The following is a 114345-nucleotide window of genomic DNA, read 5'->3' as shown; positions in this document are numbered from 1 at the left end:
AAATTGCTATCACCCTTTTCGTTTATTCTTAATCCCATTTGGATATTGAATAATAAAACATCAAATTATAGAAATGAGGTAGTGAAGATGCGAGAAAATCATGATCAGATAAAAGGGAAGCGAAAGCAGGCAAAGGGAGATTTAAAGAAAGGTTTGGGTAAACTTACAAACGACAATGATAAGATAGCGGAAGGTGAACGCGACAAGGATAAAGGGAAGGTTCAAGAGAAGGTTGGCGATGTGAAGGAATCCTTTAAGAAAAATTGGTAACTGCAAACACGTGGCTGCCTGCTTAATAAATCATGAGAGGACGATTCTCCTGCTTATCAGGAAAAAGCAGAAGGATCGTCCTTTTTATTATTGCTTCAATTGTCATTTGATGACCTCCCAATTAAAACGCTACACTTCCAATTATTGTCAAACGGTCACCCATTTGACAATCCCAGCTTCCCACTCTGATCCCCGTTTCAACCATCTGTACATTTTTGCAAAATTATCCCATACAAACTCTACACACTGAAACCCCTTTCATAACTTGTAAATAGCCATTATACTAGACTCATAAGATGATCATCTAATCAACTAACAATATAAATTTGCAAAAAATGATAACAGAGGGGGATCCTCATGGTACTGGATAAAAGGCGTGCACACTTATTATCCATCATTCAACATTCGACTGATCCGATTCCGACAAAAGATCTGGTGGCCAGGACGAATTTGTCTCAACGGACCATTTATTACGACCTCGATCAGATTAATAGTTGGTTACGGACTCAAGGATTAGAACCCATTGAAAGCCAGCACGGCAAGGGATTGTTTTTGCCGAATGCATCGAAATCGAAGTTGATGGTTTCTAAGGATCAAAGTTTCGAAGATTGGCAGTATCAATTATCTAAACAGGAACGTGAAGTCCTGATTAAAGCCAAAATATTACTAGAAGAACAAGATGCCTCGATGCAGCGATTCATGGATCTGACCAGCATGAGCCGGGGGACAATCGCCAAGGAAATTAAAGAGATCAAGCAAGAGTTCAGCGAAGCCGGCTTGCGGTTGTATTACAAGAAAGGTTCAGGATACCGGTTGAGTGGTCCTGAGGATGCTAAAAGAACGATGCTTTCGAATATACTGGCAACCATCTTCTCGCACCCGGATTGGCAGAATGTCCGGAATGAGGTCCATAAGATGATCCAGCCGGAAGCTGCCACGTGGTCACATGAAACGGATCAAAGGCGCCTGGTGAGAGAGATCCTTTATGAAGCTGAGAAAGAATTAGGATTGACGCTGACCGATGAGATGGTGGAAATCCTGTCCCTTCAGATCTTGATGATCATGAAGCGAATCGAACTGCAAGAGTATATTCATGTACCAGAAGCGGAAAAACAGGTCCTCATACAAACAGAAGCATACAAGGCGGCCCTGCATATAACGAATAAACTCAGGAACGTAAAGGAAGTCTCTTTTCCCGATGACGAGGTTTGCTTCATTACCATGAACCTGTTGGGGTCCAAAGTGCAGCAGGATAACTTCAACCGTTATACGGAACAGGAACTATCCGGCCTGAAGGAAGTCGTCCAGCAGATGATCGATGATTTTCAGCTTTACTCCTGTGTGGTGTTCGATGATAAAGGTGGCCTTGAAGAAAATCTGATTTCCCATATTAAACCGACGTATTACCGCCTGAAGTACGGGCTCTCGATTGCGAATGATCTGGCTGACAGCATACAAAAGAACTACCCGGACATCTTTCATTTGACCAAACGCGTGATGAAGCACTTGGAACGGTATGTCGGGAAGACTGTTCCAGACGAGGAAATCGCCTACATCACCCTGCATTTTGGAGGCTGGTTGACGAAAGAGAAAAAGAAGGTCGAGACGAAGTTCAAAGCCCTCATCGTTTGTGAGAATGGGATCGGGACCTCGAATATGCTCCGCACCCAATTAGAAAACTTGATTGCCGGGCTGAATGTCATCACTACCATCTCGATGAGGGAATATCGAACGAACGAGTACAAGGCGGACGTCATCTTTTCCACCAATTATATCAAGGAGAAGGACATTCCCGTTGTCCATGTTCCAGCTATCTTGACTAATCTGGAAAAGGAACGGGTCATCCAACGTATGAATGAGCTTTTCGATTCGAAGCCACCGGAAAAGAATGTGACTGATCATCTGATGGATGTTATCAAACGTCATGCGACGGTCCATCAAGAGGAAGACCTGAAGAAAGAGCTGGTCCACCTCTTAGAACAAAATACTCCCCGAATAAAGGAGATCAGAAAGCCTATGCTCAATGAATTATTGACAGAACAAACGATACAGCTCAAAGACCGTGTAACGAGTTGGGAGGAAGCCATCAAGGTGGCGAGTCAACCGTTGATCGATCTACAATCGATCCGACCGGAATATGTCGAGGCCATGATAACAAATGTGAATGAACTAGGTCCTTACATTGTCATCGCACCCAATATCGCCATCCCTCATGCACGTCCGGAGACCGGCGTCGAACAACTGGGGATGAGCTTCCTGCGACTCAAGGAACCCGTTCATTTTTCCGAAAAAGAAAAACATCGCGCCCAGCTGGTCATCGTACTGGCGGCAATCGATAATCAAACCCACTTGAAAGCACTCGCACAGCTGACAGAACTGCTATCCAATGAAGACAATGTGGAACAGTTAATTTCAGCAAGTGACCGTCAAACCGTGATTGAATTAATCAACCAAACGATTGAAGTATAAATCAGAGGAGGAAATAAAAATGAAAAAAGTATTAGTTGTATGTGGAAATGGATTAGGAAGCAGCATGATTGTGGAAATGAATGTGAAAGCGGCGCTGAAGGATATGGGAAAAGAAGCGGAAGTATCCCACACGGATCTGACAACAGCGAAGACGGAACAGGCGGATCTTTTCCTTGGTTCTGAGGATATCGTCGAAAGCCTGGAAGATGGACGCAAGAATGTTGTGAAGTTAAAGAATTTAATGGATAAGAATGAACTCCGCGCGGCATTGGAACAAAATATTTAGTCCATTTTTAAAAGAAAGGAGCGATACAAATGGTTGATATCATAATGAAGGATATACTAGGTACACCTGCAATCCTTGTCGGTCTATTCGCCTTAATCGGGCTCCTTATTCAACGCAAGAATTCAGGGGATGTCGTGTCCGGAACCCTGAAAACGGTCATGGGCTTCGTCATCCTCGGGGCGGGTGCGAATGTACTCGTCCAGTCCCTCGGGCAATTCAGCAGCATGTTCAATCATGCCTTTGAAGTCGACGGGGTGATCCCGAACAATGAAGCCGTCGTCGCCCTTGCACAGGAAAGCTTCGGTACGGAGACAGCGATGATCATGCTGTTCGGTATGGTTGTCAATATTGTTATTGCACGATTCAGTCCTTTTAAATATATCTTCTTAACAGGGCATCATACCATGTTCATGGCTTGCTTGATCGCTGTTATCTTAACGACTGGAGGATTCTCCGGAGTACCATTGATCATTCTCGGTTCGATCATCCTCGGGGCACTGATGGTCCTCTCGCCTGCGATGCTTCAGCCTTTCACCCGTAAAGTCACCGGGTCGGACGACTTTGCCGTCGGCCACTTCGGATCGATCGGGTATTTGGTTTCGGCTGCGGTCGGTAAAGCAGTTGGAAAAGGTTCTAAATCGACAGAAGAAATTAAAGTTCCGAAGTCACTCGGCTTTCTCCGAGACACATCCGTCTCCGTATCTCTGACGATGGTCATCCTGTTCTTTATCGTGGCAGGTGCAGCAGGTCCAGCTTTTGTAGAAGCAGAATTGAGCGGTGGACAGAACTTCCTTGTCTTTGCCTTTATGCAAGGAATCACATTTGCCGTTGGTGTGTATATCATTTTAGCCGGGGTACGCATGCTCCTTGGTGAAATCGTTCCGGCCTTCAAAGGGATCGCGGACAAAATCGTCCCGAATGCGAAACCCGCTCTTGATTGCCCGGCCATCTTCCCATTCGCAGGAAATGCCGTCATCATCGGTTTCTTATTCAGCTTCATTGCCGGTCTCGTCAGCATGCTCTTCTTACCTCTATTAGGATTGAAAGTAATCGTTCCGGGACTTGTCCCTCACTTCTTCACAGGTGCAGCTGCCGGAGTCTTCGGTAACGCAACCGGCGGACGCAGAGGCGCTGTCATTGGCTCGATGGCGAACGGCGTCATGATCAGCTTCCTGCCAGCCCTCTTGTTGCCGGTATTAGGCAACTTAGGATTCCAGGGAACGACGTTTGGAGATGCAGATTTCGGATTGGTCGGCATCGTGCTTGGTAACCTGGTTAGCTTGATTGAATCCAATGTGATTGTTTTCGCATCAATCATCGTCCTTCTTGCCATCCTGTTCTTCATCAGCTTTAAGTCAAAGGGGACTGGGGAGAAGGAAAAAACAGAAGTTGCATAAAATGAATGTAGCCACCCTCTATGTTTTAGAGGGTGGCTACTTACTTTGTTTAATCTTCCATTACGATGCAGATGCGGACAGGAATCCGAATAAATATTAATAGTAGCCTTGCTAAATGATGCACTTAATAAATATCCTTCTGAGTGAAATTCCAAAACGCAATAGCTAGGCAAGCGACAGTCCATACTCCAAGTACTGTTAATGAAAACGGCAGTGACATCCCTTCGATTGGAGGAGCTTGACCTTCTAAGTAATTGATCAGATCAAAATTCAAGTTTACCAAATACTTTGAGCTCGTCCAGCTAGAACCGATAGAAGATAAGAGGGTGCCTGCAATCAACACAGCCATCATGGCCCCGATACCAGTTGCTGTATTTTTCACAAGCACTGAAATCATCAGGCTTATGGTTGCAACAGACGCTGTAACGACCCATGCAAGGCCCGCTGACATCAATAAATATTCCCACATCGGGAGGGTATGGATATAGGTCGTCGAAAATTCACCCGATGGTGAAACTTGAAAGCCCGTCAGAATAGGTGCCGTCCAGCCATCATATCCGAGGACAATCCCTGAAATCCCATAGCAGACAACTACAGTAGCTGCTATCAGCATCGATGTATACAGCAAAACCGTCAGCCATTTGGCCATCAGGATCTTCCATCGTTTGATCGGTCGGGATAGTAAGGTCTTGATGGTCCCATCATTGTATTCCCCACTCACAACATCAGCCATAATAATAATGATGAGTAAAGGCAGGACTAGTGTGAGTCCCTGCGAGAAGAAGATGCGGATGAATGTTGGTGCTCCCGGATAGTTCGGGTTGATGTCGTTGTCCAAGTAATATTGCTTTTGCTTCAAATCCAATTCAAGGAATTGTCTGGCCTCATCCTGGATCCCACTGGATGCAAGTCGGTTTTGACGATCGACTATCTCCTGCTGCAGCTCCACTCGCCAGTCCAGCGTACCCTGCTTTTCAATCTTATCTTGAATCTCCCGGTATTGTGCATATGTAAACATAGAGACTAGAATGATTAATATGGCGATGACAACCGCAAAGCGTTTTTTGGAAGCAATTTTCATTACTTCATTATGAATCAGACCAATCATATTTGGGTTAGACAATATGATCGCCCCCTGTCAAACGAATAAATAAGTCCTCCAATGTCTGGACCTTCCTTTCGATTGTCCATACCTCAATTCCCGCCTTTAGTATAGATTCATTCAGGATCGACGTTTTGTTTTCATCCATAAGAGTATGGATGGTATGATCATCGTACAGTTCTGCAGCTTGGACATAGGGAGATGCTTTAAAGATATCAAGTGCACGAAAAGCATCATTGACTCTCCAATCCACACCTGATGACAATGCATCCACTAAATCACTTACCGTGCCTACCTTCACGATTCTCCCATGGCTCATAATCGCCACTCGATTAGCAAGCATTTCGATTTCACTTAATATATGACTGGATACAAGAACTGATAGACCCGTTTCGTCGACCAGTTTCCTGATAAATGTACGAAGATCCTTTATTCCCATCGGATCCAACCCGTTAGTAGGCTCATCCAAAATAAGCACATCCGGCCGGCCTAACAATGCTTGTGCGATCCCGAGCCGCTGACGCATTCCCAGTGAATAGGTCTGTACCTGGTCATCGATTCGTGCAGTCAGATCAACGAGATCAATTACCTCTTGTATTCGTTCACTATCCACCTCAGGCAGCATCCGTGCAAACATTTGCAGATTTTCCCGACCGCTCAGATACTTATATAGTTCTGGATTTTCAACAATAGAACCCAGGCGCTGCATCGCCTGTACAAATTGCTTTCTCACATCAAAATCACAGATTTTAATGACTCCTGATGTAGGCTTGATCAGACCGACGAGCATCCGAATCGTAGTCGTTTTTCCCGCACCATTGGGACCAAGGAATCCAAATACTTCTCCTGGATATATTTCAAATGATATATTATCAATAATCGCCTTTTTCCCTATTACTTTCGTTACATTTTTCAATTGAACAGTTGGCTTTATGCTCATATCATCACCCTACATCTATTCTAACGAACTTTTTTCTCAATTGCTCTTTTAAATACTCAGCATGAGTAAAAGTTGGTACAATCATAATAGAAGGAGAGAACAAAAGATGAAAAAATGGATGTGGCAACTATTTATCACCCTTTCCCTTGCGCTGACCGTCCTATTTGGATATGGATTTGTAAGAGCCTATTCGGATATCGCCAACCCTCCCCAAGAGAAGATAGTAGCAGAATCAGAAGAAGCTACCGCTACTCCTGGAGAAACGTATATTGCACTTGGCGACTCATTGACAAGGGGGGTAGGATCTTCAAAAGGAGAAGGTTTTGTCCCGCTGGTTGGAAAATCACTTAAAGAAACCAATACTGTGGAGCGGTATCAAAACTTAGGCATACGGGGTGCCAGGATTGAAGATTTACTGGCACAGTTAGAACAAGAGGATGTCAAGAGATCTCTTAAGGACGCCAAAATCATTACCATTACGATCGGGGGAAACAATCTCTTTAATTCCGGTGCGATTTTAAACAATTATTCGGAAACTGCAGCTCTTGGCATTCTGGAAACGGAAATTCCTAACTTGGAAAAAACGTTTGAAACCATTCGTGACATAAATAAGGATGCCGTCATCCTCTATATAGGACTATACAATCCCTTTAAGGAATTGTCGGACGGGGATTCCTTCGATTCTGTCATCCAAAAATGGAATGAATCTGCCCGCACATTAGGCTTAAAATACGAAGTTCAAGTGGTGGATACCTTCAATTTGGTGACGGATGCCAAACGCGATCTTTCAAGTGACAACTTCCATCCCAATGATGCTACTTATCAGCAAATAGCTGATAGCCTATCACTTGTCATTGAAAAAAACATTATACAATAATACCAAAAAAGGTGATTTCAAAGTCCACTCGAAGTAAGGACTGAAGAGTCACCTTTTCTTTACAGCCATCATGGAACTGGGTATCTTGAATGAGTTGAGAACATACCATCCTGTTCTATGCGGAACACTGCCCATCGGGATAGAATATCAAAACGTCTCGTTGCTTTTCATTCCCCATCTTCATCCTATCGTATTAATCTAACAATGGTACACCATCCTTGCTGACTTCTATTCATTAGAAAAGAAGTCTCTCAATGTTATTCACCATTAATAAAACCAAATACTCAACAGTTTTCTATTAACGTTTTAACTGCATTTATTACCAGTTCTGGTTCATCGTTTTGTATGTAATGGGCACTATTTTCTGCCAAAACGAATGTAGCATCTGAAGAAATCGCTAGAATTCCTCTCTGCATCTCATTCCATAACTCTTGAGAACCCTTCGAATAATGAGCTTTTTTCCCTGCTGAAAGAACGATTAATGGAATATTCGATTTCTCTTTGGAATCATTCAACTGTTGTAAACTTTCCATGAATTCATCGTAGTTTCCTTCATGAACAAATTGCTTATTGTAGCGCTCTTGAAACTCTTCTGACATGGTTGGAAGGAATTTCTCTCTATAGTCTACAGGGGTGGAGTCTACCAAGATAAGCCCACAGACCTCACTCTGAAATTCAGTTGTATATAATCTGGTATTCACTCCACCAAATGAATGACCGACTAATATGTAGGGAGGCTCCAGGTTAGTCGCATGAAGAAGTTCGTTCAATTCTTTTACCATTGTCCGACTGGTTCTCGAACTTGAACTTGATTCACTTCTCCCCAGCCCTGCCCGATCATAAACGAGAACCTTAGACATTTTAGATATCTCACCTATCACCTGATCCCAAGTCTTGGAATAATCCCCATAACCAGATTCCATCACAATAGTTGGTTTTCCATAATCTTCACCCACTAATCTTGCAAATAGCTTGCAACCATTTATAGGAACCATCATTTCTTTTGTCATATATTCTGTACCCTCTTCCGATTTACCTTACGATACTAAAATTCTTTTAAATCATGTTCTCCTCAATCTAACGTCTCCTTCAGTATCATTCTCATTATCCCAATACACCTGAAACTCGAAGGTCCCATCTTCAAAGAACAAGGGAAACCTTCTTTTAATGGATTGTTGCATGGGGAGATTTTCTATCTCTTTCATGTTAACCCAGACCGGCTTACCTTCTGGGGATTCTTGTAACAAGTCTCCTTTAAAACTTCGAGTAAGATAATTGAAAATAATATACCTATCGTTTTTTTCCGGATTGACATACTCATAAAGGCCCTTATAAATAAGGTTACTCACTTCAAGCCCCGTTTCCTCTTTAACTTCTCTTATTGCTCCTTCTACAAAACTCTCAGGAAACTCTACTTTTCCGCCGGGTGGAATAAAGCCCTTAAAGTCGTCATGCTGCCTTTCTAATAGCAATACTTTCTCATTATCCTGGATCATGCAAATTGTCCAGAACTTATAATTAATCCCTTCGCTCATTCACTCACCCCAAAACCTCTAAAGTGTCTTGAAACCGATAACCGTTCGACCTTGAATTTATATGTAATACTAAAGCTTTCCCCTGATGTAACTCATTACTTTTTCCTGCCAATATAAAGCAAGTGAGAGGAAATACCAAGTATATAAGGGTTTGTGGCCTTCTCTATAATTAAATCGATTAATTTCCTTACTTCGCCTTCTCCTTTTTCTCTCCAGTAATCCCAATGATCATGATTCAAAACCGTTCCTGCATTGGATCCTATTAACTTGATGGTTTCAAATCCGTTTGCTTCCATAAATGGATTGATGTCTTCTATATTAAAATAATACGCACCTGTAAAACGTCCTTCATCTGCGTGATTAAAGCAGCCTGATTGGGAAAATTGCACGATCGCATCCATATCATTATTGGGCTTCCAATTATCCGGAGATAAAAGCGATGTAAGGATGTGTCTAATTCTAGGCATAAAGGCAACAAAGACCAGCCCGTCCTTTTTCGTCACTCTTTTTAATTCTTGGACTGCCCTTATACGGTCATTTTCTTCCTGCAGATGGTACATTGGCCCGAGCATCAACGAGGAATCAAACTGTTCATCTTCAAGCATATTAAGGTCTATGGCATCTGCTGCATGAAACCCTTCAAATTGTCCGTCTAAATCAAGTTCTTCTGCTTTATCTTTTGCCAAATCCACTAATCTCGTAGTCAAATCGGTCAGTGTTACCCTATAACCAGCTTTGGCCAGTTCCATTGAATATTTCCCCGGCCCTGCTCCATTATCAAGCACATAGCCTGTCTCGGGCATATATGTTTTTATATAATGCCAATTCACCTGGAATTCAATTGGTTCACGCTCAAGTCTTCCCCACTCATCAAATTGATTGTAATACTGAATGATCTTACTCATATTTCCCACCTACCTATATTCCACTTTTTACCTACACATTCGGCATCACTTCGGTAAAGTCCTGCTTTAACTAGATGGCAGTTCATAATACTTTCATCTAGTTAAAGGGTGATGCATCCATACAATGAATTTATCCAGCAAAAAAGCGCGATAGTATCGCGCTTTTTTGCTGATTTTCCTATTAAACCCACTCTTTCCCATGTTCACGAATGAATGTAATATCTTTTTGATAATGTTCATAATGCCCTTCATCGATCATTTTCTGAAAAGCAGGGTCCCCTTCACCGGCTTTTCTTTTCATGTAGTTGCATAAGCCTTCCAAGCGCAGCAATACCATCTCCAGATAATCTTCTTCCATTCCGTCCATACCGTAAGATTCAAAGAAAAGTGCCACTCTTTGTTTTACACGGTCGGCATCATGGGTTGGTTGGTAATGAACGGCTTCACCCGTTTCGGTATGATAATGCCTGCTGAAAGGAACGCAGGTGTACAGAGTATAGGCAATGTCCCAAAGTCTCGGACCGGGACCGGCAACATCGAAATCAATGATGCCGACTGGTTTCTCCTGGTTAAAAATAATATTATAAATGGCAAAATCATTGTGACATATAACCTCTGTGTTCGGTGGCGTGTGGTCCATTGGTTGCCATTCTTCCATAAATGGAAAGTCGCTCACAGCATCATGGTACTGACGGAGCATCTTCGCTATTCCTTTTAAAGCATCACGGGACCACATGTACTCTTTCAAGGGATAATTGCCGGCTTCCCCCTTAATAAACGACAAGATCTCTCTATCTTGATCATCAATGCCTAGAAACTTCGGGGCACGATCAAAACCTTTCCTTTCCAAATGCTCCAATAACGTATGGATTTTGCCGCTATCTGGCTTCAATTCCCGCCGAACGGTATCTCCGGAACGATATACGTTTGAGACATTCCCTCCTGTTAGCATTTCTTCGTTTTCGTGCTGACTCTTCATTTAAATCCCCCCGATTTAGGGACGCTGTGATTGTGTCAATCGCGATGGTTAATCGACAGTTATGGCCCTATTATTCAACCTTATAAACTCAATACCATTCTATACATCTTAGTAATATGACCTTCAAGATCATCATCAAATTCTGAAATGACGGTGAAGCCTTTTGCACGATAAAAGTTTGTTCCTGTCTCATTCTCTTTCTCAACACTAATATAGACCGATCTAGCACCATTTAATTCCTTTATACCTTCTTGAAGCAAGGCAGTCCCAATCCCTTCGCCCTGATATTCCTTATATAAGTAAATGGCCCCTAATTCCACTTCCCCTTCTTCTTTTACAGGAGAGAAATTAGCGAATCCCACAATCTTTCCGTTCTTTTCAGCCACATACAGTGAAGAAACCTCTAAACGCTTAAGCATCATTTCGTCGCTATAAGCAGAAGTCAAGAAACTCTCTTGGATTTCAAGTGGAATGATGCCCTCATAAGTAGTATTCCAGCTTCTTCTTGCGACTTTCTGAACTTGGTTTATATCCTTTTTCTCCATTTTGCGTATCGAGTACTCCATCATTGGCACCCCTTAATTGAAACATTATTTTGAAAGAGCCTGTTTCATACTTTTGATGATTCCCATATGCAGACTTTCATGGTTCATATGAAAAACCATCATGTCTCCTACTGTTTTCATACCTAAAAATGATTCCTTCAGTGGTTCACCAAGGTGACCCTTGCACGCTTGTTCGATAAGAAGAGGCTGTTCTTCCAACTCCTTGATAAGCTTTTCCATCGAGGGAGGTTGTTCTGTCCAATCTTGTGGTCTGCTCTCTCTCGGAAACATCATATGGTAAGATCGTGGCAATCGCCTCTCCTTATCAACAGCTGGAAACATGGTATGATCCCACCCTACTAAAATATGACCCGCATTCCACCGGATGCTATTATTATGACCAGGTGGGATATGGTCGACGATTTCCTCCGGGATGGAGCGAAGGAAGTCAATAGTCCAGCCCCGCCACATTTTCATCTGATTAAATAATTGATCTTCTTTCATTGATCTCATCCCCTTTTGGTAAAAATCAACCTGCATTTAGATAACACATTCACGGAATCCAGTAAAAGGTGAGTTTCAGCTGTTACTGGATTTATGGAAGAACAATTATGCCTTCACCTTTTCAACCTTCTATTCCCCTCTTGTTTCAACCAATACCGAATCCCTTTTCCAGCCAATGGTTCATCATTGTATCTTGGTATGACGTGGAGGTGACTGTGGGGGATTTCCTGGTTGGAGACCTTTCCTACATTCCAGCCAAGAGTGTAGCCATCTGGAGAGAACTCCTTATCTAGTACTTTTTTCGCCTCCTGTAGCAGTTCATATGTATCGTTCCACTCTTCTTGTGTTAATTCAAAAGCATCGATACGATGTTTTTTCGGGACAATCAACCCGCTGCCTTCTAATACACCTTGATGTTTGTTATGCTGCAAAAAATAACAAGTTTCATTCTCCAGTACAATATTCTGTTCCTTATCTTTATGTGGATTACATAATGGACAATTTTCATCGTAAGACATATTTACCCTCCTAAGATCAAATCTTCTTTGAACCCTGGTTGACGGTAGTAACCCCCAAGTTCATGATACCCTTGGTTATCCTTTGTGTTATCGGCTTGTGTATGATACTATATAAAACATCTTGAAATTGACCTCAAGTTTAATAAGGAACCCGCCTCTGTTTTAGAGGTGGGTTTTCTTTGTATGCGTTTGACGTTTGATAGTGTTCACATTGATAATATTCTAATCTTTAAGTAATACAAACGTTAAGATCATCAATAAAACTTTAAAGTGATGCGGCACACAGAATATATCTTGTCTACACTTTCACGATACCCTATAATGGAAAATATTACATTTTTCGGAGGTGATCATGACGTCAAATACTATAAGCCCTACAGTTAAACTGGTTGAGTTTCATGAACAATACACTCATCCATTATCCAACTTTCACTTACCTGAAGATCAACTAGAATTTACTAGTCTTCCTTTGGAAAAAATCAATCATCCGAAAGTCTCCAAAACTTCTATTCATGTATTAATCATGAGTAATAATGAACCAGTGGGATATTTTGCATTAGAAGATGGGGAAAAGGTTCATAAGTATAGTGACAATCCAAAGGCCAGAATCTTAACATCTTTTTCAATTGATTCAAAGTTTCAAGGAAAAGGACTGGCAAAACAAGGACTAAAACTACTTCCTTCTTTCGTGAAAAACGTTCTGCCTGATATCAATGAAGTGGTTCTTGGGGTGAACAAAAGGAACACGGCAGCCATAAACCTTTACCTGAAATGTGGATTCGTAGATGAGAAACAAATATACGAGGGACCTAAAGGACCTCAGCATGTTTTACACTTGGTTATTTAAATTTATTAGGGGCTGCTTAGCTCCTTTCTTCGCGCTCTATTAATTATTCGCATCGTGCTTCTACATGATCAATGTGAAATAAAATATTTCTCCCGAAAAACCGGACTAAGCTCACTCCACACATCAAACTTATTTCCATCTAAATCATAAAAAACAAAATTCCTTCCAAAGTGTCCTCTGTTTTCAATAGTGCCAACCCGAATTCCATTATCTATAAAATCCCTATGCAATGTTTCTAACGCTTCTAAACCATTCACCTCAAATGTTAAAGAAAAGCGTTCTTCACCATAAACATCTATGAAATTAGCACTTTGGTTTTCTTTGGATTTAACAAGGAAAATACTTTGGTTTGCAAGATTCAGGATGGCCTTATCTTCATCTTTATAGCTTAATTCTGCATTCAATTTATGTATGTACCAGTCTGATGAAAGATCCACATTCGTTACTGGAATATAGGTTGTGCCAACCCTCAATAATTTTTCGCTCATTTAAAATTCCCTCCGCATTCAGATATAGTAAACTTTCTCTTTTCATAACCGTTTTCTCCCGATCTTCACTGATAACGTTGATTCCTCTTTATACTCTCCAGATTCACAAATATCGAGCATGGCCTCCCTCACATCACGTTCAAATAATGAGACGTTACTTCCTATAAAACGTTTAGACCCATAGGATGTGGAATAAAGGTTTCCTAGTAATGACTCAATCGTCCAAGTGATTTCGTATGCCGGTAAAGTGTGAACTTCTAGGTCAAATTTCGAATGGGATATGACTTCTTCATGACTGGTAACGGGATGAGTATAGGTTGAATTTCCAGCCTTTCGATCTTTTCCATACCATTTTTCAATCACTTCATTAAACCTTACTTGCCAAGGTTTCACCGTTTGATTGGGATCATAATGATCAATGATCGCTACCCCGCCACCAGGAGAAATCATATCAAATAACTCCTCTAATACCTTTGGTCTGTCCATCCAATGAAAAGCCTTGGCAATCGTCACGAGAGAAAAATGCTGATAATTCTCAAGGTTGTACTGTTCCAAGGTTCCATTGAACCACTGAATCTGCCCCATCCTTACTTCCTGATGGATACGCGTAGCTTCTTCAATCATTTCCGGTTCAACATCTATACCAACTATTTTATGACACCAATCAGAAAACCTTATGGTGAGCTGTCCTGTGCCGCAGCCTAGATCAAGGAGGTTATGCTCCCCATTTAAAGAGAACGTTTCAACCAGGAATCGTATTAAAGAAGAAGGATACATCGGTCTGTATTTCGAGTAATAACCTGCAGTGCCTTTAAATAGGTCTTGCCCGTACTTGTTCAAGTTTGTGATCCTCCCGTCGATCTCTATATGCTTTCAAAGAACCTCCTACACACTACCAATTATTTCAAAATAAACCCACAAACTCAATGATTAATTGCATAAAAAAGAAGCTTATCCTCAGCGTTAAACTTCCATTACGAGAAATAAATTATTAATTACTAACTTTTGTACCTTGATGGAAATACATTTGCCATCTTCCCTCGGTACACTTCCAAATTGAACTTCTTAAGGACTGCTGCCCAGTCTCTTCATTAAAAATTTCGTATGTAGTCAATACTATTTCATCAGACAAAGGATGTATTTCGAAGTTATAAAGCTTCATCTTTACTAAGTTAATACCTTCTTCACTTATTTCTTCATTTCTATAAAGGATTTTACCAGAACTGCCTATTTCAAAAAATTCATCAGAAAGAATTTGAGTAAGCTCTATTTTGGACGTGCGAATTTCTGGCTTCAATAAACTCTCTTCCAGCTGACATAAGTGTTCTTTTAATGCTTCGTTCATACTTTTCTCTGCTCCTTTTATATAAGCTGATATGTGAATGAGTCCTTGGTAATAGCCAGTTGAATCTGTTCTCCTTTACCCATGCTGAAAATGAAACAGCTGGGGATGTTTTAGATTGATGTTAGTTATTAACACCTTTAAGGAACAACCCTATAATTCATTTCTTAATTTTCTCTTCCTTTTTCTTCAGAAGTGAACCTGCAATAGCAGCGAATATATCTCCAAGTACAGTTAAAATAACAGTCATATTCATCATCCTTTCCCTAATAGGACTCCTCAGCTAATGCCCTCTTATATGGAACATGAGGATTGGGTTACGGATAGACCCCGTTAGCTGAAGAATCTTTCAGTCTGGTCATTTCTTTTTTACAATAACTTCACTCGCTACTCTTTTGTCAACTTTGGTATTTTCTCCATCATTCATTAACCATAAATAAACAATCGGATGTTCTGTTCGGCTTACCCATTTCTCTAAATCCTTAAAATTTTCAACTTCACCACTAAATTTTGTCTTATCATCAATAATAATTTCATATGATTGATATTGTGCTTCAGGGTCAGTATCGTCTTCCCCTACAATAATACTACTTTCCTTCACTTCAAGAATTGCACCTTTGAAGTCAGAATTATGCCCGCACCCTACAATTAGTAGAAATACCATCAGAAAAATAAGTAAGAATTTTGTTTGCATATTCCCACCAAAATTAACTGCCCCATTATGACCATTAATCATATAAAGTCTCTTTATAAGGATCTCTCAAAAATTCAAACAGCATGTGAATCTGAGCTTCTGTATTTCTTCCGATTGACAGCTCCGGCAAATTCTCTTCTTCAAAAAAATGGACTCCTTTTGTTTCGATCCCTCTTCTTGCTTCTCCACCCGTCACCTCACATTGAATAAATATTTTATAGTAATGGTAAGGTTGCGAGGGATGGGGGTGCTTGTTCATATCGAGAAGTGCGAGTAATTTTACAGGGGTTACATCATATCCCGATTCTTCTCTTATTTCTTTGACGATGTTTTCACTTGGAGACAGACCTATATCACAAAACCCTCCTGGCAGAGACCATTTATCATCAATTTTCTCTCTTACCATCAGTATTTTATTATCCTTGAAGACAACACCGCGCACATCTACTTTCGGTGTCTGATAACCTGTTTCGTTCGTAAATAAGTCCCTTACTTTTCTCATATCTAAGTCTGTATATTCCTGCATGATCTCCGCACTGATCATTCGTAATTCTTCATATCTCTCAATATCGTAAACATCCTTTGAAAAAGCCAGCCCTGATTGAGATAATGCTTGGATCCTTTTTGCCCATTCTAACCATTTATCGTTCATCTTACTTGCACCACCTTACACGTTCATAATCTATTTCTCTTCCACCCTGTCTTACTCAATCTATAATGATGATAGCGTTCATGATTGATCGTCTGTTGACCCTGGTAGGTAAACTCACACTTCCTAGATAAGCCCCATGAACTTAATAAAGAGGGTTGAATGTAAGCAAAATAAAATCCCCTAATATCTCAACACTTTCGACAAGCATGAATGTACCATCATTTCTTTCTAATCGAATGCTTTTCAGATTGAAAAATATATAGTCTGTATGTTCCCTGTTCACTATCTTAAACTCTTGAGCGTTTAGTACACACGTTTGATCTTTACATTCAATATTGAATTCTCTGGCCAACCATCCATTAAAAGCAGTGTTAGTCGGCTTTTCAAAAAAGAGTATGAGTAAAGATAGTGCTATTAAACTTATAGTAATGAAAACATTCACCCTGTATTTCAATTTATTACTCCTTTGTTATAAGGTAACTTACACCACTTTTTCCCACTATCCCGTCCGCCAATCGCTTCGTGCTTAAAAATATTTCACTAATACCTTTATTGGTCTTTTCTTTAGGTTACTGAGCTCCGCAAAACAAGCTATCAACTGGTCTGAATGAATCTCATAGTTAAATATCTTTGTTAAATGCGGGGTTTTTACACTCTCATTAAAGAACCAAATCGAGTGTTGCTGATAATCCCATCCATCACTTGAACCAACAATTTTCAATTCTTTTGCGTAAAAGTCTTCATTTAGGTAAAAAAGATCCTTATTACCATCTGATAAAATACAAACCTCTTTCTGGTACTTCAATGATTTCAACTGGGTATGAAACGCATCTTTACTCGCAGAACATTCCAGTCCGAAATCATAAAAGACAGAGGGGACTTGTTCTCTAGCAGAATAAGTATTAGATGCACCCAAAGTATGTGCAAGTTCTCTTCTCGATTCATCTGGTTCCAACACATCAATATGTTTAATTTTCATATAGTTTTTCAAGAAGTGGATGGTCAATAGCCCTATTGTTCCTGCACCCGTAATAAGAACCTTATCTTTCCATTCAGGCTTGAGCTTCAACACTCCTTTTCCAGCATCACAAGATAACGTATTAAGCAGTGCATACCTATATTCAACAGAATCTGGCACCTTAACTACTTTATTTGCTTTTACTATACCTACATTCTTATGACCATAAAATGCTAGTACATGATCTCCTATTTTAATGTTCTTAACCTCAGCCCCTGCTTTTATGACTTCCCCATAGCTTTCATAGCCAGTTTCTTTTGGGTAATGAGGTTGGGGGTCAGTAACATCCGATTCATTATATTGGGGCAATTCAGCCCCGATACTGATGGCTCCAGCAATGGTCCGAATTAATATTTCATCTGATTCCAATTCCCTTGTTTCATTTCGCCTCCACTCTAATTTTTGCTTCCCAGTTAAAATTAGTGATTGTTGCATCATAGTATTCAATCCTTATGTATTTATTTTTTTAGAAACGTCTGTACGATTCTGGAACGCAAAAGAAGCACGCGATTCATCCCAATAGAATCTATTCTCCCATTACTTTTTCATCAATTGATTCAAACGTCACTCCCTCTGTGGTTTTCACACTGAGGGGTTCCTTGATTTCATCGATTCCTATCATAATGTAAGGAGTTTGATTGGGTTGCTCACCTTCTCCTATTTCAACAAGGATCTCAGTGCCACCCTTCTGTCTAACCTTTTTCACGTCAATGTCTTTCCCCAAATATTCTTCACCAAGAGTCAATGTTACTTGTTTTCTTCCTTCAGAGATTGTGGTGACCCGATAGTAATTTTCAAATTCACGGTCCTCTCCCTGAACAAATTTCGTGCTTCCTTCATCAATGATCCAATGATTATCATCGCTAAATATAAGGAGCATGAACGATGAAAGGAAGATAATAGGCGTTGTAATGAGAATGAGCTTATCTCTCTTTACAAAAGATTTTTTCACACCTTCAGACGCCAGGAATCGCAAAATGATCGCTCCGGATATCGCCGTGATCAAGAAACCTAACCCAAAGAATCCATAGACCATTCCTTCAAATCCATGAATGAAAACAAAACCATAAGCCGTAATGAGAACGGCTGCAAGAAAGGTAATCAGTGACGGTATATAATATGCTCCGAACTTCTTTGAAACGGTATAAGTAAATATAAACAACAGAACACCCCAAAATGCCCCGATAAAAATGAGCACAAACATATTATCTCCTCCCCAAAATAGCGGCTGTTCTTCTGATGACCGGCACATCCACATCCGGACGTACAGTGACGATTAAGAGGCTTCCAAATGAATGCAAAAGAATCACGAGATGCGTCCAAGCGCTATGTAATTTCCACCTATACTAAGTAACTCTCCAACTCATCTTTTTGACGTACATGATGACGAAAATGCATTTCGACCAAATCATACCATTCCTTTGCATTCAGCCAGCCGAATCCTCCATGTTCCACTTTATTATCTGGGTTAATATAATCCACTTTCGTTTCCCAATAAGTCAATCGTTGGATTAATTGTTCCATCCTGCTAATGAGCTCTTCCTTGCTGTCTGAATTATTTGGTGGAGAATTAAGTTCATCTGGCAACCTTATTTTAATAGGTGGAAAACCTCCGTTCTCAAATAATTGCTCACCAAACCGGGTTTTCCCAAATGGTTGTTCCTCATTCGATGCAGCACATTCTTCCATACTATCAAGATACTCATGGGCAACAACAATTAAATGGTCATACATTTGTCCAATTGACCACACCCCTTCTTTCGAAATATACCTTAGCTGTTCTAATGAATAATGGTTAAGGTCACCTTTGAAAGTAATAAGTAGTTTAATGTCACTCATATAAATAATCCCTTTCATTTTAGGATTTTTTTCATCACTTTTTAACACTCATAAAATGCATACACTTTAGATAAGTTACCTTTAATCCCATTAACCCCTTTCCATTCAGCATATTCATTAGGTATTTCTAAATTAGAAACAAACACTTCGAATGGCACGCCATTTCTCACTGCTACTTTCGTATTTTCGATCAAAAAGCACAGATACTTCTCCAGGGTAAAAACTAATTCACTTCCCCCTGGATATCCATGGCCAGGTACGACAGTCTCAATATCCAGTAGCTTCACCTTTTTTAGAATCGCACAAAATTCTTCCGGATCATAAATCGGTAAATGCAAATCAACGGTTACCAGATCCCCCATGAACCCAACCTTTTCTTGCGATAAGTACATAAATGTGTCACTGGGGGTGTGGCCTCCTCCAAAACAATGCAGTTCAACCTTTCTTTTTGAACCTTCAATCACCATCTTTTCTTCAAAAAGAACGGTTGGGAGCACCAGCTCCATAGTAGGTAAGTCTTTTAAAATGGCCGTCATTTCCTTATATTGATTGGTGAGACTGGCTTTCAAGACTCTATCTGTAGTTAACTCGATTTGTTTTCCAAGCTTATTTAAATAGTCTTCCGTTTCTTCTATTTCTGTCTGCAAATCTACTATATTATTTTTGTCTTCAAACCATTTCCTTGTTAGAGAAGTGGAAATAATCGTTGTATCAGCAAATGCTTGATTTCCAAATACATGATCTCCGTGATAATGACTGTTGATCAGGTACTTGACTTTTTTCCCAGTCATCTCTTCGGCATGCTTCCTCAACGCATAAGCAGCGGAAGGAGTGGCAAATGAATCGAAAATCAGCAATTCCTCACCCAGGTCAACGATACCGGCATTACTCCACGCACCTTGGCCAGACTTCGCAATCGCTGCATAGACTCCGTCAAATAAGGCATATAAACTAAAATAATCAGTGTCTTTTATTTTCTCTCTCACAATCTTCACCCTAAGCAACTATAATGGTTGTCGACGTTATTACTTAATTCCAATTATTTCAAATCAGTGATGGAAACTCAATAACTATTTCCCATAAAAAAGAAGCTTACCCTATTGCGGATAAGCCCCCTTTTCTGGAATATTAGCTTTTCGTAAGTTAGTAACATGATTAGGATTGGTTATCCATTTATTCATTAGTTCCATTTGCTTCTGTTTTAAGTCACCATAAGGTTCTTCAATAGCTTCAATTTCCTGAAATTTCTTCTCAAATATTTTGGTATCGTTGATTTTTTTATAACCGCCAAAACCTAAATCATCGTTTAGTAACCAGACTACTTTTTTAATATTGGCGAACAGTATGCCGCCCGTGCACATTGGACAAGGTTCCAATGAAGTGTATATTGTAAACTTCTCACGGTTGACTTTCGCTTTAAATATTGAATTGCCGGCATTACGTATAGCGTCAATTTCAGCGTGGGCAGTCGTATCTTGTTGAGGATGTACTCTATTACGCCCTTTTGAAATGATGTTCTGATTTTCATCCACTATGACCGCCCCAACAGGATATGTATTCTCACTCAATGCTTTTTCTGCTTCTTCAAGAGCCAACTCTAAAAAATATCTATCTTTTTGCATGGTCATATCTTTCTCCTTATATTAAATAGAACAACGGCTAATTTCGGTTCAATTTCCACCCCACAACCTTCGAACATCCACCAATTCCTTCTCTTTAAATTCCATCCGATAAATATCAGGTTTGGACGTGCTATGTAAAAAATCCAAGTCATACTTACAATCGAAATATCCCATCATCAAGGTCATAACAGCCCCGTGAGATCCTATTACAATATGATTATCTTTATATGTTTCTAATAGTTCTTTTAAAACGTTAATTGCCCTTTTTTGACAATCAGCATTTGATTCTGCTCCTTCTAAAGCGAAACTTGATTCCCCAAACGACTTCTCCAAAAGTGGAACCAATTCCTTATCAGAAACTCGTTTATCTTCAGAAGAAAAGATCCTCTCTTTTAAATCTTCAAATACTAAAACCTCTTGCCCTATTTGTTCAGCTACCTTTTTGACCGTTAAGATGGAACGTATATAGGGGCTTGAAACAACTGCGTCAATCTTTTCATCTTTCAATAAGTTCGTTACCCGCTCAGCATCCAAATGCCCTTTTGGAGTTAGCCCTCTTGTTCTTTCATTTCCTTCCTTTGGTGACTCACCGTGTCTCACCATATAAACATACGTGCTCATCATGTATTTGCCTCCACTATTGGGATAAGCGTTCTTGAATGAATCTTCACGTTTTCTTACCCATTCTAGAATGTCTTTTATCAGCCGCACTAAGTATCAATAAAATAGCAAAAAAATAAACAACACTTCCTATAATCATCTTTGTCCCATTACCTAATGGGAATAAAAAGGAAATCAAAAATAAACATAACGGACTAAATAATATTAAAGATAAACCTATTGTAAATGCCAATTTCTCAGGTATTGCTTTAATTTTATTGAACATTATTTTCACCTTCTTTGGAAGCCTCAGGACGGTTCTGATGCTTCCTAATATAAAAAAAGAAACAGTAGAACCGCACCGGCGCATCATTATCATTTCTCGCTTTTTACTGGTCTATTTTTCTAATAAACCATCATCATTTATTTCGAATGTTGACAATCTTACCATCTTATAATACTTGGCTTTTCTCCACTTCACTCAACCTTTTTCATCATATTAACTCCTGCAATTTCAAATCCAATTCTCTCATACAATTTTCGTGCTTCTATATTACTTCCAAAAACGTGAAGTTTTAAGAACAAAAGATTATGATCCTTCATCCACTCTTCAATTTTTTTCATGGCCCTTGATCCATATCCTTTATTTCGAAACTTATCAAAAATATATATTTCATAAAGAAAGGCACTTTTCTTTTCTCCATCTTCTTTAACCCATATATAACCTACATTATTTTTCTCATAATAAATATTAAAAAGATAGTGACCTAGTGTCCCTATTCCATCCGGTAATAAATTTCCAAGCTGTATTTTTGCTTTTATTTCAAATTCTTGATTATCCTCTGGAGCATTTTGGGATAAAGCTAATGCATACCTTTGGATTTTATCTAAAAAGTACTGTTCAAACTCGCTTTCCGTCATTTCTACAAGTGTTATATTATTCATGAATTCTCCTATCAATTTTGTTCTATTTTTAGCAATGATTTAAAGTTAAATTTGACACTACCAATTATTTCAAATGGTCAGACTTTAATCAATACCATCTTCCATTAAACAGATCCTCTAACTGTACACTACAGCTCAACTTCAAGACCAAAAGAAAAACCCTATATAAATACAGGGTTTCTCGCAAACTTTCTTATAAATTATTCAACTTTATTAAATATCAATAAATACCGAATCCGTTTTTCTGATCAGCAGCCAAGAAAACGCAGGAACAATCCGCCCCGTATGGTTACAATCTGGCGCCCGCAGGCATCGGTGATCACTTGTGGAGCAAAGGCAAATGCGCCGACCGTATCAAAACAGGTCCCTTGACAATTTTCCGTTTTACAGATTGTTTGGATCACTTGATTGACCGGTACGGAAACATCACTTGCAAGGGTACATGGAATATCACCAATTTGAAGTCCCCCTTCAATCGGTGTCAAGTCTCCCACGTTAATATGAAATCTGGCAGTACCGACCAGACGAACGGCATCAATCGCAACAGGACACGTCAAAGTGCCACCACATGGGTTCTCAACAGTCCCTTCCGCCTCCTGCTCTTCCAGCATACAAACAAGCTCACTCAGATCAGAACAGGCCGTGAAGCTATCGAACGTAGTGAATCTGAAAGTAAATCCATCCGGAACAATAGCGGTTGCACAATACTCTAAGGTGCGGTCGCAGCTTTCCTGCTGAATATCGAGTTTGTCTACCATTTTGCCATTTGAATCATAATAAACGACATTGTTTTTTAACATAACTATCCCTCCCCTCTACTACTATTTATATGCATTTCTAGTAGATTTGAGAGGGACAGACACCTTTGATTATGAAACTTTTATTCTATGCTCTATCGACAACTTTGGTGTTCACTGAGCTATTCCTGAAAGTCGCTATTAACGGAATTTCAAATAATCATTATAATAGCTTATTCCTATACAAAGCGTAGCCTGTAATGTATGTAAACAGTATTAAAATAAAGGTACTTAACAGTTTATTTAGTCCGTAATGAGTCTCAACACCATCTAAAATACCAGAGTAAACCCCTGCCATGATGGCCGTTAATATAATTTTGCCTGGTCCCATGTATTACAACCTCTCTTCAAGACTCCTTGTATGTCATTAACTCTAATCTTCAACAATTCCCCTAAGTACAACCTATTCCAGAGACTTGGGTCTAACAATCCGATCACTAACAAACGCCACTACTATCCCAACAACGATTGGTAGTAGGGCAATTTCAGTATCGGAAGATGAAATCTTGAACACAAGGAATTCTATCTTTCCTATAAAACCAACGACATACAGCAATACCATCGTCCCAATTGCGGCAATTAGCGGTAGCCAAAACAATTTAATCACAACTCCACCTCAATTCACTAACTGTCTATTAACTTAATTCCAATTATTTCAAAACATTCAAAAATACACAATCCTTTATTCATCACTCTGATGACATCAAAATCACAGAATGAAGTGAAATTGAATTATTAAAATATTAATACCGCAACAAGAATCATAAAGTAATCGTCCTATTCAAAGGCAAATACCCTCAAATTATAGAGAATACGACCTACACTGAATATCGACATTCATAGTATGATTGTCTATACATAATTACATTTATTAACAAAAGGAGGTAGCAACCGTGATAGGTTTCCTTCAATGTTCAGTAAAGTATGTAGTTGCGTGTTCACTGGTTTTTTCTTTAGGCGCTGCCGTAGAGGTGACGCAGACATTCGCAGCCGAGAATGATGGTACAAAAGTCATAGAAGATGGCGGCGGCCAAGGGGGAGTCACCTGGATAGAGTATTATTGGAGAGCTTCAGGCAGTAATTTCATCATCATGTATCGAAGTGCAAACGGCGGGAATCAGTGGAAAGAAGTGACCTACAACAAGTACGGAAATATCGTTAAGGTTTTGTATGGAACATATTAAAGGGAAAGGATGATGGATCTGTATCGATCATCCTTTTCTTTGAGTGAAGCGCAAGGACGGGACTATAATCTCTCGTCTTTCTACACTAAGAAATCAAATGTATAACCAACCGTTATAAAGATGATGAAGAATACAAGGTCTAAGAGTCTAATGACGTACTCTCTTTTAGCTTTATTCCTTCTCCATTGCATAAACGCATCGAATCCCGAGAGTAAGATAATGATCCCCCCGACGAGTTTCGTTTGGAAGAACACAACACATATAAATAAGAGCGTCCAACCGATTCTCATTACAAAAGTGTGAGTTGTACCAAGTCCTTCTAAGCCGGATTTTCTGTTATATGGGATGTTTCACCATCTCCTGGCAATCTTCTCAACGATAAAATACGCTGCCAAGGAGATGACAATATAAACGATAAAACTGTGCATGTGATACCTCCAAAAGTCCGACTACAGGGTAATTATGCATACCTAAGGATTTATCTAAACGACTCCGCCATCTTAATCATGTCTTTTTTAGACAAGGTAATGTCAGATCCCCCGGGTAAGTATTCCATTTCATATTTAATGGTATCCCCTTCAATCCAAATCAGTCGGTTGACCTTTTCCGGACCTTCTGACTCGTAATAGCTTCCTTTCGATTGGCCGACTTTCACTTCTTCCTGATATAGTGTCAAATTGGTTCCTGGTTCAATGGATTGAAACGTCAGTTTGATTATTTGTCTTTCCTTACCCGTCAAAGTCACCAATTCTATTTCCCCTGAAGGATCCTCACTTGTTTTGGTTGTGACCTCCGCTACTTCAAAGGGAGCCTTTGTGAGAAACTTGAATTCTGCGCCAAGGGATTCAGGACGATCTTTGGCCTCGTATTGATAGAAAGGGGCACTGGCGTTATTTCCGTCAAAGAGTCCCAATTGTGTTCCACCGAAATAAACGAATAAAGAGAGGCATGCGGCAACAAATACAAAGGACATCAACGGAGCGAATATCGGTTTTATATTGAATGAAAAGGCTTTGGATGAAGGTTTCGAATGAACCTCATTCAGAATGTTCTCCCTCATCTTATTGGTAAAACCATGCCCTTTGAAGGTCTCTTCTTTCATCAGACCACGCAAACGTTTAAGCTCATCCATTGTTATACACCTCGTTCCGTTTAATCGCTGAACCGAGCAGCGCTTTTCCTCTTGTTAGTCTGGTCTTCACGGTATTGGTGTTCAAATCCATACAGGCCCCGATCTCAGATAGCTTCATTTCTTCAAAATAGTAAAGAAAGATGACCTCTCGATATTTGATGGGCAGGGCCAACACACTTTGGATCAGCTCTGAGTTCTTTTCCTTCTCAATAACGGTTTGTTCTGGAGCCCCCATCTTCCCTTTGACCATGTCATTGATTTTATTCGATATACTGACCATCCGTGTATCCCACCGTCTTAAATAATCCTTGCAGTGATTGACGGCCACGCTGATGATCCATGTTTTAAGGGAGGAATCCTCGCGAAAGGTATCCATCTTTTGATAAAACTTGATGAAGATCTCTTGTGTCAGATCCTCCGCCAGGCTATGTTCCTTCACATAGGAATAGACAATATAATACACATCATTTCCGTATTCCGTCATGGCTTTCTCAAGTAGTCGATCCTTCTCGGATTTAGAAATAGTTCCGGATTTCAAACACTCACCTGCTTTGTATGTATCTTCACTAAATAAGACGTTATTACTATAGAAAAAGTTTGGATTTTTTTATGATTTGTCAAAAAAACACGCCTGGCGAGGTTTATCGTCAGGCGCAAACGCTGATTACATGTTCAACCTTTTTCCCTCTTCATGACTGACCGAGTTCCCTAGGCTTGCGAGGCTTCCCGCAATCAGGAATTGCGCCGAGTAGTAGGTTGTCATGATCAGGACATCCGAATAAGGGAGGGCTGACACGAACATATTCCATGACAGGATGGAGTCTGAGATGACAAACAGGATGCTGCCGGCAGTTGCCCAAAGGTTTCCGGTCAGGATGGCGGTTAGGGCCATCAGGGAAATGACCAGCATGTAGGCAACGACGGGGATCACGAGTCCATCATTTCCTTCAGTTTGGAGCGCGGTAATCAGTTGTCGGCCGATGATGAAGGAATACAACCCAATCGGCAGTAGGGCGGCTAGACGTGTCTTGTTCATTCTGGACATTTTGATAAATCCCGTCAAATAGAAGACGTGTCCAACGAGGAAAGCTCCTAGACCCGCTACAAATTGTACGGCAATAAACGCATCGCCCAACATGCAGAAAAACAGGCCGATGATGATGAGGCGCATGGCCGGAGCTGGTCTGGAGGGCAGCTGACGGAAGGCGTAGAACATGATGAGTGCCATGGGAATCAGCTTGAAGGCGATTTTCAATGGTAATGGTTCTGCTGGAATAATAAATATGTATAGGGCAGCCATAATTCCGATCAGAATGGGGAGGATCATTTTGTTCAACATCGTTCACATCCTTTTTCTTAATTCAATGGCATATATACTCTCTTTGGAGAAGAAATTCCTTCAAGAGAACAGAAATCGTAGGAAAAAGTCTGAAATGCCCCCTCGGGACTCAGACCAGTAATTAAACCGGTTTGGACGACTTTCCATCCTGATTTCTGATAATTGATCCAGTTTCGAATGGATTGATCCGGAATTTGATGAATTGATCCACATTTTCATATGATTACCCCCCCGTGTCGAATTTTCTTGATGCCCCTCGCATACGTCATAAAAAATGAACGCAAGAACTACTCATAAGTTAAGTGGTTCTTGCGTCATTCATTAGAATGAAGTTGACTTTTGGATGATTTCTCCCTCAGGACTGACACTATAATGAGCGATCGAGTTGGTTGCTGAGCCTTCGCTAGTGAGCCCATCTTTATAGTTGAACGTGATTTTCCAAGCCTTTGATTCACTACTGAAATGGGTTTCTTTAGACAGGAGTTCCACGTCATCCATACTGATTTTTTCAAAGCTTTCTTCATTATGTTCCTGTAAATCTTTTTCAAATTGTTCCTTGGCAATCACTTCCGCTTTCTCATTGTCAATGCCACTTGTTCCATCTTCCGCACAGCCTAACAATGAAAGGACCGCCATCAAGCTTACAACGGTCATGAAGATTTTCTTAACATGCGCCAGAGACCTATACATTGGGACCTCCACCTGAATGGTGATTCGAATTCATGGCTTGTTTAGAATGCCGTGCGGACTTTTCATAGGCTTCATCCCTGGAATTTCGGGACGTATTCTTGATGCTATCTCCATAAAACTCCATCTTCCTGGAACCGATCCAAATCCTAATCGCAAAGTATAGGACCAGGATTCCGACGAAAATAAAAAAATACATCATTTTGTTTCCCCCTCTTTACTCTTTATGTGTGGTTAATGTCAATTATTTCAAATGTTGTGATGTTGGGCAATACCTAATCGGAATTCCATTAATCATGCCAGTTTGTCGAATGTTCTTTATCTTGTAACTAAAAAAGACTCGTCTCATCGACGGGTCCTTAGGCTGTATCATTTCAAAGGAATAAAATATTTCTCCATTTCCCTTTCAGAGATCATTATTCTTGTGGATAAGTCTTTCGTTCGTAAAACAAATTCCTTGATGCCAATATACTCAGATTCAGCAATCAAGTAGAAGTGGGACCCCTTTTTGAACCCTCTGAAATCGCTTCTTAATTGATATCTTTTCAGCATTGTGTCTCGTAACTCCTTGGTTCATTACAAGCCCGGAATCCCCATAGATCACTGGCTCTTCTCCACCTGATACGACTCTGGATATATCGTCTCGATTTTTTTAATAAAATAATAATGCTTATATAAAGCGAGCCCGATTAAAATGATCCGAACGAACAGGATATCGACGAACACGACTGAAAGCAGAATAAAGAAATCAGCCGTCACGTTGATCCTGATTTTTTCTTTCCGGGTCATCCCCTTCTTTTGAAGGAGGGCCAGAACATATTTATCATAGATGACTGTGCTCTTAAACCAACGATCGATCCGCTTGGAGCTTTTCGCAAAGCAAAACGCGGCAAATAAGTAAAACGGACCTCCCGGCAGAACCGGAAGCACAGTGCCGGCAATCCCGAACACCAGGGATATCGAGCCAAGCAGCATGAACAGGATGCTCTTTATCTTTTTTAGTGTCATGATTGATTTCCCCTACCATCGTTAGATTCATAGACAAGTTTTTACTTTCATTCAACCTTCATTGTACTATAACTATAACAGGAAGTTCCGGGTACTTGTTTAGGGGATTTTTGTTAAATGTGACGATTAGTGGGCGGTGGAGGAAAGGGCGGTGATCCTATAGATCAATATCCTGTAGCTATAAAACTGGATTTTGAAATATTTACTATAGGTGGGCAAGTCGTAAAAATGAACTTTCAACCATCCATCCCGGTCATTTCCAGCTGTCACGGTCATTGACTAGCTTACAAGTTTCGACAAACGGATCATAAAAGGGCAAAAGTGGTTCATAAATCAGATTTTCGGACCATATATTCTGAAACCGGTTCATATATTCCAAAAGCGGATCATAAAGTACCAAAACCGGTTCATAAAAGTTAAAAGAAGATGTATCCTAAAAGGATTTGCCTCACCAATCAACTATTGAAGCCGCATAATCGCATTTTATGAACCTAACAGGGAAGAAATGACCCTCTTTTTTTGAAAAAGGGGGATATTGGTGTGTCTCCGAAGGTTGAGTAAACGGAAACTTAATCCCTTGGCTCTGCTGGATATGTTATAATTATCCAAACTGAAAGGGGACTAATAAATGAATGATGTTCTTTTCTCCATTATCCCGATCTTGACCCTCTTATTTTACCTTGCGCCGATTGTTTTCATCATTTGGTTTCTGATTAGATTTCTGAAGATCCAGCAGGAAAAGAATAAGATCTTACAAACGATTTCCGATAAGCTGGATAACCTGAATCGTTAGCGTTGGAAATCGGTAAAATTATTCAACATCCTCTTTATGGTTTCAGCTTATTGCTTCGATATTTACATAGTCAAATCATGAACTCTAAAGAAACCAACAAACGCTTACCCCTGTTGGTTTCTTTTTATCCTAACGCCTAAACAAACCTTGCCCGATCCCACTCATATTTTAACTCCTCCAATGACTGCTGGCGCTTCTCCCTCACATCACGGACCGCTTTCAACGCCACTTCATATAACTCCTTGCTCAATCGCCACTTTTCCATGGACCGGTCTTTTTCCCCGCCAAATAAAGCAAAGGCAGTAGCCCCCATGCCATATACATTCGTCATTTCATCAATCGGTGCACCACGTGTGAATTCCTCCGGTGACATAAAGCGTGATGATCCCCACATCCTGCCCATCGTATTGAGATAGGGCCTTTTGGAATAGAGATCAATATCACAGATGAGGGTCTTTTCCTTGTGAAAATCATACAGGATACTGCCGTCATAAAAGTCGATGGCCACATATCCCTGCTTTATTACGTGAATGTGAAAGTCCAGGATGTCGTTGAATACCTCGAGCCTGGTGCTGTCCGGCATCTGCAAGAATTTCTCCCTGGACAGTGGATACATTTTTCCCATGCACTCACCATCTGTCCATTCAAATATGGCGGCAAATCCACCGCCAATCTCCTCCGCCCGGATCAGTCGGATCAAATGGGGATGCGCCAAACCTTGATACACTTGTACGGCGGTTTTAAGTGCTGTGACGGCATCTTCAGGTTTGCCAGCATATCTTTCAGTCGGTGCACCGGCAAATTTGATGAAATATCTCTTCCCACCGTTTTTCACCCCAAAGCAAATATTGCCGGAATCCTGATCATCATATACCTTGAAGACCTCTCCATAGCCCTCGATAAACGAGAAATCGAAAGGAAACCTTAATTTATATGGAATCTGATTGATGTACTGAATATAGAAGTCCTCCAAATACCAGGTTGGCACAGGATTTTTCATACCATCAAACCAGCCCATCACTTCCTTTGCCTGAGCCTTCATGACGTTTACCTCTTCCTCACCGAAAGCGATGGCCCAGGGAACGGACGACAGCATATTGCTGCTTATGTAAAAAGCCATGAGTTTGAAGAACTCCTCCGGCGGCCTTCCGTTAAAATAACCGTTGAGCTGGCCGGTGGCAAAGTGCGGACTGACCGAAGCGCTCCATACAATGCGGTTGAACTCTTCCCACGGATCGCCGAAGTCATGACGGTTGAAATCGATGACGGAGAGTTCCCGTCCCGGCGAAATGACCATATTCCCCACATGATAGTCTCCATGATGAAACGATTGCGGCCTCCCCCGAAGAAGGTGCCGATTCGCCTCTATATAGGCAATGATTTGGTCGCCGTCTTCTATTTTAATGGGGCAGTCATTGTACTGCTTGATCTTACCATCCGCTTTACGGTTGAATTTCGCTTCCCAGTCCTCTTGGTCACCCGGCGCAGGAATCGAGTGGATCTCCCTCAGGATCCGCCCCGATTCAAGCCCGAGTTCATATTGCTCGGTCTCGGTCAACTTGGGCAAGACTATCTGCGCGTCTTCTCCCTCGCACCATGTAAAAAGCGAATAAACAGACCCTCCATTATCACACAAGCCAAAATCAATCGGCTGCGATATGGGAAGTCCACTTCCGGCCAGCTGCTTCATCACCTCATATTCGCTCTTCTTCATCTCATAGGCTGAACGATCAGCCGTGCGGAGCAGGACCTTCTCGCCCGTATCGGTTTCAATATAGTATTTCTTGTCGGTGGACCAACCCTTGTTGATCGGTTCAATTTTTCTAAATGTGCTGTAGCCTTTTATATCCTGCAAGATGGCACCTTCCTTTTACCATTTTCAACACTTACCGGCCCCGTCAAATGACACCTGCCCGGCCCCGCCTTTTGTCACGTTGTCAGGGAACGTAAATCAAGACCCAAAGAATCTATGTTAAGATGAGGGGAACTTCATCACCTTAGGAGGCTGCTAACATGAATAGAAGAATAATCGTATTATCGATCCTGATGATTTTCCTGTTAATTGGAATAGCCGTGTTGTTTATATAAAATACTTACCCGGTGAAAACCATGGGAATGAAAGTTGGAATCTCTTAATCTCTTTACTAATTCCCGAACGACGCCGGCATATCGGGACAAGGTGCCTGTCCCCCCTGTCCCACAGCGGCCTGGGATCTAAAGACCTCAACAACCGTCTTGGCAGCAGGGGATAAACTCTTTTCAGAATCCAGACTTACCAGAGCGATTTCCCGATATAGTAATGGGAAGTCTGCTGGTTGTATTCTGACTAACTGATTGGTTTCCAAGCCGTTCTTTACCATTGATTCTGTGACCAGGGCCACTCCCTTGTTTGAAAGAACCAAGTCCAAAGCAGTGGGTGGGGGTAATTCTATGAAGTTCATGCTTGGATTGGTCATTGATTTCTGCCAATGTTTACTTTCAGTACTCCAATCCACCATGATGTAGGGATTACTGTTCTCTATGATTTCAGCGGATGTTCGATTTTCATCAGATGCTGAAGCAAGTGGATGAGTAGGGTGTGCCACTAAAATGAGCGGTTCCTTTAGAGTAAGGATGGTTTTCACGTCTGTATTATAGTAGGGATTGGTCACTAACCCCATCTTAATAAATCCGTCATACAGCATTTCAAGGATTTCCTGATTATGCCCCGTGTGTATTTCGACGTGAATCTCGGGAGACCACGTATTGAGATGAGCCATCGCTGAACTGAATACCCCGGAAGTAAATGTGGGAAGCGTCCCGATCGTAACATGGCCTGCTTTCCCTTCTTGTATGAGACGCGCTTTCTCCATCCCGTTCGTGACTATTTCAATGGCTTGTCTCGCATACGGCAGGAACCCCTTTCCTGCATCTGTTAATTCTACCCTCTTTCCGACTCTATGAAATAGACCCCTTCCCACCTCTTTCTCTAAGCCCTGTATCCTGACACTAATCGTAGGTTGAGAAAGATTCAGATGCCTGGCAGCTTTACTAAAACTGCCGAACCGTACGACATGGTCGAAAGCCTCTAATTGATTCATATCCAAATAGATCCCCCTCTTCTATTAAAAAAGTTAATACTAACTATAAGGATTATCACCTTGTTTAATATGCTGATTATACTATACTTTTCTTAAGATTCCGTATATGGGGAGGATCAGAACCAGATGATACGAAGCAAATTAAAGGAATATGCTGATCAGCAATATCAATTACCCAAAGGAATACTGGGGCGATATTTTGGGGAAAAGATGGTCTTGCAACATCGGACAGAAACACACTGGACACTGAACTTACTAAATGTAACGAAGGAAGAACGGGTTTTGGAGATTGGGTGTGGCGCAGGCTACGCCATCAAACAGCTGCTTAAATTACCCGATGTCGAGTATGCAGCCGGACTCGACCTGTCAGATTCCATCCTCCGGTCAGCAAAGTCCAGGAATAGACGGGCCATTAAAGAGGGGCGGGCTGCGTTCATACAAGGCAATGTATGCAACATCCCTTTAGACAATGACACGTTTACCAAGATCTATAGTATCCACTCGATCTACTTTTGGGACCTGACGATCGAAACCATTTCTGAGATTCACAGGGTCCTGAAGAACAACGGTTCCGTAACGATCACGCTCTGCACCGGCAAGAATGAGGAGACCTGGAGTGGAGTCCATCACATGTTGAACACCCAATTACTTCCCTTAATGAAAAAAGTCGGCTTTAACAACATAAAACTAGTAAAAGGACCGGATTCAAGACAATTTCAAACTGTGGCGATCACTGGCAAGAAGAAATCGTCACAGTGAGGAGGGACGGACCTTAATCTATTCACTAACATCAGAGCCGCGCTGGTTTATAGGGGCAAGTGGCCTGTCCCACCTAAACAGAGGTCCGTCCCTCGCTCCTTTAACGCAGTGAAGGACGGACCTCTGTTGTTTGTGTCACTCTATTTACATTTCCCTCTTTTTTATAGATCGGGAAGGATAGGATGACGGAGGTTCCTGTGCCCGGTTTGCTTAGGACTTTGATGGTGCCTTTCATGCCTTCTACTAGTTGGAAGACGGTCATCATGCCGAGTCCCGTCCCATTCTTGCCTTTCATGGAGAAGTACGGTTCCCCGAGGCGCATGAGTTGTTCCTTGGTCATCCCGGTTCCCGTATCGTTGATGACGATGAACACCCTGTTTCCTTCCTGGTAGCTGAAGATTCGTAACGTACCACCTGTTTCCATTGCCTCCAGCCCGTTTTTCATCACGTTGATGAGAACCTGTTGCAGCTTATTGGGATCACCTATAACGGAAAGGTGATGGAGGATGTTTGCCTTCAGGACAATTCCCTTTTTGACCGCCAGGGGCATGATGATTTCCGTCGATCGGTTGATTTCATCCCGGATCTCCACTTCCACCTCCAGCTCCGGGTGGGGCCTTGCAAAGTTTAAGTATTGGTTGATCACTTCTGTGGCGCGGTCGATTTCACTGACAGCCACCTTTGAAAGCTCACTATTGGTGCTTACGTTGGAAGGGTCTTCCTGAATCAGCTGAAGAAACCCCTTCACCGTTGTCAAAGGATTCCTCACCTCATGACTCATGCTGGCTGCCAGGTGACTGACCACCTGCATTTTCTCATATTTAATCGCTTCCAGCTGAAGAGTATAAATCGTTCGGATGATTTCACATAAGTAAAAGACAAAGAACGTCGACCCGCTCAGGACAGCAGAATAAACCAGGAACGAGCTCGTATAATCGAAATCAAATACGAGAGACGGAATCAACAACGAAAGAACCGAGTAACCGAACGACATCAACGTATACCAATATACCCTCGTTTTCCACACTTTGTTTTCCAATCTCGTACGCATATACATAATCACAAACGTGAACAGAATCGCCATGATTATCGTAACCACTAACCCCGGACCAAGCATCGGCACACGGACCGCAATCATCGTAACAGCAAGCCAAGGTAAGACCCTGTTCCCACCATATATCCCTCCGAGTAGAAAAGGGATGAACCTCAAATCATACACAAATCCATCTTCCAAACGAACAGACAAAGCAAGACTAAGTAACAGGAGAAGCGAACAGGCCAGATAGATCGACAGTGGTTTAATGTGGAGCTTATGTACTTTATTTCGAGAAAGATAATGAAAGCTTATAAGTAAAATCATGATCAAAATGACAAGGAGATTAAGAAGTAAACCGGTCAATAACTCAGAATGATACATCGGCATTGCTTCCCTACTTTCGATAATTTTTTAAAAATTAACAAAACTCACTTTTTACATTCTATTATAACTGAAAATGATCGATTATGTTTTATAGTTTCGATAACCTTTTTTTATAGCAGAAACGCCTCTAATCAACATAAACACGTCACCCTGTCTTTAAACTTCAACATCATAGAACAGTTATCCAAACTTTAGACTCAAGCACGTATAGTGATCCCATCATACTGGAATATCTTCTGGATATCTTTGAAAAAGCATTCCTTGAAGAAATGAACTGATTTTACCGCATAAGAAAACCGCGTGGATTGTTGGAGTCCATGCGGTTTTTTTCCTTGTTTGGAGGGTGAACCAAGGGGACAGGTACCGTGGCTCCAATCCAAGACCCGGCCAAGGTACCTGTCCTGGTGGTTCCCTGATTCCTTGGCCCACTACCTACAACGGCAACCGAATCACAAACTTCGTGCCCTTCCCTTTCTCACTGATAACCTCGATCGTCCCCGCATGCATGAGCACCAATTGCTTCACGATGGAGAGTCCGATGCCGAATTCACCGTATGGATTATTCGTCCGGGACAGGTCTGCTTTGTAAAATCTGCGCCAAATCGAGCGGATTTCTTCGGGATCCATGCCGATTCCTGTGTCTTCGATTTCGATGACGGTTTCTTCAGCAGAAGACGAGCCCCTTAACGTGATCGTTCCTCCAGAAGTGAATTGGATGCTATTTTTCGTGATGTTGATCAGAATTTGGATGAGCCTATCATAGTCGGCATATACCGTAGCAGCGGAATCTGCCGAAATCCTGATTTCGTTCCCCTTTTCTTCCGCCTGTAAGTCGAGCTGCTCCTTGATGACTTCGAGGACATCCAGTAAGGTTAGGGATACTTTCGTGATGGTTACCTGGTTGGAGCGTATTTTTTCATAGTCCAGGTTTTCGTTCACTAGTCTGATCAGGCGCCTCGTTTCCTCGCTTACGAGACCGAAGCTCTTCTCTTTCTGCTCTTCTGGGATCATGTCGTTTCTGATTCCTTCGATGACACCGCGAATCGTGGTCAGCGGTGTTCTCAGTTCGTGTGACACATCCGCCATGAACTGCCTTCTCCGGTTCTCCAGGGTATCGATTTCCTCTTTGGATGCCCGGAGTTTCGTGACCATTTCATTAAAGTCTTCGGCAAGATCGCCGATTTCATCGAAGTTCGAGCTTGGGACTTGAACATCGTAATGACCGGATGATACACGGGAAGTGGCGTCCCGGATCCGCTGAATTCTTTTTACATGGAGCTTTGACAAGAACAAGCTGATCAAGAGGGAAATCGCCAGGGACAGGAGCACGATATACAGGAGATATCGATTGATTTCACTCAGCATTTCCCTTGAGCCGCTGATTGGGGAAATCAAGATCAGTCCGCCAGTCAGCTGATCATTCACAATCCGGGGCATGATGACGAGGGATACAGCCTGGTCAAAACGTCCGAAATCTTTCTTCAGGGGGACGGTTTCACCCCCCTCGATTTTTTGCCACTCTTCCTTTGAGAGCTCGATTCGCGGGTACACCCCTCCCCTGGAGAATGATACCTCCCCTTGGCGGTTGAACGTGATCACATCGATGTTCCGGGCATGAAGCAAGTTGCTGTATTCCTCCAGATAAAGAGGCCGTCTCGGACCTGGCCTTTCAAGATCTGATAAAATTTTATCCCCGTACGTCCTGAGTTCCGTGACCTTATTTTCATAAACAAGATTTTCGACATAGTGGGAAAACAGGGTGCCAAGGATCAAGAAGGCGATGATGAGGACGCTTGTATGGCTGAGAAGCAGCTGATAAAGATATCTAATTTTCATCCCCGGCCGCCGCCTCATCGAATTTATACCCTACTCCCCAGACCGTATGCAGGTACGGCTTTTCCTTGCTGCCGATTTTGTTGCGAAGCCGCTTGATATGGACATCGACCGTCCGTTCATCCCCGTAGAAATCATATCCCCATACCCGTTCGAGAAGCTGCTCCCTCGAGAACACCTGCCGCGGATGACGTGAAAGATAATAGAGCAATTCAAATTCCTTTGGTGTCAGATTGGTAAGGGGAACGCCTTTCAGCAGGACTTCACGGGTTTCCTTACTGATCTGGAAGTCTGCCGTCGAGACATCGTGACTTCCTGACCCACTGCTTCTCTCCCCTTGATACCGCCGCGAGACAGCCTTTATCCTAGCCATCAGGGCAAGTGGTGAGAAGGGCTTGGTCACATAATCGTCGGCACCGAGCTCAAGGCCAAGCACCTGATCGGATTCACTATCCTTCGCCGTCAGCATGATGACCGGGATCTGTGACCCTTCCTCCCTGATCTTCCGGCAAATGGTGACCCCGTCCATCCCCGGCAGCATCCAGTCCAGGATGACGAGATCCCAATCACCGTCTTTATAACGCCGGTACCCGTCAGCCCCGTCATGGACAAACTCTCCTTGAATCCCTTCTTTTATAAAAAACATCTCAAGCATGCTTGTGACACTCTTATTGTCTTCAACTACCAATACATTCATCAACATCGCTCCTTTCCCGACTGAACCATGGGGACAGGTACCTTGGCTCCTATTCAAGACTGTGCCAAGGTACCTGTCCCCATGGCTCCCTATCTAAAGTATAGTCGTTTTGACTGATTCATTCTATTGTTACCTCCTAATGAAAAACCCCCGCACATTTGGCGGGGATTTCAATCCTTATAATGTGTCACTTTCTGACTCGGCAGGGTGTGCCTCACTTTGTTCTGCCTCAGGTGCTCCTCCATGAGGTCCTTTTCCATGACCAGGACCATTGTGGTGGCCTTTCCCACCCATGTGGAAGAAGAATCCCTCTTCCTTATTGAATGGGAAGAAATCCAGTTCTTTCGCTTCATCGGCATGATCGGTCACAATCTCATCCATCAGTTCTTTGGACGTTTTGCCTTCTGTTTCAATGCCCAATTCTTTGGCAGCTTTAAGAATGGAAGCTTCGAATATCTCTTCTTTTAATTCATGATGCTCTTTTCCTTCTGTCTCGATTCCAAGATCCTTCGCCTGTTTCGCAAGGGCTGCTTCTCTGACTTCCTCTGCAAGTTCATCCAGATCCTTGCCCTCGGTTTCTACTCCAAGTTCTTTCGCCTTCTGTTCCACCAGTGCTTTCCTTATTTCTTGAGAGAGCTCCTCCTGGTCTTTGCCTTCCGTTGATATCCCCAGCTCTTTCGCTTTTTCATTCATTTCCGCCTGGCGGATTTCATCGATGACGGCACGGCGATCTTTTCCTTCTGTTTCAATGCCCCATTCTTTCGCTCTTTTTTCGAGTTCGGCCTCCATGATCTCTTTGGCCAGTTCCCGTGAATCCTTATCGGTGCTGTCGATTCCAAGCTCTTCTGCTTTTTCCTTCAACTGTTCCTCATCCATGTGGAACTTCCCATGTCCACCGCCGAAATGTCCGCCAAATGCCTGATTAGCAACCGCCGAGTCGTTCGTCTTCGCAGCGTCCTCCTCAGCCGCAAAGGCGGGAAGAGCTCCCGCGATCCCGATCGCTAATATACCTGCCAACGCGAGTGTTCTCTTATTGTTCATTCCATTTCCTCCTTTTATAGGTTACAGCTGCACTATCATTATTTCCAGAACATATGACCAAATCATGAACAAACCATGGCCGGTTTATGAATCTTTCAAAAGATTTTCGATCTTGTAATCCTCTTTCTTTTCCTGGAGCCACGTTCCATACTCTGTTTGAAGGGCCTGATCAAACAGGATGTCCTTGATTTCTTCTTTATGATCGGCAAGAACCGCTTCTTTCGCGTCTTTCTTATCCGTCACCTTGATGATATGGTAGCCAAATTCCGTCTTAACCGGCTCACTGATTTCACCCTTCTTCATGGCAAACGCCTTCTCATCGAATTCCGTCACCATCTCACCTTTTGCAAAAAAGCCCAGCTCCCCGCCTGACTCGGCATTAGACGTATCAGTAGAATATTCTTTCGCAAGCTCGGCAAAATCCCCTCCGTCATCAAGCTTTTTCTTCACTTCCTGAGCCGTTTTTTCATCATCAACCAGAATATGACTTGCCTGCACCTGTTCTTCCTGGGCAAACGTATCCTTATTCGCTTCAAAGTATTCTTTGATCTGATCATCCGAAATCGAAATTCTGTCCTTCAGCAACTTTTCCGTCATCAAAAAGGAACGGATATTCTCTTTGACGCTATCAAGACTCGCTCCGCTCGAGGCCAATGCCTCATTGAATGCCTCTTCGCCTCCATAGGAATCTTTCATTGATTCCAGTTCCTCATCAATCTCACTGTCCTTGACGCTGATGTCTTCTTTGTCACCCTCAAGCTCCACAATCTTCTCGGCAATCAGTGTATCAAGGGCTGCTTCCCCATACTGATCCACAAGCGACGTATACAAATCCTCTTTACTGATCGACTTGCTTCCCACCTTAGCGACCACTTCCTCCTTCGAAAAACCAAACATCGCAAGCATCGTGCCGACGACGACAATGCCTCCAATAACACTCCATAACGTGATCGAACGCTTCTTTTTATCCACTTACCCGCTCTCCTTTGTCATTCATTTCCGATTCTACTTCTTGGTAACAGGTACCATTTGCTTGGTTTGTACCTATTACAATTCGCTCGGTCTGTGCCAGGTACCAATCATTTTTTCAGTGCCTGGCACCAAACAACCAATCCGTGCCTGGTAACAATTATCTGTTCAGTGCCTGGCACCACTCACCAAATCAATTAGTTAACCATCGCATTACTAGTCAATGTCAAACTGATCGTCATTTCTTCTCCACCCCGGAAAATGGTCAAGTCAATCTGATCCCCCACTTTCAGGTCAGCGTACAACTGCCTTCTCAAGTCGGCCACATCCGCTACTGATTGGCCATTAAGCTCCGTGATGACATCGCCCTCTTTGATCCCGGCTTCTGCTGCCGCGGATGTTTTATCGATATTGGCGACAATCACACCTGCTTCTACTTCACTCGGCAAATCTTTCAAGTATTGGCGGGGAACATCCGTTAGATTCGTCATACCGATTCCGATATACGGACGCTCCACCTTACCCGTTTCAATGATTTCTTTGACGATCGGCTGGAAATCCTTACTTGGAATGGCAAAGCCAAGTCCTTCTACACCGGAGTTGGAGATCTTCGCGCTGTTGATTCCGATCAGCTCACCCTTTGAATTCAGAAGTGCCCCTCCACTGTTACCCGGATTGATGGCCGCGTCTGTTTGAATGACATTCAATTCAGATTCACCTTTAGAAGTCTGCACCGGAATGGTACGGTCGACGGCACTGACAATTCCTTGTGTCACCGTTCTTGATAGATCGAGTCCAAGGGGGTTTCCGATCGCGATTACCTGTTCACCGGCGCGCAATGCACTGGAATCCCCTACTTCCAATAGATTGTCCGCATATTTCTCATCGATCTTCAATACGGCAAGGTCGGTCAGCGGATCGGCCCCGACCAGCTCCGCGTTGGTTTTTTCACCGTCATGGAGGGATACCTCAATCTTCGAAGCCCCTTCAATGACATGGTTGTTGGTGATGATATAAGCACTGTCACCGTCTTTTTTAAAGAGAACGCCTGAACCTGTCCCTGCTTGAGCAGCTTGTGAAGTACCCATGTTATTCTGCTGCTGATAATTGACAATTCCGACAATCGATTCAGAGGCATCTTCCACAATGTTCGCTACATCGCCACTACCTGTTGATACCGTTGTGGGATTTATTCCCGAATCACCCGAAGACTCCACCTCGCCGTTGTCACCTGCCGATTGTTCGATGCCCGTCTGAGCCAGGTTCTGATAGTAGTCGGTTTGAGGCAGTACCGTCAGTGTCATGACCGAACCGATGATCCCGGCACCTACAGTGTTTAGAAATCCCCGTCCTTTAAAAGGCTTCTTCGGCTTCGGGCTTCGTTGCATCTCCTCATTCTTCACGGCTTCCGTATTGTCTGATTCTATATGCTTCATTTCTTCATTTTGATTGTGTTCTAGCATTTTGTTTCCTCCTCTATTGATTTTTGCTCGGTTGATCTCTGCTGTTGATTTCATCTTAGAGGGAAAATGTTACGAAACTATTAACAATCTATGTACAGGGTGGGAAGTTTTAAGGAACTCATTACATAATGGAAGAATAAGAGATCGTAGCCCGTAGGAACATTGAGCTCACGGGTAACATGAAGGGAGTGGGAAGAACGCGGGTTGCAGGGACCACATTTAGCGGCAGGCTGTCGATTTGTCATTTTTCGACATACGGATCATAAGTAACGAAAATGGATCATAAGTTAGAATTCTGGATCATAAATCAGAATTTCGGTTCATAAATCCCCAAAGTGGATCATAAGTAACGAAAACCGGATCATAAATCAGGCGAGAGCCCTATATAACCCTTATTTCCCCTGTCAATCTTACGCAAAAGACATGAAAATCGACTAAATGATTCAATTTCACTTAAAAATTCATTTGTTTGGTGTAAAATAGGGGCAATCATGCCGGAAATGATCTGAACTCCATGGTGGCCAAGTAGCAATCAAGCCCTTCACCGCCAAACAAAAAGTCCCTGAGCAGGTTACTCAGGGACTTTTTTTCAGGTACTCAAATGACCGATGTAAAAGCAGGATTATCCGCTAGATCAACCGAGCTTTATCACTACTGAAGATGTTTCGGGGGAGGATTGACGGAAGAGGGCTGTTTGATCTCTTTAAATATATCTTCTCCTCCCACTTCCTGACTGACTGGCCTTATCGTGGAAGGTTGTACCTCAAGCATATTGATCAGTCTCTGTACTTGTGCCTGAAGTTGCTGGAAATCTTTCATCGTCACCGGTTTCGCCTGGGGTATCAATTCCACTCCGACTTGTCCATTCGGCTCAAGCGTCGCCCATTTCACATCGGAAAGTTTACTGACCCCCTGCTGTCTTAGTTTCATTTCAAGCTGATCTACTGTCATACGCAACTTCTTAAAGTTCTTTTCAATCAATATGCCATTTTCCATGAGAAGCTTTGATTTTCCTGTGATCATTTGTTCTACACGATCTGATTTCACCTGCAAATATTCCATGACCATCAGCGTTAAGACCAGAACAAGCCCGACACCGATCGTGGTCCAGATATTCTTTCCAGCTAACGGTTGAATTAATAATGATCCGATTCCGATCATAATGACCGTCTGCGTCAAGGTCATCTGGGAAATCGACTTCCTCCCGGCCACTCTTAACAATAAGGTCCCCGCCACAACAATGAGAATCGCTTTCCAAATCCAATCCAAGTCCATAACACATTCCATCCTTTCGACCTTTTCATCGCTAAAACCCTCTTCTCAGGAGAAAGAGGGAAAAGGTGTGTGTTATGGATTAGCTTTTCCTACAAGGATGGAGTTATTCGAAGAGAGAACGTCATGAAGTAATCCATTTCATAAATCTAACTTCAATACTTATTTAAAAAGCAAAAGTTATCCCCTTTCAAAAGCGTGCATTGGGACCTGTCCCTGCGGACCACCAACGATCGGATCCCAATAAGTTAGAAGAACATTTCCTTATATGTTAAAATAAACCAATATACAACCAACAAGGAATTGGAGCTGTAAAAATGAAGAAATCGAAAATGTTTATTGTGGCAGTCTTATTAACGTTGTTATTCGCCTTCATGTCTGCTTGTAGCGATTCACCTGAAGAGGATGCTTCTAATCAGTCTGAATCAGATGCGATTCCAGCAAGTACAGATAATTCATCTACAGAAAGGACTGTAGAATCCGATAATAATGAGGAGAATCAATCGGGTGAATCCTCAATGGACGATGGCAGCGCTCAGGTAGACAGTAGTCAGGAGGAAGATCCTACTCCCGAAACAAAAGTAGCCGGAAAAACAGAATATCTGAACAAACTGGAAAACATCCAAAAAGAACTTGATGCCATGCCAGATAAGAAGGATTCAGATAAAGGTGTCACGAACGCCATGAAAAACTATTATGGAGTATCTTACGAAAGGTATGACGATGCATTAAATGAAATTTATTCCCTTCTGAAAAAAGAGCTTTCTCCAGAGGTCATGAAGGAGTTAAAAGCGGAACAGGTTAAATGGATCGAACAGAAAGAAGAAAAAGCAGAGAAAGAAAGACTGAAGTATGAAGGCGGAACGTTTGAAAATGTGGCGTGGTACATCTCTTTGTATGAGTCGACGAAGGATCGATGTTATGAATTGGTGAATGAGTATATGACGGATTAGATTATAAAGAGAAAGGAGAGGAAGTGATCAGGACTTCCTCTCCTTTCTCCTTTGAACCATAGGGACAGATACCTTGGTCCATTCCCTGGCTGGATGAAGCAAAAAGAAATGTCTAATTCTCAACAACCATCTCCCCTTCCCCCTCAGGAACTTCAAAACCCTTCAGATAGGAAATTAACACTTCTTCCGTAATCGGGAACGCATTGGCATCACAGCGCTTGTTCCTTATTTTAAGGCGTTCACGCAAATCATAAGGAGAAACGTTTATATAAATCAGTTTCCATTTGCCTCCGGACTTTTCGATGAGTTGTTTATATTCGTCCCTCCTTGCACGGTCCCAAAAACTGAAGTCGATGACCACCTGTTGTTTATTGTGAATGAGATTTAATAAGTCATTGCGCAATTTTCTTTCTGCCTCTTTCTTATATTCCTCCATCTTTTCCAAAGGGAAATCAATCCCGTAACGACCATGAGTTGCCCATATTTCTTCATCAATCGAAAGACGTACAAAACCTTCCTTTTCTAATTGCTGCGAGAATGTCGTTTTCCCGGAACCTGCCACACCACACATCATGACGACTAGTGGTGTGGAAACACTCCGTTCGCGGTAAATTGTTTCGAAATTAAAATGGTTGAACATGTAGACACTCTCCCCTTTTATATAAATTGCGTTTTTTTGTTACCCCAAACTTGCCAGCAAAACCATTATTCCATTCGTCAAACCGTGAATCATAACCGACGGCCATATCGAATTCGTACGTTCATACACTAAAGCAAAAAGGATTCCGCTAAAGAAATTTACCGGCATGACGTTATATGTCGGGATGTGGATGATGGTAAAGATAAGCGAACTTAGTAATAGAGCTCCTGTCAACCCCATTCGAGTGCGCAACCATCGATATAAGAAACCGCGATAGAAGATTTCTTCGTATATCGGTGAGATGATCGCCGCAGAGATAAAGGCGATCAGTACCGTAAAGAACGTTGCATTTTGCTGCATGGCATCTGTTTTGCTGTTCTCCCACGAATTGCCTATGAAACTCGTTAAAACTACGATGATTACGGCACCAACCAGTAAGATGACAGAATAGATGATTATGATTTTCCAATCTTTCACAGCAAATGGTTTGACCCCTACTTCACTCCAGGAAATCTTTTTTGGGCGAAGTGCAATGAAATATATACCTGAAAGTAGAATAATAGCTATGGTTAACCCCATTAACGTTCCAGCATACAGTTCATTGTCGAGCCACCCAGAATATAGGGGCTTAACCACGAATTTAATACATCCGATCACAACTACAAATTCAAGTAACATCAATAATATGAATTCTTTCCAACCCCATGGGTCCTGTTCTTTCCAGTTCATTTGACTCTTTTCCATCCATCTTCCCTCTTCCTATATATGGTATAATTCAACTATAGGAGATGACGTTACGTCACCTGCAAGCATTTTTTTCAGGAGGGAATGGAATGAAAAGATGGACGACCGGGGAGGTAGCCAAAGAGCGGAATATATCCATTCGCACACTTCGCTATTACGATCAGATTAATCTCCTTACACCAAGCTTTAAGGATGCGAGCGGAAAGCGTTATTATTCAGAAGATGACTTATTTACATTAGAGAAAATCATCATTCTAAAATCCCTTTCACTCCCCTTGGAGGATATTCGCCATATATTAAATAAACTATCTTTCAAACAAGTTCTAGTCTCACACTACAATTACCTGCAAGAACAACTCTCGACACTTCAAACAAGCATCTCCCATACGACTTCATTAATTCATATGATGGATCTGGAAGAATCTTTACCCTGGGAACGCGTCTCCGAACTGGTCCGCCGTTCACACCACAGCTCAAAGAAGTGGATGGACTATTTTCAAGAAGACGAACAGGTCCTCTTACAAAAGTCCCTTCCAAACCTCAGTAACAACGACGAAACAACCCAGCAGTATATTTCATTAATCCGGCGAATGGAAGCGTGCATCAAACACAATGTGAAGCCTGAATCAGAAGAAGGCTTTCAAATCGGGACCAGGTTACTGGAACTATCAAATGATATGTTCCAAGGAGATAAAGAGTTGATGGATAAATTCTGGAAGGTACGAAAACAGCCTGTAGAGGATACCGGCTTATACCCGATTTCGGATGATGTATTGGAGTTTGCGGAGCGGTGTATTGAGTATGCGATGACTTAAATAGAAAGCTAGAAGGGAAATTCAACTGATTATTTGTTTGGTCGTGGGAACCACAGCTTGGGGAGTATCGAGCATCATTCTTATTGTTTGGTTGTTTAATAAGATATTTATGCAAGATAGTATTTTCTAAAACTACGGATTGGCGGTAAATCCTATCTTAATGATGAATGGGAATCTTCCGCGTGCTTCCACCAGCATTAACATTTAGATTAAAAATTCCTATCAATTTCTTAACAAAGGTTTCATCTACAGGAAAATGTGTTAAAGTCCTCCATATTCTTCTATATAAAAAAGGGTGTGTGAGGCAATGAAAAAGTTATCGCTGCTACTTGCAGCCGGGGTACTTATACTGGGAGCGTGCGCTGATCCTACGAGCACAGATGAGAATAAGAAGGAAGCGCCGTCTTCCGAACAGGACAAATCAAACGCGAAAAAAGCGGAAAACGAAGAACCAGAAAAGCCCAAAAAGCCCTTTAAACCGTTGAAACCGTCTGAAGATGCTGTGGCTTTGGCTAAAAGCCTATCAGAAAAGGAACAGCAGGAAATCCCTGATATGCAGGCGTTGCTTGGTGGAAATCCAACGCGTACAGTTCCTGCAGGTGAAACCCTGCCAGAAGGAGTGAAAGATTCATCGAATGGACCATTAAAGGATCATCGATTGGTCGCCTATTACGGAACTCCAGATTCTGAAAATATGGGGATTCTAGGCGAGTTGGAGCCTGAGGAATACATGAAGAAGCTGAAGGAACAGACGCAGGCCTATTCCGACGCTGATCCCGACCGGCCGGCGGTACCAACGATCGAGTTGATTACGACAATGGCTCAAAGTGAGCCAGGTCCTGATGGAGATTATGTGCGTATGACGTCAGAAGAAAATATTGAAGAGTATGTGGAGCTTGCAAAGAAGCACGACGCACTGGTACTGCTCGATATTCAGCTCGGGACGGACACGGTCATGGAGCAGGTGAAAATGGTCGAAAAGTGGCTTAAGCACCCCCATGTCCACCTGGCGATCGATACGGAATTCCACGTAGCTGAAGGGGAAAAACCCGGAGAGGATCTCGGACAAGTGGACGGGAAGGAAATCCAGAAGGCAGTCGAGTATGTATCGGAGCTTACGGAAAAGAACAACCTCCCGGATAAATTCGTCCTCGTCCACCAATACACCGGTGCGGTCCTATCGAATAAAGAGGCGATCCAACCGACAGACAACGTTGAAATCGCCATCAACTTCGACGGCTGGGGAGCATCTGCGGACAAGCAGGCTTTGTACGGGAAATACATACGGAATGAACCGAATCAGTATGGGGCATTCAAGATCTTTTATGATAAGGATGTGCCGGTTTTGGAGCCAGTAGAAGTGTTGAAGATGGAACCTAGTCCTGCGATCATCAATTATCAATGATGGAAACAAGTACTGACGGCTTTCTTGCATTAGAAGCATGAGAGCCGTCGTTCCTAAACAAAAAATAACCCCATCATCATAACACCGTAGATTAATCTGATAATAAATCAGAGCTACATTATGGTTGGGGTCACATTAGCTAGGATTACCAAAAGGAAAAAGACAAAGACGTATCTTATGTAAAAATCCATTCAAAACACCTCCCCAACCCACCTCCACAAACACTTGCAAACTCTCAACCTGACATTCCAACTCATTCCTCTTCACACGTTCCATGATCAACATCCTATTCCCCCCTCTTTGATAAGATTCCTGAGGTGCCAAGGTACCTGTCCCCTTGGCATCCCGTAAATCGTAACAATCACTATTTACAAATCGTAATAATTACGATATATTATTTCAAGAAATCATAAGGAGGATACATATGAGGAAAAAATGGATGGCTTTATTAAGTATATTAATGGTCCTCTCCCTTGCTGCATGCGGAGAAGAAAAGGAGAAAAGTAGTAAGGAACAGGCAGCGTCTTCAGCTGATCCGGTGAAAATTTTCACTACGGTATATCCCCTGCAGTTTTTTGCAGAACGGATTGCAGGTGAGGAAGCTGAGATTGAATCACTCTTACCTCCGGGATCGGACTCACATACATACGAGCCCACTTCTAAAGACGTAATGGCCATTGCTGAAGCAGATGCCTTTATTATGAATGGCGCGGGAATGGAGGCGTATGCTGAAAAAATCACTAAGGCTGTTGAGGCTGAAGATGTAAAAGTCGTTGAAGCAGCTGAAGGGATTGAGCTTCATGAAGGAGACCATGACCACGATCATGAAGAGGACCATGACCACGGAGATGATGATCCTCACGTATGGCTGGATCCCATCCGCTCCATTGAATTAGCAGAGAACATTAAGAATACATTAGTAGAATTGAAGCCTGAAGAAGAGGCACTATTTAATGAAAACTTTGAAACTCTTAAGGCTGACCTTGAAGCTCTTGATCAGGAGTTTACCACTGAACTGGAAGCAACATCAGGCAATCACTTTATCGTCTCTCATGCCGCCTATGGCTATTGGGAAGAAGCTTATGGTGTCCATCAGATTGCTGTTTCCGGATTGAGTCCGACACAGGAACCGTCTCAGAAGGAACTCCAGACCATTGTAGAGACAGCTAAAGAATATGGATTAAAGCATGTCTTTTTTGAACAGAACATCACGACGAAAACAGCTGGAGTCGTAAGGGATGAAATAGGTGCAGAAACACTCAGACTTCATAACCTGTCTGTACTGACAGATGAAGATATTGAAAATGATGAAGACTATTTTTCACTGATGAGACGTAACCTGACACAGTTGCATAAAGCATTGGAACATGCACCTGCTATAGAACCAGAAAGTCACGACCATGAATTAGATGAAGAATCACAGAAGATTTATGATGGGTACTTTGAAGATAATCAAGTGAAAGATCGTAAGCTTTCTGACTGGGAAGGTGACTGGCAGTCTGTTTACCCTTATTTACTGGATGGTACCCTCGATGAAGTATTTGCTCACAAAGCAGAAGACGGAGATAAGACTGCCGAAGAGTATAAAGAGTACTATACAACAGGATACAAAACCGGCGTCGAGCGCATCATGATTGATGGGGATACGTTCACCTTCTATGAAGATGGGAAAAAATCGTCTGGACACTATACCTATGACGGGTACGAAATTCTAACCTATGAGAAGGGAAACCGTGGAGTGCGCTATATCTTCAAGCTTGCTGACGAGGAGGAAGGAAAGATGCCAAACTACATCCAGTTTAGTGATCACAGCATTGCCCCAACCGATTCACATCACTATCACTTGTATTGGGGAGATGATCGGGAAGCGTTGCTGGAGGAAGTCGTTAACTGGCCAACCTATTACCCTTCTGACATTAGCGGTGAGGAAATCGCTCATGAAATGATGAAACATTGATTCTCCCTTCCTGAGACAAGTACCATTCAATATTTATTCTGATAGGAAGAGATCCGGTGACCCTATATTTGGGCACCGGATATTTATTTAGAGAGAAAAACGGTGCCTGTCCGGTACGTTAAACTTTTACTTTGTTGGGGAGGACACGGACGGTCTTGCTTTGGAAGCATAAGAACCGTCTTCCTAATTCAAAAAGGTGCATCCTCCGTAAAGGGTTGGGGTGCAACGTAAATATTCGTGTAGGAGTAAACTTCCCCTTCACCACTTAATTGTGTGGTTACTAATTCTTCAGACCAACAAGATGTACAATGATATTTATCAATTTAATAACAAGTGAGGCGGTTGCTTATTCAGCTGCAGCCTCCTATTTATTGAATAGTAGTTAATTAGATCTGGAACTTGTTCTAATGCTTCTGGTTTAGATTTTCATTTCGCAAACAGGAGATCTACCCTATTTTTTCCTATTTTCAGTAAATCACATCATTCCTTCCCTACTTATTATGATTCCGAATAAAGGGTGAGATGGATGAAAAAATATTAGTTGTTGGCATTTGTCATTCTTTTCATTGGTGCCTTAAACGCTGTGAATCTTGAGACTACCTGTCAATTGCAGGTGCAAGGCAGTAAGAGTGTATCGGTTCCAATTTAACCATTTAAACCTTCAATGAGGTAAACCTCAACAAAATTGCCCGAATGATAAACCCTGCCGCCAGTCCCGGAATCAGCGCAAGCATCGGCAGCCAAATCGGACCAAAGTGAACGGAGAGGAATGGTTGGGGGGAATACATAATTCCAACCGTGACAAAGTAGGCAGCGAAGGCAAATGGAATAAACGATAACGGAGGATTTTCTCCATCTGAAAATTTGTAGGCATCATACATCGCATACATGTAAACACATGGATAAAACATGATCCATTGGTAGTGAATCACTTCTTCAGCTTCCGAAATTCTGCCAAGAAAGCTATACATGATAGACAGATTAAATGTACTCATGCTATTAATGATAAATTCTAATAAAATAAATAAGAATCCTTTTATGACATGTCCATTCAACAGCTGCCCAAAGCCCGGAAATGCTATGCTCCATAACACCACTTCTAGTTTTTGAGTCTTTTTCATATGACCAAACCTTTAGTTGACGTTTTAATATTAAGTACTCTTAGGTTGATCCAATCTTTTAACTACGGATACAAGCCCTCTGATGATAAATAATGTGAAACTTACAGAACCAAAGGTATGAAATGGTGACCACTTTTTCCATTGGATTAACTTTGTGTATTTCACAAGAAACCATTGAGTTATACTCATAGGAACACTCCAAGTCAAACTTTTCCAAATGATCTTCCATAACCCGTCATTATACGTTTGTCTAACCCAGATCACACTCAACAATGGAAAAAACAACATATCAAAAACAATGTTGGTCTTAAACACTCCTGGAAAAGGACGAATTGGATAGGCAACACGTTTCTCCGACACAACATATGTATCAACTAGAGTGGACAGAACGCCCTTTGAAAAGAAAACAATTAAGTTTTCCTTCATCCTAGCCCCCCTGAATAAGAATGGGAAGCAAATCAGGCATAAGGAAATGAGTACGCTTAACATTTTTTTCTCCACAACATGATCCTCCGTTTAAAGGTTTTGTTACTAGTATGATGTTAAGCCGGACCCGTTATGCTATATCTTTTCTTCTAGATTATTGGAGCTCACTATACTAACCGGTTTTTTCCAAAAATCAGTCATTCCATAAGCTCTTTAGTCCCCCACTTCTTTCACCTTCACAAGCTTCATATAGACAAGATCATTGACACCACTTTTTTCACTGTGCTTTTGAGGTATACGCATGAACTCTGCAAAACCCAGTTTTTCATAAAGGTGGATGGCACTTATATTGGTATCTGCTACCTCTAAGACATATTCGTCGTATGAAGTTGAATGTATGATCGATTTTAGCAGTTCAGTTGCCACACCTTTTCCTCTATACTTTACCGACGTTGCCACAAACTCTATTGCACCCATCTTTTCAGAAATTTGAAAAGGATATTGCTCTTTCTCAAATTCTTTTTTGAGAATGACATAAGCAATACTCCCCATGAATAAGCCGAGGTGCTTTCTAAATTCACTATATTTCAGTCTTACAGAAGGTATATTGCTTGTAGTGCAAGCCGCTATAGCCGCAATACGATCGTCAACTACTGCCGTATGAAAGACCTCTTCATTAAACATATGGGCAAATGTCTTGTAAAGTTTAGCCTTATCCTTTGAAAAATAATTCAGCCATTGATAGAAGCCGTCTACAAAGATTGTACTCATCTCATTTCTTCTATTACTTTCTGATTCACTAGCACGAATAATTTTCATAGGTTATCCCTCTATTCTTTGTGAATGTATCCTGCATATTCATTAAGTTACTACTATTTCTATTTTTTTAGAACATATCCTTCATGTACCTAGGCAAACAGTTCCCAAAGCACGCATTAACCCAAAGATGGGCACCATAAAAATGAAAGGAAAAGAAGAATTGTCAAAACGAGTGCTGTTTTTTTAGCCATGTACCATCATGCCTTTCATTCAGTTCGTTCGTCTCATTCCGCATCAGGAAACACTGTCACAATCACACCATCAATATTGTTACCTGAAATTTCATAACGAAGATCACGAGGCACATGAATGGTCGTACGTTTGGTGACAGGATAATAAGAAATCTCATATTTCCCCCCATTTACACTAGCAGAAATAGTTTTTTCTTCTTTTAGGTATTCCAGATATTCTTCTAATACGAAATTCTTTGATTTCATAATTGCGCTATGGGGGAAACCAACATAGCGGATGTGCCACGGTTCATATTCAATTCCTGTTATGCCCGTTTTATTCTCTGGATAACGTAAGATGAACCCGTATTTCCAAGCGTTCTTTTCTATCCACTTTCCTTCTGGTGCATTAGCCATCTTCATTTGAGTAGATCCTACATCAAGGGATAAGCCCAGATTGTGTTCACTGTAGCCTGCTGGCAAGGCATAGTCAGAACCCATATCTTGATAAAGCACACTTTGCTCATCAAAGTCCCGAAAGCCGCTCGTAATGGCGAAATGTTGAAGCCCATCTTTTTTTGCAGCAGCAACCATCTCTGAAAATGCATGTGCAATTTCCTCTGATAAATAAGTGTCACTGCCTAACAACACGTACCCTTGTGCCAGGTCATTGTTTGCAGATAAATTGACAATATCCGATCGAATGCTCTCCTGGTGAACAGGATATTCACTGTTGACCAAAAGCAGATCTCCTAGATAGATTTGATCCTCTGTCATTTCGATTTCTTGGATGCCACCCTCTGCGATACCATTTTCAGATTGAACATGGTTTTGAATTTTCACTTCTGGTTCAGACAAAGGTTCCAAATAGGCGAACGTTAACCCTAGGCAGGATAATAATAAAAAGCCCCACTTCTTCATTTATCTGTTTCCTCCTTACTCTTAGTTGCTTATAAGTGTAGGGAAAACTATTTAAATAAAGAGTGGGGTAAATTTAAAATTTTTCTTAAATCATTCATTCGGACTTTCACCATCCTGCGGCAAGCGCACTTCAAAAATGGTACGTATGATACTGCTTTCGGCCGTAATGGTCCCATCATGCTGCTCCACGATATTCTTGGCAATGAAGAGGCCAATCCCGGTGCCGCCTCCTTGATGAGTACGTGCTTTGTCACCGGTATAGAACATATCAAAGAGATGGGGCAGATCATTCTGAGAAATGGGATCTCCATAATTCACAATCTGAATAACCACTTTCCCTGAATCAATAAAGCCATTAATATCCACAAACTGGCCATCGTTACCATAGCGATTCGAATTGGTAAGAAGATTTTCAAACACGCGTGCCAACAGCTCTCCATCACCCAAAACAGGTAGTTGCGGAGTCACATTCACTCTGGCGATCAAATCATTCTTCTCGAAGACAGGATACAATTCCTCCTTTAATTGATTAAGGAGATCACTTACATTTATATGATTTTTTTTAATTGGCATTATGCCATAGTTCATTCGCGTTATTTCGAATAACTCATCAATCAGTCCTTCTAAACGCTGAGATTTCGTAAAGGCAATCGTTAAAAAATGTCTGACTTGTTCTTTCGTCAAATTTTCATCCTTAAGGATCAAATCCAAATAACCTAAAACGGAGGTGAGGGGTGTACGGAGATCATGAGCTAAATTGACGACTAACTGCTCTTTACTACTTTCCGAGAAGTCTCCCCTTTCGATGGCTTGTTCCAATTTTTCACTGGCGAGATTTATGCTCTCGGCAAGATCACTAAACTCATCATTCGACACTATTTGAACCCGATGCTTGAAGTCACCCTGGGCGAGATAATGAATTCCTTTTGAAATCTCATTGAAATAGGCAGAATAGGGTTTTGTAAGTAAAAAGAAGAAGAAAATCGAAAGCAGGATGAATAATAGTAAAAAGACGTTAAAGTCTCCAATATTTCGTATGATAATACGAAAATAACCTAGTGTATCTCCATAATTCACATTTGAATAATAATATATTTGGAGTGCTTTAAAGAGTAGATATGTAATAGTGCCGGACAACAACATGCTTAGACCCAGCAATAAGATCATTTTTGAACGGAAGCCTCGCAGTATTTTACCCATTGAATGTATACCCTACGCCCCAAACGGTTTTGATAAATTTATTCTTACGTTTATCCTCTTCAAGCTTTTTTCGTAATGTACGAATATGGACCATTACGGTATTCCCACCTTCAAAGTATGCATCACCCCACACCTGCTGAAAAATATTTTCCACACCAAATACTTTCCCCGGGTGACTGGCTAGTAAGTACAAAATATCAAACTCTTTAGGTGTTAATTCGATGCTTTCACCATATAGAGTCACTTTACGTTGATCGGGAGAAATAACCAATCCACCATTTTCAACGGAGCCTTTCCTTTCTGTAGCCGTCTTAGGTTGATTAAGCTTCAAGAAACGTCGTAGCTGAGCATTTACACGAGCAACCAATTCTATCGGGGTGAATGGTTTCGTCATATAATCATCTGCCCCGATGACCAGACCCTGAACTTTATCGAAATCAGATGTTTTGGCACTCAAAAATATGATTGGCATATTATGCTGATCCCGAATGCGCCGGGTGACTTCATATCCATCCATTTTCGGCATCATGATATCCAAAATCAGCAAATCAATGACCTGGGTCTCGACCACACGAACAGCCTCTTCTCCATCCGATGCTTTCGTCACGTGGTACCCTTCTTTTTCTAAATGGATAGCAATCAGATCAGCAATTTCCTCCTCATCATCAGCTACTAAAATTGATAAAGGTTTCATTATTTCACTCCTACTAAAGTGATAGTCGCTAAATCTCCATCGTTGCGTTACTAGCTGCCCCCTAAAATCACTTTTAGTTTTTGGTAATTTTCGTGGCAGCTAATGGAATCATTTAGGGCTTTCATTTATTTTCCATTATTTTTTCATAAGCATACCCTTTGAAGAGAAGATATCCAAAGGGATTTCATCATCGATTATAAGTATTGTTCTTTTACATATAAAAAAACCTTCAAGTGTGATAGTTTAAATGAAATTTCTTAAAAGAATCATGGGAGAATTCTTAAATTTTTCTTAAGATACTATTAAAAGCGCATGAAATACATAAAAAAAAACGGTGCCTGCCCCCGGTACATTAAAGCTTTAACGTACTGGGATCAGACACCCATCTCCTGCGCATTTAATACACGATCCAGTACCCTCCAATGTTCAGTCCCTTTATTTCATCTTCACCTGCCAGTTTCATAAATCCTTTTGCAAATAAGAAGTATGTATCATAGGAGTACCCTTCAACGGGTAAGACCTCCACCTTTGTTTCTAAGAGGTCATCGGATGTAGTGATGGATGTCATTTTCACACATTCAAAATACTGTATACATTGATACTGCTCCTTACTACTAATGTAATCTTGAAATGCTCGAGGGTGAGTCGGAACTCTGATGGTATTAAAGACGACAACAACCAGCAAGAGGAGGACAATTTTCCTTGCAGTTTCATTTTCTGCATTCTTGGGCTTTAAACAGATGATTAATCCCACTAGTGAATAAACACCAATCCATGTAACCCACCTTATGTCGAAAATGATGTGTGCAAACACGGACAGCATCGCACCAAAATGTAAAAAGTTTGCTAATGAGGGGAGTGACTCTGGACGGAACCTGCCCCTGTCCTCTTTCTCAGCCTTAATATATATTTGATAATAGTACAACAGGACAACCATTAACATAAATGAAAAATCAAATAACAAAACAACCACCTCATCAAAATGATCTATCGCATCAATCTGACATTCCCTCTATGCATTCCCAGACAAGAATATCCGAAACGTCGTCCCCACACCCCGCTCACTTTCCACCTGTATTTCCCCTTTCATTCGCTTGACGATTTGATAGCTTACCGTCAATCCAAGACCCGTTCCTTTTTCCTTGGTGGAATAATAGGGTCTGCCCAATACTTTGAGTTGTTCCGGTGGCATGCCGACTCCATTATCTTGAATGACGATCATGATCCGGCCGTCTTTATGTACACGGGCTGCTGCCGTGATTTCTCCGTTTTCTTTTATCGCCTCGATGGCATTCTTCAGAAGATTGAGCAGGACTTGCTTCACCTCTATCTTCATTCCTTTGATCATCAGGCCATCTTCAATGTTTTTGTTGATTTTAATGCTGTTCATCACGGCATAAGTAGACATCACGTCAACGGATTCATTCAGGGTATCGGTAAGACTGAATACCTCGTATTCCTCCGTCTGGGGCTTGGCAAGGGAAAGGTATTGATTGATGACGTCTTGTGCGTGATCTAATTCCTTGATGGATATATCGATAAAGCTCTTTTGTTCCTTTGTTAGTGTTTCTCTCTGCAGGAGCTGCATGAATCCTCTTACGGTCGTCATGGGATTTCGGATTTCGTGTGCCACAGATGCTGCCAACTCGCTGACGACGTTGAATTTTTCAGCTTTGATGAGCTCTTTTTTGATCCTGACTTGTTCCAGTCGATTTTCAATCAGATAAATGGTCAGAATCAGCGTGATCCATATGATCAAGGTAGAGCTTGCCACAAGCGGGAGCTGTTCTCCTTCATTGTTCTGAAGCAAAAAAAGAGTTCTTGTAACCGGGATGAATAGATAAAAAGCCGAAATCAGAAACATTTTGTTCACCCAGGTTACCCTTCTATACCATTTAGAGAGAGGGATCAGCAACACTCCATATATCGCATAATTCACGACCAAAAAGATCCATACATGGTGGGTAAACAAGCCCATCACAAGCAAGGCGATGAACGTACTGACCCCCACTCTCTTCCCTCCATAGAGAAAGGCAAGGATTATGGGAATGACTTTGAAATCGTACACATATCCGCTAGAGTAAACAACGGGGAAGGTCATGGTAAACACTAGAATAGCAAGATTCATGAGAAAGAACTTAATGGAAAACCCTTTTGTATTGCTGTCCGATCCATTCGTAACCATTTGAAAAGCAAGAATCGTAAATAGGATAAATACGACATGTAAAATTAAATGATGGACAGTCTCTAACATAGCAGGTCTCCTTTAAGAAAAAGAATCTTCTTTAATTCTTCGACATCCTTATCGGAAATCCTTTCCATTCATCACGAACATTCGACAAAAATCAAGGAACCACAGGGACAGGTACTGTGGTTCCTTGCCGATGAGCGCTTCTTTCACATAGTAAGGCCCATGACACCCCAATGGCCATTTTATCTACAAAAAATCGAGCATGAGATATAACATGCTCGATTTCATATGATTAGAGAGTTCACTTGTTACTTCTTGCCTTGCAACTTATCAAAGCACCCTGAATCGGATGATGACAAATTTTTTTCGAACAGGAATACTTGCATTCATTACTCGGGGAGAGTATCCGGAGTCCAGATCGCCAAGTCTTTACCCGGTAGGGCACTTATCAGTTCACTTTCTCCATAAATTCCTGCTTGCCAACATTCAAATTCGTCATGATTTCCGCTTATAAATAAGGAATAATCGTTTTCAAATCGAATGAGTAAGTGGGGAGCATTGTCGTCAACCAGTTCTACCTTTGTCACCAGTTGTCTTCTCATTCGAATGACTTGTAGGAATTTCTCCTCTTCCGAACTATCTTCTATTTCATCCTCACTGAAAGGATACTGTTTTACTCCCGGGTCCAGGAAACACCACGTTGATTCAATGTTTAAGAAGAGTTGAGGATCCTCAACATCGGTATTCTTATAATGAAAGAAAGAGAGCACAAGGGGACCTGGCGAGATCCCGAATTGAACCCCATCCAGTTGAGACCCTTGGAACAAGTTGTTTAAAAGGGCTTCAGCTTGAATTTTATCTCTTGAATCCATTTAGTTTCATCTCCTTATTTCTTGAATTTTTTTATTAGTTTTAATATTGTCGCTGGAGAGGATTCTTGTAAAGTTATGTGTGTCTCACTCTTATTACTGGAATAATTACCTGCTCTATTTAATGATTTATTACCAACAGACATTCTCCAATAGGCATCTTTCCTTCCACCAGATCCAGCCTCCATTAATCGTATTACGATTGGTTGGTTTTTATTAGAAATCGTAATGACCTTACCCTTTCCGTTTTTTGCAACTTTTACACTTCCACCATATGCTTTTGTTATTTGAGACACGCCTATATCAATCATTGCCTGCATAGCCAATTTTTTTCCATAATGTTTTATGGCATACTGTAATCCAGCTCTAACGATTAATGCTACAATGACAGGAATGATCGTTGCTTGGACCTCTGATGAATCAATGATTGTTTCTTCAAGGGTAGAGGAGTCAATTAACTTAGCCTTAACCACTTCTTCATCCAATTCTATTATTTCTAATATATACTTTTCCTCACTTGTATTTCCTTCTTCATCAATCTTACTAATATTTACGATATGATCTTTGTTTTCCTCTGTAGACAGAACCATTTTAGCATTAAATTGTTCTTCCAGCGCAGTAAGGTTTACATCGATGTTTACAGAATCTAGGTGTTCTTCTCCTGTAACCTCTAACTGATCACCCTTTGCACCAATTGGTTCAATTAAACTATTATTTTTCACAATTTCATTTGCTGTCACTTCTTCATTTTCTTGAGCTGAAGCAAAATTAGGTAATACCGCAGCAAGCAAGACCATTACTACTATCATTCTAATAAAATGTTTCATATTAACCTCCACTGGTTTTGATATATCCAGATCCAAAAATGCGATCCTTCCCGTTCTCCCCTAAATCGATCGCTATTCTTTCCAGATGCTCCTTTACTTTCTCAGGGTCCTTAATCATTTCATGGTTCTGGAGCATTTCAAGTAGAATAATTGACGAAACCTTTGCTGCTGCTATTGAAGAACCACTTTCAGCCGAAACGCTGGAATCGATATTGGAAACCTCTACGTTCTCCCCAATTGCTACAAAATCAACCTTCCCCGTAGAAGATAGAATGAGTCTGTCCAAGTTTTCCTTTATAGCACTCACTGAAAGAACTCCATTGAATCTAGCAGGATAATCAGATTCCATCCCTAAATTATTTCCAGCTGATGCTACTATTATGATGTTATGATTAATTGCTTTCTGAATCACTTCATCAACACGTGAATCATATTTTTGAAACCCGCTGCTGATATTTATTAAATCTACATCTTGTTTAATTGCCCATTCAATTCCTTTATGTAATTGAACGGGATCCCCCCTACCCGATTCATCTAAAACCTTAATATTATACAAAATTATTGATTTCCTTTCTTTTTCTGAAAGGTTCTTTACTAATAGGGAAGCGATCGCTGTACCGTGTCCATTTTCATCCATACCCTCACCGTTTTGCGGAAGTCTAAATGGAAATTCTTTACTTCTTATGGGAGTTCCTTCGAAAACGTCAAGTGTATAATCAAGACCACTATCCATCACTGCAACCTTGATTGGTGGTTTATGGATAAGGGAAGAAAAGAGAAAAATTCCGGATAGGAAAGCAATACAACCAAATCCAAAAAGAATGTTTTTCATAGGGAAGAGTTTTCCTTTCACTGATAGATTAAGGTCAAGTTCGTCATTTCGGATTATTCTGAACAAATACAAATTATACGGGAACAATATTTCAGGAACCTTAAGTGAACCATAATTAAACCTTAATTTCCTGTTTACTGCCAAAGAGTGAATATGCTGCTACTTCTATTGGATTGGAAGCAATAGCGGGAAGTGGATAGCCGACCTAAATGGAAAGAAGGAAAAAGGCATTTCAGATTGCCGTTTCATATCTCCATGATTCGATCAAATAAAAGAGCCGGCAACCGCCGGCTCTTTTAAAGTCTTAATTATGATTCCTGCACACTTCCCTTAAATCTTTCATTACCTCATGGGGCTTCTTCATTGGAGAATATGATTAGATCAGGGTCCGCTTGCGTTCAAAAGGACCCATCATCAGTACCACCCGCACAAAAGCACAATGGTGGAAGTCATTCGCTGGGAAGCACGGGGACGGTTCTTGTGCTTCTATGCTGCTTTTGGAAGCTACAGACCCATTCAGGTCCTATTGGTGCCGGGCTTTCAAATAAGCCCTTTTACGCCATGTAAAAATAAAATATGTAGTCAAAAACAAGATAACTCCAACCTTATTAAAAAGGAAAAATACGTTCACTGCATCTCTGAAAGAATCAAGCGGATAAAAACCGCTCAGAAGTAAAGTCGGAAAGACAGTCATCAGCATGGCCAAATAATGAACCATAATTTGTTTTAAGAAACGCCATTGTTCAATTTCATATATGACGCTTGCCAACCCCAAGAAAAAAGCAATCAGACCATAAAAAAAGAATATGTTTGAAATAGCCGATGACCCATGAAATTGATTCCACAGCAGCGACAGGATGATCAAGAAACTAAATAGGATGACTCCTCTAATCAATCCTTTTATCAATAGATTCATTGTATGTTCCTTTCTTTACACCCTCTAATCTTTCAACGTTGCCGCCCAGAACAATTGGTAAATGGGGGCCACGAAACAAATACACAATAGAACGATTGCTATTGAAAAAGGCAAACCTGATTCCATTCCAACAGCATTTCTCAGAGCTGCTTCATTAGTAAATACAAAGGATAGAGAGCCAAGGTATTGAATTACTAGCATTACTTTTTCAGCTTTTACATATTGTATTTCTTTGTTTTCCTCCGTTAAATGAACATAGTTCAACTTCTCAGGTTTTTTCACTAATAATCCAATAAGGAACCAGGTTAAAATACTTACAATCGGCATGATGAACAGGATGTATTTTGAACCCCAATGATCAGGTTCTCCTTTACTAAAATGGATAGCGATTGAATTTGGAATCTCTGACCAAAGATAAAATAAATGAAAAGTATGATAAAAAAGAATAGTAGTTGAGATTATGATAAGAGTTATTTTAAGAGGCTCGTTTCTCATTTGACCGTCACCCCATTGTATTTTTATAAAAACTTTCTCCCGTGCTTGGTAAGTACAATCAATCAAAAATTTCCATCTATACAAAGTATACGTTTTACTTGTCATTTGGTTTCAACAATGAAAAAAACGGACCCTCTTCAATAAGAAAGCCCATTTCCCTATGCTTAACTCAATTTAACTGGTGTATATATATCCTCTGAATCCCGGTAGGATCGATAAGTTACCAATTCCTTTCCATTTAAAGAACCATCCAGTTGTAAAATACGGTCATTGGTGGTTTCTAAATAGAAACGATAGTTGTTCAGGTTCAGTCTGAAAAAGGTATAGGTGTTACCGAGCAGACTCTTCTTGATTGCATGGGTGTCAGGGTGTATCTGAATGAAGTCCGCCAGCTCTTGAACGGAAGCTGTGGGAATGTCAGCGATAGAATAGTACGTCCCCTTCATATTGTGTTTGAACTTACTCATTGCGGCCATAGCCCTGTCTTTTAACTTTCTGCCATCTAACTCCATAGGTCCACTCCTCTTTCGTTACTATTTAGAAGAATCCCCAATATCTCAAAGAATTAACCGACATTATTTAGATTGGGACTTACTATAATATGTAGTTCAAATAACGTTGAGAAAATTCCAATGAAATTCGCACATGAATTATCAAGTAAAATAATAAAAACCACAAAGAATATTATGGTTTTGTGGTTTTTACTTTATAGCACTTTCGCTTCGTATTATGAGACAACTTCAAGTTTCAAGGTGTTTCGATTTACTGTTATATATTTACCTGTTGATTTATTCATTACTTGAGACACTTCCTTGGTATGTGTTATCTCAAACCAATCATTTTGTATATCCACCAATAATTTTACTTCCACATCACTTTCTCCATATTTTAAACCACTATAATATATTTTCGTCATAGTCAACATTCCTCTCTAAATAGTAATATACTTCAACTCTTTTTTAATTATCACTCTATAATTATACAATAAATTTAAAGCTCTAATAGAAATGGCAATGTTTTATCATCAATTATCAACTAATCTCACACACTGTAGTAATAGATTTATCGCTTTGACAATGGTTATTGTCACACTGTTATGATATTTCTTGTGTTCTCCACAAAAACTGAACTACATATCACTATAAGCCAACTTATCCCCCGTAAAGCCTATTCTTGAAGTGGACGAAGAGGACAAGCACAATTCAATCAACTATTTTATATTCTATAAGGACAACTAAATGGGGGTGAAAATATGGATATAGATAAATGGAACCAATACAATAAAAAACTAAGGAACTCTAGGCTAAGGAAGCCGCAGGGCTTAGCAGGGTCAAAAGAAAAAACGGACTTAGAAATTTGTTTTAAGGATGTATTACCACCGAAACAATGCTCTTTTTTCCCGATTCAATGTGATTGTCCTCCGGGTCCTCCAGGTCCTCCAGGTCCGCAAGGCGAAACCGGGGCACAAGGCCCTCAAGGTATACAAGGCGAAACCGGGGCACAGGGTCCTCAGGGGATACAAGGTGAAACCGGAGCACAGGGTCCTCAGGGGATACAAGGTGAAACCGGAGCACAGGGTCCTCAAGGGCCAGCAGGAGTCTCTGAATTTGCAGATTTCTTTGCTTTGATGCCTCCTGATAATGCTGCAACAGTTCCACCAGGTGGGGACGTAGATTTCCCGCAAGATGGACCCCAAAGTGGGGGGATTTTCCGTACTGGCGCCGATACGTTTAACTTGTCTGATATTGGCGTTTATCAGGTTTTGTTTCAGGTAAGTGTCGACGAAGCAGGTCAACTGGTTTTAACCCTTGATTCAGGAGGAGGAGCAATTGAACTCGCCTATACAGTGGTTGGTCGAGCAACTGGTACGTCTCAAATTGTAGGAATAGCCATTGTTGAAACTTCAGTCATAAATTCAATACTCACGGTTCGAAACCCCGCTGATAATGCCACGGCTTTAACCATTACTCCTGTCGCTGGTGGGACAGAATCTGTTTCAGCACACCTGGTTATCACTCGACTGCAATAGACAAAAGGATTATTCGTTCCTTTAGACAAGATCTTAGATAACTTTCTATTTAATGTTTTCTCCTACTCAATATTAAAGACATAATAAATAGAGTTACCTTTAGGTTTTCTCTTTATGGTTAAGAAGAATTCCTTTGTCCATTAAATGGCACGATACAAAAATAAAGAGCCTCACACCCAGCTAGAGGTTAAGGCTCTTTACATTAATGTTTTAAACAATTGAAGCATTTTTTTATCATTTATCCACTATTAAGCTGTTCCCCCGTAAATCCCATTCAACTTCACATTCCATATTTTATTTCTATACCTTTCCACTTCTTTCTTCCATAATTTAATGTTGTTGTAGTTTCCACGCTTATTTGTAATTCTTCCATCACTATTTCGATTACAACAATGATCCTAACTCTGGATATTCAACTTATCCATAAACTCAATAACCTCTTCATCCTCACCCTTGCCAACAGAAATCTGTTCTGTATCTTCAACGATCCCCTTCGTATATTCTTCCATTGACTCCTCTATCTGTTCACTGCTCGGCCAGTGGGATGGAACATCGTACACATTAATCGTGCCATCCCCATTACCGCTATAGGTTACGACTCCATCAGCCATGGCTTTCCCGCTTAACACAATGACGTCTTCTGGATAACCCACGCTGTTGTCATCATAAGGATTCAGCTTTTTTCCTGCCGGAATATGACGAACGTTCAGTTCTCCAACGTCTTTATTCTCTATCACTTGCAGCCAGACGCGGGCGTATTCGATTTGATCTGATGGGTATGCAGACAGGGGATCTTCTGTGCTGCTCGTTTGATCCTGGGACGTTGCGTCTTCCAGATTGACGGAATCAACGGATTCATCCGCTTCCACCTCTTCTGATGCCGGTTCCTCGTTGTTGCCTTCTTCAGCGCTTTCCTGATCGGGCTGCGCCTGTTCCGTACTTCCACTTTGCTCCGCTTCTCCACCGCATGCCATCAAAAGCAATGCCGTGGCTACAATCATCATATATAGCAGTCGTTTTTTCATTTTCTCTCCCCCTTTTCCGCGCTATCCAATACTCTTTGAATAAATGCTGCTTTCCCTTCCGAATAGGCTTCCCGGTCGTCGGGAAATTGATGGGCCAGATGCTTTTTCAGCTCGGCATATTCTTCTCTTAATGAAGGATTTACGTTCAAACGATCCCGGAATGACCGCTGCTGTTCCCACCTTAGTTCACCTGTCAGCATGAGGTGTAGATGTGCAACACGTTTTTCGTTTTTAACTTTTATGAAAAACCTTCTCCACGGCCGTTCATCCAGCTCAACAGGTACAAAATGCCATTGATCCTCCCCTAGTCTACCAGCAACCTCTTCAAGATCGTCAAAGGATGGGATCATCGCCATCACGTCAATAATTGGCTTCGCAGGAAGGTCGCGGATCGACGTACTTCCAACATGCTCTACTTCCTTTACACCAAAGGGACTCAAAGAGTGTAAGAGCTCCTTCACTTCAGCTCTTCCCGCCTCGATCCACTCCGGGTTTGGAGGTTCAATCTCGACTGCTTCCACAGCCCATTTTGGCCAATTACGATTTTCCATCCGTCAGATTCACACCCTTCTCCAGTTCAATTTCATCCCTAATCGGAATCCCGTCATACCCTATCAAAGGGATCTCGGGCTTTACCTTTCTCGCCTTCTCCACCGCGAACCGGTGAATAGTTGAAATCATGTAACCCCTCTTTTGGTAAAATTTTAGTGCGGTTAAATTGTCGTTGGTCGTAATCAGTGTGATGCGCTTGCATCGATTCTCGGCGGCCACCTTTTCTACTTTTTTCATCAGGGAGGTGCCGATCCCCTTCTTCTCTTCCAAACTATCAAGGGAAATAATCTCGCATTCTTCGTCTTTTACCACATATGTAATCAAACCTGAGATGACGGTTTCTTCTTTCAGGAAGGCAAAGCCGTCTAAAGCAGCACAGTCATAGATCCCACTGGAAATGACCATATTCGGACTGCCCCAATGCCTATTGAAGAATTCAACCAGGTCCTCTTTCTGCATCTCTTTAAGTGATACGATGCTCATTCGTCCTCTCCCCCTTATCCGATTCGTGAGGTACTCTACTGGAAGATACCATAGATTTAATTGTAAAAAAAGGAAATTAATAGAGATCATATGGTAAAATGTAATAAAATTTTCCATGTCTTATAAACTTCAAAAATACGTGTATACAAGGAGCAATGGACATTTTGAAAAAGGTACGAGTTTTACTTTTACTATTGGCAGCGGTCTTATTTGCCGGGTGTAACGGGAAAGAACTGAATATGATCGAAGGAGATAAACAGATAACCAAACAAATCGATAACGCGATTTCTCAATATATTATTCAAAACTACTCTACCTCCTACTACGGAACAGAAAAGCAGTTTGAAGTCCATAAAGTCTATGGAACGAGCAAAACAGATGGAGTCCTGAGTGTATATATGTGGTCGTATTACGGAGGCTTTAATAAAGCAACCGGAATTGAGGCCCAGTCCGGGCATTCTTTACCCGCCGTGATCCGGTTAAGCAAAGAAGAGGAAACGTATTCTGTGATCGAATACATAGAACCAAAGGACGGGAGCATGTATCAGTCCTCCTTAGAAAAAATGTTCCCGGCGAAATATGTTAAATCCGCTCAGCGAGATAGTGGAAACATTGGGGGATTGCAAAAAGAGATGGAGAAAAAAGTGAATAAATGGATCGAGAAACAGGACTAAGAATCCTAAGGGGGAAAACAAGCATGAAACTGACCATTAGAAGAAGGACCGAGGACGATATCCATGAGTTCATTACGTGGACGTATGATGGAATCTATTCGTTTTATGATAATAATAGTCAAAAAGAAAAGATCGAAGGATTGAAAGAGAGCGTGCATTTGGAAAGAACCTTTTCAGTCGTTGACGAGAACGGGAATCTGATTGGAAATTGTGAGTTTTATGATGTAGAAGAAGACGGGGAAGACATCCTGGTCCTCGGGGTGCAAATGAAGCCCTCCATGACAGGAAAGGGATACGGTTCAACCTTTGTGAAAGCCATCATCGATCAAGGACGGGAACGGCTCAAGTTCATTCATTTGGAATTGGCCGTTGTAGATTTTAATGAACGGGCCATCCGGACGTATGAGAAAGAAGGGTTCAGGAAAAGAGGAGAATTTGAAAATGAAATAAGGGGTCAGGTGTATCGTTTTATCATAATGGCTAAGGATTGGGAGTAGCTTTGGGAGGGTCCGAACCCCTTCCCCCTCTGTAGGAACGGTGCCACTCTCCCCTTCTTGTTCGGGATCACTGATAACAATAAGCAAGTATATGAAAAAGAAGCTAAAAAACCAGTTCACTGAATAAGAAATGAGGTACTAAAATAATGAAAAGCCTAATTCTAAGTCTATCCATTCTTTTCTATGTTCTAAGTGGTTGCTCCAATAGTGAACAAGTGATGGAAATCGATCATAAAGAAAAAGCAGGTTCCTTGTTTATTCAAAAAGTAGAAAACCATACATCGTCTGAAGAATTGACTAAGGTTGTACAAGATAAACAAAAAATGGAGCAAGTATTGACGATGGTAGAAGGTCTTAAAGTGGAAAAGAGTAGTTCAGAAGAGATGATGGCTAAGATGCAGTTGGCCAACACGTATATGTTTGTCTTTTCTGAAGGCAAAGAAATGAAGTCTGGGACAGCAGCACCGTTTGCTTTTCATGTTTTGGAAGATGGAACCTTCCTTTTCCCCTACAGTGGATTTAATTCACCCCAAAAACCCCTTATAACAGTTGAACAGCATGAAGAACTATTAGATGAATTGAAACAGTTGCTAGGAATTAAATTTTAAATTTTTTTCTCCTTTTCATTTCCTATAATCCCCCTCTAGTAATTTATAAACCAGAGGATTCCCGAATATTCAGGAATCCCCCCATTACTTTCCTCCACTCGCACCAACGCCACCATCCAATACTTTCGCCTTTACCCAGCTCCCGCCAAACAATCCCGTATACACAAGAACGGTACCAAGCATAACGATGAAACCGATATAAACACTCATCATCGTCGGCATCAAGAAGGCACCGATAATGATCGTGGACCGTGCTACAAGGTCCGCTCCGCTGAAGGACAGGTTAGAAAATGCGGAGTAGGAGCCCCTTTTGTCGCTTGGGATCATGTTGGCCTGCTCTGCGTTCCGGATTGGAGAGTAGATCAGTTCCCCCATTGTTGCAATCAGATTGAAGGCAATCAGGACGTACCACGTATTGGCGGATGTGACCGTCACATAGCCGATGCCGTACAGGATGAGTCCGATCAAGAGGGCGTTCTTCTTATTCAGGCGGTCTGTATAGCGGTTGATGATGAACGTGAGGCAGACGACGAGCATCATGTTCTCAATGTTCAAAATACTGAGCATCCTGACCCCGACGATTTCAAAATTCCCGATGTTCACGGCCTTGAAGGTTTCCGCAAGACGGATTCCTATATAGCTGTTCAGGGAAAATTCCGCTGCGAAGATGAAGGTGGACCCTGCCACCACTTTCACGAATGCCGAATCCCTGAAAGCAATCCGGTAATTGTTTACGAGGTCGATGAACACATTCTCGTGCTGCTTCTTGAGCTGTTCCTTGAAGTTGTCCCGAAGCCAGATTCCATAGGCAATAGGGATTGTGATCGACGTGAAGGTCAGCATCATGAACAATTCTGTTTGGTGGTTCAGATACAGTAGTCCACCAAGGGCTGCCCCGATCGCCATCGACAAATTGACGAGCCAGTAATCCAGGGCGTAGACGGCTTTCCTATTCTCCGGTGTCGTCGAATCGATGATGATCGCATGCATCGCCGGGCGGCCCAGGCTACTCGTGATGATGAACCCGATATAGGCACCTGCAAATAGCAGGATCAAGTTATCTTTCGGAAAAAGACTAACGGTCATGATGAAAAAGAACACGGCGTTCAGCCAGGACGTTGTCAGCAGTACTTTCTTACGGGGAAAGCGGTCTGATATATATCCTCCGACCAGATTGACAAAGAATCCGATTACCACGGTAACGATCAGGAAGATCCCTGCCCAGATCTTATTCAGTTCTTGTGCAAAGAACAGCGCCATGAACGGCATGACGGCGGATGAGACGGCACGGTTGAAGAATGACGTGATCATCCGTACTTTTATGTTTTGAGGTAATTCCTTCCACTTCATGTTGTTCTCCCTCCTCTATTTACTGTATAGTAAACTAGACGAAAGATTATAAAAATAGACACTTTTCAAATCGATGTCCCCTTTTAGGAGGAGAAGCAACGTGGAAAAAAAATTACTCACCCTTTGGCGGTACTATCCATCAGGCAGCATCAGAGTGGAGGAAATCTCTGAAACCCTACAATTGAGTCACAAGCAGACGACCCGCTATTTGAAAAAATGGAATGAAGAAGGCTGGATTGCTTTCACACCGGGACGCGGACGGGGAAATGTATCGACACTTCTATGGAAGAAAGATGTGGAGGAAGAGTTCGAAGAGGAAGTCGTAAAGCTTCTGGACGAGGAACCAATTGAGACTAGCAGCAAATATCTCATGTACAACTGGTCAACCGACAGCAAGATGAGGCTGATGAATAAATTCCACAGTAAACTCGGATTTGTGAAAGAGTCCAAAGATAAGCTGCTCGTGCCGAAGAGATATCCCTTTTTCTCCATCCATCCATTGGAGGCGGCCGACGTCCTCAGCGCCCATCTAGTGGCGAACGTATTCAACCGACTCGTTACCATCACAGAAGAAGGGGACATCCTACCGGAACTTGCGCACAGTTGGGATGCTTCATCTGCGAAACTGCGACTATATGTAAAAAAGGACATCCGATTCCACGACGGTTCCATCCTGACGGCAAAGGATGTTGCCCATTGTCTCGAACAGCTTCGGATTTGCCCTCATTATCAAAATCTATGGGAACCAGTTGAAAGGATCGAGGTAAAGGCCCCCCTCATCATCGACATCCATCACCCCCGGGGCTGCAGCTACATCCTCCCCATGCTCAGCATGATGTGTGCGAGCATTTATAAAGAAAACAAGGGACGGACCTTCGGAACAGGATGCTTCTCCCTCGAGGAGAATACCGATGCGAAGACAACTCTCGCTGCCTTTAAAGAGCACTTTCAGGAGAGGCCTCTCCTCGATGCAGTAGAATTTGTCCAGGTGCCGAAAGACTTCAAAGGAATCTATCATTCTCACATTGAAGAGAGTCAGTCTTCTTCTGTTGAGGTCGAGAGTGACTCGGGGTTTGGGATTGTTGTCATGAATGCTCTCCCTGGACGAGATTCTCAGATTCAAAGAAACGACGTCCGGGATTATCTGCACTGGGTGATTGCGAAGAACCGCCACACCCTCCGTGACCTCGATCCCCGCCTGACACCGAACGGCAAGAGCATCCTGATCGGACAGGATCAAGCCATGACTATCACCGAGGCAGAACGTCCCTTGTTTAAAGAGCCGATTGTGATCCGTTGTGCCAATCATACAGCGAAAACCACCGAGTGGCTTGTGGAAGTTTTTGAAAAAGAAGGCATTCCAGTCGACGTTAAGTGGTTTTCCTTTGCCGACACCCTGACGAGGCAGCCCGATACCTTCCATGTGGACCTATTCGTTCACGGAGAAATCTTTGAATCCAACCAGAACTTCTCGTTTTATCACTTTTTGAAAAACGGGTACTCGCCTCTTTATCCCCTTTTTGAAAAAGACAGTACGTGGAAAGCCTGTCTGGAGGAATATCGACAAACGTCATTCGAAGACTGGACCGCCTTGAATATGAATCTGGAGAATAGGCTCATGAGAGAATCAATCATGATTCCACTCTATTACGAGAAACGGTACATCCCATTTTCGACTGACATTATGAACATTGAGATCAAGCATTTTGGGTATGTGGACTTTTCGAAGTTGTGGGTGCGGCCAGAGGTGTGAGAGCCGTGGGGGCAGGTTCCGTGGCTCTTGGCTGTTGATATCTCTTATGCCATGATACAGAAACTAAAAAAAGGAATACTGAGAATAAAAAGCATTCCTTTTTTGTTTAGAAAGCATCAGAGCTGCCCCCATGCTTTCCCGGGACAAGGGACCTGTCCCCACTGTCCCATTCTATGATATGATAATTAAATTGTTTGCCTATACTAATATTGATGTCTATCCATCCTAGAAAAGAGGTACTTATGCAAGAGACTGTATTAACCAAACAGCATTGGTTTCTTATCTTCACACTTAGTTTACTAACGTTTGTTCTCGGGACAAGCGAATTTGTCATCGTTGGGATCTTAACGGAGATTTCCTCGAGCCTAGATATAACGAACGCGAAGGCAGGTACGCTTGTGTCGGCGTTTGCGATTACTTTTGCCATCGCCACCCCGATCGTGATGTCCGCAACAAGCCATTTTCCAAAGCGCAAATGGATGTTGTTTTTGATAGGAACATTTATCATCCTGAATGCATTGTGTGTGATTTCGACAAGCTACGTCATGCTCCTTGTCCTTCGCATGCTGACAGCCATTGTCACAGGAGTATCGATTTCCCTTGCCATGACGATCGCCAGCGAAGCGATTCCCGTGACTAAACGGGGAGTGGCCATTTCCTTCGTTTTCGGCGGGTTCACTCTGGCAAACGTGATCGGAGTGCCCATCGGTACCGTCATCGCAGAGTGGTACGACTGGCATGCCACGTTCCTGTTGACGACGATCCTCGGCGTGGTTGCCTTTTTGGCATCGTTCATGAATTTGCCCAGTAAGCTCAGTCAATACCGCAGTTCCATGCGTGATCAATTTTCATTATTGACCCACCCGCGGATCTTGATGGCTTTCTTCATCCCGGCTCTGGGGTTCGGCGCAACCTATGCGGTATTTACGTATCTTGTCCCGATTTTGGACATGATGGGGGCACCAGGAAGCTCCATCAGCTTGATTCTGTTTGCCTACGGATTCATCTCGATATTCAGCAACATACTGGCCGGAAAGATTGCCAGTCACAATGCCATCGGACGCCTCCGATTCGTTTTCCTTATCCAGGCCTTTGTCCTGATGGGATTGTACTTTACGACCGGCCATTTTATCATCGGCTTGATCAACATTGGATTGATGTCCTTGATGGCAATCCTGCTAACGACCTCAACCCAGCTATACTTGATTGACCTTGCCGGTGTGTATCAACCGAAAGCGACAGGGCTCGCCGCTTCCTTGATGCCCGTTGCAAGCAATGTCGGTATCGCCATGGGATCGGCACTCGGGGGCCTTGTCTACCATCAAGGGCCATTGATGAATGTGTCGCTAGTCGGTGGAGTGGTTGCCCTTTGTGCGAGTCTGTTGACATTCTTAAGTCATCGATTGGACCGGAAGCATGAGACATTGGCTTAATGATGCTATAAAAAAGAAGTATCAAGAACTTGTATGGTTCTCGGATACTTCTTTTTTTCAAGAATTAATCCCTTTCTCTGTTCCACTGCGTATCCCGTATGTTTTGTGGTAATGGCGGCATAGACAAATGACATTCCATAAAACATTTTCGCTTATGATGCATGATATAGTCCAATTGCCAACAAGAAAATGGCAACATGACACGCTAACCATCCGAGTCCATAATAGTTGCCGGAAACAGGAATATCCTCTTCATTGTCCCTTACCGCTTTTTGCAGGGAAACTGCTGGATACAGTCCGAATATCAATACCTCAAAATCCTTATTTATATACAGGAGAGCCGTGGTGCTCTTCTCTCTTTTTATGACTCAATGTGTGAGACCCCCGGCAGATTCGCCATGCCGGGGGTCTGATACCTCTTTATTATTCCTTCATCTAAACCATCCCCTCTTCCAAAACCACCCGATCATCAAGATGCATACCAAGCCCCTGACTCCGAGTACAAGGGCGTAGCCGTAGGTCAACCTCAGTTCCGGCATGTGAACAAAGTTCATCCCATAAATTCCTGCGATAAACGTCAAAGGAGCGAAAATGGACGTAATGATCGTAAGGATTTTCATGACATTGTTGGTTTGCAAGGAGTTCAATGACAGATAGCTATCTCGGATATCCACCGTAATTTCCCTGTTCGACATGACCATTTCAGATAGTTTTAGAAGATGGTCGTAAATATCCGAAAAATACTTCCTTTTCTCTTTGATCCCTTGTAAGTGTTGGGAGTTGAGCATTCTATAAAGGAGATCGCGCATTGGATGGATGATATGGCGTAGTGTCAGCAATTGGGAGCGTGTATCAAAAAGCTCGGTCATTAAAACATTCATCGATTGGTTTTGCCGATTATCTTCAATTCTGTCCAAGCGGTCTTCTATTTCATAAATAACGGGAAAGTAGTTGTCCACGATTTTATCTACCACTTGATAAAACACATAATTTGGGTCCCAGTTTTCAATCCCAGCTTGTATTTCCCGTATCCGTCTCTGTACTTGATTGATCTCTATTGATTGATACCGGTGGAAGCTTACTATGAACTGTGTTCCGACAAAGAATTGAACCTCTTCCTTTGACAGTCCTTCCCGTCCTTTCTTCACCGAATGGGTTACGTAGAAGGTATGATCCTCGTAATAGTCCAATTTAGGTCTTTGAATCGATTGGAGACAGTCCTCGATCGCTAAAGGATGAAAGTGGAACGTATCAGACAAATGACTGATTTCTTCATCCGTAGGGGTATCGAAATCGATCCAGATCCATTTATATGATTGGAGTCCCCCTCCAAACAAAATATCCGTCTCCAGCTTATTTTCATGTGTAATTCCATAAGCGTGAATCACGTTACCTCCTCCATTTCACAGAAAGAGCCCAGCATGATGGTCTGGACCCTATATGACATATTCATTAGCGTTGGTTTTGCTCAAATGACCAAAGCCTGATTATTCGTAGCGCAGCGATTCCATCGGATCCAGCTTTGATGCTTTGGCAGCTGGCAACAAGGCAGCAAGGATGCTGATGATCACACTGATCAGGATTCCCGTCAGAACATTCCCTGCACTGATTTGGATCAACTGGGCATCGAACGCCTGTTGCATCACATTATTTCCCAATATCCCGATGATGCTTGCCATCAGGACCCCGATCACGCCGCTAGCAAAACCGAGTAAAGCGGCTTCTGAAAAGAAGATCCGTTTGATGTCTTTTCTTCTTGCCCCCACGGCACGCAGGATCCCGATTTCCTTTGTACGTTCCACTACGCTGATATACAGCACGACAATGATCATGATAGCGGACACTAGAAGGGAAATACCAGCTATCCCGGCTAATACATTGGTGGCGATTTTTAAGTAATTTGTCACCTGGTTCAGGATGTTTCCTACCCCGGTACCGGTGAAGCCTGCTTCCTCCAGATCTGCCTGTACCTTATCGACATACTTATCCTCCTCCACCGTCACATCCAGCTGGGTGGCCATTAATGTGATGTCTTCACTTTGAAACATCTCATCTAGTGTCTGATACGATGTGTAGGCAAGATCCTGATTCATGCTGCCTTTGATGACTCCTGACACAGTCATTTCTTTCTTTAGGATGACCGGCCTGTTTTGATCATCTGTTGTATTGATGTAAAGTTCCACTTGTTCTCCGGCAAGTTTTTCAGGAGAGTCTTTCACTTTTTCTGCGGCCGTTTCGGAAAGCAGTACTTCATCAACCCCGGGGAGTTCGCCTGCAATGAGATCCTCTTCATTCACACTCTCATTCATCGTTTGGTATTGTACGATATTCACTGATGTATCCTTGTACAAAATGGAGCTTCCCATCGTTAATGTATAGACATTCTCGACTTTCTTGACATGGTCGATGTTCTTTACTCGTCGTCCATCTTCCTGTTGAAGGGGCACCGTTTCCTGCACTGGATTCGGTAGGGGTCCTGAAGCGGCATTTTCATCACCTTCTGGCGCTTTCGTCACTTGAATGAGGTTCGGATTCAGATTGGCATTGATTTCTTTATTGATATAGTCGGTCACCCCTGACCCCAACCCCAACATCAGGATGACGCTCAAGATTCCGATTGCACCACCGAATGATACGAGCAGATTTCGTTTGAGATTCAATCGGATATTGTTGAAAGCCATTTTCATGGCTGCCCCAAATCTCAAGTTCTTCGTTTTGACCTTCGGCGCGTTCCCCTTTTGGCCATAAGGTTCTCTCAACGATTCATCTTTGATGATGTTCCCATCATCCATAGTGATGATTCTGGTCCCATAGTCCGCCACCTTTTGAGAATGTGTAACCGTAATAACGAGCTTTCCTTGTGCCGCGATATGATCCAGCAGCTGCATGATCTGCTCGCTGTTTTTCTTATCAAGAGCCCCTGTCGGTTCATCTGCAAGGATAATGTCAGGGTCATTGGAAAGCGCGCGTGCGATGGCCACCCTTTGTTTCTGACCTCCGGAAAGTTGATTCGGTTTTTTAGCTATATGATCTCCCAAGCCTAGGTCGGTCAAAGTCTTCTTGGCTTTCTGTTCTCTTTCAGACGCACTCATGTCCGTCATCTGCATAGTCAGGACAACGTTTTCCAATACGGACAAATGACTGATCAGATTAAAGCTCTGGAAGATAAATCCTACTTTAAGCTTCCGATACGCATCGAGCTCATTTTCCTTCATCCCTTGAAGGCTTGTTCCGTCCACCATCACATCTCCTTCGAAATCCCTGTCCATCCCGCCGATGATGTTCATCAGGGTGGACTTCCCGCTCCCGGACTCCCCTAGGATGGATACGAACTCCCCCTGATTGAATTCCACATCGACACCATGCAATACTTGAACACTTTCACTTTTACCAAGCTTATAAGATTTCTTAATGTTGCTGATTTTGATACTCATGTGTTGTTCCTCCTTATAATGAATATTCTTTTGTTTTATCCATTGCTTATTTCGTGGACTTCTGTTTGCACTGATGCTTTCTTTTTTAAGAAGAGGGATAGAACCAGTGCCCCAATGGCAAGGAATGAAGCAAATAGAAATGCCTGGTTATATCCATGTACCATGGCCATCTCACCGATCATCTGTGATCCGTCGCCCTCTATCGTAGGATCTTCAGTTCTGTAACCTTTTGAGGACATTGTCATAATCGTGATCAATATGGCGGTCCCGATCGAACCCGAAATCTGCTGGAATGTATTGGCCATTGCGGATCCATGGGCACTCCACTTAACGGGGATCTGATTCAGCCCATTCGTCATCACTGGCATCATTGCAAGAGACAATCCGAACATCCGAAGACAATAAATGGCGGACAGGTAGACAATCGACGTCTCCATGGACAAATTCGTCATCAAAAAAGAGGTCACGACGACGATCAGGAGTCCAGGAACAGCCAGTTTTCTTGCCCCCCATTTATCGAAAAGAATTCCAGTCACCGGGGACATGACCCCCATCACAATCGCCCCCGGCAATAGCATCAAGCCGGATTGGAGCGGACTGAATCCTCTTACATTCTGCATATACAGTGGCAGCAATGTTTCCGCGCCGATCATCGAAATGATAACGACCATCGTGATCACTAGAGATAACGTAAAAGTCTTATAACCAAAGACTCTGAATTGAAGTAATGGCTGTTTGAGTCTTAGCTGCCTCCATATGAAAATTCCAAGCGTAATGAAGCCCATTGTGATGAAGAGGAGGACGGTTTGGCTGGACCAGCCTTTTTCCCCCGCCACGCTGAAGCCATAAAGCAACCCTCCAAATCCCAATGAAGAGAGGAAAATCGACAGGATATCGATTCTTGGGCGAGTCAGCTTTGTCACATTTTTCACATACACAACCGCCAACACCATGATCACAGCCACAATGGGCAGGACAACGAAGAATAGCGCTCTCCAAGAGAAATATTCCAGTAAGAACCCGGATAAGGTTGGTCCGATCGCTGGTCCAAAGGAAATGACGATTCCAGCCCATCCCATCATCCGACCTCTATTCCCCTTGGGAATGATGGTCAGGATGATCGTCATGATCAGTGGCAGCATGATTCCGGAACCCGCTGCCTGGACCACCCTCCCCAACAATAGCAATGAAAAGCTGTGGGAGAGGGCTGCAAGCATAGTCCCCAGACCGAACAACCCGATCGCTGACAGGAAAAGCGTCCTTGTCGAGAACCGTTCAATCAAATAAGCCGAAATGGGAATCATGACGCCGTTGGTCAGTAAGAAAGCCGTCGTCAGCCACTGTACCTTATTCTCATTCAGACCGAAGTCATTCATAATGGATGGCAACGCCGTAGACAATAAAGTTTCATTTAGAATGCCCACGAAAGCCCCTAACAGCATGACCGTAAACATTGGGCCAAAACGGAAGTCCTGGTTCTTTGCGTCTGTCATATCGATCCCTACCCTTTCAGAAAGTGATGAATGTAATGTGCCGTTTCTCCGGCACCATTTTCTTGTTGCAGCTGTCTTCCCAATTTGAGAGCATTCTTTTTCACCGGTTCTTGTTGCATGGTTAGAATAGCCCGTGATAGATTTTCCACTGTCAATTTCTTTCTCGGGATGGGGGCGGGCCCTACCCCCAATTCTTCTGTCCGTTTTCCCCAGGCGAACTGATCATTTCCATGGGGGATGACGACACTTGGGACACCTGCACGGAATGCGGCTGCTGTGGTACCCGCCCCTCCATGATGGATGACCCCGGCCATTTTAGGGAAAAGCCATGTATGAGGAACACTTTCAATGAAGTACATATCTTCATATCCTTCTTTGTCCTCAACCTGATTCCAACCCGTCCCGATAATCCCTCTTTTACCGGATTTACGGAGTGCCTCTACGACCAGTTTCGTTGTTGTATCGGCACGCTCATCATAAATGCTCCCGAATCCCACATAAACGGGCGCATCCCCTTGATCCATAAAGTCGACAAGATCGCGGGGTGGAGTCCACTCGCTCAGGTCTTCATCCAGAAACCAGTAACCCAAGGACTTCATCCCGGCTTTGGGTTGTGGAAATACGCAGGGACTCATCGACATGACAGAGGTATGATCCGTTGTCGACTCTCTACCAAACGGGTTGGTGAAATGGAGCGGGAGCGCCACGAAACGTTCCTTCCAAAATGCAGCGATTGAAGGCTTGATCGTAAGCCAGAATCCTTTCTCGAACAATTTATGTGTCAGAAGATTGACCGTCTTGCCCCATCTCAGCTGATAAAAGATGAGGGCCGGGTATTCTTTTGTAGGTGCCATGGGAAAAGGGGACGCAAGAATAGTCGGCACACCCCAATGTTCACCGGCGAACTGGCCGATGGCTGCTCCCGGATGATAGATGATGGCATCTGCTCCTTCGCACGCCTCGAACAGATCCCTCTGCATTCCCATCTGCTTATCTTTTATATAAGGCTTCATCTTTTGAAAGCTAGAAAAAAATTTAATCGGGTTGTCGGACTCAATTGAGCTTTTGGCCATCTCCCTTGAAATTTTGGCGATATCCCCTTTGATTGGATGGAAGAGTAAACCATGCTGCTCCACCAACTCCCCATAATTTTCAAATGCGGCAAGTTTCACTTCATGACCAAGGTTCTTTAGTTCTTTTCCAAGTGCAATGTATGGCTGGGTATCTCCTCTTGTACCTGTGGTTAATAATGAAATTTTCATTCGTTTACACCTCGTATCAATTAATTTAGTTAGACTAACTTACCTTTAAGGAGTTTCATTCGTTAGGCTAATTGATGTTCAAGGAACTTTCTTTTAGTTAGACTAACTTATCTTTTAGGGGAACAAGGGACTTTCCCACTGTTCCAGAACGTTATTCGGCGCTTTTCTCGTAGAACCCCTTGATCAATTTCTCCAATGTCCGTTTGAATTGTTCAGCCTCATCCGGGGTAAGCAGCCGTTCGATGAATGCGACATAATCCTCCAAAGCCTTTTGATGCAGACGCATGAATGTCTGGCTGGATTCAGTAAGTGTCACGTGATAAATCCTTTTATCTTCGGTTGATTGGCTTTTTTTCGCATAGCCGAGTGAAACCAATTTATTAATACCTGTCGTGGCCGATGCTTTCGTGATGTTGAGCGCTTCGGCTATCTCACTGATAGTAGGATACCGAAGTGTGCCGATCGCTTGTATATACTGAATCTGATTGACACTTAAATTGGAGACACCTGCTGTTTCAATCGTCTCTTGGACCAACTTCTTAAAAGAAGTGTCAAGTGTCACGATAAATTCGCGAAGAATTTCTTCCATAAATAACAACCTGCCTTTAAGTTAGTTTGACAAACTAACTATATATCATTAATTACTTACTGTCAAATGGAATAAATAAAATATCTTTTTTATACGGAGCCTGCCCAGAGTAAGTTATTACTTTACCGTGCCCGAGGTCATGCTCCCAAGACCATGGTGAATCCATTTCATTCAAAAGGGTTCCGTTTCTAAAATCAGCTAAATTTTAACTCATCCAGGGGTCTTTCCTTCCCAACGATCTCATCCATCACCCAATTCGTTCGTGCCCCTGAGTCTCCAGTACTCGGACAACAAACGCCACCCCCGGTCAGCTCTTTCATGATTGTAGCAACAAGCGGCTGATGAACATGGAGGGGTCGTTCAAAACTCCATTGTTCTTTTCCTTCATTTGTCGTCAAGGTCACGGGATCATCCCCGAATGTAGAAAAGGTGATCTTCCCTTTACTTCCGACAATCTCATTCATGTCCACATGTTCAAAAGCCGTGAAACACCACTTTCCGATCCCTTGAACGCCAGATGCAAATCGATAGGTACCGGTCACAATATCTTCTGCCTCATAATAGCCCGCCTGATTCGAGGCAAATCCTTTCGCTTCTTGTATGGGTCCGAGCAGAAAATCAAGAATATCGAGGGTATGGCTGGCCAGATCGAAGAATAATCCGCCACCGGCAGCATCAGGCTGGACACGCCAGGGAAGACGTTCTGGATCCTTCACGTCGTCCCCCGCTTTTTGATACTGAGCCGATGAGACAAAACGAACGTCCCCGATCGCCTCTTGATCCAGCAGTTCTTTTATCTTCAAAAAGCGTTCCTGTGCGCGACGGTAGTAAGCTACATACAAAGGAACACCGGCACTCTTACAAGCAGCCACCATCTGATTGCATTCCTCAAAGGTACGGGCCATCGGTTTCTCCACATAAACCGATTTCCCTGCGGCCGCTGCCTTCAGCGTATATTCCTTGTGAGAGCCTGGAGGCGTGGCGATATAAACCGCATCCACCTCAGGATCGTTTATCAGATCATCCGCATCATCGTACCACTTCGGAACCTGATGCCTTTCCGCATAATCCCTTGCCAGTTCCCCTGTTCTTCTCATGACCGCAACAAGCTCAGAATTTATAACCTTTTGAAAAGCAGGGCCGCTTTTCTTTTCTGTCACATCTCCGCAACCGATGATTCCCCATCGGACTTTTTCATATGGCATGGGTGGATCCCTCCTGTGAATGTCATTCTTCTGTTGTTCCTTTACCCTTTTAGTCTTATGCCCACAGAGTATACTCTCCTTGTGAGGGCATGACCCAATCATCTTATGAATCAATAAAAACGTCCATGATCCTATCACAAATATCATGATGAATAGTCCCATCAAAATTCAATAAAACCACCACTCCCAGATTGAGCTCGGGAACCATGGTCATCAGGGACCTTACCCCCAACTGACCTCCCCCATGCTCGACGATTCCATATTCCCTATAAGTATCTGTAAACCATGCAAGTCCATAGCTCCTGACATCACATCCAGGCGCCCTCCATTCTTCGCTTACAAGATGGATGGGCTTTTGCATTTCTTCTATTAATTCTGATTGTAAAACAGTCGATTCTTTATTCAAATGGAATGTTACATAGTTGCCTAAATCATTGGCGGTTGAATACAAATACCCGATTGGAGCAGAGATTGGATTGATGGGAAAAGGCGTTTCTATTTTATCCTCGCCTACATAATATCTGGCACTGTTCTGATCTTCCTCAACCTCATATGAGTCACTCGTAGTCCGCTTCATATCAAGGGGTGTGAGGATGTCATCGTGAAGGGATGCTTCCCATTTGCTGCCTGTCACCTTTTCAAACAGATCGGCAAGAATCACATACGCATCTGTGCAATAATTCCATCCCTCTCCTGGTGGGTATTCCAATTCTACTTTTTCAAACCATTTCGTGATATCTTCGCGATTTTTTATACTAGCAATCTCTTCTTCTGTCAGCTGATAATGGTCCAATGCTTCCTGAAATTCCGTAGGTGTATCTGAGAATATTTCCCTTACATTCGGAGCAATCATATTGGCGATTCCCACTTCTGAAGGAAAACCCGCCGTATGAGATAACACATGCCGTATCGTGATCGCATCACTCTGTTCTTTATTCTTCGTTCTGAAGTATGGCAAATAGGTAACAACCGCATCGTCCAGTGCAATCAAATTCTTCTCTACAAGCTTCATAATGGAAAGCGCCATAAAGTTCTTGGATATACTTTGAATGCTCATCTTTGTATCACCATCAATTGGGCGTTCTGCGGATCCGATTCGGGCGTTTCCGAAACCTTTAGAATAGATCGTCTCTGAGTCTTTCACAATGGCAACGCTTACTCCGACTCCCTGCTGATTCTGCATCAATTCATTAATATATTCTGTTACTTGGGTACATTCTTCATTAAATTGCTTCATATGAACCTCCATATATGCGTTTCCGCGATCGCTTCGTCATTCTTAACGATCGTATACCCCACACTTTTTGAGTAATCTCTCTTATTCTGTCAACCTGCCAATTAATTGATCTATCTTCCCTATATGTTACCAAAAAAAAACGGTGCCTGACCCCCGATTCACTCGTTTCTGTTTCTTGGGATCAGGCACCAATATATGATTGATTTATATTTCTTTGTTATGGCTGATTCCAAAAGAATGTTGAAACAAGTGGAACAACTACGGAAAGTAGAAGAATGAAAGAATTACCTATGATTCCGAATGTTTTAAAACCGCCTTTGCCTTTAAGACCCAATATCAGTCCGATCACCGGAAGCACTATTACGATCATTATCATTACTTTTCCAGAGAATAAGTCACCTGTTAAAAACATCGATATAAAATAAACCGAAAACCCTGCTAAAAAGAAAAGAACTGACAGTAACCCGTACTTTTTCATTCTATATCCCCATTTCCCTTTTATTTTCCATTATATTACTTTTGTGTTATTTATTCAAAATTATTTCATGCAGACGGCGGATCCTTTAGAATGGGTCCATTACTTTTGCAAAATCATATCAATATGAGGGATTCCATCATCCAGATAGGTTTCCGTTATCGCCCTGAATCCAAATGACCCATAGAACTCCCGCAAATATTCCTGAGCCTGGATTTTCACCGTTCTTTCCCCTAATTCATCATGAATGAAATCCAGTCCTCTTTTTACTAATTCGCTTGCCAGTCCTTTACCACGATATCCTTCCTTCACAAGAACTCTGCCAATGGATGGTTCTTTATATGAAACACCCGCCGGTAATAGTCTTGCATAGACAACCATCTCCCCGTTTTCTTCTTTATAAAGATGATACGCGTGCAGATCCTTCCCATCGACTTCCAGGTAGGGACATTCCTGCTCCACCACAAAGACCTGGGTCCTCACTTGTAAAATCCTGTATAACTCGTGAGTGGATAGTTCATGAAAGCTCTTTAATATCCAGTTCATGATATTGGACACCTCTTATGTACTAATTTTTTGTTGGGTTAGAGAAGCGCGGGGACGGTTCTTGTGCTTCCTTTTGGTAAAGACGAAGCAGCAGAATTGTCCTCATGCTCACTTTCGATTATGGTACACATTTAGAAAATGGTCGAGGATTGTACATCGCCGACCTGTTAAAGTTTATTTCATATGGAATATACCTTTGCCGACATACTTTTTGTATCCCCAAAGGCTTAAAATTGCATGAGAGGCACCTACCAATGCTAATACCGTACCAAGCTTAACGACATCTGATATTGTAACAATAAACAATCCATATCCAATCAACAATCCTGCAATTACACAGTTTATGGCCCAAAATATCCTCTTTCCTATTTTAATCACCTCTCTTTTATTAGCAGGCATATGCAAAAGCAAAACCCTATATCGCTGAACATGCCACCCTTGTGATACCGTTTATTAATACCCACATCTTTGTAAACTTCTTATTCCATTAAAGCCCCCTATAACGGAACAAGGGGAGCTATCCATGGGAAGCATGGGGACGGTTCTTGTGCTTCCCTTTAGTAAAGACGAAGCAGCAGAACCGTCCCCATGCTTACTTTCGATTCTAGACCATGATTTGAAAAAGGTCGATAATTGTACATACCCGACCTGTAAAAGTTTCCGTCATATGGAATATTTCTTTGCCGAAAAACTTTTTGTCTCCCCAAAGGCTTAACGCCACATTAGTTTATTATACAAATTTGTACATAAGAACATCATCAATATATTCACCATGATTTAACTTGTATTCTTTAATTAATCGACCTTCTTCCAAAAAACCCATCTTCTTGTACAGGGAAATTGCTCTTTGATTTGTTGAAAAGACCCCTAAACTTACCTTTTCAATTAATGGGTTTTCTTCTGCCCAGTCTAATAATGCCTTTAAAAGTGCCTTCCCTATTCCCATGCCTCTGTAATTCTTACTTATCGACATTGAAACAGAGCCAGTGTGTGATAATCTCTTTCTATTTTGTGAACGAAATTCTATCGATCCGACAACTACCCCATTCACTTCCGCTATAATAAGAGTTTCTTTTATGTTATCTAATATACTTTGTATTCGTTCTTTCTTCTCCTGTAATGGCTTTATTTCTACCTCTTCTGATACTACGATGAAATAATCACCTTCAGAAATAACAGAGCTCTCAATATCCAAAAGTACCTCAGCATCCTCTACTTTCACATTTCGAATTATGTATTCTACATGACCTTTAGACACTGGCATTTAAACCCTCCTAAGTGATGATCTCTAAGAAATAAATACTACATCCGATTATAATATCCTTCTTCAACGATCTGACTCTATTGTGGATTACATATAAGTACCTTTTATTCCAGATAACTGCCTTTTTAGTGAATAAATAATGATTCTTGAACAGTTGAATTAATGATCAGATAGATTGCTATTTATCGTAAATACACAAAAACACTGAAGGGAACATGATAAAATAAATAAGAGATAATTAACCATCGAAGAAGTGACTTCTACGCACTACATTTCAAGTTATGGCAGTTAGGAATCAACAAAAAAATCCGTGATAATTTAATGATTCAGGTGAAAAAGTTTGGACCCTAAGGAGGAAAATCTTATGTCGCACAATTTTTTAGAGGATTCAAGAACATCGGGAATGAAACTTCTCCTAACGTCCGCGGGCGTGAATAACCCGACGATCCACAACGCGCTTGTGGACATGCTGGACAAGCCGATCTCCGACTCCAACGCTCTGTGCATCCCCACCGCAATGTACGGACACCCCTGGGTCGGTCCTGGCGACAAGGCCTGGCAGTTCATCAGCGGGAATTCCGAGAATCCCATGGTCGACCTGGGCTGGAAGTCTGTCGGCATTCTAGAGCTCACAGCTCTTCCAAGCATCGACGAAGACCGGTGGGTGCCTCTTGTCCGGGAAACGGATGTCCTGCTTGTGTCGGGAGGCGACGCCCTCTACTTGTACCACTGGATGCGGCAATCGGGGCTTGCAGACCTTTTACCATCACTGGATGCAGTCTATGTGGGAATGAGCGCTGGAAGCATGGTGATGGCCCCGAATATCGGCGAAGAATTCGTAGGCTGGCGTCCGCCCACAGGGGGAGATAAAGCACTGGGTCTGGTGGATTTTGCATTGTTTCCTCACCTAGATCACAAGATGTTACCGGACAATACTCTGGCCAATGCTGAAAAATGGGCCGCAGGTGTCTCAGTGCCAGGGTACGCGATTGACGATCAGACGGCCATCAAAGTGACCGATGGGTCCGTTGAAGTTGTTTCCGAAGGGCAATGGAAGCTATTCACCCCTTAAATAACGAGACGGTCAGCCCACTAGCTCCGTACATTTAGGCAAGGTGCGTTAAGGGTGTATTGAAAAAGCCTGATTTCTTAACTTATATTGAGAAATTAGGCTTTTTCATATTCATATGAATCTGCATCTTCCTCATCATACAATACCCTTATACTTTACAAAAAATGGTGTTAACAATGAACCACCCAGGAGAATGGATATCCCAATAACCAAAGTTAAAATAATATTATTGAAAGGGGATAGGAAATTCCAGAAAATCAGCGCAGGGACAATTGTGCAAAGAACAAAAGTTAACCTCCCCAAAATGGTTATTCTATGTTCCGTTCCACAGTTATTACACTCAATTGGTTTGTATGTCCATATAAAAGATTTATAGATTTCACTCCAGCTAAATGGAGTATTACAATGATCGCATTTCTGCAAAATAAAACACCTCGATTCGGACTTTTCGGCAGTTCCTATAGTTCATTATAAATACATTTCATAAAGATCCGCTCCCTTTTGGTTGATAAGAACTAAGCAATACAAAATTGAAAAACAATTAAGATGGCTGTTATCACCAAGATCATTTCAGCTAACGTCAAAATAGCTTGTTTAGGATATTCGCTGGATTTCCATTCAAAAAATGCTCTTACACTATAGTCCAATGCCGATAAGGTGGTAAACCCTAGTATGTATAAGTAGGTTAAGTCTTCATCATTTATTATCATGATCCCTAAAACCATTAAAGTGATTGCAGTAAGAATCCTCACCCATTTGTCAACTTTACGATGGGACTCATTGATATGATTATTGGAAAAGAATTTTCTTTTCACTTTCTCTATGTTAAAAATCTTTCTTAAAAGAAACTTAACCATTGAGATAAGGCCGAAAACGATTATCACTATCAAACTAAATTTTACCCAGAACACAAAACCACTCCTATAAAAAACTGCTCTTTGCTTGAATAAGACTTTAGTAATTAGACGAAAGCACAATTGTTTAAGTTTCGAATTGTTTCATTCTTAGAGCCACGGGGACAGGTACCGTGGCATTTTGATAAAAATGTGGCCAAGGTGTGCCCCGTACAAACCTTATTGCACGGCTTCGGTTCTGGGATTGCTGTCCGAATTGAAGTCCATCAGTCCTCTTTTATCTGCTTTTCGAGAGGAAAGGACGTTAGATTGTCCATTTTTAGTTGAGGACCGCTCTTGGTGGGTATGAGGTGCCAGATGTAGAGTCTGATTCCTCGAAAGAAATCCCTTCGGCTATGGAATTGATCCCGATTGGCCTACATTCAATCCTGATTTTCAGCTATTACTCCTGTTCAGAATTTATCGATCCCCTTTTTTGTTTATTTAATCCTCTTTTTACATAATTGATCCTCTGTGTCGAATTTTCATTATGAAAAACCACGTAGACAGGTACCATGGAACTTAGACAAAATGGAGCCATGGTACCTGTCCCCATGGCTCCTTGCTTCCTTATCGTAAAGATCAAGCAGCAGAACCGTCCCCTTGCTTCACCGTAAGTTGAATAACACGTTTTATTTACTAAGCCCTTTATTAATTGACAATTGATCGCGATGATCTTTTTTAAGTGCCAAAAATAAAGCGGCGAACCAACCAAACAAACTCCATCCTAAAAAGAAATTAATAATATAAATGAGTATTTTGTTATGCTTATTTTTTTTGCTAGCTATGTAGCTTGGGATAAAATAAATGAAACCTATTAAAATTAAAGGTAAAATTACAAGGATAACTTCCATAAAAATTTCTCTCCCTCCATTTTTTTCGTACTTCTTATACCGGTATTTACGTCAACGAATGTAATAAATTTGAGCTCAAGTCTTATCATTATTTATTTTTCTTATTTGACTATCCTTCCGTTAATGGAAAGCACTACGTTTCTAAAAATATTTTAACATAAATTACCTTTTTCACACGTTTATTTTTTACAAATTCGATCGTTTCTCCATGTTATACGAACTACTTATTTTCATTCACTATCTTCTTTTCAAAAGCAAACTCATTTACCTTATCAACCAAGTAAAAAGGTTCCAATCTCTCAGATCAGAACCTTTCCCCCATTATAAAACCCTATGCTTATTTATAAGCCTTTTTAAACCCATCATAGCTATTAATCACCGCAGTAACCAATAATCCAACCGATATGGTCAGGTACAGCCACTGGAAATTGAAAGAGGCGTCGAACAGTTCCTGTATCCTATCTATGAAATCGGTATTCAGCACCTCCATGTTCCTGAAAATAAACATAAAGGCTAGAACAGGAATGAACTGAAACACTGCATTCACGATCGCAAGATTCCTGGTCCAGACCCCTGCTAACCATTTTCTAAGAAGCAGGAAAAGTTCCAATCCGATCAGGAACACGACCAACGGCCAATACCCGATGAGCACATCCCCATCAAAGAATGGGGTGAACGTTCTTTCATTGTCACCTTTTTCATACAATCCGACGATACTTGACGCTTTAAAGTAACAGGTTGACCAGATGACCGTCCAAATCAGACCTCCGAAAATCTCCAGCTTGGAAATTCGTTTTTCCTTCGGGACATACGGGATGTCTTTCAAGTCATCCGGCGTCCACTCTTTTCCTCTCATGGTGATCGGAAGCTGACTGTCCGAAGAAACGGTCCGCTCGATGACGGCGAATATGAGGGTCAGCCAAAAGAAGACCTGCATTCCTGTTCCGATGGCCTCGGCAATCCCATTTCCTGCAATAGACAGGAATACCCCAATGGGACTTGATTCCCCTGAGTAGCTCAATACAGATGATACGGCTAACACGATGAACGTGATCGCTGCAGAAATCGGGAGAATGATCTTCAAGAGCGTCATATACAGATCATAATATCTTGGACCGATCAGGTGCATCGGCCGGTCTTGATAATTGGAGGCCAGCACAGCAGGGTTCCCGAGTGTAGTCAGTACTTCTCTCACATCATCCTCTGTATACTCCTCCGGCAGCATGTCTTCAATCGTTGATTTCAATTCAAGGGCAATATCCTCCCGATTCTTCTCCGGCAGCCTTCTCATCACTTCTTGAATATAGAGTTCAACAAGTTTCATCCTTCCTCATCCCCCTTTAATAAAATGGACAATTCCCCAGACATCTTTTCCCATTCGGCCTGTAACTGTCCCAGGATCTCAGTGCCGTATTCGCTCAGCACATAATATCTCCTCGGCCTGCTTTCCGTCCGGTCCCAGCTGCTTGTGACCAGTTCTTGCTTCTCCAACCGGCGCAGCAATGGATAGAGTGTACTCTGCTCCATCGAAATTCCGCTTTTCTCCAGTAATTGGACAAGTGAATATCCATACTGCGGTGTCCGCAATTGACTTAATACCGCCAGGGTCAATGTCCCCCTCCGCAGCTCCGTCGTCAAGGATGTCAGCAGTGACTTATCCATATGTTCACCTCTTTGATTGAATTATACTGTGTATCGTACACTATATGCTTTATACTATGTATCATACACTATTGAGGTGCGTAATAGAATGTTTTTTTAAAAAAGATATGTTAAATAACTCTGTTGAAATAATTAGGGTAGAAGAAAAAAGAACCGGGGCGTACTTTGTTCGGTTTTTTTAATATTTTTGTAAGATATTTGAGTTTATCGCGTCTTATATGTAAGGAGGTGAGATGGTGACACAGCTTGAGGATATTTATAATACATACTTTAAAGATGTATTTTTATATGTGTATAGTTTATCTGGCGATAAGCATATCTCTGAAGATATCACTTCGGAAACTTTTATGAAGGCATTAACATCGCTAGACAGTTTCAGAGGGAATAGTGATATCCGTGTTTGGTTATGCCAAATTGCCAAAAACAGTTATTACTCTTATTTGCGTAAGAATAAAAGCTTGGTGGATCTTGAGTCGGTTCCAGAATCAGCTAGTGGAGACAATGTAGAACAAGAAATAGCCGTTTCAGAAGCGTCTATGAAGGTACATGAAGTTATCCAGAATTTGAAAGAGCCATACAAAAAGGTCTTTACACTCCGTGCATTTGGAGAACTGTCATTTAAGCAAATTGGCAAATTGTTTGGAAAAAGTGAAAACTGGGCTTGTGTTACTTATCACCGCGCTAGAGAAAAAATTAAAGCGCGATCGGAGGATTATCGATGAAAATTAGCTGTAATATGATCAGGGATATACTGCCGTTATATATCGAGGATATGGCAAGTCAAGATACTAGAGATCTAGTTGAAGAACATATAGCTTCTTGTGAGAACTGTAAAAAACGACTTGAAGAAATGAGGACTTTTGAAGAACCGCCAGTAGATACAGATATAGCTCCCTTAAGAAACATACAAAATACATTGCGAAAGAAAAAGCTGCAAACGATTATTCTTTCAGTCATGGTAACATTGGTTTTTGCAGTGGTTACAATCGCTTATCTGACAACCCCAGCATACATCTCTTATAATGAAAATGCGGTTTCAATTATTGAAAAGGATGACGGAACCGTACTTTTGAATTTTAGTGAAGAAGTCTCTGGATTTAATGTAAATCAATATCCAGCAGCAGACAATTCAGGTTATGTCTATGATATAACTACATGGGAAACGATTTGGCAACAGAAAATAAACAAAAACAACCTGGAAAATACGGTCTTAAACCCGAATGGGGAAACGGTCGCTTCGATCTACTATTACAATACCGATGGAACTGAAAATACTTTAATTTATGGAGATCCAATAACGGATGGTTCTGTCATGACGTTACCTCGGCTTGTTTTAAACTACTATGTGTTGTTTGCTATAGGATTTTTACTTATTTGTGGAATTGGATTGGTCATATTCCGTAAGAACGAAAAAAGAAGAAATGGACTAGAAAAAATGATTCTATTTCCTATCTCGTACCTGTTTGCTCACTTACTTATAAAAGGTCTTTACTCTGCCACTTACCTTGCTGGACGAGACATTTATGTAATATTACTTGTGACAATTTCTTTATATGTTGCGTTGTTAGCTGGAAGGAACATATTAAAAAAATTATCAATTAAAAAGCGGAAAAGCACTTTATATTAGTTGTTTCTTTCACTGGTTAATAATAGGCTCACCAATCAGCGATTCTTTTCTTAATTTTAGCTCTATATTACTTGATACCGAGGGGTCCCTGATAGATTCAGATTTCTAAAACATGACCAAAAAAGTATCCCTTGAATTGGTTGAACCCCCAAATTCTACTGATCAGAGTCCCTCTTCACCAAAAGGGAGTCATTGTTGAATAACTCAGGGAATCCCCACTGTTGCGGAGTTCCCCTTTTTTTTAGTTCAATTATCAACAATAACCTTTAACATAGCTTTTAAAAAAGAAGAAGGATCAAAGAACGTTGGGGTGTTCTTTGATTCTTCTTTAACTTACTCGAACCACTAACCACGGGGACAGGTACCGTGGCTCTCATACAAAACAGAGCCAAGGAATCAGTCCCCATGGCTCTTGAACCTTCCTACTATATCTTCACAGATCTACTCCAGCTTCACTCAGAAAGTTGTCTTAGAAACTTAGGGAATTATAAATTAATAGGATATTGTTGCATTTCTATCAAACTTTGTGATGGTTATAGCATGACCAATAGCTTAGCTCAAATCACTTTCGTTTGAAGAACCACGGTAACAGGTACCGTGGTTCTCATACAAAACGGGGCCAAGGAACCTGTCCCCATGGCTCACATCCCCATGGCTCACAAATACCTCTTCAATCCTTCCTTCACCTCATCACTCGCAAAACAAGCTTCCACACTATTCATATAAATCTCTCGATAATCCTCCTCACTCATCGCAAATTCACCCCAGACCAGCTCGCATTCCTTAGTCATCGTTGTATCGGATACCGTTCTGTTGTCTGTATTGATGGTGATTTTGATTCCATCTCTATGAAAATCGTATAGGGGATGATCACGGAATTGGTTTACGGCTTTCGTTTGAACATTACTTGTTGGGCAGATTTCAAGCACGATCTGTTCTTCCTTTACAATCTGATACGCTTCCGGACAGTCTGTAATATACACACCGTGTCCGATTCTTTCTGCCCCCAGCCATTCAACAGCCTCGAGCACATTTCTTCCAATTCCCGTTTCACCGGCGTGGATCGTGACTCTGTAGCCATATTCCCGGGCCAGTGCGATGGGTTCAATGAATTCCCCGCAGAACCCTTCCTCTTCGGAAGCACATAGATCAATCGCCACGACTCCTTTTCCAAGGAAACCCTTCCCCTGTTCGACGACCTCAAAGGCACGTTCCGCCGACATCGTTCTCATACAGGACAAAATGATATTCCCCTTAATATCAAATTGTTTTTCTGCTTCTTTCATTCCCTCAATTACACTTCCAATGATTGCTTCTACAGATAACCCCTTCTGTGTATGAAGCAATGGGGCGAACCGAACCTCCATATATTTCACGTTTTCCTTGGCTGCATCCTCATAAAGCTCAAAGGTGATTCTCTTTAGATTTTCTCTTGACTGCATAACCGCATTAGGGATCGAGAATTTCTCCAAGTATTCATCCAATGATTCGCAGTCTAATGGGGCAATGAGCTCCTCTTTCATCTCTTCTATATCAAAGGAAGGGATATGGATTCCCTCTCTTTTTGCGATATCAATGATCGTCTCAGGTCGGACACTCCCATCCAAATGGCAGTGCAGTTCAATTTTAGGCATTGTAGAATAATTCATTATTGTACCTCCTCAATTTTTCAACAAAAAAAATCCTGATTACGAAGAAAATACAAATAAATGTATCTTCTTCGTAATCAGGATTTATTGGTTCCTGGTAGAGACCTCCAAACCATATTATTGGAGTTATACGAATGTGTGAAACGTATTAAGTTTTTTATTACGATAATAAAATTTTCAATCATTGTCAAGGGGAAGCGCGGGGACGGTTCTCGTGCTTCCTCTTAGATCAAAACGAAGCAGCAGAACCGTCCCCATGCTTATTTGATCCTTCTTTATTCATACAAAGCGAACCAAGGAGACTGGTACTATGGCTCTTACGCCAAATGAGGCCAAGGTACCTGTCCCGATGGCTTTCATTTCCAGTAAAGGGAGCGAGAGGGACTGGTTCCTTGGCTCTCTTACTTATGTTACTATTATATTTGTAAAATCCGGTAAAGGAGAGATTTCCACTACATGATCAATCAAGTTGACTTCAATTACGCTAAGGCAATATCTGATAAAATAATGGATAAAAAGCAAGAACTTATCGTTCAAAAGAACAACCTGAGCTCAAACCAACCCGCCAACATAGAATCACAGCTTCATATTTGGCGTGAGGATATAATTGAAATTTATGCAAAATCTATCAATAGTGACTTAGATACGTCCTTCCAACTCTTAAAGGAGTGGGGAGCAGAAGCCGTCGATACACTGGTTAACTTCAATCTTCCATTAGAGATTGCTTTGGACGAAGTAAGAGATTACCGGAATTTAATCGGGCAGATCATTAAAGATGAAGCTTCGGGTTTCAACTTGTCAATTGATCAATTCTATAACCTGATTTCAGATTTTGATGCAGTGGTAGACCGGGCCGTACATTGGTTAAGCATCTCTTATTCCAGAAGATTTTATACGCGTATCAATGCTGCAGAAGCTACGGCGTTAGAATTATCCATCCCGGTAATCAAAATATCGAATCAAATAGGGGTACTGCCTTTAATAGGCGATATTGATACCCAAAGAGCTCAAGAGCTAATGGATAAAGCACTCTCAAAAGGCAGTGAATTAGGATTAGAATATATGGTGATTGATTTATCAGGCGTTCCCATTATTGATACGATGGTAGCCGACCGTATCTTCAAAGTAGTGGAAGCCTTATCCTTAATCGGAGTGGAAACCATCCTATCCGGGATAAGACCCGAGATCGCCCAGACCATGACCCACCTGGGAATTAATACTTCTACTATTACGGTCACATCAAGTCTTCATATTGCCTTGGAACAATTTCTGAATATAAAAATCTAATGTAATGATTGGACCCGGCTGCTGGCAGCTGGGTTTTTTCAAGCCAGGGTGACTCTCCCCTTGCCGCCGCTACTCTACTCCTTTTTTATAAATCCATTCTTAAATATATCATACCATCCATCTAATTCTTCACCCTTTAAAACACCCAATTTACGTAAGATATCTCTTGAAAACTCCACTGCTCCACTTCCATTCGCTGTAATCAGACAGCCATCACTAACCGATTGTTCGGCTATATAGTTCTCTTCGCCCTGATAATGAGGTGCCCCCTCTTTTAAATAGGGTAGGGAATTACCTGTATGTTTCAGCTGATCAAGATACCCGTGATTTCCGAGAAAAGTCGTCGCATCACAAATCGCTGCTACCGGAATGTTATGCTCAAAGCAATAATCGACAAGTTTCTTCGCCTGCTGATTCTTTTCCTCTCTCCACCCGGTTCCTCCAGGAATGATGAGCATCTCAAATTCCAAAGGAGAATCTTGTAAACGATAGTCCGGAAGAACCGTCAATCCACCCATTGACACCTTAGGATCCTTGTCGATCGCAATGGTCTGAACTTGATAACCCGTTTTTGATTTATTGATCTCAGCCGTCACGTAACTTGCTTCCCAATCGGCAAAACCATCCGTAACCAATACCAACACTTTTTTCATGTGTATGTCCCCCTTATTTGTTCATTACATATGTACCTAAGAAAGGAGCTGACCCTCGTTACTTTACTTTGCTATGCCCTCGATTTCATTAACCCTCAATCACCAACGTTTCCCACCCATCATACTCCCCGTCATATGTTTCAGAGATTTCGACAAGGAGGTCCGTTACTTCATTAATGGAGTGAAGATCGACTAAATCAACCCGGGATATCGTCAGCACATATTTACCTTCTTCATTAGGATGACCCGTTTCACTTTCAATGGAAAAGCCTTCTTTCTTGATGGCTTTGGCAAAACGTTTCATACCCTTTGGAAGATCAAAATACACCCAGTGGTCAACCTTGCGCGGGACCTGTAATGTGTCCCCCGACTCTTCCAGACGTTCCACTACATGACGGTTCCCCATATGCTGTTGTTGATACTGATTAGGATATAAGAAGTCATAATAGAATTCCCAATGTTCATCCTCTTCAATAGGAAAGACTTCCACCTCATAGCCGGCCGGTTGACTGAAGCGACCAGCTGCATCGACTAAAGCATATGACTCTTCTTGATTTGAATAAAAGATCAGATCCCTGATCCCATCTGTTGTCACCCGCCCCACGTGAACAAAGTGTTGAGGGTCCAGAGAGTCAATAAGCGAATCCTCTATCTCTCCCAATCTATCGGCCTCAGCTCCTACAGGAAATCCATCTTCGTTCGGCCTTTTCACTTTGAATCTGATACAGTAAGGATGATGGTATTTTTCAGTGTTCACTTCCTCAACGATATCCATATCCAGAACAACCGAAGCCATCCGATCCTCAATATAACCAACATAAACATCCCAATTCTCTGACATTTAACAAACCTCCATCATAAGGAAATAAGTGGTTTCATTCTTATTGGACTTACACCAGACTGTATAACCTCCTATATTTTAACACGTCGTTTTGATTTTCTTTTCAAATAGTTTCAACAATCTGAAAAAGCTGATTCACTGTACGCAAAAGCTTACTGTATGGAGGGCCAGGTACCAATCTTAGAGATGAATGATTTATTTATTTCATGTTAAAAACAACCACAAACCGGCATCCGTCATCATAAGTCCCATCCAACTCAATGGTTCCACCACTTTGCTCGATGATTTTTTTCACAATCGCAAGTCCCAACCCCGTTCCCCCGGTCTCACCATTCCGGGATGCATCCATCCGCACAAACGGTTCGAATATCTTTTCATGGTAGTCGACGGGTACCCCGATTCCCTTATCCTCGATCGTCATGATGGCCTGATTCTGTTTTGGTTTGAGTGAAATGGACAGATATCCATCACTGTACGCCATCCCATTCTGGATAATGTTCGTAATCGCCCTCTCAAGCTTGGAAGGATCGAACTTCACCATCAGAGTGTCTTCAGTAATATCCAGGTGATACTCCATCCCTTTCTCCTCGAACTCTTCTACAAAGGAAGTCAGCATGGTACGGAGCCATTCGGCCATATCATATTCCTTAAGCGAAACCGAATCGCAGTCTATATCCATATGGGACAGGTCGAACAGGTCATGGATGAGCCGGTTTGCTCTCTTGCTGTTGGACACGATGATGTCGGTGTATTTCTTCTGATCCGCTCGACTCAGATTCGTCAAGCTGGTCAACGTTTCAGCGTAACCCTGTATATTGGTCAATGGGGTTTTCAAATCGTGGGAAATGTCCAGGATCAGCTGCTTCCTCAAGTTCTCGGACCTTTCCTTCAATGCGATTTCCGTGCCTATCGTCTCTGCCATTTGGTTAATGTTATTCTTCAACTGGTTCAATTCCTGATTCGCCTCGAACTCGATTTTCTCTCCATAGTTTCCTGATGAAATCGAATCGATCCCCTTCAGAAGCTTCTGGATCGGCTGAATGAGCTGGACGGATGTCCTCTTCACGTACCAGTACAGAATGACGATCAAGCACACCATGAAAAAGAGGATGGTGAAGAAGAACACATCATCCAATTGGAAATAGTCATCTGCGGGAAAATAGAGTAATAGATACTCTTCACTATTCTCAGGTATATATAAATCCGTATCATACGTGTCGGTTTCCTTCAGAAATTCATTCAATCCATAGGTAAACCCGATCTTGTGAGGACTATTGAATTGATCGGTCACCTTATAATCGAGACTGACGATTTCAATATAGGCATGATCCGGCAGCTCATTCTTCTTGAATGCCGCTTTCATCCCCAATTTCTTCGCGTCTTCATACGTCCCTTTCAGGAAGTCCTGATCCAAGTCCTCATACACGGTCTCGACATACACAAAGTTCGCCACCAGGGTGAATGTCCCTACTCCGAGTAGAATGATAAACAGTAACGCATAGTTGATAAAAAACTGCTTGGTGATGGAGATGGACTTTTTAAGAAGAATCGGATTAGTCTTCATGATTCTCCATCCGATAGCCGAGTCCTTTCACCGTCGTAATGTACGTCGGGGATTTAGGATCGGATTCAATTTGCTCTCTGATCCGACTGATATGGACCATGATCGTATTGCTGTCCCCGATGTAGTCCGTATTCCATACAAGCTCATACAACTGGGCCTTCGTATACAACCGGTTCACATTCTTCATGAAAATCGATAGCAACTTCGTCTCCTTCGGGGTCAATAAGAGCCGCTCCCCATCCTTCGTCACCGTCTGATTGATCGGATCATACTCCAGGGATCCGTTGCGAATAACAGGTTCTTCCTCCACCACACTATAATCAGTATACCTTCGAATCTGGGCATTCACCCTCGATACGAGCTCAACCATACTGAAGGGCTTCACCACATAATCATCTGCCCCCAGCCCAAATCCCAATACTTTATCCGCATCATCCGTCCTCGCTGTCAGCAGCATAATCGGGACCTTACAGCTTTTCCGAATTTCCTTGATTACCTGAAACCCGTCCACTTTCGGCATCATCAAGTCCAGGATGAGGAGGCTCGGCCGCTTCTCCCTGCATTTACGGATCACTTCAGCTCCATCATAACTCTGCTCCACCCGATACCCTTCATTACGCAAATGAAGGGCGATCAATTCATTAATTTCCAAATCATCTTCCGCTATATAAATCAACTCTGCCATACCCTTACTCCCAGTCTTGTAAAATCAAATTTTCATCCTATTTTACCATGAAATTGTCAGCGATTTTTGAGATTTATGGTTAATTTAAGGTTGCTTTAAGGTTGGGGTTAAGGAAGTCGTGTACAATGAACTAGTTAATGGCTTTGAAATATAAGGCTCATTTTAAAAAAAGTAGTAATTGGTGGGTAATGAACATGACAAACAAACTAAATGAGTTCATCATAAAAGGACATTTTGAAGAGGCCAAAGAAATGACGAATGAACTTTCCTATTCAGAACTTGATGAAAAACTGATGGAAACGGCCTTCAGGGATTCCAGTATAACGAATTACGCCTTCATTATGAGTTTACTAGTCGAAGAGGAAAACGTTAAGTTACATGAGATGGCGTTTAGATTGATGGTGGTTCCACTAAATTACCTGGACGGTGCTTATTACGCTGCCCTTTATCATGCAAGGCGATGTGTGGAATTAACAGACCGACAAGATATCAAGTACTTATCCAATCTATTATTCTTGCATCAAATCCCCGATAAAGTAATCAGTGAAGAGGAAGCCTATGATACGGCGAAAAGGATGCTGGCATTAGATCCCGATCATGTAGTTGCTAAAGAGTTTTTGAATAAGTGAAAGAGGGACGGACCTTGCTAAAGTAGGAGGTCCGTCCCTAAGAAAGGGATGAGTTCCATGAAACCACTTCATGAGGTATTCCATAACTGGCAGGAGAAACTTGATCAGGATGAATGGTATTTCGGCCATTTCTTTGAGGAAATCACTACTAGCATGACTTCAGAGGAAGCTTTTCAGTACATACCTGTCGTCATCCAAGAAGTAATGAAATTGCGAAATGGGTTTTTAATAGGGGAGATGGTCGATTTTCTACATGCCGTCTATGAAGTGGCCAATACAACGGAAATACATCCAATCTTAATTCAGGAAAAAGAAAACATAGAAGGAGTCATTCGAAAGTTTGGGGATGAGTACTCTCAGCAAGCGTTTCGTGAGTTTAAGAAATCGTTGCGATGGAATTGAAAGAGGGACGGATCTCGCTAAACGGAAAACAATGCCTGCCCCCGATTCGCTTATTGGGAGGAAGATTTAGTAGTGACGAATGCTAAGATATGATCCTAGAAATTGAGAGGAAATCAATATGTTTTTTAAAAACGATGAAAGAATTAATAAGAAAAGTGTTAATACCGCATTTCAGAGTACATTTATATTTTGGGGAGTTACCCTTTTTATTAATGCACTCTTTGAAATGGTAAATAATAGACCGTTAATAAGTAGTTCATTTATTATTTTAACTGTAGGGTTAATATTATTCTATTCTACTGAACAAATAGCTAACTACTTTAATAAAAGAAAAGTGTAAAGGGTAGAGCGGGAACCGTCCCCAATATACCCTAGAGGGACGGACCTCGCTAAGATAGGAGGTCCGTCCCTAATTCTTTTATTTCCGGTATGTTCTTAGTTTATATATGTGCAAATATCCATTTCTGCCTCTAAGTCGTTCACAATAAAGGATAATGTAGACGGAGAGAAGTACATGCCAGGCACCTCGTTATCATAAATCTTAATGACTATGGTCAATTTACTTTCAAGTTTATTGGCTCTTTTAATCTCCCTTATTTTATCTGTTTTTTCAGTGAGTATGTCTTCCAGTTTACTCAAAGCATCATTGATATCCATTGATGGAGCGTAACCTGTTTCAATCTCCCAGCATCCCTCCAGTCTTGTCATTATTCTATTTTCTTTAACGAGATCACCTTTTTTATAACTTAGAGAAGGTACCAATTCAAGGTGCTTAGTAATATCATTCGGGTTTAAGTCATCACCATATAGGCAATATTCCACATTGATCTCCGTTTTCATTTATTTTAGCCCCTTTCGGCTTTACTTAATAAATTCTTCTGTTGGTATTGGCGTTCCTTTTCCACCTTTTTTGTATATCCAAACTCTTTTGGTATCTTTATCTATATATAAATCATACTGTGATATTTTCGCTTTTTTCCCCAAATAATCCTGCTTTAACTCATGTGCATCAATACCATTCTTCTTTAGAAATGAATCATCGATTTTCTTAACACTCTTTGGTAAATTTTTTAGTGCAGCCTTTACTGCTGTTTTACCGAACTGCTTTTGGGCTGCGGATAACCCCACCCTCGCAATAATTGCAAGAATATATGGCCAAATGGAAGCTGAAGCCTTTATTGTATCCATTTCATATATTTCACCAGTTTCCTTATTTATGAAAACTGCATTAAAATCATTCTCTTCAATAGTAAATAAGATAAGTGAACATCATAGGAACTTTCCTCAACCACATTACCTTCTTGAACCCGTCCCTCCACGGAAATGGTCCCATCATGACTATCGATATTTATATAGGCGACCGCATTCAAGTCCTGAGAATCATACTCACTCTTAACAACCATATTATTAGAATCCATTTGGTCTACAGAAACGGACATATTTTCTGCGGCTTCTTTACCAAACTGTTCTACTAATATATCATCTTCAATTTTAACCTCATCTTGTGCGCGGCTTACGACAGGTGATATGGTAAATAACATTGTGACAACCAACAAATAGGATACAACCTTTTTCATATATCTCCACTCCTCTTCATAAACTCTACCTTAATTTAATTACTCCGTTTCCAAATTCTTCATCGTGCCCTTTTTCCCCAAGATCTTGAACAAAAGGTTTAAGAAAGTTATGTATATTTTTGTATGTTATATCTTCATCAGAATGACTCATTAACACTGAAATGACACCTGTTAACATAGGAGCAGCAAATGAAGTTCCTTTCAATAATCCAATTTGACCCTGGTTATTAATTGATAAAATATCTTCACCTGGTGCAGCATAATCAATTTTCCCTTTTGCAGAAACACTGGACCTCTTACTATCTTTGTTTATTGAAGCTACAGAAATAACACCTTGATATTTAGCCGGATACTCAACATTTAAACCTAAAGTGTTACCAGAAGCAGCAACAATAATGATTCCTTCATCCAGTGCTTTATGAATCACACTCTCTAATTCGGGGTAATTCTTTTCAAATCCAAAACTGATATTGATTACATCTACTTTTTCTTTAATACACCACTCTATTCCGTCTACAACCGTGCTAACATCCCCAAGCCCATTTTCATTTAGAACTTGTACATCATATAGTATCGAGTGTTGATTAATTCCTTGAATCTCATTATTGATTCTTTCCCCACCTATAATCGCTGCTACTGAAGTACCATGATTGAATGAATCTTTCGTAACTTCATCATTCTCAATGACATCAAATGACTTTATTACCCTGTCTTTAAGTTCGGGTAATGAAGAATTAATTCCACTATCAAGCACAGCAATTTTAATGGGTTTTCCGCCTTCTCTTTGAATGTCACTATTAATGAGTTCATATCCCCAGCTGCCAGTTTCTTTGTTGCTTGAGTCTTTTCCTTCAATCTGAGAATCACAAGCAGATAATATCAATGCAATAACACAGTAAAGTAGGATACCGATTGTCCTCACCCACTTAACATCCTCCTTTAATCAATAGTTGAACCGAACTTTATTATTATAATTGCAGTACGTTAAACTAACCTTAATCCATCCTTAAACAAACCTTAAATATACTTATTTATCATTAAATAGCTTACAGGAACTCCTTCTCTTGATGTCCTTACAACATTTCGTGGATAAGATGTTATTAACTTCAAACGCCAAATAGCTCAGAACATGGAACTCATGTCCTGAGCATATGTTTAGTTGTTCCTGAAAAAGAGTCTGACCCCCAGAGGATCAGACCCTAATAAACTTATTGTTGTATCTTGTCTTTATTTCACCTTCTGAATGGCTTCCTCCAGGCGGTCCCACGTTTCGGTGATGCCTTCTATCACACCCATATCAGTAACGGTCTTGAGAGACTCTGCCGAATCATATTCAGCACGGTTGATCAGCTTCGTCCTGCCACCCAAATCGATGAATTCCAATATATTAGTCGTTGATGGCATGTCTTCATTCGTATTGCCTTCCGGATCTGAGAAGGAATCGACGTAGATGATCTTCTCCGGCTCGATGATCTCCTTGTAAACCCCTTTTCCCCAAGATTCCATACCGAAGTATTCTCCTTGACCTCGATCTGCGCACTTCATGCAGTAATGCCACACACCTCCCGGCCGAAAATCCACGTTACATACGGGAAGCTCCCAGCCTCTTGGTCCCCACCACTGTTTGAGATGTTCAGAGTCTTTAAACATAGTAAACACTAGCTCACGCGGCGCATCAAATTCTCGCTCAAGAACAAGTACCCGATCATTCTCCACCCTTGAAGTCAACGTATTGTTAGACATTTCATTTCCTCCCGAACATTAGAGTATTTTGATTCGAATCACATCATAAAACGGTATTTCATTTTCACTCTGAATAAAGCAGGACACTGCAATTGCCTATGATGAAAAATACCCAAAGTTCACCCATTGCAATAGAGAATACATGACACATGTCTACTCAATAGCCGACATGAGATCTGGAAAAGAGCCTAAAAGCATGAATGGGATCAACAGCCTGTAAGAAATCAGTATCCGCTATTACTATTCTTCAAAGATTCCTTATTCCCTTCTTTGGTTTTGAAGTTCTTAATAGGCTTCTGATTTTCAACAGGAGGGAGTAACGAAAAACGGTGCCTGTCCCTCCATCCTTCCCGTGCTGGGGGGCCCCACTCTACTTTAACAAGTCATGAACCCACTTAATATCCGTAGAAAATTCCTTATTTGCACGAACCCAATATTGAAGAAATTTTTCCTTATCCTCTTCCCATTCAGGATACGCTTCTTTAAAGGCGTCAATGAATGCAGTATTCCCGGCAAGGACTGCATGATCTTCATGAGATATTTGCAAGCCCCACCCTCCTTGTGGTGAATAGAGGGAATTCTCGACCACAAGAGGAATGGATCGGTAGTCTTCGTAGGCTATGGTACTTTCGGCGCCCCAGTGCTGTGGTGCCAATTCGGAGTGAAAGTCCTGCGAGAGGTCAAAAGGATCCCCTTCCGACTCCGACAAGATAAAGGTCCCCTGTCCAACCTGTTCAATGGTTTTCATCAGAGCATGGAACTGAGCTTCCTGAAGATAATATCCCTTGGTCGGGAAGATCAGTACCCTTTTGTGAAAGCTTTTCTGAAATGGAGCGCCAAATGGAGCCGATTTCGTAAATACTCTATGGAAGGCTTCCTTTAACCGGGAGATGTCGTCTGCGTTTTGAAATCTTTTCATTATTAATCCCTCTTTCCTTAGAGAAACTTTATTTTTCTAACTCCTTTTATGCCCTTTACATTGATGGTGGGAAGCCCTGATTTAGAAGACTAACCTGGTGAACCGAGGCATGTAGCAAAAAACGGTGACAGACCTTCCGGAGGTCAGGCACCATCCATTAAAAAACTTATGTAGCTTAAGAACCTATTAAATATTGCATATGTCATGCCGAGATGTTTCAATCTTCGTTTATTTCCTCATAACTAAGCTAAAGATCATACTCGTAAGGATATAATAGATTCCTATGATTGATAACGCATCTGTCATCATGGTCCATAGTCCATTTCCTTTTATAACGAACCCCCATAACAAGAAGCTCGTGATAAATATAAGTGGGATTATAAGAAAGTATCCCAGGAAGAATAGTTTCTCTTTTTGTTGCTCCATCATCATCATCCTTATCTGGGTAATGGATTTCTTACACTAAAGTAATTTAAGATCAGCCGCCAATTCCTCCACTTCTTCTTCGTTCGTCATGGGTGCCGCACTAACAGATGGGCCAACCGTCCCTACTACTAACATCAGAGCTATTAATAATAGTAATGTGTTTCTACCTATTTGTTTCATGATCCCTTCTCCTCTCTAAATATGATACCTCGGCACTTGTCTTATTCAGTGATAAGCTCAGCATTAAAAGGTTCATAGATAGAGGATACATTATTTACCTTATAGGAAACTTAAGGGAAGGTTAAAGAAACCTTAAATGAATTTGTTTGCTCTTCAAGGAGCCATGGGGACAGGTACCTCGGAACTGTTTTAAATGGGCCGAGGGGTAAGCGAGGGGACGGTTCTCTTGCTTCCATCAAGAACCGTCCCCATGCTTCAGAGCCTGGAAAAGTGGCAAAACCGCCACTTTACTTCACGCCACCCCTTATAAATATCCCCATTCCTCCAGTATTTATCGACTAATTTTTGAGAGACGGTACCTGTGCCCTCGGCTCAGCCCAATCGATCCTACTCCAACTATCATTCTTCATTATGTTAAAATATAATTGGAAACTACAGTAAAAGGAGAGACTTTGAGTACATGATCGATCAAGGTAAAAAAACTTACATGAAAGCAATCTGTGATAAAGTATTGAGTCAAAAGCAAGAGCTTATCGTTCAAAAAGACAATCTGAGATCAAGCGAATTCAGCAACATAGAGTCGAAGCTTCATAGTTGGCGTGAGGATATCATTGGTATTTATGCAAAATCCATTGAGAGTGATTTGGACACCGCATTCGAGCAGCTACAAGAGTGGGGATCGGAAGCCGTCGACACTCTCGTGAATTTCAACCTACCATTAGATGTTGCTCTGGACGAAGTGAGAGATTACCGAAACCTAATCGGCCAAATCATTAAAGAGGAAGCGTCCGCTTTCAACTTATCCTTTGATCAATTCTATGATTTGATCTCAGATTTTGATGAAGTGGTAGACAGGGCCGTACATTGGCTGAGTATGTCGTATTCAAGAAGATTTTATACACGGATCAATGCGGCAGAAGCGATAGCGTTAGAACTCTCCATTCCAGTGATCAAAATAACCAATCAAGTTGGTATACTTCCATTGATAGGTGACATTGACACCGAAAGAGCTCAAGAACTGATGGATAAAGCACTCTCCAAAGGGAATGAGTTATCCCTAGAGTACATGATCATTGACCTTTCCGGCGTACCGATCATTGATACGATGGTAGCAGACCGCATCTTCAAGGTTGTGGATGCCCTATCCATGATCGGAATCGAAACCATCCTATCCGGAATAAGACCCGAGATCGCACAGACCATGACCCATCTTGGAATTGATAGTTCTAGGTTCACTGTGACCTCGAGTCTTCATACCGCTATGGAGAGATTTCTGTAAGACAAGGGGTCCAGGAAGCGCGGGGACGTTTCTCGTGCTTCCGTCAACATCCTTATACTATCGTTGTAATTTAGTCAAGTTTTTTCCTTCCATGACATCCTCTAACCCTATTTTTCTTATCATTATTGTTCCATATGCAATCAACCCATTTAAGAAACTGTTCGTCTTTGAAAAGTTTTTTTAAGAACTATCAACTACTTCACACTCTCAATAAACGCAGTATACCGCATAATTCTTCACGATTTCACATACTTGTTCAGAAATTATCCAATCGACATTATCAGCATTATTATTCTTAGGCTTGATGAATTGCACGAAATTTTTCATTCCTTTAAATGGTTGTCCAATTAAAAGTAAAAGACCAAATCACTATGCGATTTGGCCTTTAAATTGATATGTTATTTCTTATGTTCCCCACAAAAACTGAACTACTTAAACCAAGCAGCAGTCCCTTTCTAAATAAATTCACTCAACAATAACCAATAACAAGGATTTAGCGGCAGATTAGGCGGTACAGGAATAACGGCTGAATTATATCCGACGATAAAGCTTGCCGGATCTGTTGCGGATGCCCATCCCGCAGTGAAAAATTCATTTACAATGGTATTACCGGTACTGAAAACATCTGTGCTGCCCAAATAATTAGTATCGATGCCAGCAAGTCCTTTCCCTGCAGTGTTCTGAACGGTGTTACCGTAGAAAGCCATGAATTTAAAAATATTCAGGTTTGCAGCATTCAGTAAGACAGGAACATTTCCTTCACTAATGGTCGTATTATCGATGATATATAACCCAAAATTTTCACCTGTAAATTCTTCCATGAGAAGAAGGTGACGGAGCGTAAAGGGAGAAGTCAATTGTGTATTATTCCTTATGACCAAATCCCCCTTTAGTGTACCTGAACTGGCTGCTACATTCGTGATAATGATGAAGCTGCACCTGACAGCCCCTGAATCTGAGACAAACGTATTGGTGTCGATAATACTCTGACCTGAAGTAGAAGAAATACTGATATACCGATAACTATTGTTAAGCGCAGCACCCGGTGCATAATTAAAGTCACAATTGGTGATCTGGAATTCAGAGGCAATCAGTGAAATACCGAACTCACATACAGAGAGTTCACAATTATCGACATAAATTCCGGTAGCTGACAAATTATTCACTCTTATGACGGACTCAATGGATGCTATTGATACGAAATCTTGAATGATGGACATGTTTTGGAAGACCACATTCGATACGGTGACATTAAACATGGTAGTTACAGTATTATTCGTGGTATCCACGATCGTTGCGCCTTTTCCTTGCCCCTCTATCGTTACCGACTTGTTTACATTTATCGTGGAATTTATCGTAAAGGTTTCAGCGTCTAGTAATAATCGATCCCCATTTCCTGCCGCAGTTAAAGCAGCTTGGATCGTGGTAAATGGTCGGGTGGACCCGACAAGCAGGGTATTCCCTGTTGGAGGAGGTATGGTCCTTGTTGTGGGAGGAACAGGTAGTTGTTGCTTATAAAAAACATTCCCTGTAGAGATATCAATATATAGATCTCCATCATTACCAATATCGCAGGGTGGTGAGCCCACTCCTGTTAAAACGGGAGTACCAGCCGGTCCTTGTGGTCCCTCAGGTCCTTCTGGTCCAGCTGGTCCCTGTGGTCCCTCAGGCCCTTCTGGTCCAGCTGGTCCCTGTGGCCCAGTTGGTCCTTGGGGTCCTGGTGGTCCTGGTGGTCCCGGTGGTCCCGGCGGTCCTGGTGGAGGCGGGTAAAAGTCACACCCCTCAGGAGGGAGTATACGATTAGGATCACACTGGATTCGTCTTTTTTTATACAATTCATCACCCCTAAAAACAATATTTAATATAATAGTATGATGAGTTTAATATAATGCTTGGACGAAAAATGAACCAAGGGGACAAGTACCATGGCTTATATACAAAAGGGGCTATGGTACCTGTCTCCTTGACTTAATAAGTTTACAAATAAGGAGTGATTCATTTAAATAAAATCACCTTTATGACTTAACGAATATTAATCAGTATTATTATGGTAATCCGTTTGAAAGGGCTATCATATTGAACCCTTGCCGCCCTATCAATCAATAATTGAAAAAGACAAAGGCAGGGCATGCCTTTGTCTCGATTATCTTTTTATTCAATACCTAATTCATTTTTGATATCTTCCAAGGACCTACCTTTATATGTCTCCATTGGTTTCGGTGCAGCATTCACACCAGGGTCTGCTTCAAGGAAATTGTATTCGACTAATTCGAAGTCCTTTGCATCAACCGTTCCGTCGAAATTCAGGTCTGAATGTTGGTCATCTGTTCCCCAGCTGTTTTTCAACTCGATCGCATCCATGATATCAATCACACTGTCCTGGTTGATATCCCCGGCATCCTGCGTGCGCAGAGGCAAGCCATGCCATGTGCCGACAACCTTATCTTCACGTTGTTCAAAGATATTGAAAGTGGATTTGACCGGAAAGTGGCCAGGAATGGTCACTTCAATCTGGAAAGGCTTATCGGTTACTGGGTGCTTAGCTACAAAATCATTGTTACGGACCATTTCCCCGTCATGAACGTTGCCTTCCCAATCGGTCACCTTTATGGAAACTGGAGCATTTGAATAGTCTGTACCATTGTCATATTTTCCGTCGGTACCAAAGAATCCTTGGGCTTTAATGTCCCCTCTTATCTCTGAATAGCTGCGCAGCAGTTCCGGATATTGTCCTTCAAAATATCCCTTTAAATTAGTCGTTTGACCGTTAACGTCTGTATACTTGCTTGAGAAGGTCGGCGCAGTTACGTAGTTCATTCTATAAAATTTGGCATCCTTCGCTTCAAAGGTAACTTCTGCCAATGGAATGCCTCCATTCACTTCAGCTTCCGGATTCTCCAAATTCACTTGAACATCAAGGTGTCTTGTAGAACTGCTTTTTCCCTTGTCGTCATACGTAATCTCAGAATCACCATACTTAATGAAATCCGGATGAATCTTCACGTCCATCAACTCAAGTTGATTGCTGTCGTAATCTACTGAGAAGGATCCTTCTTTCAGTTGTTTCACATTATGAGACGACAGTGTCATCGTCAGCTTATCGCCAGCCATGATTTCTTTTTTATCCATGGAAGCAGTGGCGTACTGTGTCCCTTCTTTAACAAAGCTATTGATAATGGGTCCACCCTGTGCGAAGTTTCCGACGGAATCGTGTGCGAAGAACCCAACAGGATACCTGCTGAGGATCGGGTTCATCAAGATTTCATCCGAAAGGTTCCCCTCACCATCAGTATTCAATGCCCCTGTTGGAAATGGTGATCCATAATGATAGACAATGTAATTATTGGATTGGGATGTTTCGAGTCCCGCTTTCTTCATATCTTCAATGGTCTTATCAAAAAGGGACATGGAGAATGGAACCGTTTCTTGTCCTTCCTTATACTCATACACACCCGTCGGCAATGTACTTGAAAACTCCGGAGCTGTATTATCAATGAATGTATCCGTTTCTTTCGTGAACGTTTTACCTTCACTGTTGGTCCCCACTAATCTTAGCTTGTAGTGGCCTTCCGGTGCCAATGAAGGGTTGACTGAAATACGGTTATCTTCATACCGGTAATAGTAACCTGCAAAGGCAGAATTAATGATGATCCTCTGTCCCTCTTGAATTCCTGAAGAATCCATGACTCCGACCAGTCCCAATTCTTTATTCGTCTTCCCGTCGACCAACACGACGCTGATCTGTTCCATAGGTGACTTCAAAGTGAAATCCATTGGGGTATAATTGAACAAGGCTCCGAATTGATTATTCTCTTTAGTCGAGAAGTTGAAAGCTCTGACTGATTCAATTCCTTCTTCGGAAATTCGGATACCAAATGGGATTTGATATTCTTCAGATGGATTTTCCTCATTCACATAGCGGATATACCCTTCATAGTAACCCTCTTCCGCTGTTTTAGGGATATTTAAGAATACGTTCGTTTTTGTTTTCTTCCCGGCCTTCACCTTAACCTTTTCATCAAAAGATAGATGGATTCCGTTTTTGGAAGCGTCATGGGACTGATTGGTAAACTCCACACTACCATTAAATGTTTTCGTTTCTTCACCGGAATTCTCAATCATAATCGTACGCTGATCTCTTAGTGACTTGTCAATATACTGAAATCCGAAGCTCATACCCCCGGTCTTCTCATTAATACTCATTTTTCAGAGAAACCTAAGAATAGGTATCAGATTGCAAAAATAAAAGCAGTGATAATTAATGAAAAAAATAAACTAATGAAAAATGAAATGGTCCAATGTTTCTTATCTGTTAGTTTAAAAAGAATATTCAGAGAAGAACTAATGAAAAAACAAACGATAAATAGAAATAATATTATTAAAAGTATTGGCATTCTTTCACCCATTTCCATTATTTTAATCAGATATCAAATTCCTCTTACTTAAATTCTGGTGCATCGTCTTGTTTATGTCAATTAAACCCAACTCCATAGCTTTTGAATAAGCTTCCATTCGCGAGCTTACACCTAACTTTTTGAAAGATTTAGTTAAATAGTACTCTACAGAACGGATACTCATATAAAGTTGCTCAGCTATTTGCCTGTTCTTCTTTCCTGCAGCTACAAAATTTAAAATCTCCAATTCTTTTGGAGACAATAATGCGTGGGCCATTGAATTCTTAGCCATACGATCTAATTGCTGAGAATCGGCTAACTGCTTTATCAACGAAAGTGGAAATAAAGCTTGACCATTTAATACTAGTTTTAGCGTGGAAATGAGATCTTCTGTAGGTGTAGTCTTTTTTATGAGACCAGAAATCCCCAGTTCAGCATATTGGTAGATTTGAGCTATATGTCTTTCATACAAGCAAATGACCTTGGCCTCTGTATTTGTCTGGAATATTCCTCTCGTTAAATCATTGACTGAAATATCAGGTGACTCTAAATCAATTATATATATATCGAAAGAGGACAATGGGGGAAGTATACCTGCCTTATTTTGAAGTTCTTTAATAAAAGTAACCTTAAAATCTGATTCTTCTAAGACCTGCTTAATCCCTCTTCCTAGCAATTCATTATCATTAATAATTAAGACTCTATTCACAATACACCTCCTTAATAGAGTAAATCATCCATATTCCAAATAATAACTTACCATATAAAATTAGATAATTCTGCAAAATCCCTAAACATTAATTTTTTTTAAGGTTAGACAAAGTCTTTAGCTCCAATTCAATATTTATGTTTAATAGTAAATATTTGCACAAATACACAATGCCACACAGTGGAATTACAAAAAAAAATGCGGAATTCCTTACAAGTTCTTTCGGTGACAATTCAACCGAGTTTCCAGATAATGTAGATGTGATCAATTAAGATTGCTTCTGTTTCTTGCGCAGGAAACACCAAAAGAGGAGGAGAAACAATGAAGAAACTACTATTAATATTAGCTTTCGGGCTTATACTTTTTATCTCTGCTAATGGAGCAAGTGCTGCTGAGAATCAAACGAATGGTTTTCTTACAGATGAAGAAAAAGAAGAAATTAATGCAGAACTACAAGTCCTGAAAGAAGAAATTAACAAAAAGTTGGCAAATGGTGAAACCAATATTGAGGTACAATCAGAAAATATGAAACTAGGTTTAATAGAAAAAAATGTAATGGCACCTTCAAAATTAAAGGGCGCTCCCTTAAATACAAATGGTAGTTTTGCTGCTGCCTCATCTGTTGGATCTAAAGAATATCAAGCGTATATTGCTCATACTAAAGGTGCAAATTTTTCTCATGCGGTATTTGGGACTTTTTCGTGGAAGGGAGACTACCTAACTGCAGTTAATGCAGACGCTGATCTTACTGGTCTCTTTTTCAGTAGATCATCAAAAGAAACCGTTGTAGGAAGAGATGGAAGAATAGGTAAAGATGCCAAGGTAGGAAGAGTAACAAGCAAGGGCACATTCACACCTGTAAAATATTGGCCAACAAGTTCTTATACAACTATAATAGTTGACGTCTATGCACCCACTAAGAGCTATAGAGTTATAGATGCGTATATTCAATAGTAACATTTTATTAGGAGTTGAAGAGTAATGAGAAAAAGTATTTCATATAAATTATCCTTTATTGTTGTGTTAATAGTAGTAGCTTTCGGTCTCGTTGTAAGCCCTGCAGCGGCTAGCTTACACATCACAAATTTCAGTGGTACAACTAAAAACACCGGAACCAGTAATCCCGGGAATTATCACCACTTTTATTCAAGTAAGAACTCAGTAAAGGTTAATTTTGAAGTTGAAAGTTTTATTCAAACAGGTGGTAAGGCAGGTATAACAGTAGAATTACAAAAGAGTAATGGATTGTGGTGGTCCACTAAAGTTTCCAAGACAGTTAGAAATGACTCCCCAGTAACGTTAAGCAGTGATGCAGGAAGAGGAGATTGGAGAATTGTCGTTCAAGAGATAGCTATCCCTACTGGACATGATAAACCACCTCTGTATAAAGTGAAATCTACTAAGTACACTGGAAAAGTAACAGGGTATTAAATATAAGCCCTTACAAGTATTTAATAGTATCTAAAGTCTTTCAATGTGTTTGTCGGGAATCTACACCCTCTTGTGACCCTTCCGTTTTTTGGGAGGGTATTTTTAGTAGAGTGGGGACGGTTCTTGTGCTTCCTCTTGTCTGGACCAAAGCACCTGCCTCTCCGCTTGCCAGTTCATACAATATCAGGGTAGTATCATCTATTCATTTCAACTATTATAATAGTAGGAAGGTGAGATTTATGGACAAGCAAATCGTGAACATGTTATCCGATATTCAACAGAACATGAAGGAATTCGACCGTAACCTAAAGGAATTCGGAAGTGATTTAAAAGAGATAAAGGAAACGGTCAATAGAATTGAAACATCACAAACAGAAGATGTCATTACTAAGTTAAAAGTAGAAAACCAACGTTCTGAGACGGACTTTCATTATCTGAACACAAGAATCACCGATATTGATAAACGGGTTTTCATCCTTGAGAATCGATCGGAAGGTTAATCGTCAATTCTCGATAAAAAGTTATGACGATTACCTTTTACCTACTCTTCGTTCCCTCTCACCATGATCCACACTCCATTTCTTCTAAGCACAGGGACGGTTCCCATGCTTCCTTTACGTCAAGACGAAGCAGCATAATCTCCAACATGCTTCACTCACCCCTCCCCCACTCACCATGTCCAACATCACCGCAAACCTTACTTAATACCCCGATAAATCCCTATTTCCTGACACACTCAAAAAATGACGCATCTCCATTCTTACGCCACCTCATTAGATCCCAACCCAACAACCCCATATACTCTGAAACTCTTACCCCTTCACACACTCCCTCATCAAAAGCTGGCTCAAAACAAAGCCACAGAACCCTCCCCCCTCCATCCCCAACAAAAGAACTGTTTTTCTAGGAAAAAAGGGTCAGACCCCTTTATTTCAGGTAGTAAAAGGGCTCTAAGCCCTTCACACCTTTATCTTCCGCCCTTTCCACTTCACAGAATGAAACACATTCACACGAACGAAAGAATAAAGGAAAATCACCGCAAAGAATAAAAAGAACAAAGGATAGAAAGGGAAATACCCCCACCTGAAATCCCCGACCCTGCGGGCAAACCATGCTGTTTGAACGCTATAGAGGATATACAATACTCCATAGACGATCATAGCGGCAGTACTTCCCTCTATAATCGAAGAGATCAATGAAGACGCACTGGTTAAACTTCCAGTAATCCATAGGATGACCATCAGCATGACAACGGGATGAGTGGACTTGGAACCAACGGCAAAACTTTTGCACCAGCCTTCGATCAGGCTTCCCACACCTTCCGGATACATGCGGAACGAAATGATCCCCCTGCCACCTAAGCAGCGAACGGGAATGTTCTGATCAAGAAAGGCTTCTCCCAGCGCCAGATCATCCATGATGGCTCCCTCGATTTTTTCATGCCCTCCGGATAAAAAGTAATCGTCTCGATTACATAGAATGCAGGGACCGAACGAACCGGCAGCTTTGAACCGGGATCCCCAGACCGTAAATAGATTCATCCCTACCACCACGATGATGTTAAAAACAATGGAGAGATGCTCATACACACGCTCCACGGTGTGATAGGGCTGCAAGGCGAGGATCCCCCTGGCTCCTTTTCCCTGGTAGACATGAAGAAGATTCCGTAATCCATCCACACTGGTGAATCTGGTATCGGCATCCAAAAATAGCAGCCAGGTCCCTTTTGCCTCCTTGGCACCGCGCCAGCAGGCAGACGATTTTCCTGCCCCTTTATTCTGGAGGACCGTGACACCGTAGCTTTCTGCGACCTCAACAGTACGATCCGAAGAATCGTCATCCACCAACAGAATTTCATATCCCTTGTATCGCTGCTCCTGCAACGACTTCAATAACGGGGAGATCCTGCCTTCTTCATTTCTGGCAGGGATAATGATGGACACAAACGGCAACCCCGCCGTATGTTTGGAGGTGAATCTTGGAACCGGCAAGGACCAAAACATGATCACGCCAATGATCACACCCAGGAAACCCAGGATGAGATTGATCACTTCTGAAGCTGTCATTTATCTACCTCCTTCCTCTAAAACTCACAACCGTGCCAATCCCCGTTCAACCTTTATGTAGCTGCATTTCCTTACAGTAGCTTACTTCATTTCTTGCCAACACCCGACGTAATCGAAGATATGCGCCCCCGATTGTACCGTTGAACCACGATAATCGGAAGGTTGAAGACAAGGGCATACAGGACCATCCCCCATCCTGCCCATACGGGATTCCAAATGAAGAACAGTGGAGCAGGGAGAATGGAGAGCCAATGGGTTAATTCCGCACGTTTCGTTTCCGCCGCAAATACGATCAAGTCCCTCGACTTCGTTCCATGCAATCCCTTTTTGCTGTATCCCTTTTTGAGAAAAATAGTGCCATCCAGAATCAATCCCTTCCACGATTTCACCCGGAATAAACGCTGCCACAATGCCCCGGACTGTTCAAAAGGGAACGTCCGAAACCAGAAATGGTCTCTCAGAAACCACGTCAAAGGCAGTTTCAAGCAAATGGCCGAGATGGCGAGATGAAAGAACGTCCAGGCAATCACATCAATGAGTATGATCCAATGGTCAGGCAGTGAGACGATCATGACATCACCCCTTTATTATCCAGAATCCCTCTCCATAATTTTCTCGCCTACAAGCTGGCCGCTTAAGGTAACCATCGGCATTCCGCCTCCCGGGTTCACCGTTCCCCCGACAAAGTAAAGATTGTCGTAGCGTTCACTCTGCTTCGGATGCTTCAAGCCTTTATTCTTCTTACTGTCTGACACCGTTCCATAAATCGCCCCGCGGTCGGAGCCATACGTACGCCTGATATCTTCCGGGGTCCACATATCCCTCGTGACAATGTTCTCACGCAAGCCATCAAGGCCCATCTTCTCCAACTTGATCAGGACCCGCTCAGCGAATTGTTCATAGTCCTCTTGCGTATACGGATTCTCATCCCGGATAAACGGAATATGCGGCAGCACCTTGATATTTTCATGTCCTGGAGGGGCCTGTGTCGGATCGGTTTTATTCACATTGACGAGATAAATGACCGGGTCCTCCGGCAGTTCATGGCGGTGGAAGATCGATTCCATTTGCTCCTTCATATTTTCGGCGAAAAAGAAATTATGATGGCGGAGCTGCGGATAACTCTTCTTCACACCCAGATGCATGACGAGGCCGGAACTCGCCGGTTGGAATTTCGTTTTTAATTTTTCAATATAATCGCTGTCTTCCTCCAGTAATCGCTCGTACACCGGTATGACTTCCATATTCGACACATAATGATCGGCCGTCACCCGTGTTCCGTCATCCAATACGGCTCCGGTAATGTCGCCATCCTTCTTGTCTAGCTTGACGATCTGCTGTCCAAGGTGGAAAGTCACCCCCACTTCTTCCGCCAGCTTCACAAGAGCGTCCGCTAGCTTGTGCAAACCGCCGGGAACGTACCATGCTCCCTGGTCATGTTGCATATAGATCATCATATTCATCACGGCAGGCGCATCGTAAGGGGACGAACCCACATATTTGATAAAATAAGAGAGCATATCGCGAAACTGCTCATGACTAATCCGCTTATCAAGGGATTTATGCACTGTGGACATCAGGTCAATGTTCTTCAAGACACTGAACAGTCCCGCCTGCTTGACGATTCCTTTTGCCGTATCCGCACCTTTAAATAAGGTTTTATCCGTCATATCGTAATGAGTCTTCGAATGCTCCAGGAGACGCTGATATTCACGAATGTCCTTTTCACTGAGTGAGGCATTCTTCTCTAGCATGTCGTTCACATCTTCATACAAGTCTATGACATTTCCATCGGGGAAGAAGGAACGCCACTGATGATCCAGTCTTTCAATCTGCACATAATCCTCCATGGATTTCCCGCTGGCAGCAAACAATTTCTCAAAGATCTGCGGCATCGTCAAAATGGACGGGCCAAGATCAAAACCGAAGCCGTCTTGCTCGAGCCGGTTCAACTTTCCTCCAATGTGATCGTTTTTTTCATATAAGGAAACATCGTATCCTGCCTGTGCCAGTGTTATGGCAGCCGAAACCCCACCGAGTCCCCCTCCAATGATCAGTACCGTTTTATTTTTCAATGGTTATTGTTCCTCCTGTTCGGAAATTTTGTTTTGTGTATGTATTTTTTAAAAACCCATTCATCATCCGCCTGTCCTTGTGCCACTTCCATATCGAGCTCTTCTGTACCCCTCTCTGGATAATGGAACTAGACCCGGTTTGGCCTTCTTTTTCCAATACATCAAGTCTGTATCTTTAACACTCATCTTATACCCTAACTGCCTCTAAGAAAAAACTTGAATGTGTTTGGGTCATGGTTCAATTTGGAGGGGCTTCAGCCACAGCTTTGATTTTGCCTGAGATCAATTGCCAAGCCTCTTCTGCTCTTTCTTTTGGGCCCAGATGAGTAAACGCATGAGAACAGCCCCTGAATGTCGCCTCTTGAACGTTCACCCCTGCTGCTTTTAATTTCTCCGTCATAACATTCGGCTTCCGGCCTGAATACATCGGACTCAGGTATGAGAATCAGGGCTGAGGCTAAGCGGCCGCTAACCTCGGCACGGGCACGGACCGTGGAAGCGAGAAGATGCCCCGCTTGTCCCTGGAACGTATAAACCGGGGATGATCCTTATCCTACTTTTCTGGTGAACTGGGCGTTTAGTGGAGCTTTTTATTTGTGAGTTTTCCCCCTTGTAAAAGAAGAAAAGTAGAGTGGGAACCGTCCCCACTCTACCCAAATTTCGATGGAGAAACTTGGAATCGAGCAAGAGGTTGGGCTCTATGGAAGGCTTTAATAACCTACAATTATAATGAGCATTCTAATAAAGCAATGGCAGATGAAACATTTAATACTATAAAAACAATCCTAAAAGATTACGAAACTAAAAAATAACGATACAAAAAAGAAAACTCTATTTCACTAAAGAGGGCTTATCCGGAACAGGATGAGCTTCTTTTTTGTTTAAAGTTTTTCTTGAGTAAGCTGCTCGATTTTGAAATAATTGGTATTAAGTTAAAGGAGCAGGTTAATCGAATAAGAGCGTTCTGTAAGTCAGGTAATAAAATAATTAAGGGGGTTAGATAAAGATGAAAAAAACCGCCGTTCTATTATATCCTCAGTATAGTGAATATGAATTAAGTGTGGCACTATCAATTTTAATGCAGGGGGGAAAACCAGTAGTTACAGTGGGGAGAACTATGGAGCCCATACGCGGAGAGTCTGGTTTAACTTGCTTACCAGACACCACAGTTGATGAGATAAACATTGATGAGATAGATAGTCTTTTATTAACAGGTTGTATGGATATTTTTTCACTAGAGAATGAAAAAGCATTAGTTGACTTTATAGGTAAAATTGAAAGTCGAGTAACTACCATTGGAAGTATTTCAAGTTCGCCTTATTTACTCGCAAAAGCTGGAGTCTTAAAAGGGAAAAGATATACTATCGGAATGACAGAAGAAGATAGGGATAAGTCAGGTATTCTCGAAAAAGAAAATTTTTCCGAAGACCTGGTTGTTCAAGATGGACAGGTGATAACTGCCAGGGGAAGGGGATTTATAAAGTTTGGAGTGTGCCTCGGAAGAGCATTAAATCTTGACTTTGATGAAAATTGGTATAAAGAATAATATTCTTTGTAGTCAATTATAGGGGGCAATTACTGAAGATCAGCAAGTCTCCATCCGGCTATTGCCCTTCTTCAATTATTGGGGCAGGTTAATGGAAAAAGAAGGGGATTTTTTACGATGGTAGAAATCAGTTTAGCGTAATAGGAAGGAGAAGTCTATGAATAATTTAGGTTTATATTTTACTATTGGAATCCCAATTTTTTGCTTTATTCTTCTACTTAGATTTTCTGGGCTGATTGGAAACCCAGCATTTCTAATAATTGTCACTATCTTTATTTTCTTTTTACAAGTTCTAAGAAAGAAATTAAAAATAAATTTCAAAGGGTAAGCACTCTTCAACTATAGGGGGCGTTTGCTAAACAAGCAGCCGCCTTTTGTTCAAATATTGGGCAGATTAGCTAAAGAGGGATACATACAGAAACTGGAGGTG

The 114345-nt window shown here is 41.8% G+C and carries 130 protein-coding genes, 1 pseudogene and 1 riboswitch; of the genes and pseudogenes, 32 read left to right on the top strand and 99 right to left on the bottom strand.

Annotated features, from left to right (window positions below; translation table 11 throughout):
• Positions 1-87 precede the first annotated feature (87 nt).
• The 4 genes from ACOSV2_RS13795 to ACOSV2_RS13780 all read left to right on the top strand — a co-directional run bounded on the left by ACOSV2_RS13795 (position 88) and on the right by ACOSV2_RS13780 (position 4422).
• Positions 88-270: a CsbD family protein gene (locus ACOSV2_RS13795; protein ID WP_428975593.1), complete on the top strand. Its 183-nt coding sequence runs from the start codon at positions 88-90 to the stop codon at positions 268-270.
• Positions 271-627: 357 nt separating this feature from the next.
• On the top strand, positions 628-2739 hold the full coding sequence (locus ACOSV2_RS13790; RefSeq protein WP_428975592.1) for a BglG family transcription antiterminator: 2112 nt from the start codon (positions 628-630) through the stop codon (positions 2737-2739).
• A 19-nt stretch (positions 2740-2758) separates the two neighbouring features.
• Positions 2759-3025 carry a PTS sugar transporter subunit IIB gene (locus tag ACOSV2_RS13785; RefSeq protein ID WP_044338820.1) on the top strand — a complete coding sequence of 89 codons (267 nt, stop codon included), beginning with the start codon at positions 2759-2761 and terminating at the stop codon, positions 3023-3025.
• A 29-nt stretch (positions 3026-3054) separates the two neighbouring features.
• Positions 3055-4422, top strand: coding sequence for a PTS ascorbate transporter subunit IIC (locus ACOSV2_RS13780; RefSeq protein WP_428975591.1), 1368 nt, complete (start codon positions 3055-3057; stop codon positions 4420-4422).
• A gap of 124 nt (positions 4423-4546) precedes the next feature.
• On the opposite strand, the gene ACOSV2_RS13775 is transcribed toward ACOSV2_RS13780, so the two are convergent.
• Together ACOSV2_RS13775 and ACOSV2_RS13770 are read right to left on the bottom strand one after the other, a co-directional pair.
• Positions 4547-5545, bottom strand: coding sequence for an ABC transporter permease (locus tag ACOSV2_RS13775; RefSeq protein WP_428975590.1), 999 nt, complete (start codon positions 5543-5545; stop codon positions 4547-4549).
• Positions 5538-6464, bottom strand: a complete 927-nt coding sequence (locus tag ACOSV2_RS13770) for an ABC transporter ATP-binding protein (protein ID WP_428975589.1) — start codon at positions 6462-6464, stop codon at positions 5538-5540. The genes ACOSV2_RS13775 and ACOSV2_RS13770 overlap by 8 nt, the downstream gene beginning before the upstream one ends.
• A gap of 106 nt (positions 6465-6570) precedes the next feature.
• Here ACOSV2_RS13770 and ACOSV2_RS13765 point away from each other — a divergent pair, with 106 nt between their 5' ends.
• Positions 6571-7341, top strand: a complete 771-nt coding sequence (locus tag ACOSV2_RS13765; protein ID WP_428975588.1) for an SGNH/GDSL hydrolase family protein — start codon at positions 6571-6573, stop codon at positions 7339-7341.
• Positions 7342-7625: 284 nt separating this feature from the next.
• Here the strand turns inward: ACOSV2_RS13765 and ACOSV2_RS13760 are convergent, their stop codons facing one another.
• The 7 genes from ACOSV2_RS13760 to ACOSV2_RS13730 form a co-directional block, all read right to left on the bottom strand.
• On the bottom strand, positions 7626-8351 hold the full coding sequence (locus ACOSV2_RS13760; protein WP_428975587.1) for an alpha/beta fold hydrolase: 726 nt from the start codon (positions 8349-8351) through the stop codon (positions 7626-7628).
• A 51-nt stretch (positions 8352-8402) separates the two neighbouring features.
• Entirely contained in the window at positions 8403-8876 is a 474-nt protein-coding gene (locus tag ACOSV2_RS13755) for an 8-oxo-dGTP diphosphatase (protein ID WP_428975586.1), read from the bottom strand.
• 95 nt (positions 8877-8971) lie between these two features.
• Complete coding sequence (locus ACOSV2_RS13750; protein WP_428975585.1) at positions 8972-9781, bottom strand: class I SAM-dependent methyltransferase; 810 nt, start codon at positions 9779-9781, stop codon at positions 8972-8974.
• A gap of 181 nt (positions 9782-9962) precedes the next feature.
• Positions 9963-10760: a phosphotransferase gene (locus ACOSV2_RS13745; protein ID WP_428975584.1), complete on the bottom strand. Its 798-nt coding sequence runs from the start codon at positions 10758-10760 to the stop codon at positions 9963-9965.
• Between the two features lie 80 nt (positions 10761-10840).
• Complete coding sequence (locus tag ACOSV2_RS13740) at positions 10841-11326, bottom strand: GNAT family N-acetyltransferase (RefSeq protein ID WP_428975892.1); 486 nt, start codon at positions 11324-11326, stop codon at positions 10841-10843.
• Between the two features lie 24 nt (positions 11327-11350).
• Positions 11351-11809 carry a DinB family protein gene (locus ACOSV2_RS13735; RefSeq protein ID WP_428975583.1) on the bottom strand — a complete coding sequence of 153 codons (459 nt, stop codon included), beginning with the start codon at positions 11807-11809 and terminating at the stop codon, positions 11351-11353.
• 113 nt (positions 11810-11922) lie between these two features.
• Positions 11923-12327: an HIT family protein gene (locus ACOSV2_RS13730; RefSeq protein WP_428975582.1), complete on the bottom strand. Its 405-nt coding sequence runs from the start codon at positions 12325-12327 to the stop codon at positions 11923-11925.
• Positions 12328-12679: 352 nt separating this feature from the next.
• Between ACOSV2_RS13730 and ACOSV2_RS13725 the strand changes: the two genes are divergently transcribed.
• Entirely contained in the window at positions 12680-13174 is a 495-nt protein-coding gene (locus tag ACOSV2_RS13725) for a GNAT family N-acetyltransferase (RefSeq protein WP_428975581.1), read from the top strand.
• A gap of 68 nt (positions 13175-13242) precedes the next feature.
• Here ACOSV2_RS13725 and ACOSV2_RS13720 read toward each other — a convergent pair whose 3' ends face one another.
• The 16 genes from ACOSV2_RS13720 to ACOSV2_RS13645 form a co-directional block, all read right to left on the bottom strand.
• Positions 13243-13662 (bottom strand): VOC family protein, encoded by a 420-nt coding sequence (locus tag ACOSV2_RS13720; protein ID WP_428975580.1) that lies wholly within the window; start codon positions 13660-13662, stop codon positions 13243-13245.
• 42 nt (positions 13663-13704) lie between these two features.
• Positions 13705-14502: a class I SAM-dependent methyltransferase gene (locus tag ACOSV2_RS13715; RefSeq protein WP_428975579.1), complete on the bottom strand. Its 798-nt coding sequence runs from the start codon at positions 14500-14502 to the stop codon at positions 13705-13707.
• A 151-nt stretch (positions 14503-14653) separates the two neighbouring features.
• Positions 14654-15007 (bottom strand): nuclear transport factor 2 family protein, encoded by a 354-nt coding sequence (locus ACOSV2_RS13710; protein WP_428975578.1) that lies wholly within the window; start codon positions 15005-15007, stop codon positions 14654-14656.
• 355 nt (positions 15008-15362) lie between these two features.
• Entirely contained in the window at positions 15363-15740 is a 378-nt protein-coding gene (locus ACOSV2_RS13705; protein WP_428975577.1) for a hypothetical protein, read from the bottom strand.
• Positions 15733-16350, bottom strand: a complete 618-nt coding sequence (locus ACOSV2_RS13700) for an NUDIX hydrolase (protein ID WP_428975576.1) — start codon at positions 16348-16350, stop codon at positions 15733-15735. The genes ACOSV2_RS13705 and ACOSV2_RS13700 overlap by 8 nt, the downstream gene beginning before the upstream one ends.
• 526 nt (positions 16351-16876) lie before the next feature.
• Complete coding sequence (locus ACOSV2_RS13695; protein WP_428975575.1) at positions 16877-17806, bottom strand: zinc-dependent alcohol dehydrogenase; 930 nt, start codon at positions 17804-17806, stop codon at positions 16877-16879.
• 88 nt (positions 17807-17894) lie between these two features.
• Positions 17895-18572, bottom strand: a complete 678-nt coding sequence (locus ACOSV2_RS13690; RefSeq protein WP_428975574.1) for a hypothetical protein — start codon at positions 18570-18572, stop codon at positions 17895-17897.
• 137 nt (positions 18573-18709) lie between these two features.
• Complete coding sequence (locus ACOSV2_RS13685; protein ID WP_428975573.1) at positions 18710-19207, bottom strand: DinB family protein; 498 nt, start codon at positions 19205-19207, stop codon at positions 18710-18712.
• A gap of 41 nt (positions 19208-19248) precedes the next feature.
• On the bottom strand, positions 19249-20193 hold the full coding sequence (locus ACOSV2_RS13680; protein WP_428975572.1) for an MBL fold metallo-hydrolase: 945 nt from the start codon (positions 20191-20193) through the stop codon (positions 19249-19251).
• Positions 20194-20304: 111 nt separating this feature from the next.
• The gene (locus ACOSV2_RS13675; protein ID WP_428975571.1) at positions 20305-20835 is read right to left on the bottom strand and encodes a nucleoside deaminase; all 531 of its coding nucleotides are present in this window, start codon (positions 20833-20835) and stop codon (positions 20305-20307) included.
• A 42-nt stretch (positions 20836-20877) separates the two neighbouring features.
• Positions 20878-21450 carry a histidine phosphatase family protein gene (locus ACOSV2_RS13670; protein WP_428975891.1) on the bottom strand — a complete coding sequence of 191 codons (573 nt, stop codon included), beginning with the start codon at positions 21448-21450 and terminating at the stop codon, positions 20878-20880.
• Positions 21451-21496: 46 nt separating this feature from the next.
• Entirely contained in the window at positions 21497-21715 is a 219-nt protein-coding gene (locus tag ACOSV2_RS13665; RefSeq protein ID WP_428975570.1) for a hypothetical protein, read from the bottom strand.
• Positions 21716-21906: 191 nt separating this feature from the next.
• Entirely contained in the window at positions 21907-22374 is a 468-nt protein-coding gene (locus ACOSV2_RS13660; RefSeq protein WP_428975569.1) for a GNAT family N-acetyltransferase, read from the bottom strand.
• Positions 22375-22622: 248 nt separating this feature from the next.
• Positions 22623-23174 (bottom strand): hypothetical protein, encoded by a 552-nt coding sequence (locus tag ACOSV2_RS13655; protein ID WP_428975568.1) that lies wholly within the window; start codon positions 23172-23174, stop codon positions 22623-22625.
• A gap of 160 nt (positions 23175-23334) precedes the next feature.
• A complete protein-coding gene (locus ACOSV2_RS13650) occupies positions 23335-23502 on the bottom strand; it encodes a hypothetical protein (protein ID WP_428975567.1) in 168 nt (55 codons plus the stop codon).
• A 72-nt stretch (positions 23503-23574) separates the two neighbouring features.
• Positions 23575-23769, bottom strand: a complete 195-nt coding sequence (locus ACOSV2_RS13645; protein WP_428975566.1) for an ATPase — start codon at positions 23767-23769, stop codon at positions 23575-23577.
• 295 nt (positions 23770-24064) lie between these two features.
• Here ACOSV2_RS13645 and ACOSV2_RS13640 point away from each other — a divergent pair, with 295 nt between their 5' ends.
• On the top strand, positions 24065-24355 hold the full coding sequence (locus ACOSV2_RS13640) for a hypothetical protein (RefSeq protein ID WP_428975565.1): 291 nt from the start codon (positions 24065-24067) through the stop codon (positions 24353-24355).
• Positions 24356-24435: 80 nt separating this feature from the next.
• Here the strand turns inward: ACOSV2_RS13640 and ACOSV2_RS13635 are convergent, their stop codons facing one another.
• The 8 genes from ACOSV2_RS13635 to ACOSV2_RS13600 form a co-directional block, all read right to left on the bottom strand.
• Entirely contained in the window at positions 24436-24645 is a 210-nt protein-coding gene (locus ACOSV2_RS13635) for a DUF4181 domain-containing protein (protein ID WP_428975564.1), read from the bottom strand.
• A gap of 188 nt (positions 24646-24833) precedes the next feature.
• Positions 24834-25487 (bottom strand): hypothetical protein, encoded by a 654-nt coding sequence (locus tag ACOSV2_RS13630; protein WP_428975563.1) that lies wholly within the window; start codon positions 25485-25487, stop codon positions 24834-24836.
• Positions 25480-26025: a sigma-70 family RNA polymerase sigma factor gene (locus ACOSV2_RS13625; RefSeq protein ID WP_113971123.1), complete on the bottom strand. Its 546-nt coding sequence runs from the start codon at positions 26023-26025 to the stop codon at positions 25480-25482. Before ACOSV2_RS13625 ends, ACOSV2_RS13630 begins: the two co-directional genes overlap by 8 nt.
• A 126-nt stretch (positions 26026-26151) precedes the next feature.
• Positions 26152-26826, bottom strand: coding sequence for a lysoplasmalogenase (locus ACOSV2_RS13620; RefSeq protein ID WP_428975562.1), 675 nt, complete (start codon positions 26824-26826; stop codon positions 26152-26154).
• Positions 26827-27147: 321 nt separating this feature from the next.
• Entirely contained in the window at positions 27148-27516 is a 369-nt protein-coding gene (locus ACOSV2_RS13615) for a hypothetical protein (protein ID WP_428975561.1), read from the bottom strand.
• Positions 27509-27715 carry a hypothetical protein gene (locus ACOSV2_RS13610; RefSeq protein ID WP_428975560.1) on the bottom strand — a complete coding sequence of 69 codons (207 nt, stop codon included), beginning with the start codon at positions 27713-27715 and terminating at the stop codon, positions 27509-27511. Before ACOSV2_RS13610 ends, ACOSV2_RS13615 begins: the two co-directional genes overlap by 8 nt.
• A gap of 167 nt (positions 27716-27882) precedes the next feature.
• Positions 27883-28065: a hypothetical protein gene (locus ACOSV2_RS13605; protein ID WP_428975559.1), complete on the bottom strand. Its 183-nt coding sequence runs from the start codon at positions 28063-28065 to the stop codon at positions 27883-27885.
• 48 nt (positions 28066-28113) lie between these two features.
• Entirely contained in the window at positions 28114-28521 is a 408-nt protein-coding gene (locus ACOSV2_RS13600; protein WP_262371814.1) for a YbaN family protein, read from the bottom strand.
• Positions 28522-29149: 628 nt separating this feature from the next.
• Between ACOSV2_RS13600 and ACOSV2_RS13595 the strand changes: the two genes are divergently transcribed.
• Positions 29150-29314 (top strand): hypothetical protein, encoded by a 165-nt coding sequence (locus ACOSV2_RS13595; RefSeq protein ID WP_428975558.1) that lies wholly within the window; start codon positions 29150-29152, stop codon positions 29312-29314.
• Positions 29315-29450: 136 nt separating this feature from the next.
• Here ACOSV2_RS13595 and ACOSV2_RS13590 read toward each other — a convergent pair whose 3' ends face one another.
• Positions 29451-31169 carry a phosphotransferase gene (locus tag ACOSV2_RS13590; RefSeq protein WP_428975557.1) on the bottom strand — a complete coding sequence of 573 codons (1719 nt, stop codon included), beginning with the start codon at positions 31167-31169 and terminating at the stop codon, positions 29451-29453.
• Between the two features lie 289 nt (positions 31170-31458).
• Complete coding sequence (locus tag ACOSV2_RS13585; RefSeq protein WP_428975890.1) at positions 31459-32394, bottom strand: LysR family transcriptional regulator; 936 nt, start codon at positions 32392-32394, stop codon at positions 31459-31461.
• 126 nt (positions 32395-32520) lie between these two features.
• Between ACOSV2_RS13585 and ACOSV2_RS13580 the strand changes: the two genes are divergently transcribed.
• Positions 32521-33153, top strand: coding sequence for a class I SAM-dependent methyltransferase (locus ACOSV2_RS13580; RefSeq protein WP_428975556.1), 633 nt, complete (start codon positions 32521-32523; stop codon positions 33151-33153).
• 100 nt (positions 33154-33253) lie between these two features.
• On the opposite strand, the gene ACOSV2_RS13575 is transcribed toward ACOSV2_RS13580, so the two are convergent.
• The 7 genes from ACOSV2_RS13575 to ACOSV2_RS13545 form a co-directional block, all read right to left on the bottom strand.
• A complete protein-coding gene (locus tag ACOSV2_RS13575) occupies positions 33254-34576 on the bottom strand; it encodes an ATP-binding protein (protein WP_428975555.1) in 1323 nt (440 codons plus the stop codon).
• Positions 34577-35005: 429 nt separating this feature from the next.
• A complete protein-coding gene (locus ACOSV2_RS13570; protein ID WP_428975554.1) occupies positions 35006-36409 on the bottom strand; it encodes a sensor histidine kinase in 1404 nt (467 codons plus the stop codon).
• Complete coding sequence (locus ACOSV2_RS13565; RefSeq protein ID WP_428975553.1) at positions 36399-37103, bottom strand: winged helix-turn-helix domain-containing protein; 705 nt, start codon at positions 37101-37103, stop codon at positions 36399-36401. Before ACOSV2_RS13565 ends, ACOSV2_RS13570 begins: the two co-directional genes overlap by 11 nt.
• Positions 37104-37280: 177 nt before the next feature.
• Positions 37281-38144 (bottom strand): hypothetical protein, encoded by an 864-nt coding sequence (locus tag ACOSV2_RS13560; RefSeq protein WP_428975552.1) that lies wholly within the window; start codon positions 38142-38144, stop codon positions 37281-37283.
• 84 nt (positions 38145-38228) lie between these two features.
• Complete coding sequence (locus tag ACOSV2_RS13555) at positions 38229-39116, bottom strand: peptidylprolyl isomerase (protein WP_428975551.1); 888 nt, start codon at positions 39114-39116, stop codon at positions 38229-38231.
• Between the two features lie 194 nt (positions 39117-39310).
• Positions 39311-40576, bottom strand: coding sequence for a S1C family serine protease (locus tag ACOSV2_RS13550; protein ID WP_428975550.1), 1266 nt, complete (start codon positions 40574-40576; stop codon positions 39311-39313).
• 651 nt (positions 40577-41227) lie between these two features.
• A complete protein-coding gene (locus tag ACOSV2_RS13545) occupies positions 41228-41851 on the bottom strand; it encodes a DUF421 domain-containing protein (RefSeq protein WP_428975549.1) in 624 nt (207 codons plus the stop codon).
• 314 nt (positions 41852-42165) lie between these two features.
• On the opposite strand from ACOSV2_RS13545, the gene ACOSV2_RS13540 reads away from it, so the two are divergent.
• Positions 42166-42801, top strand: a complete 636-nt coding sequence (locus tag ACOSV2_RS13540) for a lysozyme inhibitor LprI family protein (protein WP_428975548.1) — start codon at positions 42166-42168, stop codon at positions 42799-42801.
• Between the two features lie 112 nt (positions 42802-42913).
• On the opposite strand, the gene ACOSV2_RS13535 is transcribed toward ACOSV2_RS13540, so the two are convergent.
• A complete protein-coding gene (locus ACOSV2_RS13535; RefSeq protein WP_428975547.1) occupies positions 42914-43441 on the bottom strand; it encodes an AAA family ATPase in 528 nt (175 codons plus the stop codon).
• 39 nt (positions 43442-43480) lie between these two features.
• A complete protein-coding gene (locus ACOSV2_RS13530; protein ID WP_428975546.1) occupies positions 43481-44185 on the bottom strand; it encodes a CPBP family intramembrane glutamic endopeptidase in 705 nt (234 codons plus the stop codon).
• 89 nt (positions 44186-44274) lie between these two features.
• Here ACOSV2_RS13530 and ACOSV2_RS13525 point away from each other — a divergent pair, with 89 nt between their 5' ends.
• The 3 genes from ACOSV2_RS13525 to ACOSV2_RS13515 all read left to right on the top strand — a co-directional run bounded on the left by ACOSV2_RS13525 (position 44275) and on the right by ACOSV2_RS13515 (position 48362).
• Positions 44275-45000: a MerR family transcriptional regulator gene (locus ACOSV2_RS13525; protein WP_428975545.1), complete on the top strand. Its 726-nt coding sequence runs from the start codon at positions 44275-44277 to the stop codon at positions 44998-45000.
• Positions 45001-45307: 307 nt separating this feature from the next.
• Complete coding sequence (locus ACOSV2_RS13520; RefSeq protein ID WP_428975544.1) at positions 45308-46405, top strand: hypothetical protein; 1098 nt, start codon at positions 45308-45310, stop codon at positions 46403-46405.
• Positions 46406-46829: 424 nt separating this feature from the next.
• Positions 46830-48362, top strand: coding sequence for a metal ABC transporter solute-binding protein, Zn/Mn family (locus tag ACOSV2_RS13515; protein ID WP_428975543.1), 1533 nt, complete (start codon positions 46830-46832; stop codon positions 48360-48362).
• A 653-nt stretch (positions 48363-49015) separates the two neighbouring features.
• On the opposite strand, the gene ACOSV2_RS13510 is transcribed toward ACOSV2_RS13515, so the two are convergent.
• The 15 genes from ACOSV2_RS13510 to ACOSV2_RS13440 all read right to left on the bottom strand — a co-directional run bounded on the left by ACOSV2_RS13510 (position 49016) and on the right by ACOSV2_RS13440 (position 60759).
• Positions 49016-49483, bottom strand: a complete 468-nt coding sequence (locus ACOSV2_RS13510; protein WP_324747102.1) for a hypothetical protein — start codon at positions 49481-49483, stop codon at positions 49016-49018.
• Positions 49484-49513: 30 nt separating this feature from the next.
• Positions 49514-49909 (bottom strand): CBO0543 family protein, encoded by a 396-nt coding sequence (locus ACOSV2_RS13505; RefSeq protein WP_428975542.1) that lies wholly within the window; start codon positions 49907-49909, stop codon positions 49514-49516.
• A 213-nt stretch (positions 49910-50122) separates the two neighbouring features.
• The gene (locus ACOSV2_RS13500; protein ID WP_428975541.1) at positions 50123-50728 is read right to left on the bottom strand and encodes a GNAT family N-acetyltransferase; all 606 of its coding nucleotides are present in this window, start codon (positions 50726-50728) and stop codon (positions 50123-50125) included.
• A gap of 224 nt (positions 50729-50952) precedes the next feature.
• Entirely contained in the window at positions 50953-51819 is an 867-nt protein-coding gene (gene vanY, locus ACOSV2_RS13495) for a VanY-A/VanY-F/VanY-M family D-Ala-D-Ala carboxypeptidase (RefSeq protein ID WP_428975540.1), read from the bottom strand.
• A gap of 90 nt (positions 51820-51909) precedes the next feature.
• Positions 51910-53019: a HAMP domain-containing sensor histidine kinase gene (locus ACOSV2_RS13490; RefSeq protein ID WP_428975539.1), complete on the bottom strand. Its 1110-nt coding sequence runs from the start codon at positions 53017-53019 to the stop codon at positions 51910-51912.
• Entirely contained in the window at positions 53012-53713 is a 702-nt protein-coding gene (gene vanR / locus ACOSV2_RS13485; protein ID WP_324747097.1) for a vancomycin resistance response regulator transcription factor, VanR-F/VanR-M family, read from the bottom strand. Before vanR ends, ACOSV2_RS13490 begins: the two co-directional genes overlap by 8 nt.
• A 397-nt stretch (positions 53714-54110) precedes the next feature.
• Positions 54111-54677: a hypothetical protein gene (locus tag ACOSV2_RS13480; protein ID WP_428975538.1), complete on the bottom strand. Its 567-nt coding sequence runs from the start codon at positions 54675-54677 to the stop codon at positions 54111-54113.
• A 48-nt stretch (positions 54678-54725) separates the two neighbouring features.
• Positions 54726-55967 (bottom strand): ATP-binding protein, encoded by a 1242-nt coding sequence (locus ACOSV2_RS13475; protein ID WP_428975537.1) that lies wholly within the window; start codon positions 55965-55967, stop codon positions 54726-54728.
• Between the two features lie 326 nt (positions 55968-56293).
• Complete coding sequence (locus ACOSV2_RS13470; protein WP_428975536.1) at positions 56294-56776, bottom strand: hypothetical protein; 483 nt, start codon at positions 56774-56776, stop codon at positions 56294-56296.
• Between the two features lie 14 nt (positions 56777-56790).
• Positions 56791-57600 (bottom strand): SAR2788 family putative toxin, encoded by an 810-nt coding sequence (locus ACOSV2_RS13465; RefSeq protein WP_428975535.1) that lies wholly within the window; start codon positions 57598-57600, stop codon positions 56791-56793.
• A 1-nt stretch (position 57601) separates the two neighbouring features.
• Positions 57602-58576 carry a S8 family peptidase gene (locus ACOSV2_RS13460; RefSeq protein WP_428975534.1) on the bottom strand — a complete coding sequence of 325 codons (975 nt, stop codon included), beginning with the start codon at positions 58574-58576 and terminating at the stop codon, positions 57602-57604.
• A 379-nt stretch (positions 58577-58955) separates the two neighbouring features.
• Positions 58956-59348: a DUF3021 family protein gene (locus tag ACOSV2_RS13455; protein ID WP_428975533.1), complete on the bottom strand. Its 393-nt coding sequence runs from the start codon at positions 59346-59348 to the stop codon at positions 58956-58958.
• A gap of 24 nt (positions 59349-59372) precedes the next feature.
• Positions 59373-59843 carry a DUF1648 domain-containing protein gene (locus tag ACOSV2_RS13450; RefSeq protein ID WP_428975532.1) on the bottom strand — a complete coding sequence of 157 codons (471 nt, stop codon included), beginning with the start codon at positions 59841-59843 and terminating at the stop codon, positions 59373-59375.
• Positions 59844-60007: 164 nt separating this feature from the next.
• Complete coding sequence (locus ACOSV2_RS13445; RefSeq protein WP_428975531.1) at positions 60008-60355, bottom strand: hypothetical protein; 348 nt, start codon at positions 60353-60355, stop codon at positions 60008-60010.
• Positions 60356-60570: 215 nt separating this feature from the next.
• The gene (locus ACOSV2_RS13440) at positions 60571-60759 is read right to left on the bottom strand and encodes a hypothetical protein (protein ID WP_324747090.1); all 189 of its coding nucleotides are present in this window, start codon (positions 60757-60759) and stop codon (positions 60571-60573) included.
• 336 nt (positions 60760-61095) lie between these two features.
• On the opposite strand from ACOSV2_RS13440, the gene ACOSV2_RS13435 reads away from it, so the two are divergent.
• Positions 61096-61872: a collagen-like protein gene (locus ACOSV2_RS13435; protein WP_428975530.1), complete on the top strand. Its 777-nt coding sequence runs from the start codon at positions 61096-61098 to the stop codon at positions 61870-61872.
• A gap of 398 nt (positions 61873-62270) precedes the next feature.
• Here the strand turns inward: ACOSV2_RS13435 and ACOSV2_RS13430 are convergent, their stop codons facing one another.
• The 3 genes from ACOSV2_RS13430 to ACOSV2_RS13420 are packed head-to-tail and all read right to left on the bottom strand — an operon-like array spanning position 62271 to position 63932.
• Complete coding sequence (locus tag ACOSV2_RS13430; protein WP_428975529.1) at positions 62271-62897, bottom strand: hypothetical protein; 627 nt, start codon at positions 62895-62897, stop codon at positions 62271-62273.
• The gene (locus tag ACOSV2_RS13425) at positions 62894-63448 is read right to left on the bottom strand and encodes a GrpB family protein (RefSeq protein WP_428975528.1); all 555 of its coding nucleotides are present in this window, start codon (positions 63446-63448) and stop codon (positions 62894-62896) included. The genes ACOSV2_RS13430 and ACOSV2_RS13425 overlap by 4 nt, the downstream gene beginning before the upstream one ends.
• Positions 63435-63932, bottom strand: a complete 498-nt coding sequence (locus tag ACOSV2_RS13420) for a GNAT family N-acetyltransferase (RefSeq protein ID WP_428975527.1) — start codon at positions 63930-63932, stop codon at positions 63435-63437. Before ACOSV2_RS13420 ends, ACOSV2_RS13425 begins: the two co-directional genes overlap by 14 nt.
• Positions 63933-64096: 164 nt before the next feature.
• Here ACOSV2_RS13420 and ACOSV2_RS13415 point away from each other — a divergent pair, with 164 nt between their 5' ends.
• From ACOSV2_RS13415 to ACOSV2_RS13405, 3 genes are all read left to right on the top strand, one after another.
• Complete coding sequence (locus ACOSV2_RS13415; RefSeq protein ID WP_428975526.1) at positions 64097-64606, top strand: hypothetical protein; 510 nt, start codon at positions 64097-64099, stop codon at positions 64604-64606.
• 23 nt (positions 64607-64629) lie between these two features.
• The gene (locus ACOSV2_RS13410) at positions 64630-65103 is read left to right on the top strand and encodes a GNAT family N-acetyltransferase (protein WP_428975525.1); all 474 of its coding nucleotides are present in this window, start codon (positions 64630-64632) and stop codon (positions 65101-65103) included.
• A gap of 146 nt (positions 65104-65249) precedes the next feature.
• Complete coding sequence (locus ACOSV2_RS13405; protein WP_428975524.1) at positions 65250-65711, top strand: hypothetical protein; 462 nt, start codon at positions 65250-65252, stop codon at positions 65709-65711.
• Positions 65712-65795: 84 nt separating this feature from the next.
• Here ACOSV2_RS13405 and ACOSV2_RS13400 read toward each other — a convergent pair whose 3' ends face one another.
• Positions 65796-67061 carry an MDR family MFS transporter gene (locus ACOSV2_RS13400; protein ID WP_428975523.1) on the bottom strand — a complete coding sequence of 422 codons (1266 nt, stop codon included), beginning with the start codon at positions 67059-67061 and terminating at the stop codon, positions 65796-65798.
• 100 nt (positions 67062-67161) lie between these two features.
• Here ACOSV2_RS13400 and ACOSV2_RS13395 point away from each other — a divergent pair, with 100 nt between their 5' ends.
• Both ACOSV2_RS13395 and ACOSV2_RS13390 read left to right on the top strand, forming a co-directional pair.
• Positions 67162-68814, top strand: a complete 1653-nt coding sequence (locus ACOSV2_RS13395) for an ABC transporter substrate-binding protein (RefSeq protein WP_428975522.1) — start codon at positions 67162-67164, stop codon at positions 68812-68814.
• Between the two features lie 242 nt (positions 68815-69056).
• Entirely contained in the window at positions 69057-70247 is a 1191-nt protein-coding gene (locus ACOSV2_RS13390) for an MFS transporter (protein WP_428975521.1), read from the top strand.
• 152 nt (positions 70248-70399) lie between these two features.
• On the opposite strand, the gene ACOSV2_RS13385 is transcribed toward ACOSV2_RS13390, so the two are convergent.
• The 12 genes from ACOSV2_RS13385 to ACOSV2_RS13330 all read right to left on the bottom strand — a co-directional run bounded on the left by ACOSV2_RS13385 (position 70400) and on the right by ACOSV2_RS13330 (position 81752).
• The gene (locus ACOSV2_RS13385; RefSeq protein ID WP_428975520.1) at positions 70400-70555 is read right to left on the bottom strand and encodes a hypothetical protein; all 156 of its coding nucleotides are present in this window, start codon (positions 70553-70555) and stop codon (positions 70400-70402) included.
• Positions 70556-70678: 123 nt separating this feature from the next.
• Complete coding sequence (gene corA, locus ACOSV2_RS13380) at positions 70679-71635, bottom strand: magnesium/cobalt transporter CorA (protein ID WP_428975519.1); 957 nt, start codon at positions 71633-71635, stop codon at positions 70679-70681.
• A 99-nt stretch (positions 71636-71734) separates the two neighbouring features.
• The gene (locus tag ACOSV2_RS13375) at positions 71735-73681 is read right to left on the bottom strand and encodes an ABC transporter ATP-binding protein/permease (protein ID WP_428975518.1); all 1947 of its coding nucleotides are present in this window, start codon (positions 73679-73681) and stop codon (positions 71735-71737) included.
• Between the two features lie 35 nt (positions 73682-73716).
• Positions 73717-75174: an MDR family MFS transporter gene (locus ACOSV2_RS13370; RefSeq protein ID WP_428975517.1), complete on the bottom strand. Its 1458-nt coding sequence runs from the start codon at positions 75172-75174 to the stop codon at positions 73717-73719.
• Between the two features lie 8 nt (positions 75175-75182).
• Entirely contained in the window at positions 75183-76436 is a 1254-nt protein-coding gene (locus ACOSV2_RS13365; protein ID WP_428975516.1) for a glycosyltransferase, read from the bottom strand.
• 151 nt (positions 76437-76587) lie between these two features.
• A complete protein-coding gene (locus tag ACOSV2_RS13360) occupies positions 76588-77025 on the bottom strand; it encodes a MarR family winged helix-turn-helix transcriptional regulator (RefSeq protein ID WP_341357527.1) in 438 nt (145 codons plus the stop codon).
• Between the two features lie 194 nt (positions 77026-77219).
• Positions 77220-78230 carry a Gfo/Idh/MocA family protein gene (locus ACOSV2_RS13355; protein WP_428975515.1) on the bottom strand — a complete coding sequence of 337 codons (1011 nt, stop codon included), beginning with the start codon at positions 78228-78230 and terminating at the stop codon, positions 77220-77222.
• 103 nt (positions 78231-78333) lie between these two features.
• Positions 78334-79467, bottom strand: coding sequence for a serine hydrolase domain-containing protein (locus ACOSV2_RS13350; RefSeq protein ID WP_428975514.1), 1134 nt, complete (start codon positions 79465-79467; stop codon positions 78334-78336).
• Positions 79468-79684: 217 nt separating this feature from the next.
• Positions 79685-79945, bottom strand: coding sequence for a hypothetical protein (locus ACOSV2_RS13345; protein ID WP_428975513.1), 261 nt, complete (start codon positions 79943-79945; stop codon positions 79685-79687).
• 99 nt (positions 79946-80044) lie between these two features.
• Entirely contained in the window at positions 80045-80488 is a 444-nt protein-coding gene (locus ACOSV2_RS13340; protein WP_428975512.1) for a GNAT family N-acetyltransferase, read from the bottom strand.
• 174 nt (positions 80489-80662) lie between these two features.
• Positions 80663-80887, bottom strand: coding sequence for a hypothetical protein (locus tag ACOSV2_RS13335; RefSeq protein WP_428975511.1), 225 nt, complete (start codon positions 80885-80887; stop codon positions 80663-80665).
• A gap of 331 nt (positions 80888-81218) precedes the next feature.
• Positions 81219-81752: a GNAT family N-acetyltransferase gene (locus ACOSV2_RS13330; protein WP_428975510.1), complete on the bottom strand. Its 534-nt coding sequence runs from the start codon at positions 81750-81752 to the stop codon at positions 81219-81221.
• A 403-nt stretch (positions 81753-82155) separates the two neighbouring features.
• Between ACOSV2_RS13330 and ACOSV2_RS13325 the strand changes: the two genes are divergently transcribed.
• Positions 82156-82824: a Type 1 glutamine amidotransferase-like domain-containing protein gene (locus tag ACOSV2_RS13325; RefSeq protein WP_428975889.1), complete on the top strand. Its 669-nt coding sequence runs from the start codon at positions 82156-82158 to the stop codon at positions 82822-82824.
• Positions 82825-82959: 135 nt separating this feature from the next.
• Here ACOSV2_RS13325 and ACOSV2_RS13320 read toward each other — a convergent pair whose 3' ends face one another.
• The 5 genes from ACOSV2_RS13320 to ACOSV2_RS13300 form a co-directional block, all read right to left on the bottom strand.
• Complete coding sequence (locus ACOSV2_RS13320; RefSeq protein WP_428975509.1) at positions 82960-83247, bottom strand: TIGR04104 family putative zinc finger protein; 288 nt, start codon at positions 83245-83247, stop codon at positions 82960-82962.
• Positions 83248-83339: 92 nt separating this feature from the next.
• Entirely contained in the window at positions 83340-83735 is a 396-nt protein-coding gene (locus ACOSV2_RS13315) for a DUF4181 domain-containing protein (protein ID WP_428975508.1), read from the bottom strand.
• A 614-nt stretch (positions 83736-84349) separates the two neighbouring features.
• Positions 84350-84571, bottom strand: a complete 222-nt coding sequence (locus ACOSV2_RS13310) for a superinfection immunity protein (protein WP_428975507.1) — start codon at positions 84569-84571, stop codon at positions 84350-84352.
• 337 nt (positions 84572-84908) lie between these two features.
• Positions 84909-85895: an HAAS signaling domain-containing protein gene (locus ACOSV2_RS13305; RefSeq protein ID WP_428975506.1), complete on the bottom strand. Its 987-nt coding sequence runs from the start codon at positions 85893-85895 to the stop codon at positions 84909-84911.
• Positions 85892-86233 (bottom strand): PadR family transcriptional regulator, encoded by a 342-nt coding sequence (locus tag ACOSV2_RS13300; RefSeq protein WP_428975505.1) that lies wholly within the window; start codon positions 86231-86233, stop codon positions 85892-85894. The genes ACOSV2_RS13305 and ACOSV2_RS13300 overlap by 4 nt, the downstream gene beginning before the upstream one ends.
• Before the next feature lie 233 nt (positions 86234-86466).
• Between ACOSV2_RS13300 and ACOSV2_RS13295 the strand changes: the two genes are divergently transcribed.
• The gene (locus tag ACOSV2_RS13295) at positions 86467-86955 is read left to right on the top strand and encodes an RNA polymerase sigma factor (RefSeq protein ID WP_216593408.1); all 489 of its coding nucleotides are present in this window, start codon (positions 86467-86469) and stop codon (positions 86953-86955) included.
• Complete coding sequence (locus ACOSV2_RS13290) at positions 86952-87860, top strand: zf-HC2 domain-containing protein (protein ID WP_428975504.1); 909 nt, start codon at positions 86952-86954, stop codon at positions 87858-87860. Before ACOSV2_RS13295 ends, ACOSV2_RS13290 begins: the two co-directional genes overlap by 4 nt.
• Before the next feature lie 656 nt (positions 87861-88516).
• Here ACOSV2_RS13290 and add read toward each other — a convergent pair.
• Entirely contained in the window at positions 88517-89509 is a 993-nt protein-coding gene (gene add / locus ACOSV2_RS13285) for an adenosine deaminase (RefSeq protein WP_428975503.1), read from the bottom strand.
• 54 nt (positions 89510-89563) lie between these two features.
• A riboswitch (purine riboswitch) is annotated at positions 89564-89663 on the bottom strand.
• 156 nt (positions 89664-89819) lie between these two features.
• Here add and ACOSV2_RS13280 point away from each other — a divergent pair.
• Together ACOSV2_RS13280 and ACOSV2_RS13275 are read left to right on the top strand one after the other, a co-directional pair.
• A complete protein-coding gene (locus ACOSV2_RS13280; RefSeq protein ID WP_428975502.1) occupies positions 89820-89969 on the top strand; it encodes a hypothetical protein in 150 nt (49 codons plus the stop codon).
• Positions 89966-90796 carry an STAS domain-containing protein gene (locus ACOSV2_RS13275; protein WP_428975501.1) on the top strand — a complete coding sequence of 277 codons (831 nt, stop codon included), beginning with the start codon at positions 89966-89968 and terminating at the stop codon, positions 90794-90796. The genes ACOSV2_RS13280 and ACOSV2_RS13275 overlap by 4 nt, the downstream gene beginning before the upstream one ends.
• A gap of 74 nt (positions 90797-90870) precedes the next feature.
• On the opposite strand, the gene ACOSV2_RS13270 is transcribed toward ACOSV2_RS13275, so the two are convergent.
• From ACOSV2_RS13270 to ACOSV2_RS13255, 4 genes are all read right to left on the bottom strand, one after another.
• Positions 90871-91449, bottom strand: coding sequence for a type 1 glutamine amidotransferase family protein (locus tag ACOSV2_RS13270; protein WP_428975500.1), 579 nt, complete (start codon positions 91447-91449; stop codon positions 90871-90873).
• Between the two features lie 88 nt (positions 91450-91537).
• The gene (locus tag ACOSV2_RS13265) at positions 91538-92290 is read right to left on the bottom strand and encodes a DUF695 domain-containing protein (RefSeq protein WP_428975499.1); all 753 of its coding nucleotides are present in this window, start codon (positions 92288-92290) and stop codon (positions 91538-91540) included.
• A gap of 199 nt (positions 92291-92489) precedes the next feature.
• Complete coding sequence (locus tag ACOSV2_RS13260) at positions 92490-93854, bottom strand: sensor histidine kinase (RefSeq protein WP_428975498.1); 1365 nt, start codon at positions 93852-93854, stop codon at positions 92490-92492.
• A complete protein-coding gene (locus ACOSV2_RS13255) occupies positions 93844-94539 on the bottom strand; it encodes a response regulator transcription factor (protein WP_428975497.1) in 696 nt (231 codons plus the stop codon). The genes ACOSV2_RS13260 and ACOSV2_RS13255 overlap by 11 nt, the downstream gene beginning before the upstream one ends.
• A gap of 194 nt (positions 94540-94733) precedes the next feature.
• Between ACOSV2_RS13255 and ACOSV2_RS13250 the strand changes: the two genes are divergently transcribed.
• Both ACOSV2_RS13250 and ACOSV2_RS13245 read left to right on the top strand, forming a co-directional pair.
• Positions 94734-95168, top strand: coding sequence for a hypothetical protein (locus ACOSV2_RS13250; protein ID WP_428975496.1), 435 nt, complete (start codon positions 94734-94736; stop codon positions 95166-95168).
• Between the two features lie 57 nt (positions 95169-95225).
• Positions 95226-95570 carry an ABC transporter gene (locus ACOSV2_RS13245; RefSeq protein WP_428975495.1) on the top strand — a complete coding sequence of 115 codons (345 nt, stop codon included), beginning with the start codon at positions 95226-95228 and terminating at the stop codon, positions 95568-95570.
• Between the two features lie 435 nt (positions 95571-96005).
• Here the strand turns inward: ACOSV2_RS13245 and ACOSV2_RS13240 are convergent, their stop codons facing one another.
• The 7 genes from ACOSV2_RS13240 to ACOSV2_RS13210 form a co-directional block, all read right to left on the bottom strand.
• On the bottom strand, positions 96006-96410 hold the full coding sequence (locus ACOSV2_RS13240) for a DUF4279 domain-containing protein (RefSeq protein WP_428975494.1): 405 nt from the start codon (positions 96408-96410) through the stop codon (positions 96006-96008).
• Positions 96411-96431: 21 nt separating this feature from the next.
• Complete coding sequence (locus tag ACOSV2_RS13235) at positions 96432-96788, bottom strand: SAR2788 family putative toxin (RefSeq protein ID WP_428975888.1); 357 nt, start codon at positions 96786-96788, stop codon at positions 96432-96434.
• Positions 96785-97147: a hypothetical protein gene (locus tag ACOSV2_RS13230; protein ID WP_428975493.1), complete on the bottom strand. Its 363-nt coding sequence runs from the start codon at positions 97145-97147 to the stop codon at positions 96785-96787. Before ACOSV2_RS13230 ends, ACOSV2_RS13235 begins: the two co-directional genes overlap by 4 nt.
• Positions 97148-97172: 25 nt before the next feature.
• Positions 97173-98069 (bottom strand): S8 family peptidase, encoded by an 897-nt coding sequence (locus ACOSV2_RS13225; protein ID WP_428975492.1) that lies wholly within the window; start codon positions 98067-98069, stop codon positions 97173-97175.
• 305 nt (positions 98070-98374) lie between these two features.
• On the bottom strand, positions 98375-98890 hold the full coding sequence (locus ACOSV2_RS13220) for an SRPBCC family protein (RefSeq protein WP_428975491.1): 516 nt from the start codon (positions 98888-98890) through the stop codon (positions 98375-98377).
• A gap of 370 nt (positions 98891-99260) precedes the next feature.
• Complete coding sequence (locus tag ACOSV2_RS13215; protein ID WP_428975490.1) at positions 99261-99809, bottom strand: hypothetical protein; 549 nt, start codon at positions 99807-99809, stop codon at positions 99261-99263.
• A gap of 462 nt (positions 99810-100271) precedes the next feature.
• Positions 100272-100415, bottom strand: coding sequence for a hypothetical protein (locus ACOSV2_RS13210; protein ID WP_428975489.1), 144 nt, complete (start codon positions 100413-100415; stop codon positions 100272-100274).
• Between the two features lie 460 nt (positions 100416-100875).
• Between ACOSV2_RS13210 and ACOSV2_RS13205 the strand changes: the two genes are divergently transcribed.
• Positions 100876-101694, top strand: a complete 819-nt coding sequence (locus ACOSV2_RS13205) for an STAS domain-containing protein (RefSeq protein ID WP_428975488.1) — start codon at positions 100876-100878, stop codon at positions 101692-101694.
• A 455-nt stretch (positions 101695-102149) separates the two neighbouring features.
• On the opposite strand, the gene ACOSV2_RS13200 is transcribed toward ACOSV2_RS13205, so the two are convergent.
• The 3 genes from ACOSV2_RS13200 to ACOSV2_RS13190 all read right to left on the bottom strand — a co-directional run bounded on the left by ACOSV2_RS13200 (position 102150) and on the right by ACOSV2_RS13190 (position 106797).
• The gene (locus tag ACOSV2_RS13200) at positions 102150-103529 is read right to left on the bottom strand and encodes a collagen-like triple helix repeat-containing protein (RefSeq protein WP_428975487.1); all 1380 of its coding nucleotides are present in this window, start codon (positions 103527-103529) and stop codon (positions 102150-102152) included.
• Positions 103530-103845: 316 nt separating this feature from the next.
• The gene (locus tag ACOSV2_RS13195) at positions 103846-105870 is read right to left on the bottom strand and encodes a dockerin type I domain-containing protein (RefSeq protein WP_428975486.1); all 2025 of its coding nucleotides are present in this window, start codon (positions 105868-105870) and stop codon (positions 103846-103848) included.
• Positions 105871-106110: 240 nt separating this feature from the next.
• Positions 106111-106797, bottom strand: a complete 687-nt coding sequence (locus ACOSV2_RS13190) for a response regulator transcription factor (RefSeq protein ID WP_324747026.1) — start codon at positions 106795-106797, stop codon at positions 106111-106113.
• Positions 106798-107118: 321 nt separating this feature from the next.
• On the opposite strand from ACOSV2_RS13190, the gene ACOSV2_RS13185 reads away from it, so the two are divergent.
• From ACOSV2_RS13185 to ACOSV2_RS13175, 3 genes are all read left to right on the top strand, one after another.
• Positions 107119-107751, top strand: a complete 633-nt coding sequence (locus ACOSV2_RS13185) for a hypothetical protein (RefSeq protein WP_428975485.1) — start codon at positions 107119-107121, stop codon at positions 107749-107751.
• Positions 107752-107778: 27 nt separating this feature from the next.
• Positions 107779-108228 carry a hypothetical protein gene (locus tag ACOSV2_RS13180; RefSeq protein ID WP_428975484.1) on the top strand — a complete coding sequence of 150 codons (450 nt, stop codon included), beginning with the start codon at positions 107779-107781 and terminating at the stop codon, positions 108226-108228.
• 239 nt (positions 108229-108467) lie between these two features.
• Positions 108468-108728, top strand: coding sequence for a hypothetical protein (locus ACOSV2_RS13175; protein WP_428975483.1), 261 nt, complete (start codon positions 108468-108470; stop codon positions 108726-108728).
• 459 nt (positions 108729-109187) lie between these two features.
• Here the strand turns inward: ACOSV2_RS13175 and ACOSV2_RS13170 are convergent, their stop codons facing one another.
• From ACOSV2_RS13170 to ACOSV2_RS13155, 4 genes are all read right to left on the bottom strand, one after another.
• Positions 109188-110294 carry a glycosyltransferase family 2 protein gene (locus tag ACOSV2_RS13170; RefSeq protein ID WP_428975482.1) on the bottom strand — a complete coding sequence of 369 codons (1107 nt, stop codon included), beginning with the start codon at positions 110292-110294 and terminating at the stop codon, positions 109188-109190.
• Between the two features lie 86 nt (positions 110295-110380).
• The gene (locus ACOSV2_RS13165; RefSeq protein WP_428975481.1) at positions 110381-110866 is read right to left on the bottom strand and encodes a glycosyl-4,4'-diaponeurosporenoate acyltransferase CrtO family protein; all 486 of its coding nucleotides are present in this window, start codon (positions 110864-110866) and stop codon (positions 110381-110383) included.
• Between the two features lie 15 nt (positions 110867-110881).
• Positions 110882-112369: a phytoene desaturase family protein gene (locus tag ACOSV2_RS13160; protein WP_428975480.1), complete on the bottom strand. Its 1488-nt coding sequence runs from the start codon at positions 112367-112369 to the stop codon at positions 110882-110884.
• A 238-nt stretch (positions 112370-112607) separates the two neighbouring features.
• Positions 112608-112769 carry a hypothetical protein gene (locus ACOSV2_RS13155; RefSeq protein WP_428975479.1) on the bottom strand — a complete coding sequence of 54 codons (162 nt, stop codon included), beginning with the start codon at positions 112767-112769 and terminating at the stop codon, positions 112608-112610.
• A 262-nt stretch (positions 112770-113031) separates the two neighbouring features.
• Here ACOSV2_RS13155 and ACOSV2_RS13150 point away from each other — a divergent pair.
• Positions 113032-113181 (top strand): annotated as a pseudogene (locus tag ACOSV2_RS13150) (aminoglycoside phosphotransferase family protein); the annotation flags it as partial.
• Positions 113182-113375: 194 nt separating this feature from the next.
• Positions 113376-113915: a DJ-1/PfpI family protein gene (locus ACOSV2_RS13145; RefSeq protein ID WP_428975478.1), complete on the top strand. Its 540-nt coding sequence runs from the start codon at positions 113376-113378 to the stop codon at positions 113913-113915.
• Positions 113916-114345: the final 430 nt, after the last annotated feature.

It is taken from the genome of Rossellomorea sp. DUT-2, assembly GCF_052665285.1.
This window is presented reverse-complemented; position numbering and strand designations above follow the sequence as displayed.

Bases quoted from the DNA above. Each gene is read 5' to 3' on its own strand.
- ACOSV2_RS13795 (WP_428975593.1), top strand. From the start codon at position 88: ATGCGAGAAAATCATGATCAGATAAAAGGGAAGCGAAAGCAGGCAAAG.
- ACOSV2_RS13790 (WP_428975592.1), top strand. From the start codon at position 628: ATGGTACTGGATAAAAGGCGTGCACACTTATTATCCATCATTCAACAT.
- ACOSV2_RS13785 (WP_044338820.1), top strand. From the start codon at position 2,759: ATGAAAAAAGTATTAGTTGTATGTGGAAATGGATTAGGAAGCAGCATG.
- ACOSV2_RS13780 (WP_428975591.1), top strand. From the start codon at position 3,055: ATGGTTGATATCATAATGAAGGATATACTAGGTACACCTGCAATCCTT.
- ACOSV2_RS13770 (WP_428975589.1), bottom strand. From the start codon at position 6,464: ATGAGCATAAAGCCAACTGTTCAATTGAAAAATGTAACGAAAGTAATA.
- ACOSV2_RS13765 (WP_428975588.1), top strand. From the start codon at position 6,571: ATGAAAAAATGGATGTGGCAACTATTTATCACCCTTTCCCTTGCGCTG.
- ACOSV2_RS13760 (WP_428975587.1), bottom strand. From the start codon at position 8,351: ATGACAAAAGAAATGATGGTTCCTATAAATGGTTGCAAGCTATTTGCA.
- ACOSV2_RS13755 (WP_428975586.1), bottom strand. From the start codon at position 8,876: ATGAGCGAAGGGATTAATTATAAGTTCTGGACAATTTGCATGATCCAG.
- ACOSV2_RS13750 (WP_428975585.1), bottom strand. From the start codon at position 9,781: ATGAGTAAGATCATTCAGTATTACAATCAATTTGATGAGTGGGGAAGA.
- ACOSV2_RS13745 (WP_428975584.1), bottom strand. From the start codon at position 10,760: ATGAAGAGTCAGCACGAAAACGAAGAAATGCTAACAGGAGGGAATGTC.
- ACOSV2_RS13740 (WP_428975892.1), bottom strand. From the start codon at position 11,326: ATGGAGTACTCGATACGCAAAATGGAGAAAAAGGATATAAACCAAGTT.
- ACOSV2_RS13735 (WP_428975583.1), bottom strand. From the start codon at position 11,809: ATGAAAGAAGATCAATTATTTAATCAGATGAAAATGTGGCGGGGCTGG.
- ACOSV2_RS13730 (WP_428975582.1), bottom strand. From the start codon at position 12,327: ATGTCTTACGATGAAAATTGTCCATTATGTAATCCACATAAAGATAAG.
- ACOSV2_RS13725 (WP_428975581.1), top strand. From the start codon at position 12,680: ATGACGTCAAATACTATAAGCCCTACAGTTAAACTGGTTGAGTTTCAT.
- ACOSV2_RS13720 (WP_428975580.1), bottom strand. From the start codon at position 13,662: ATGAGCGAAAAATTATTGAGGGTTGGCACAACCTATATTCCAGTAACG.
- ACOSV2_RS13710 (WP_428975578.1), bottom strand. From the start codon at position 15,007: ATGAACGAAGCATTAAAAGAACACTTATGTCAGCTGGAAGAGAGTTTA.
- ACOSV2_RS13705 (WP_428975577.1), bottom strand. From the start codon at position 15,740: ATGATTAATGGTCATAATGGGGCAGTTAATTTTGGTGGGAATATGCAA.
- ACOSV2_RS13700 (WP_428975576.1), bottom strand. From the start codon at position 16,350: ATGAACGATAAATGGTTAGAATGGGCAAAAAGGATCCAAGCATTATCT.
- ACOSV2_RS13695 (WP_428975575.1), bottom strand. From the start codon at position 17,806: ATGATGCAACAATCACTAATTTTAACTGGGAAGCAAAAATTAGAGTGG.
- ACOSV2_RS13690 (WP_428975574.1), bottom strand. From the start codon at position 18,572: ATGTTTGTGCTCATTTTTATCGGGGCATTTTGGGGTGTTCTGTTGTTT.
- ACOSV2_RS13685 (WP_428975573.1), bottom strand. From the start codon at position 19,207: ATGAGTGACATTAAACTACTTATTACTTTCAAAGGTGACCTTAACCAT.
- ACOSV2_RS13675 (WP_428975571.1), bottom strand. From the start codon at position 20,835: ATGACCATGCAAAAAGATAGATATTTTTTAGAGTTGGCTCTTGAAGAA.
- ACOSV2_RS13670 (WP_428975891.1), bottom strand. From the start codon at position 21,450: ATGAGCACGTATGTTTATATGGTGAGACACGGTGAGTCACCAAAGGAA.
- ACOSV2_RS13665 (WP_428975570.1), bottom strand. From the start codon at position 21,715: ATGTTCAATAAAATTAAAGCAATACCTGAGAAATTGGCATTTACAATA.
- ACOSV2_RS13660 (WP_428975569.1), bottom strand. From the start codon at position 22,374: ATGAATAATATAACACTTGTAGAAATGACGGAAAGCGAGTTTGAACAG.
- ACOSV2_RS13655 (WP_428975568.1), bottom strand. From the start codon at position 23,174: ATGTTAAAAAACAATGTCGTTTATTATGATTCAAATGGCAAAATGGTA.
- ACOSV2_RS13650 (WP_428975567.1), bottom strand. From the start codon at position 23,502: ATGGGACCAGGCAAAATTATATTAACGGCCATCATGGCAGGGGTTTAC.
- ACOSV2_RS13635 (WP_428975564.1), bottom strand. From the start codon at position 24,645: ATGAGAATCGGTTGGACGCTCTTATTTATATGTGTTGTGTTCTTCCAA.
- ACOSV2_RS13630 (WP_428975563.1), bottom strand. From the start codon at position 25,487: ATGGATGAGCTTAAACGTTTGCGTGGTCTGATGAAAGAAGAGACCTTC.
- ACOSV2_RS13620 (WP_428975562.1), bottom strand. From the start codon at position 26,826: ATGTTGAACAAAATGATCCTCCCCATTCTGATCGGAATTATGGCTGCC.
- ACOSV2_RS13615 (WP_428975561.1), bottom strand. From the start codon at position 27,516: ATGTATAGGTCTCTGGCGCATGTTAAGAAAATCTTCATGACCGTTGTA.
- ACOSV2_RS13610 (WP_428975560.1), bottom strand. From the start codon at position 27,715: ATGATGTATTTTTTTATTTTCGTCGGAATCCTGGTCCTATACTTTGCG.
- ACOSV2_RS13605 (WP_428975559.1), bottom strand. From the start codon at position 28,065: ATGCTGAAAAGATATCAATTAAGAAGCGATTTCAGAGGGTTCAAAAAG.
- ACOSV2_RS13600 (WP_262371814.1), bottom strand. From the start codon at position 28,521: ATGACACTAAAAAAGATAAAGAGCATCCTGTTCATGCTGCTTGGCTCG.
- ACOSV2_RS13595 (WP_428975558.1), top strand. From the start codon at position 29,150: ATGAATGATGTTCTTTTCTCCATTATCCCGATCTTGACCCTCTTATTT.
- ACOSV2_RS13585 (WP_428975890.1), bottom strand. From the start codon at position 32,394: ATGAATCAATTAGAGGCTTTCGACCATGTCGTACGGTTCGGCAGTTTT.
- ACOSV2_RS13580 (WP_428975556.1), top strand. From the start codon at position 32,521: ATGATACGAAGCAAATTAAAGGAATATGCTGATCAGCAATATCAATTA.
- ACOSV2_RS13575 (WP_428975555.1), bottom strand. From the start codon at position 34,576: ATGCCGATGTATCATTCTGAGTTATTGACCGGTTTACTTCTTAATCTC.
- ACOSV2_RS13570 (WP_428975554.1), bottom strand. From the start codon at position 36,409: ATGAAAATTAGATATCTTTATCAGCTGCTTCTCAGCCATACAAGCGTC.
- ACOSV2_RS13565 (WP_428975553.1), bottom strand. From the start codon at position 37,103: ATGAATGTATTGGTAGTTGAAGACAATAAGAGTGTCACAAGCATGCTT.
- ACOSV2_RS13560 (WP_428975552.1), bottom strand. From the start codon at position 38,144: ATGAACAATAAGAGAACACTCGCGTTGGCAGGTATATTAGCGATCGGG.
- ACOSV2_RS13550 (WP_428975550.1), bottom strand. From the start codon at position 40,576: ATGCTAGAACACAATCAAAATGAAGAAATGAAGCATATAGAATCAGAC.
- ACOSV2_RS13545 (WP_428975549.1), bottom strand. From the start codon at position 41,851: ATGGACTTGGATTGGATTTGGAAAGCGATTCTCATTGTTGTGGCGGGG.
- ACOSV2_RS13540 (WP_428975548.1), top strand. From the start codon at position 42,166: ATGAAGAAATCGAAAATGTTTATTGTGGCAGTCTTATTAACGTTGTTA.
- ACOSV2_RS13535 (WP_428975547.1), bottom strand. From the start codon at position 43,441: ATGTTCAACCATTTTAATTTCGAAACAATTTACCGCGAACGGAGTGTT.
- ACOSV2_RS13530 (WP_428975546.1), bottom strand. From the start codon at position 44,185: ATGGAAAAGAGTCAAATGAACTGGAAAGAACAGGACCCATGGGGTTGG.
- ACOSV2_RS13525 (WP_428975545.1), top strand. From the start codon at position 44,275: ATGAAAAGATGGACGACCGGGGAGGTAGCCAAAGAGCGGAATATATCC.
- ACOSV2_RS13520 (WP_428975544.1), top strand. From the start codon at position 45,308: ATGAAAAAGTTATCGCTGCTACTTGCAGCCGGGGTACTTATACTGGGA.
- ACOSV2_RS13515 (WP_428975543.1), top strand. From the start codon at position 46,830: ATGAGGAAAAAATGGATGGCTTTATTAAGTATATTAATGGTCCTCTCC.
- ACOSV2_RS13510 (WP_324747102.1), bottom strand. From the start codon at position 49,483: ATGAAAAAGACTCAAAAACTAGAAGTGGTGTTATGGAGCATAGCATTT.
- ACOSV2_RS13505 (WP_428975542.1), bottom strand. From the start codon at position 49,909: ATGAAGGAAAACTTAATTGTTTTCTTTTCAAAGGGCGTTCTGTCCACT.
- ACOSV2_RS13500 (WP_428975541.1), bottom strand. From the start codon at position 50,728: ATGAAAATTATTCGTGCTAGTGAATCAGAAAGTAATAGAAGAAATGAG.
- vanY (WP_428975540.1), bottom strand. From the start codon at position 51,819: ATGAAGAAGTGGGGCTTTTTATTATTATCCTGCCTAGGGTTAACGTTC.
- ACOSV2_RS13490 (WP_428975539.1), bottom strand. From the start codon at position 53,019: ATGGGTAAAATACTGCGAGGCTTCCGTTCAAAAATGATCTTATTGCTG.
- vanR (WP_324747097.1), bottom strand. From the start codon at position 53,713: ATGAAACCTTTATCAATTTTAGTAGCTGATGATGAGGAGGAAATTGCT.
- ACOSV2_RS13475 (WP_428975537.1), bottom strand. From the start codon at position 55,967: ATGTTAGAGACTGTCCATCATTTAATTTTACATGTCGTATTTATCCTA.
- ACOSV2_RS13470 (WP_428975536.1), bottom strand. From the start codon at position 56,776: ATGGATTCAAGAGATAAAATTCAAGCTGAAGCCCTTTTAAACAACTTG.
- ACOSV2_RS13465 (WP_428975535.1), bottom strand. From the start codon at position 57,600: ATGAAACATTTTATTAGAATGATAGTAGTAATGGTCTTGCTTGCTGCG.
- ACOSV2_RS13455 (WP_428975533.1), bottom strand. From the start codon at position 59,348: ATGAATCTATTGATAAAAGGATTGATTAGAGGAGTCATCCTATTTAGT.
- ACOSV2_RS13450 (WP_428975532.1), bottom strand. From the start codon at position 59,843: ATGAGAAACGAGCCTCTTAAAATAACTCTTATCATAATCTCAACTACT.
- ACOSV2_RS13445 (WP_428975531.1), bottom strand. From the start codon at position 60,355: ATGGAGTTAGATGGCAGAAAGTTAAAAGACAGGGCTATGGCCGCAATG.
- ACOSV2_RS13440 (WP_324747090.1), bottom strand. From the start codon at position 60,759: ATGACGAAAATATATTATAGTGGTTTAAAATATGGAGAAAGTGATGTG.
- ACOSV2_RS13435 (WP_428975530.1), top strand. From the start codon at position 61,096: ATGGATATAGATAAATGGAACCAATACAATAAAAAACTAAGGAACTCT.
- ACOSV2_RS13430 (WP_428975529.1), bottom strand. From the start codon at position 62,897: ATGAAAAAACGACTGCTATATATGATGATTGTAGCCACGGCATTGCTT.
- ACOSV2_RS13425 (WP_428975528.1), bottom strand. From the start codon at position 63,448: ATGGAAAATCGTAATTGGCCAAAATGGGCTGTGGAAGCAGTCGAGATT.
- ACOSV2_RS13420 (WP_428975527.1), bottom strand. From the start codon at position 63,932: ATGAGCATCGTATCACTTAAAGAGATGCAGAAAGAGGACCTGGTTGAA.
- ACOSV2_RS13410 (WP_428975525.1), top strand. From the start codon at position 64,630: ATGAAACTGACCATTAGAAGAAGGACCGAGGACGATATCCATGAGTTC.
- ACOSV2_RS13405 (WP_428975524.1), top strand. From the start codon at position 65,250: ATGAAAAGCCTAATTCTAAGTCTATCCATTCTTTTCTATGTTCTAAGT.
- ACOSV2_RS13400 (WP_428975523.1), bottom strand. From the start codon at position 67,061: ATGAAGTGGAAGGAATTACCTCAAAACATAAAAGTACGGATGATCACG.
- ACOSV2_RS13390 (WP_428975521.1), top strand. From the start codon at position 69,057: ATGCAAGAGACTGTATTAACCAAACAGCATTGGTTTCTTATCTTCACA.
- ACOSV2_RS13375 (WP_428975518.1), bottom strand. From the start codon at position 73,681: ATGAGTATCAAAATCAGCAACATTAAGAAATCTTATAAGCTTGGTAAA.
- ACOSV2_RS13370 (WP_428975517.1), bottom strand. From the start codon at position 75,174: ATGACAGACGCAAAGAACCAGGACTTCCGTTTTGGCCCAATGTTTACG.
- ACOSV2_RS13365 (WP_428975516.1), bottom strand. From the start codon at position 76,436: ATGAAAATTTCATTATTAACCACAGGTACAAGAGGAGATACCCAGCCA.
- ACOSV2_RS13360 (WP_341357527.1), bottom strand. From the start codon at position 77,025: ATGGAAGAAATTCTTCGCGAATTTATCGTGACACTTGACACTTCTTTT.
- ACOSV2_RS13355 (WP_428975515.1), bottom strand. From the start codon at position 78,230: ATGCCATATGAAAAAGTCCGATGGGGAATCATCGGTTGCGGAGATGTG.
- ACOSV2_RS13350 (WP_428975514.1), bottom strand. From the start codon at position 79,467: ATGAAGCAATTTAATGAAGAATGTACCCAAGTAACAGAATATATTAAT.
- ACOSV2_RS13345 (WP_428975513.1), bottom strand. From the start codon at position 79,945: ATGAAAAAGTACGGGTTACTGTCAGTTCTTTTCTTTTTAGCAGGGTTT.
- ACOSV2_RS13340 (WP_428975512.1), bottom strand. From the start codon at position 80,488: ATGAACTGGATATTAAAGAGCTTTCATGAACTATCCACTCACGAGTTA.
- ACOSV2_RS13335 (WP_428975511.1), bottom strand. From the start codon at position 80,887: ATGCCTGCTAATAAAAGAGAGGTGATTAAAATAGGAAAGAGGATATTT.
- ACOSV2_RS13330 (WP_428975510.1), bottom strand. From the start codon at position 81,752: ATGCCAGTGTCTAAAGGTCATGTAGAATACATAATTCGAAATGTGAAA.
- ACOSV2_RS13325 (WP_428975889.1), top strand. From the start codon at position 82,156: ATGAAACTTCTCCTAACGTCCGCGGGCGTGAATAACCCGACGATCCAC.
- ACOSV2_RS13310 (WP_428975507.1), bottom strand. From the start codon at position 84,571: ATGGAAGTTATCCTTGTAATTTTACCTTTAATTTTAATAGGTTTCATT.
- ACOSV2_RS13305 (WP_428975506.1), bottom strand. From the start codon at position 85,895: ATGAAACTTGTTGAACTCTATATTCAAGAAGTGATGAGAAGGCTGCCG.
- ACOSV2_RS13300 (WP_428975505.1), bottom strand. From the start codon at position 86,233: ATGGATAAGTCACTGCTGACATCCTTGACGACGGAGCTGCGGAGGGGG.
- ACOSV2_RS13295 (WP_216593408.1), top strand. From the start codon at position 86,467: ATGGTGACACAGCTTGAGGATATTTATAATACATACTTTAAAGATGTA.
- ACOSV2_RS13290 (WP_428975504.1), top strand. From the start codon at position 86,952: ATGAAAATTAGCTGTAATATGATCAGGGATATACTGCCGTTATATATC.
- add (WP_428975503.1), bottom strand. From the start codon at position 89,509: ATGAATTATTCTACAATGCCTAAAATTGAACTGCACTGCCATTTGGAT.
- ACOSV2_RS13280 (WP_428975502.1), top strand. From the start codon at position 89,820: ATGGCTCTTACGCCAAATGAGGCCAAGGTACCTGTCCCGATGGCTTTC.
- ACOSV2_RS13275 (WP_428975501.1), top strand. From the start codon at position 89,966: ATGATCAATCAAGTTGACTTCAATTACGCTAAGGCAATATCTGATAAA.
- ACOSV2_RS13270 (WP_428975500.1), bottom strand. From the start codon at position 91,449: ATGAAAAAAGTGTTGGTATTGGTTACGGATGGTTTTGCCGATTGGGAA.
- ACOSV2_RS13265 (WP_428975499.1), bottom strand. From the start codon at position 92,290: ATGTCAGAGAATTGGGATGTTTATGTTGGTTATATTGAGGATCGGATG.
- ACOSV2_RS13260 (WP_428975498.1), bottom strand. From the start codon at position 93,854: ATGAAGACTAATCCGATTCTTCTTAAAAAGTCCATCTCCATCACCAAG.
- ACOSV2_RS13255 (WP_428975497.1), bottom strand. From the start codon at position 94,539: ATGGCAGAGTTGATTTATATAGCGGAAGATGATTTGGAAATTAATGAA.
- ACOSV2_RS13250 (WP_428975496.1), top strand. From the start codon at position 94,734: ATGACAAACAAACTAAATGAGTTCATCATAAAAGGACATTTTGAAGAG.
- ACOSV2_RS13245 (WP_428975495.1), top strand. From the start codon at position 95,226: ATGAAACCACTTCATGAGGTATTCCATAACTGGCAGGAGAAACTTGAT.
- ACOSV2_RS13240 (WP_428975494.1), bottom strand. From the start codon at position 96,410: ATGAAAACGGAGATCAATGTGGAATATTGCCTATATGGTGATGACTTA.
- ACOSV2_RS13230 (WP_428975493.1), bottom strand. From the start codon at position 97,147: ATGAAAAAGGTTGTATCCTATTTGTTGGTTGTCACAATGTTATTTACC.
- ACOSV2_RS13220 (WP_428975491.1), bottom strand. From the start codon at position 98,890: ATGTCTAACAATACGTTGACTTCAAGGGTGGAGAATGATCGGGTACTT.
- ACOSV2_RS13215 (WP_428975490.1), bottom strand. From the start codon at position 99,809: ATGAAAAGATTTCAAAACGCAGACGACATCTCCCGGTTAAAGGAAGCC.
- ACOSV2_RS13210 (WP_428975489.1), bottom strand. From the start codon at position 100,415: ATGAAACAAATAGGTAGAAACACATTACTATTATTAATAGCTCTGATG.
- ACOSV2_RS13205 (WP_428975488.1), top strand. From the start codon at position 100,876: ATGATCGATCAAGGTAAAAAAACTTACATGAAAGCAATCTGTGATAAA.
- ACOSV2_RS13195 (WP_428975486.1), bottom strand. From the start codon at position 105,870: ATGAGCTTCGGATTTCAGTATATTGACAAGTCACTAAGAGATCAGCGT.
- ACOSV2_RS13185 (WP_428975485.1), top strand. From the start codon at position 107,119: ATGAAGAAACTACTATTAATATTAGCTTTCGGGCTTATACTTTTTATC.
- ACOSV2_RS13180 (WP_428975484.1), top strand. From the start codon at position 107,779: ATGAGAAAAAGTATTTCATATAAATTATCCTTTATTGTTGTGTTAATA.
- ACOSV2_RS13175 (WP_428975483.1), top strand. From the start codon at position 108,468: ATGGACAAGCAAATCGTGAACATGTTATCCGATATTCAACAGAACATG.
- ACOSV2_RS13170 (WP_428975482.1), bottom strand. From the start codon at position 110,294: ATGACAGCTTCAGAAGTGATCAATCTCATCCTGGGTTTCCTGGGTGTG.
- ACOSV2_RS13165 (WP_428975481.1), bottom strand. From the start codon at position 110,866: ATGATCGTCTCACTGCCTGACCATTGGATCATACTCATTGATGTGATT.
- ACOSV2_RS13155 (WP_428975479.1), bottom strand. From the start codon at position 112,769: ATGACGGAGAAATTAAAAGCAGCAGGGGTGAACGTTCAAGAGGCGACA.
- ACOSV2_RS13145 (WP_428975478.1), top strand. From the start codon at position 113,376: ATGAAAAAAACCGCCGTTCTATTATATCCTCAGTATAGTGAATATGAA.